A 115,343-nucleotide genomic window follows, 5' to 3' on the forward strand; every position below is an offset into this window, starting at 1 on the left:
AGATCACCGGTGCCCTCGCCGGGCTGCTCGCCGTCGCGCTCGCGGTGGCCGAACCGGCGCTGCTGGCCATGGTCCTGGCCCTGTGCGGGCTGATCGCCGCGGGTACGGCCGTACGGGAGGACCGGCGCCCCGTCGGATACGCGGCCGTCGCCCTGTTCGTGCTGGCCTCGTGGGTGCGGCTCGCGTCCTGGGGCGTCGGCTCCCCGGAGGCGTACACGCTGCCGGTGACGGTTCCCGCACTGCTCCTGGGCGCGTTCAGGCGCCGCTCGGACACCTCGGTGTCCTCGTGGACGGCGTACGCGCCGGGCCTGTCCGTGACGCTCGTGCCGAGCCTTTTCGCGGCGTGGGGCGACGGACAGTGGCCACGTCCGCTGCTGCTGGGCGCGGCGGCCCTCGCCGTCACCCTGCTGGGTGCCCGGCACCGGCTACAGGCTCCGCTGGTGCTGGGCGGCACCGTGCTCGTCCTGGACGCCCTGCACGAACTCGCCCCGTACATCGTGCAGGTGGTGGACGCGCTCCCCCGCTGGACGCCTCCCGCACTCGCCGGCCTGCTGCTGCTCGCGCTGGGTGCCACGTACGAGCAGCGGATCCGCGACGCACGGCGGGTGCGGGAGGTGCTGGGGAGGATGGACTAGCGGGCGGTCACCGGCGACCGGTCATGCGGGTATCCGGTCACGTGGGCATCCCGTCACGTGGGCATCCGGTTCACGCGGGCATCTTGTCGCCGAGGAGTGCCAGGTTCTCGATGGCGGCGAGGCCGTAGAGCGCTGTGTCGTTCGTGTAGACCCAGTTGGCCTCGCTGCCCGGCACCAGCGTGACCGGGCCGCTCAGTTTCTCCGTCTTCCAGGGCGAGGACTCGGTGTAGCCGTCGGAGCTGTAGAACTTCGTCCAGGCACGGGTGGCGAGTTGGGTGTCGCCGGTCTGCACGGCGGCGTACGCGTCGAGGCGCGAGTGGCCCTGGAAGAGCAGCAGGGTGCCGAAGTTGCTGCCGTAGCGGGCCGCCTGCTCGGTCTTGGTGGCGTTGAAGTAGCGGCAGTAGTCGAGGTACGCCTCCTTGAAGGCGGGCATGTCGACGAGATCGATGAGTTCGGCGCACAGTTCGTTCAGGCCGAAGACGGCGGACAGGTGCGAGACGCCGACCACCGGCTCGGTGGCGACGGCGAACCGTCCGGTGTCGAGGTCGTACAGGCCGGAGCCCTGGACGAATCCGTTGGGCTGCGCGGCGATGGTCTCCATCGTCGACAGCACCCGCGCCCTGGCCTTCTCCCACTTGGGCCCCTTGCGCTCCCACTCGGTCAGCCACGCCGAGACGAGGCCGCTCCAGTCCGTGCCGAAGCCGATCGACAGCGCGTGCCGGTCCGGCGTGTACGGCTCGGTGCGGATCTTGCGCAGCGGGTCCAGGGCGAGGAAGGTCTCGTCGGAGTCGACGTTCGCGTGCATGAGGTCGCCGACCCGTTCGTCGGCGGTGAGGAAGTAGTAGTAGCGCCGGTAGGTGGTGTTGGCGATGCGCTGCTGTTTGGCGCTGTCGGCGTAGTGCTGGACGCCGTGCCGGGTGCCGAGCCCCGCCCACTGGCCGAGGTGGTAGACGTCGACCTCGCCGGTGTGCCGGGTCATCGCCTCGGCGAAGCGGAAGATGTCCGCTCGGCCGCTGCGCAGGTAGGCGAACCACAGCCACAGGTCCGGCGACAGCTCGGAGTTGTCCCAGGCGTAGCCGCCGACGTCGTAGCGCCACTGGTGCCGGACCGGGTCGTAGGAGTGCATGATGTCGCCGTAGTCCCAGAAGCCGTACCAACGGCGCATCTCCACCTGGTCCTTGTAGTAGGTGAAGAGGAAGTCGAGATGGTCCTCGATCTTCGCCTTGGCGGGGGTGGACCGGTCGGGCTCCGAGTAGAGGCCGGGGCCGAAGACCTGCGCCTTGATCAGCTGCTTGGGCGGGGCGGCGAGCTGCGGCAGCACGCGTACGGCGTCCACCTGTTCGGCGAGCCTCTCGGGCGTGGGCGTCGACTCGTTGGCCCAGAAGAGCAGTTCGGAGGTGCGGGCGATGCCGTAGGGGGTGCCGAAGCCCGGTTCGTAGTCCTCGTAGGTGATGTTGAGGCCTTCGAGCTGTTCGGCGTACGTGTCCTGGCCCATGCCGTCGTGGTAGAAGCGCAGGTCCATGGGCTGCGCCTCGGGCGACCAGAGCCAGAGGGTGACCTCGGCCTCGTCGGTGTGGGCGTCCCGGATGTCGAGCTGGGCGGGGAACTTCTCCCAGAAGTCCCGCAGCCCGAAGGAGAATCCGCCGCTGGGCCCGCCGACGTATCCGAACCCGGAGGCGCGCCGGCCACCGCCCGCGGCGATCCAGCCGTGCCCCTTCCTGGTGCGCTTGCGCAGGGTGAAGCCGTCGGCGGAGAGCTGGGAGAGGGTGTAGTCGCCCCACTCGGGGATGTACTGGAGCCGGGTGGTGACCCGCTGGTCCCAGGTGGACGGGTCGGCGAGCTTCTCGCCGGCGAACTGGGCGGCCTGGACGGAGGCTCCGGGGTCGCGGCGCAGCCCGGTGACGCCCTGGACGGCCTCGCGCAGCAGGCCGGTTCCGTCGCCGCCGACGCGGATGTGCCGGTCGTAGGCGGCGTCCCGCATCGGCACGGTGAAGCGGACGCCGAGCCCGCCCACGAAGTCGCCGCTGCTCTTCCCGGGTTCCTGCTTCCCGTCGAAGGTGATCGTGTGCACCATGCGGAAGGAGTCGGCGCCCGCGTAGAAGTACAGGCGGACCGAGAAGGGCAGCCAACTCCGGTCGCCCTTGCGGTGCTTGCCGTCGACGCGGACGACGGCCCGCACCGGGCCGTCCTGTTCGACCTCGGCCGCGGAGATCGCGCTCTCGAAGCGCTCGGACTTCGCGGTGCCCTGGTCCTGGTCCTCGATCTCCGGCCGGCGGATGAGGACCAGGCGGCCGTTCCTGGCGATCTCGGTCGTACCGCGTGTCACGGACTTGACCAGCGCCGAGCCGCTCCTGCCGATCCTCGCGGTGATGACCCCGGTCGAGACGGTGATGGTGCCGCCGCTCCTGTCGACGGTGACCTTCCGCTCCGGCGCGGCGGCCTCCCCCGCCGTCAGCGTGAGGGCACCCGCGTCCGAACTCACCGCGTGGGCGGTCCACTTGAGGGAGCCGTCCGGCCAGTAGGCGATCGGCCAGGACTGCACGGGGACGGCGTTGCCGTCGGCATCCGTCAGCGCGAACGTCTGGTCCTGCTGGTACGCGCCTCTGGGCCAGGGCACACCGACGGTGGACCCGGGGGCGGCGCCGAGGCCGCCGTCCTCCAGCCAGTCGAGGCCGACGGGATCCGGGTCGGCGGCCTCGGCTCGGGGAGCGGCCTGCGCGTTCGTGGTTCCGAGGGCCCAGCTGAACTGCGCGGCGGCTCCGGCGACGGCGGCCGCCTTGAGAAGGGACCTGCGGGGGATGGGCGACATGGTCTTTCCTCTCCTTACAGAATGGTCAGGGTCATGACAGTCATGAGGGCGCGGCGGAACGGGGCCGGGCGCTCGGCGCTCCGGCCCGCAGGAGTGCGCGCTCAGCGGCGCCGCCGGCGCTCCTCGACGGCGACGGCCGCCGCGGCCAGGGCTCCCAGGACGGACACCGCCAACGGTGCGACGAGCAGGGCGGAGCAGACCACCACGGCCAGTCCGCCGACGAGCAGGAACGACCCTGCGGGATCGAGGACGGTCCGGCGTCCGGCGTCCGCGAGCAGCCCGCGCCAGGCCGCTCCCGGCTCCCAGACAGCGGCCGCGCGCAGTCCCGCGACGACTCCCCCGATCAGCGCGAGGAGCCCGACCGCTCCGACGAACGGCCCACCCGGGATTCCCGCGCGCACGGCCTGGACGTCCACCCGGACCGCCGCCGCCCCGGCCCAGCCGGCGACTCCGACCAGCCAGCCGCCGCGTGCGGCCGCCCGGAAGTCGGCGACGAACTCCCGCCGTCCGCCGCCCTCATGAGCCGTACGCCGGCGCAGATGCCGCGCGCCGGCCGCGAACGCGGCGGGAACGGTCACGAGCGGCAGCGAGGCCACCGCGATCCACACGCCCGTCAGCAGACACTCCGCGAAGACGGCGAACCTCTCGGCGAGAACGGACTCCCGGGGCGTCCTGCGGGCTCGCGCCCCGGCGCGGGTCCTCGACTCGGTGACGGTCATGTCAGCCCTTCAGTCCCGAGGTCGCCATGCCGTCGATCAGATAGCGCTGGAAGGCGAGGAAGAAGAGGAGCACGGGCAGCAGCGCCACCAGCGACATCGCGATCATGCCGCCGTAGTTGGCGACTCCCTCCTGGTCGCGGAACATCATCATGCCGAGCGAGACCGTGTACTTGCCGGGCTCGTTCAGGTAGATCAGCGGGCCCATGAAGTCGTTCCAGGCGTTGATGAAGGTGAAGATGGCGCTGGTGATGAGGGCCGGGCGGCACAGCGGCAGCACGATCGACCAGTAGATCCGCAGGTGCCCGCAGCCGTCGAGCCGCGCCGCCTCGTCCAGTTCGCGCGGCAGGTTCCGCATGAACTGCACCATGAGGAAGACGAAGAACGCCTCGGTGGCCAGGTACTTGCCGATCAGCAGCGGCACATAGGTGTTGATCAGCCCCGCCTTCTGGAACATCACGTACTGCGGGATGAGCAGCACGTGATACGGCAGCAGGAGCGTGCCGATCATCAGCGAGAACAGCACGTTCCGCCCGGCGAAGCGGATCCTGGCGAAGGCGTACGCGGTCAGCGAGCAGGAGATCAGGATGCCGGCGACGGAACCGAGCGCGTAGAAGAGGGAGTTCTGGAAGAAGGTGGCGATCGAGATGTCGGCGATCCCGTCGGCGAGCCCCTTGAAGTTGGCCAGGATCGGGTCGGCCGGGAACAGGTCCAGGCTGCCGATGATCTCGCGACTGGGCTTGAAGGAGGCGCCGAGGACCCAGATCACGGGGTAGAGGACGACCGCGAGGACCAGCAGGGCCCCGAGGTGCCAGGCGAGCGAGCCGGCGCGCCCGCGTCCGGACCTCCCGGGGCTTCCCGAGGCGGTCGCGGAGCCGAATGCCTTGCCGGTGACACTGCTCATCGGGCGTCCTCCTCGTAGTGCACCCAGCGCTTCTGCGACCAGAAGAGGACGGCCGTCACCAGCGCGACGGCGAGCAGCAGCATCCAGGCCATGGCGGAGGCGAAGCCCATCTGGGACTCCCTGAATCCCTTCTGGTAGAGGTAGCAGGTGTAGACGAGCGTGGCGTCGGCCGGACCGCAGGTGGCGTTGGAGACGACGTACGCCGAACCGAAGATCTGGAACGAGTGGATCGTCTCCAGGAGCACGTTGAAGAACAGCACCGGGGACAGCATCGGCAGCGTGATGCTCCAGAACCTGCGCAGCGGTCCCGCGCCGTCCACCTCGGCCGCCTCGTACAACTCCTTCGGCACCTGCTTGAGCCCGGCCAGGAAGATGACCATGGGGGCGCCGAACTGCCAGACGGTGAGCGCCACCAGGCTGTAGAGCACCCGCTCCGGGTCGCCGACCCAGCCTCCGGAGGGGAAGCCCAGGAAGGACTGCGTACGGTCCACGACGGCGTCGTCGGAGAACAGCGCGCGCCAGACGAAGCCGACCGAGACGCTCGCGCCGATCAGCGACGGGGCGTAGAACGCGGCCCGGTAGAAGGCCTGGCCGCGGCGGCTCCGGGCGAGGAGCAGGGCCACACCGAGCGCCAGCAGCAGTTTGAGCGGCGTACCGATGACGACGTACTTGGCCGTCACCTCGACGGACTTCTGCCACCGGGGGTCGTCGAACATGGTGGTGAAGTTGTCGAAGCCGATCCACCGCGGCGCGTCGAAGAGGTTGTAGTCGGTGAAGGCGAAGTACAGGGAGGCGGCCATCGGGCCCGCGGTCAACAGCAGGAAGCCCGCGATCCAGGGCGACATGAAGAGATAGCCGGCGAGGTTGTCCCCGCGCCGCCGGCGCTTGTCGGCGGCGGGGGCCTCGGGACGTCTTTGTGCCGCGTCGGGCGGAGAGTCCTTGACGAGCGTCACGGCGGTTCCCATCAGACGGCGAGGGCGGTCTTCGCCTCGGAGAAGAACTGCTTCACCGCGTCGGAGACCTTGGTGGTGCCCTGCGACATGTCACCGCCTATGCGCAGGAAGGCGGACTCGACGGTGTCGGCGCCTGCCGGATGCGGGGTGATGGTGCCCAGCACGCCGGCCGCCGCGACGTCCTGCTCGTACTGCGCGATCGCCTTGCTCGGGGCGTCGGCGGGCTGGAACGCGTCGAACTGCTCGGTGGTGGCGAGGATCCCGCGGTCGTAGCCCATGATCTTGCCGACCTCGGGGTCGTGGACCATGAAATCGATGAACCGGGCCACTTCTTCGGGGTGTTTGGTGTGCGCGGACGCACTGAGCATCAGCGAGGCGAGGTATTGGCCGGTCTGCTTGCCGTCGCTCGTCGGGATCGGCGCCAGACCGTAACTGCTGTCACCCTCGGCCGTATAACGGACCGTGAAGTTGTCCCAGGTGAACTCGGAGGCCGCGTGGCCCGCCGAGAGGGAGGACTTGGGCTTGTCCTGTTCGACCCGCTTGGGGTCGGTGATGATGCCGGCCTTCACACGGTTGTAGCCGTCGGTCCACCACTCCGTCAGATCGGCCTCGTCGAAACCGAGTCCGTCCGCGGTGAAGAACGCCTTGCCGTTCTGCCGGAGGTAGAGGTCGTACAGGTACATGATGCTGAAGTAACCCGTGTCGCCCGCGACCTTCTGCGTGTCGTGAATCTTCTTGAGCGCGGCGAAGTACTCGTCCCAGGTCCAGCCCTGCTTCGGCTCGATACCGGCCTTCTCGAACACCTTCTCGTCGACGACAAGTGACATGGTGTTGGATCCGACGGGAATTCCGAGCTGCTTTCCGTCGACCTGGCCGACCTTCTCCATGCCGGCGCGGAAGCCTTTCAGGCTGAGATTTCCGGCGTCTATCTGGGACTTGAGGTCGAGCAGGATCCCTCGCTTGTCGTACTTCCGCAGAAATCCGACGGCGTTCTGGAATACGTCCGGCGGATTTCCGCCGGCGGCCTGGGTCTGGAACTTCTCCCAGAAGGCCACATAATCCTGGAAGTCCGTCTGCACCTTGATCTTCGGATACTTCTTCTCGAAGAGCGCGATGGACTGGTTGATCCGCTTCGCCCGCTCGTCCGCACCCCACCAGGCGTAACGGATCGTCACCGTCCCGTCCCCGGCGCCGCTTCCGCTCCCACCGCAGCCCGTCGTCGCCGCCAGCCCCAGCGCGGCCACCGAAGCCCCGGCCGCCTTCAGTACCGTCCGCCTCTCGACACTCCCGTTGTTCCCCACTGCCGGGCCTCCCCGCAACGTCGACGCCGCCTGCATGAATCGTTTCAAGTAAGCGCTTGCTGGCACAAGGTACGGAGGCACCCGGGGCGCGTCAATGATTCGGACAGGAATTGATGTGCGGCGGTCGGATCCCGTCGCGGCGGGCGCCTCACCCCATCCGGGGCACTCGCGCGGGAGTACGCAGGTCGGGCCCGCGCGGTCGGCCCGCCGAACATCCCGTGGACGGCGGGGCGGCTGGGTGGCGCGGCCGAAAACGTACTGTTGCGAGGGGTGCTGACGGGGTGTCGGCGGGGCCGGCGGAAACGGAGCGTGAGCGCGCGGCGACGCTACCGGGGCGCCCGCTTCACGCCCCCTGCCCACCCGACCCGCACCTGGGACTCCGCCCGGCACCGGTGCACTCGTCGCCTGTGGCTCCCTCCAGCACCGGGGCGCCCACGCCGTGAGGCTCCGCCCGGCACCGGCGCTCACCCCCTGGGGCTCCGCCCCAGACCCCGCTCCTCAAACGCCGGAGGGGCTGAAATTTCCCCCGCCTCGAAGGGTCGGGCCGGAGGGCCGAATCTTGCCCCGCCGCGAAGGGTCGGGCCGGAGGGCTGAATCCTGCCCCGCCGTGAAAGGGCGGGCCGGAAGGGCTGGAACCTTCTACGGTCCGGCCGCCACGGCCACCACGGTCCCTCCCGCAGCCGGGAGCGCGCGGGAGGGGCCGTGCCGGTACATCACGTGCCCGTCGCTTACGTCCGGATCGAGCAGCGGTTCGCTCCCGGACTGACGTCGGATCCAACGGCGACGGGCGGATGTACCGGCACGGCCCCGACCCCCCACCGGACCGAGACCCGCAAACGCCGGCGCAGCGAACCCGCACGGCCCCGACCCCCCACCGCAAACGCCGGCGCGAGCGAACCCGCCCGGCCCCCCGGGAACGCGAAAACGGCCCCGGTCCACGGTGTCGTGGGCCGGAGCCGTCTTTCCTACGTGTGGGCGATACTGGGTTCGAACCAGTGACCTCTTCGGTGTGAACGAAGCGCTCTCCCGCTGAGCTAATCGCCCGGGCGCAGAGAGAACATTACCCCATGTCAGGGGGTGGCTTCGACCAGCCGAGACGGCCCCGACGACGTCCGGGCCGGCCGCGTCATTCCTTGATGCTCCACGGCATCACGAAGCCGAACTTCCAGAGGTACACCCCCACCAGAGCGGCGACGATCACGAGACCGATCGAGGTGAGGATGATGTTGCGACGCCGGACCCTGGGGTCGAGCGCCCGCTGCGTGGCCTCCGTGACCTTGCGCTTCGTCCAGCGAAGCACCAGCTGCGCCCAGACGAACTCGGTCGCCCAGATCGCCATGCCGCCGAAGATCACCAGCCAGCCGGGCCCCGGCAGCGGAAGCATGATCACGCCCGCGGCCACGACCGCGAGCCCCACGACGAAAACGCCCACCTGCCAGCTCACGTGCAGCGCCCGGCGGGCCTTGATGTAGTGAGGCGCCCGTGAACCGAGCGCTCGCTCATTGTTCGCCCCGTCGCCCGCCGTGGCGACCTCGCCCGACTCGTCACTCCCCGTATTCATACGACCAAACCCTACCCGAGAGAAACCAGTCACCGGAATGGCCCTATCCGGAGAACGCGCCCTCGGCCGGATGAGTTACATAAAGACATGCAAAACCCTCAGAGGGGTTTACAACGGCACCGTAGGTGGCATGTCGATTTCGCCGACGTGCGAATCCCCGAGCGCACACTGAGCGAAAGGCCCTGGCGCTTATGAACACCACGGTCAGCTGCGAGCTGCACCTGCGCCTCGTTGTGTCGAGCGAGTCCTCACTGCCTGTACCCGCAGGACTGCGGTATGACACGGCCGATCCCTATGCCGTGCACGCCACCTTCCACACCGGAGCCGAGGAAACCGTCGAGTGGGTGTTCGCCCGCGACCTCCTCGCCGAGGGCCTCCACCGGCCCACCGGTACCGGCGACGTCCGAGTCTGGCCGTCCCGGAGCCACGGCCAGGGCGTCGTATGCATCGCCCTGAGCTCTCCGGAGGGTGAAGCCCTGCTCGAAGCCCCAGCGCGGGCCCTGGAGTCATTCCTGAAGCGAACGGACGCAGCCGTGCCCCCCGGCACGGAACACCGGCACTTCGATCTCGACACGGAGCTCTCACACATCCTGGCCGAGAGCTGACGCGTCACAACAGAGCCGCCCGGCGCCGTCCACTCGGGGAGACGGCTCGGGCTCAGACAATCGCATAGGGAAGGCGCCGGCGTCGGCACCGCGGAAGGTTCGCGGTGCCGGCGCCGCTGCGCGTCCACCGGTACGGGCCCCCACTCTCGCGCTCCCAGGCCCACGCGCCCGTCTCGGCCGCGCCGCGAAGCCACTACGATCGGCCAGCATCGGGCGGGCGCCCTCGCCCGACCCCCAGGCCAGGGAGCGAAACGTGCTGATCACCCACGACACCCGGTGCGCACTCGACGCCGTGGTGGATCTGGTGAACACCGCGCCGGAGGACGAGACGGCGGACGGGCTCGCCGACGTGCCGTCCCTCGCCGACTTCGTACGAAAGCACGACATCAGCGATGTCGGGGTGCTGTCGGAGCGCGATCTGGCGGCCGTACGCCACGTACGCGACCTGTTCGCCGGGATCTTCGCCGCCGACGATCCGCGGACCGCCGCCTCGCTCATCAACGAACTGGTCGCGGCCGCCGGCACCACACCCCGGCTGACGGACCACGACGGGTATGACTGGCATGTCCATTACTTCGCACCGGGCGCCTCGGTCGCCGACCACCTCGCGGCCGACTGCGGGATGGCGCTGGCCTTCTTCGTGGTCGCCGGAGAGCAGGACCGGCTGCGCCGCTGCGAGGCCCCGGACTGCCGACGGGCCTTCGTCGATCTCTCCCGCAACCGCTCCCGCCGCTACTGCGACAGCCGCACGTGCGGGAACCGGCTCCACGTGGCCGCGTACCGGGCACGCCGCAAGGAAGCCGCGGGCTGACCGCTCGCACCACGGAGAGGGGTCCGGCATCTCGGCCGGACTGACGGAGCCCTCGGCGGGTGACGCCAGGGGCTCCGTGTACAGCTCAGAGCAGCAGCAGGTCGTGCAGCGAAGCCATGAGCAGCAGACAGCCGATCACCGCAAGGAAGATCATCAGCGGCGGCTGGGAGAGCGCGAAGAGACAACCGCGCCGCTCCTCGGGGGGAGCAGCGGTGTCGCTCGTTGTTGTGTCCAGCATCTCGCGGGCGATGATGACGCAGAGCGCGCCTGCTTCGCGATCAACACGCCCGGAATATACGGGAGTTCGCTGGATGATGTGACGGGCGCGCTCGAACGTGAACGGTTCCGCGCGTTCCCTGTGTCACGCATGTGATCTTGTGTCGCTTCTGTCGGTCATATGCCGTGCTTCTTCAGGATCGCCTCGATGTCGCTGAAGTCGTCCCCGGAGCTCTTCGCCCGCGGTGTCGCCGCCGGCCGGGAGGCGAGAGGTGCACCCTGGCCCAGCGACGGGGCCGAGGCCGCGGGAGCCTCCGCCTCGCGCCGGGCGGCGGCCTTCGCCGCCCTGCGTTCCTTCCGGGTCCCGCCGCCGCGTCGCTCCACGGCACGGGTGATCATGAACAGCGCCCAGGCGCCGCCGAGCACCACGAAGCCGGCCCAGGCGGTCGGGCTGAACGCGGTGTCGGCCAGCCAGCCGACCACTCCGGTCATGACCAGGCCGATCGGCACGAGGGAGTAGGCGGCGATCCGGGCGGCCGCCAGGAAACGCTTGCGGTAGGCCGTCACCGCGGCGATGCCCAGGCCGGCGACGGAGACGGCGGAGCAGACGGTCTCTGCGATCATTCCGGTCCTCCAGGCAGGGCTCGGTGCGACATGTTTCCCATCCCTTCCATCCTGCACCGCCCCATGCCCGGTATGCCACGGTCCGGGCAGACCTCAGGGACATCTCGGGGTCGCCGTCCTCCTCAGGTCCCGGTGGAGCCTCCCCCTCACCGGACTGGGAGACTGGGTCCCATGAACGACTCCTCCGGCTCCTCCGCCGCGCGCCCGGCCCCTGTCGTCCTGGACGTCTGGTGCGAGCTGCAGTGCCCCGACTGCCGTGACGCTCTCGCCGACCTGCGCGCGCTGCGCGCCCGCTACGGCGACCGCCTGGAGCTGCGGCTGCGGCACTTCCCCCTGGAGAAGCACAAGCACGCCTTCGCCGCGGCGCAGGCCGCCGAGGAGGCCGCCGAGCAGGGGGACGCCTGGCCGTACATCGAGGCCGTGCTCGGCCGCGTCGAGGAGCTGGACCGCAAGGACGGCGAAGCCTTCCTGGTCGAGGTCGCACGGGAACTCGGCCTGGACGCCGAGGAGTTCGACACGGCCCTGATCGACGGACGGCACATCCTGATCGTCGACGCGGACCATGCCGAGGGCAAGGCGATCGGCGTCACCGGCACCCCGACGTACGTCATCGGCGGTGAGCTCCTGGACGGCGGCAAGAGCCAGGAGGGCCTGCGCGAGCGGATCGAGGAGATCGCCGACCGGCTGCTCGCCGACCAGGCCTGACCCCGGAACAGAGTCGCGCCCCGACCGGACCGGACCGGAGCCCTGCCCTGCCCTGCCCTGCCCTGCCCTGCCCTGCCCTGCCCTGCCTACAGCAGTGTCTTGTACAGGTGGTGCTCCCTCGTCTCGTAGCCGAGCGACTCGTAGAGCCGCTCGGCCGGGGTGTTGCCCGCGAAGACGTTGAGCCCGATGCGGTCCAGTCCGGCGGCGGTCGCGCGGGCCTCGGCGAGCCGCATGAGCGTCCGCCCGTGCCCGCGCCCGCGCTGGTCGGCGCGTACCAGGACGTCGTAGACGAAGGCCTGTCCGCCCCGGCGCCCCAGCCAGAGATCGCCCACGGGGACGCCCTCGTGCTCCAGGACGGTCAGCCACATGTTCGGGGTGTCCGGGCCCTGCGGCAACGCACCGCCGAAGTCACGGTCCGCCTTGGCGAGCGCCTCGGCCTCCGGCACACCACGCCGGATCCAGTCCTCGGCGTAGTCCCGCCTGCCGGCCCGGTCCCAGATCTCGTACTCGCCGCGAGTCATGGGACGGTCGGCGCTGCCCGGGGGAAGGACGACCGCGGGGCCGTCGAGCGCCTTCTCCATGATGCGGTTGCGCAGGACGTAGCCGAGCGCCCTGGTGAGCTCCAGGGCCGCGGCGGCGTCTCCGGGGACGGTCACCTCGATCTGCCGGCAGTCCCATCCGCGGGCGACCTCCTCCGCGGCCAGCGCGGCCACGGTGCCCCGGCCCCGGCCCCGGTCCGGCTCGTCGATGCGGAGTTCGCGGATCCTGGCGGCGGGCGGCCCCGAGCCGGGTTCCGTGGCGAGGTGTACCCGGCCGACGGGACGGCTGTTCACGCACACCTGGTAGCGGCGTGAGAGGGTCCCGTCGGCGGCGCGATGGAGCGGCTCGGTCGGCCGCAGGGTCGTGGTCATCAGGGGTGTTGTACCCGCTGACGCACGCGTCGTCAGCCGAATTACCCGGCGACCGGGGGCCGGTGGCCCCCTGAGGGCCGGTCAGGGGTCGAGGTCGTCCCCGGCCCGCTCCTCGAAGACGCGCATGGCCTTGGCGGTCACCGGGCCCGGCGCGCCCGGCAGTTCACGGGTGTCGACGCGGTGCACGGCCTGCACGTCGCGCAGCGTGGACGTCAGGAAGATCTCGTCGGCGCGCTCCAGCACGTCCAGCGGCAGGTCGGTCTCCTTGGCGCCGGTCCATTCGACCGTGAGGGCACGGGTGATGCCGGCGAGGCAGCCGGAGGCGACCGGCGGGGTGTGGATCTCGCCGTCGAGGACGACGAAGACGTTCGACCCGGTGCCTTCGCAGAGTTGGCCCACCGTGTTGGCGAACAGCGCCTCGGACGCGCCGTGTTCGCGCGCGCGGGCCAGGGCGACGACGTTCTCGGCGTACGAGGTGGTCTTGACGCCGGTCACGGCACCGCGCTCGTTGCGGGTCCAGGGAACGGTGACGACGGCCGTGGAGTCGGGGCGCGGGGCCGAGCCGCCGAGCGCGACGACGAGGGTCGGACCGTGCTCTCCGCGGTCGGAGCCGAGCGGACCGTGACCGCCGGTATAGGTGACGCGGAGCCGGCCGAGCGGCATCGGATTGGCGTCGAGGACGGCGGCGCAGGCGCGTCGCACCTCGTCGGCGTCGGGCTCGGGCAGACCGAGGCCGCGCGCCGAGCGGGCCAGCCGGTCGAGGTGGCGGGTCAGCGCGAAGGGCCGGCCGTCGACCGCCTTCACGGTCTCGAAGATGCCGTCACCCACGGTCAGTCCGTGGTCGAAGACGGAGACGCGGGCGGACTCGATGTCCTGGAGCCCGCCGTCGAGCCAAAGCTTCACTGGTCCTACCTCGCATGTGAATGTGCCGGACATCTCCGGCACGGCGTTCCGGCCCCGGTCCCCGCGTCGTCCCCGCAACCGGGTCAGTCGGTGAGGGTCCCGTCACCCGCGTCGTACGTTCCCGACGCTACCGCGAGCAGCCGGGACGCCTTCAGCTCGGTCTCCCGCCACTCCCCCTCGGGGTCGGACCCCCAGGTGATGCCGGCCCCCGTACCGAAGCGAAGGACGCCGTCGGCGCGGTCGATCCAGAAGGTGCGGATGCCCACGGCCAGCTCGCCGGTGCCGCGGTCGGCGTCGACCCAGCCGACGCCTCCGCAGTACGGGCCCCGGGGCGCGGTCTCCAGTTCCTCGATGATCCGCAGCGCGCTGGACTTCGGAGCGCCGGTGACGGAACCGGGCGGAAAGGCCGCGGCGAGGAGGGCCGGCCAGCCGACGTCCTCGCGCAGTTCGCCGCTGACGGTGGAGACGAGGTGGACGAGCCCCGGGTGCTTCTCGACGACGCACAGGTCGGGCACGGTCACGGTGCCGGTGGCGCAGACCTGGCCGATGTCGTTGCGGACGAGGTCCACGATCATCACGTTCTCGGCGTAGTCCTTGTCCAGGAGATCCGCCTCGGTGCGTCCGGTGCCCTTGATCGGCCCCGACTCGACGGAGCGGCCCGCGCGGCGGACGAAGAGTTCCGGGGAGGCGGTGGCTATCTCGACGCCGTGGTCCGGCAGCCGAATCGTTCCCGCGTACGGTGCCGGGTTGCCGCGGGCCAGCAGAGCGGTCAGCGCGTCGACGTCGGCGTCGGCCGGGACGGGCGCGCGGAGCACGCGACAGAGGTTCGCCTGATAGACCTCGCCCGCCGCGATGTACTCCCGGATCCGCCGGACACCGGCGGTGTACGCGGCGCGGTCGAGGGACGACGTCCAGTCACCGGCCGCCGGGCCGTGCCAGCGTCCGGGCACCGGCGCGGGCACCGGCTCCTCTCGTACGTCGCGGAAGCGGGCGCAGGTCAGCCGCCCTTCGAAGTCGGCCGAGACGGCCCAGAAGCCGGACGAGTCCAGGGCCGCGGGATCGCTGGTGACATCGAGGAGACCGGTCGCGACGAGGCCGCCGAAGCGGGCGAGAGGAGGGAGGTCGAGCACGCAGACGAGTCTAGGGCGGGTGTCCCGCGAGTGCCCTGACCATGTCCTCGGGCGGACAGACCGCAGCACGCTGCACAAACGCGTTTTTGTGCTGGCCCGGGAATCCGCTAGAGTTCAACTCGTCGCCGGGACGCGCAAGCGAAACGGAAACGACAAGCGGACGTAGCTCAGTTGGTAGAGCGCAACCTTGCCAAGGTTGAGGTCGCCAGTTCGAACCTGGTCGTCCGCTCGCAGGAAGTGGGGGATTCTTCCCGAACCCGCACTCCTGGTGGAGTGGCCGAGAGGCGAGGCAACGGCCTGCAAAGCCGTCTACACGGGTTCAAATCCCGTCTCCACCTCCAAGGACGATTAGCTCAGCGGGAGAGCGCTTCCCTGACACGGAAGAGGTCACTGGTTCAATCCCAGTATCGTCCACTGGTCCGCAAGGACTTGGTCCGCAAGGATCCCCGCGCGATTAGCTCAGCGGGAGAGCGCTTCCCTGACACGGAAGAGGTCACTGGTTCAATCCCAGTATCGCGCACGCAGTACCAGCAGCAAGCGTGGCTCCGGCCGCGTGACCTGCGCGATTAGCTCAGCGGGAGAGCGCTTCCCTGACACGGAAGAGGTCACTGGTTCAATCCCAGTATCGCGCACCAGCAAAGCCCCCGGTCGTCTTCTCGACCGGGGGCTTCGTCGTTCCCGGTGCGGCGCCGGCCGTGTCCGCCGCCCTGAGCACCCGGTCCTCGGGGCTGCGCCTGTGGGTCTGCGGGTCTGCTCACGTGGCCCTGAGACGTGTGGGCCTGGACACACGAGCCTGAACCCACAGGTCCGGACACGCCGAAGGGGCTCCTCCGCTCGGGAGGGAGCCCCTTCGTGTGGTTCAGGACGAGAAGAGCATGTGGCCGAAGCTCTTGTGCCGCTGGTGGCCGCCGTGACCGCCGTAGTGGCCTCCGTGACCGCCGCCGTGCTGCGGGGCGCCCCACGCGGGAGCCGGAGCGGACGGGTACGCCTGCGGGGCGCCCTGGGGCGGCGGCGCGGGCTGGGACCACTGCGACTCCACGCGGGTCAGGGCCTCCAGCTCGCCGTAGTCGAGGAAGATCCCTCGGCAGCCGCTGCACTGCTCGATCTGGACGCCATTGCGGTTGTACGTGTGCATCGGCGCATGGCATTTCGGACACTGCATGCTCGGCTCAACTCCTCGCCGGTCGGTACTGCTTCCGCCAGGACAGACACCGCCCGGCCTCGATCGGTTGCAGCCTACGTCGCGAAACCGCGGGCCAACTCGGGCGGGATGGAACTCATTCGGTCACAGGCGTCCACCACGGCCTGCTGGACCTCGTCCAACGGCCGTTCCGCGGCGGCGGATTTGGCGACCGCGAGGGCCGCGGTCTGCACGGTGAGGGCGCGGGCCGCGACGTCCAGCGCGGGCCAGGGATCGCCGTCGGCGGGCACGGCGGGACCGCCGGCGCCCCGGTAGGCGGCCAGGAAGCGGAACCACTCGTCGGGCGGCAGCAGCCCGCAGGCGTACCAGGCGGCGGGACGGGCCAGGTCCCAGGCCGGGGCGCCGACGCCCAGGTCGTCGACGTCGATGAGGAGCCAGGGACCGTCCGGCGCGGGGTGGCGTATCAGCTGGCCGAGGTGCAGGTCGCCGTGGCACAGGGTCGTGGCGTCCGGCATCGGGGCCTCGGCCCGCGCCCAGCCGGGCAGGGCGGCCCAGGCCCGCAGGACCGGGGCGGCGGCCGGGTGCGGGCCGGCCGCGCGCATGCGGGCCATCGCGCGGGCGGCCTTGACGGGGCCCCGCATGGGCGGCAGCCCGTCCGGAGCCGGAGCCCGGTGCAGCCGGGCCAGCAGGGTCGCCGCCGCCTCCCAGGGGGCCGCCTCCGGGGTGTCGGGGTCGACGGGAGCGCCGTACGGCCAGAGGGTCACCCGGCGGCCGAGGAGGTCGGCGGGGGCCGGGTTCGACGGCGGCAGGAGGATGCCGGGGAGGCGGGCGGCCGCGGCGACACGGCGGGCGAGGGCCTCGGGTTCCGTGTCCGGGGCGTGGGCCTTGGCGACGATGCCGCCGTGACGGACCACGGTGCCGTCGTCGCGGTCCGCGAGGAGGGTGTCCTCGGCGCCGCAGGGACAGGCCGCTCCGCGGGGGCCGGGCACGGCCGCCACCGGGTGGGCCGCGCCGCGCGCCGCGGCGGCGAGCGCGGACACCAGGCCGGCTGAGGTCATGGATCCCCCTGAGCTGGACGACGGTCCGGTACGACACCGCCGCCGAGGGCGCCTGCCGGTCAGGACACCTGCCGGCGAGCGTACGCACCCGGGGCCGGCGCCCGTCACCCGGCACCGTGACGGCACGGCCCCCGGTCACCCACCGCCGCGGCTGTCCCGGATCCCGTGAGCAGGGGCGGCCCGGTGCTGCGGCGGCAGGCAGCGGACAGCGGACATAAAGAGATGCCCGCGCAGCTCCCCAGCTGCGCGGGCATCTTCCTGCCGTCCGCCGCACCCCCGTCCCCACGGGGTTTCATGGCCGGATGTCCCCGCCCGGACCGCTCTTCCGGGCCTGGGGCGCCGCTCAGCGCCCCAGCATCACGCCCACGGACGACGCCTGTGTGACCACCGCGTCCCAGCCGCCGAAGACGACCACGAGCAGGGCCGCCAGGGGAAGGACCATCGCTGTCGCCACCAAGGGGTGGCGCTGACCCTGGCGGGTGCCGAACACGGCGGTGTACGCCTTGCGTCCCTGCGTGCGGAGATCTGTCCGCGGTGCCGTGTGGGCCATGGTCCCTCTCCTGACCGAGATTCTGTTGTGCCTGGCAGCGGCGGGTGTCTGACCTCGGGGGACGAGTGCTGCACCCGCCGCTTGACCTCAAATCTAGGCGCGTGACGACATCGGGTCGTCATGCCCTCGTACCGATTGCCGGGCCTCCCGGAGGATGAGCCATGACCTGCTGCGTACTACCGTGGGTGGAGACGCGGACCCAGGTCTCAGGGTCTTCCCGGAGGGGGCGTCCGATCTGCCCTACTGTTCCGAGCTGTCCTCCCGGGGAACCGGCTGCTCGACGAGCGCCAGCACCCGAGTCGCCATGAAGCGGGCGGTCCGTACCACTGTTCCGTTTCGAGTGACTTCGCTCACTTCTACGACACCTCGGCGCACCGCCGTCTCCACCCGGCGACCCGCCCTGCTCGCCACCACCTCGTACGTACGCGTCGTGTCCCCTGCGTCCACGACTATCTCCACGCGGTCACCCCTCACGGGCTCAATCCCCCTTCAACGATGGATGGTTGGGATCAAGGGCAGGCCAAAGAGGTACTGTTCGCACGCTCCCTGACCACCTCTCAAGTTTCCCACCCGGCACTGACAATCGATCGGAACGAGAGGGCGCGGCCTCTGCGCGCACCCGGCCGCGAAAACGTAAGCTGGGGCTCGTCAAACGGACCGGGCAGCGGGGATGGACATGGCGATGATGCGCCTGAGGCGCGAGGACCCGCGTGTCGTCGGCTCGTTCAGGCTTCACCGACGGCTCGGCGCGGGGGGCATGGGTGTTGTCTACCTGGGCTCCGACCGGCGTGGCCAGCGGGTCGCACTGAAGGTGATCCGGCCTGATCTGGCGGAGGATCAGGAGTTCCGTTCCCGGTTCGCGCGCGAGGTCTCGGCGGCACGGCGGATCAGGGGCGGCTGCACGGCGCGGCTCGTCGCCGCCGACCTGGAGGCGGACCGGCCGTGGTTCGCCACGCAGTACGTGCCCGGTCCCTCCCTGCACGACAAGGTCGCCGAGGAGGGGCCGCTGTCGGCCGCCGACGTGGCCGCCGTGGGTGCCGCCCTGTCCGAGGGGCTGGTCGCGGTGCACGAGGCCGGGGTCGTCCACCGCGACCTCAAGCCGTCCAACATCCTGCTGTCCCCCAAGGGGCCGCGGATCATCGACTTCGGCATCGCGTGGGCGACCGGGGCGAGCACGCTCACCCACGTCGGCACGGCGGTCGGCTCCCCGGGCTTCCTGGCGCCGGAGCAGGTACGCGGCGTCGCCGTCACCCCGGCCACGGACGTGTTCGCGCTCGGGGCCACGCTCGCCTACGCGGCGACCCAGGACTCGCCCTTCGGCCAGGGCAGTTCCGAGGTGATGCTCTACCGGGTGGTGCACGAGGAGCCGCATCTGCACGGGGTTCCGGACGCGCTCGCGCCGCTCGTCCGGGCCTGTCTGGCGAAGGACCCGGAGGAACGGCCCAGCACCCTCCAACTGTCCCTGCGGCTCAAGGAGATCGCGGCCCGCGAGGCCCAGGGCATGGTGGACACCCGGCCGCCCGCGCCGCGCTCGGACCCGGACCGGCCGACCGGACGCCTGGCCGAGCAGTACGCCGAGCAGCGCACCCAGCGGCGGCCGGGGACCACTCCCCCGCCGCGCACCGGCGGGACGAACGGCGGATCGCGGTCGGGTTCGCGTCCGGCGCCCGCCCGCAACACCGGCCGCACCGGGAACAGGCCCGCGCCCCGCAGCGGCGCCGGACGGCCCGGTCCGCGTACCACCGGCACCGGCAGGCGGCCCGCCAATCCGCGGCTGCTGCGCCAGCGGCTCTTCGTGTTCGTGGTGGTGACGCTGCTGGTCGCGCTCGGAATCGCGGCGGCCCAGGGATGCCAGGGGCCGTCCCGCGGACTCGACGACGGGCCGCGCGACGGCGTGCACCAGGAACAGTCGGCGTCCGGGCGACTGTCCGCGGACGAGGCGATCACCGATCCGTACGGGAGCGCGCACCGAGCGGCCCGCTAGTGCCGCACGGCCCTCAGCTCGCGGGCCGGCCCGTCGCCACCGCGTAGAAGGCGACCGCGGCCGCCGCGCCGACGTTCAGGGAGTCGACGCCGTGGGCCATCGGGATGCGCACCCATTCGTCGGCCGCCATCAGGGCCCGGGTGGACAGCCCGTCGCCCTCCGCGCCGAGCATCAGCGCGACCCGGTCCATCGTGTGCGGGGCGGCCTCGTCGAGGGACCTCGCCTTCTCGTCCGGGGTGAGGGCGAGCAGGTTGAACCCGGCGTCGCGCACCGACTCCAGGCCCTTGGGCCAGGTGTCGAGACGGGCGTACGGGACCGAGAAGACGGCGCCCATCGAGACCTTCACCGAGCGGCGGTAGAGGGGGTCGGCGCAGTCCGGGGAGAGCAGCACGGCGTCCATGCCGAGGGCGGCTGCGGAGCGGAAGATGGCGCCGATGTTGGTGTGGTCGTTGACCGACTCCATGACGACGACCCGGCGCGCGGACCGCAGCAGTTCGTCCGCCGTGGGCAGCGGCTTGCGCTGCATCGAGGCGAGCGCTCCCCGGTGCACGTGATAGCCGGTGACCTGCTCGGCGAGCTCGGGGCTGACCGCGTAGACGGGTGCCGGGAGTTCGTCGATGACGTCGCGCATGACGTCGACCCACTTGGCGGACAGCAGCATCGAGCGCATCTCGTAGCCGGCGTCCTTGGCCCGTCTGATGACCTTCTCGCCCTCGGCGATGAACAGGCCCTCGGCGGGTTCGCGCTTGCGGCGCAGTTCCACGTCGGTCAGGCCCGTGTAGTCGCGCAGACGCGGGTCGTCGGGGTTCTCGACGGTGATGAGATCGGCCACAGGGTGATACTGCCTTGTCCTGGGTGCGGTGCCAACGGCTGGGAACGGGTTGGGTTACCCGTGGTTACTCGGGAAGTCCGGAGCCGACGCCCACGACCTCGCCGATGACGATGACCGCGGGCGGCCGCACGTCCTCGGCGCGGACGGTGTCGGCGACGGTGGCCAGGGTGGCGTCGACGCGGCGCTGTGCGGCGGTGGTGCCCTCCTGGACGAGGGCCACGGGGGTGTCGGCCGGCTTGCCGTGCGCGACGAGGGTCTCGGCGATCCTGCCTATCTTGTCGACGCCCATGAGGACGACGAGGGTGCCGCGCAGTTTGGCGAGGGCGGGCCAGTCGACGAGGGAGCGCTCGTCGTCGGGGGCCACATGACCGCTGACCACGGTGAACTCGTGCGCGACGCCCCGGTGGGTGACGGGGATTCCGGCGGCGCCCGGCACCGAGATCGAGCTGGAGATGCCGGGGACGATCGTGCAGGGGATGCCCGCCTCGGCGAGCGCCTGGGCCTCCTCCATGCCACGGCCGAAGACGAACGGGTCGCCGCCCTTCAGCCGGACGACGGCCTTGCCCTGCTTGGCGTGCTCGATGAGCGCGTTGTTGATGGCCTCCTGGGCCATGAACCGGCCGTACGGGATCTTCGCCGCGTCGATCACCTCGACGTGCGGCGGGAGTTCGGCGAGCAGGTCGCGGGGGCCGAGGCGGTCGGCGATGACCACGTCGGCCTCGGCGAGCAGCCGGCGTCCGCGGACCGTGATCAGGTCGGGGTCGCCGGGACCTCCGCCGACCAGGGCCACTCCGGCGGTACGGGTGCGGTGGTGCGGTGCGACGAGGGTGCCGTCCCGCAGCCCCTCGACGACGGCGTCGCGGATCGCGGCGGTGTGGCGGGGGTCGCGGCCCTTGGCGTCGGTGGTGAGGACGGCGACGGTCACGCCCTCGCTGTGACCGGTGGCCGGGGTCCACGCGGTCGCCGCGTCGGCGTCGTCGGAGCGGACGCACCAGACACGGTGGCGCTCCGCCTCGGCCGACGCCTCGGCGCTGGCCCCCGGGTCGCTGGTGGCGATGAGCGCGTACCAGGCGTCGGCGAGGTCGCCCTCCTCGTACGGTCGCCTGGTCCAGGTGATCTCGCCCGCGTCGGCCATCGCCTCGACGGACGGGGTCGCCTGCGGGGACACGAGGTGGATGTCCGCGCCCGCCGCGATGAGCGCGGGAAGCCGGCGCTGGGCCACCTGGCCACCGCCGAGGACGACGACACGACGGCCGGCGAGGCGGAGGCCTACGGGGTAGGCGGGGTGTTCGGCCATGGAGGTGCGCTCCTCGTACGGGCAGGCGGTGCGGTGGGCGCTGCGGCTTTGGAGCGGCCCTGACGTGGGGGTTTTCGCTAGGGGTCCAGCGTACGGCGGGGCCGGGTGGGCAGTTCGGGACGCCTGCCCACCCCACCGGTGCCGGGGCCTACTTCTCGGTCACCCCGGCCGAGTCGAACGTCGCGACCTCGTGCATGGCCCGCGCCGCGCTCTGGACGATGGGCAGGGCCAGCAGGGCGCCGGTGCCCTCGCCCAGACGCAGGTCGAGGTCGATCAGGGGGCGCAGGCCCAGCTTGTTCAGAGCGGCCACGTGACCGGGCTCGGCGCTGCGGTGGCCCGCGATGCAGGCGGCCAACACCTCGGGGGCGATGGCGCGGGCCACCAGTGCGGCGGCGCCGGCGCTGACGCCGTCCAGGATCACCGGGGTGCGCAGGGACGCGCCGCCGAGGAGGAGGCCGACCATGGCGGCGTGCTCCAGGCCGCCGATCGCCGCGAGGACGCCGATCGGGTCCGCCGGGTCCGGCTGGTGGAACTCGATGGCGCGACGGACGACCTCGGTCTTGCGGGCCAGGGTCTCGTCGTTGATGCCCGTGCCGCGGCCCGTCACCTCGGCGGGGTCGGCCCCGGTGAAGACCGAGATCAGGGCCGCCGACGCGGTCGTGTTGGCGATGCCCATCTCGCCGGTCAGCAGCGCCTTGTTGCCCGCGGCCACCAGGTCGCGGGCCGTCTCGATGCCCACCTCCAGCGCGGCGACGACCTCGTCCCGGGTCATGGCGGGACCCATGGTCATGTCGGCGGTGCCCGCGCGGACCTTGCGCGGCAGCAGGCCCGGCGTGGCCGGCAGGTCGGAGGCGACGCCCACGTCGATGACGCAGACCTCGGCACCCACCTGGTTGGCGAAGGCGTTGCAGACCGCGCCGCCGCCGAGGAAGTTGGCCACCATCTGGCCGGTGACCTCCTGGGGCCAGGGGGTTACGCCCTGCGCGTGGACACCGTGGTCACCGGCGAAGATCGCGACGGCGGCCGGCTCCGGGATCGGCGGCGGGCACATCCGGGACAGGCCCGACAGCTGCGCGGAGATGATCTCCAGCATGCCGAGGGCGCCCGCGGGCTTGGTCATCCGCTTCTGGCGCTCCCAGGCCTCGCCCAGCGCCTTCGCGTCCAGGGGGCGGATGTTGGAGACCGTCTCGGCGAGCAGGTCGTGCGGCTCCTCGCCGGGCAGGGCACGGCGGCCGTACGTCTCCTCGTGCACGACCCACGACAGGGGGCGGCGCTTGGACCAGCCGGCCTGCATCAGCTCGGGCTCGTCGGGGAACTCGTCCACGTAGCCGACACAGAGGTAGGCCACGGCTTCGAGGTGCTCGGGCAGGCCCAGCGCGCGGACCATCTCGCGCTCGTCGAAGAAGCTGACCCAGCCGACGCCGAGGCCCTCGGCGCGGGCCGCGAGCCACAGGTTCTCGACCGCGAGGGCGGAGGAGTACGGCGCCATCTGCGGCTGGGTGTGCCGGCCCAGGGTGTGCCGGCCGCCCCGGGTCGGGTCGGCGGTGACGAGGATGTTGACCGGGGTGTCGAGGATGGCCTCGATCTTCAGTTCCTTGAACTGCTTGGCACGGCCCTTGGGAAGCGACTTGGCGTAGGCCTCACGCTGGCGCTGGGCGAGTTCGTGCATGCCGCGCCGGGTCTCGGCGGAGCGGATGACGACGAAGTCCCAGGGCTGGGAGTGACCGACGGACGGAGCGGTGTGCGCGGCCTCCAGGACGCGCAGCAGCACGTCGTGCGGGATCGGGTCGCTGCGGAAGCCGTTGCGGATGTCACGGCGCTCGCGGATCACGCGCAGGACGGCCTCGCGTTCGGCGTCGTTGTAGCCGGGGGCCGCCGGGCCGGTGGACTCGCGTACGTCTTCCACCACGGCCGTGCTCTCTTCCTGGTCGGCGACCTGGGTGTCCAGGTCCTCCGCTTGCTGTGCGGCCACGGGTTCCGGCTCCGCGGTGAGCGGCTGTGGCACGGGGGTGGTCTCGGGCTCGGCCTCCGCCTCCCGGGGGGCGGGCACCGACGCCTGAGCGGTCGGTTCGGCCTGCGCCAGGGCGGTCTCCTCCACCGGGAGGGGTGCCGGCGCGTGGCCGGCCTGCGCCGGCTCCTGGGCCTGCGGCTGCTCCCCGGCGGCCTCCGGAGCCAGGGTCATGCCGTGCGGCGGGGTCGGGGTGAGGTGCGCGGTCGCGGGCACCGTGACGTCGACGGGCACGAACCCGCCGAGGCTCCGGTCGGCCTGGGGCACCTCGGGGGCTCCGGGGAATCCGGGGGCGCCCGTCGCGGCCGGCGCGCTCTCCGGGTGCGGGTCACCGAGGTCCGAAAGGTGCGGGGCGGCGGCGACCTGGTGGGCGGCCTCGGTCTGCGCGGTCACGCCGGCCGGTACGGCCCCCGGGGCCTCGGCGGTGCCGGGCTCGGTCAGGGCGATGCCGTCGTGGGCGAGGGCGTCGTCCTCGGACAGGGCGGCACCGTTCTCGGCGAGGGCGGGCGGGCCGGTGAGCCGCAGGCCCTGGGTCTGGCCCTGGACCTCGTCGAGAGCGATGCCCTGTCCGCCGAGCGAGGCGTCCGCCGAGCGCGCGGAGAGCGCCGTCAGGGCGGACTCCGGGGTCTCGTACGCGTGCGGGGCCGGTACGTCGGCGGGGTGCTCGGTGCCGGGCAGGAAGACTGCGTCCACGAAGGGGACGGCGGGTTCCGGGATGTGGACGGCGGGCTGCGCGAACCCGGCCTCCTGGACACCGGGGGCGGCCAGGCCGGCTCCGTGGGTGTCGTGGCCGGCGAGCTGCGGCGGTACCTGCGCGGCGGCGGGGTCCTCGGCGGGCACGAAGCCCTCGGCCGGGGCGAGTGGCTGCGCGGGTCCGGCGTCCTCGGCGATCTGTGCCGGCACGGCCTCGTGCGCGAACGTCTCCCCCTCGCTCACGGGCTGTCCCTCGGCGTCGGCGAGGTCCGGCGTGCCCAGGGTGTCCGGGGCATCCGGGAGATCCGGGGCGTCCTGGAACTGCGGGGCTCCGGGAATCCGCACGGCGGCCGGGGCGTCCGCCGCGGGCACCTCTTCGGGGGCCGGGCCGTCCACCGGGTCCTGGAGGTCGAGCGACATGCCGTCGGCCCCCGGCAGCGGCGGCTGGAGGGCGTCGGACTCCGGGGCCGGGTCGTGGGCGAAGGGCGCCGCCACGAGGCCGGGCGCCTGCTCGGCCCCGGCGGCCCGCGGTGCCTCGGGACCCGGTGCGGGGTCCGTCATCACCGCGGACGCGGGCAGCTGTGCCGCCTCGGGAACGACCGTGTCCACGGCCGCGGCCTCGCCGCCCGTCGTCACGGTCCCCCACACCGCCGCGCTCTGCGGCAGGGCGTCGCCCGCCTGCGCCACGTCCAGGTACTCCGGGCCGACGCTCGGCGGACCGGCCTGGCGCAGCGGAGTGACGGGGGTGGTCATGGAGCTCGGGCGGGCGCCCGCGGGACCGCGGTCGGCCAGCGAGCGCACCGGGCTGGAGGAACCGTCCGGCGTGGGCGGGCCGAGGTGCAGCGGACGGCGCGGCGTCACGGGCTGCGGGACCGGCTGGGGTACGGGCGCCGGGCTCGGCGCGCGCACGGCGCCGAGGTCGACGGCTCCGGTGTCGCGTCCGTCCGTCTCGTGCGGGCCGGGTTCGTCCGTGAAGGGCATCGGGGCCGGTGGCGGAACTTCGTTGCCCCAGGCACCTTGGGCACCGGGCGCGCCCGGCAGGAGAAGGAGGTCGTCCTCCTCGACAGAGCTCTCGGAGGAGTCGAGGTAGGTGTACGCGCCCGGCGCGGTGACGCCCGGCTGCTCCACCATGCCTGCGTTCTCCGGCAATCCCTCGCCCGGGACCTGGCCGGTGTCGGTCATGCGTACCCCTCGCCCATCGGTTAGTGCTCCAAAGTCCAGCTCGCCCGGAACGGCGCACCGACCGCCCCACAGTGAAGAACGAGCGTGCGTGCCCAGCGGCACGTGCGACCGGCCAACAAAGACGACAAAGCCATTAACAGGCATTGTCCCGGTCATCCCGCCCTCGCGACAGCGTGATCCGCGAGTGCTCGCTGTGGACTGCGCCACGTTGCGCGTCCTCCGGTTCTGCCGTACCACACACGCCTCAAAACGGGCGGGTTTTCCGGACATTGGCCTACGAAAGGCCGACCCCCGGGAGCGGTACAACGATCGGCCAGCCTACCGCGCGCAGTACGACAACAGGATCACGGGGCGCGATCCGGCAGACGGCCGCTGAGCAGGAACGCGACGCTCCGCTCCTTCTCCGTCCAGGCCCGTGTATCGAGTTCGACGGACTGAATGAGAGCGCACTCGACGTCATAGCCGTGTTCGGTCAGATCGCGGCCGATGAGTTCGGCGGCGTCACGGGTCGCGGCGTGCGCGACGATGCGCTGGGGACGGCGGTCCGCGACCGCGGAGACGACCGCCGCTCCCCCGCCTCCGACCCGGACGACGTCGGGTTCGGGCAGGTCTTCGAGGACGTGCGGGGCACTGCCGTGCACGATCTGCATCTGCACGCCGTAGCGGCGGGCCGAGTGCTCGGTGCGGGCGCAGGAGCCCGGACTGCGGTCGACCGCGATGACGGCGGCACCGGTGCGGGCCGCCTCGGTGGCGAAGGCGCCGCTGCCGCAGCCGATGTCCCAGACGAGGTCGCCGACGCGCGGTCCCAGCCGGGCGAGTTGGGCGGCGCGCAGCAGATCCGTCTCGCCCTCGCCGAGCGCGCCGCCGTAGGCGCGCGCGGGCAGCGCCCAGCCGCGCGGCTCTCCTCCGGGTTCCCGTCCGGCGATCCAGCCGCCGCCCTCGGCCGCGGCCACGAAGCCGCCGATGACGATCACGACGTTCGGGTCGCGCCAGGTGTGGTCGGCCGCCTTGTCGGAGGTGAGGATCGTGACCCGTTCCCGGGCGGTGCCGAGCTCCTCGCAGATGACGAAGGAGCGGTGCACTCCTTCGAGCAGCAGTCCGAGTTCGGCGGGGCCGGCGCCGGGCGAGGTGAGGACGGCGACCTTGGTATGGGCTCGGCATACATTCACCGCGCGTCGCAGGGTGCGACTGTGTGCCACGACCACTTGCGCGTCGTCCCAGGGCATTCCGGCGCGGGCGAAGGCGGCGGCCACCGCGGAGACGGCGGGGACGACTTCGACCTCCAGGCCGAACTCGGGTGCGCGCAGGGTGCGTACGACGCCGAAGAAGCCGGGGTCCCCGTCCGCGAAGACGACGGCGGTGCCCCGGTGGCCCGCGATACGGCGGGCGGCGAGGCCGACGCTGCCCAGCCGGACGCGTTCGGCGTTCTCGGGCACTTCGGGGAGGTCGAGATGGTGGGCCGCGCCGGCGACCAGCGTGGCGGCACCGAGGGCGGAGCGCGCCGCATCGGCCAGCGGCGAGCCGTCCCAGCCGATCACCGTGACCCGGTCGGCCATCGTCGTCAGTCTCCAGAAGGTCTTCGCAGGTCTCAGGTGCAGCCCGGGCGGGCTTGGTGAGGGTACCCCGGTGCGGCCCGGCGGGGGTGAGGCGGCCGGTGTGGCGCGGGGAGCGGGCCCGCCGTGCCGGGTCGGCGGGTCCGGGGCCCCGGGGCCGGGATCCGGTGAGGTGGCTCCCGTACACCCATGTGACTCGACCGGACCGTATACGACCCGCCGTGACCGAACGCGACCTGTCGTGACGGTTTCCGGTCGCCTGGGGCGGGCCCGCGCACGGGCTGCCGTACGTAGGCCGGGACTGTCAGTTCCAGTCGTTGAAAGAGGAGTAGCCGCCCGTGTCGGTGAGGTGCCCGTCCATTCCGTCGAGGTCCTCGGGCAGCAGGCTCCACACGATGAAGTCGGTGCGCAGGTCGACCCAGGTGCCCTCCTCGGTCCGGGTGCGCGCTATGCAGGCGTTGCGCAGCACGCCCTCGCTGATGCAGCCGATCTTCTGGGCCACCTGCTGCGAGGCGGTGTTGCCGGCGGCCGTGCGCAGTTCCACGCGCTCGAACTTCTGCTCGCGGAAGAGCCATCGGGCGGTGGCGAGCGCGGCCTCGGACGCGTAGCCCTCGCCGCGCGCCCAGGGGGCGATGATGTAGGAGAGCTCGGTGGAGCGGACCCGCCAGTTGGTCTTGCCGAGCTGGATGACGCCGACCAGACGCTGGGTCAGGAACTCGGTGACGGCGAGGTCCAGTCCGCGCCCCCGGGCACGTTCCGTGGGCGCGTAGTCGGTGATCCAGTCGCGGGCGCCGCTTTCGGTGAACGGCTGCGGGATCGACGTCCAGGCCGCCACCATCTCGTCGTTCATCATCTCGGTCAGCGCGGGCACGTCGTCCTCGTCGAGCGCACGCAGGACCAACCGCTCCGTGCTGATGGAGATGCCGGGGAAGGTGCTCGTCATGCGACGCTCCGTAACCGTCGGGGACTTCGGACCTGATGTACCGTCGGGTCCGCTGAACTGCCCAGCATGCAGCATGAAACCACTGAACGGCACAACGGGGTCCACTCCGGGTAATGGAGCGGACCCCGTGCGGTGACGAGTCGGGCCGCGGGCCGCGCATCGGCCCGGACGCAGGTCTACTTGAACGACGGGATGACGGAGCCGGCGTACTTGTCCTCGATGAACTTCTTGACCTCGGGCGAGGTGAGCAGCTTCGCGAGCTTCTTCACGCGCGGGTCGTTCTCGTTGCCCTTCTTGACGGCGAGGAAGTTGCCGTACGGGTTGTTCGTCGCCGCTTCCAGGACGAGGGCGTCCGTGGCGGGCTTGAGGCCCGAGGATATGGCGTAGTTGCCGTTGATCACCGCGGCGTCCACGTCGTCCAGGGAGCGCGGGGTCTGAGCCGCCTCGAGCTCCTTGAACTTGAGGTTCTTCGGGTTCTTGGAGATGTCCCGCGGGGTCGCCTCGCTGCCGGCGCCGTCCTTGAGGGTGATGAGCCCCTTGGACGCGAGCAGCTTCAGGGCACGCGCCTCGTTCACGGCGTCGTTCGGCACCGCCACGGTCGCACCGCTCTTCAGGGCGTCGACACTCTTCACCTTGTGCGAGTAGAGGCCGAGCGGCTCCAGGTGCACTGTGACGACGGGCACGATGTGGGTGCCGCGCTTCTTGTTGAAGTTGTCCAGGTACGGCTGGTTCTGGAAGTAGTTGGCGTCCACCGAGCCGTCCTCGGTCGCCGTGTTGGGCACGATGTAGTCCTGGAACTCCTTGACCTCCAGGTCGAGTCCCGCCTTCTTCGCCAGGTTCTTCTCGATGAAGTTCAGGATCTCGGCGTGGGGGACCGGGCTGGCCGCGACGATGAGCGGGCCGCTGTAGTCGGAGGAAGAGGAGGAGTCCTTGTCCGAGCCGCAGGCGGAGAGACCCAAGGTGAGGGCTCCGGCGGCGAGGACGGCAGTGGTGATCTTGGCGGTGTTACGCACGAAAAGTGCCTTTCCTGAGGGGTGGAGCGGCCCCGTCATGGGGTGGACGGGGAAATCTGCGGGTGGGGCCGGGGACCACGTGCGGGTCCGCGGTGGTTCAGGCGGCCTCGCCGACGTCCGGGGCCGTGGCCCGGCCGGACTTCAGCAGGCGCAGCCTCGGGGCGGGGCCGGAGTGGCCGCTCCGGCGGTCCAGGGTGCGGGCCGCGTAGTCGCCGGCGAACTGGATGAGCGAGATGACCACGGCGAGGAGGGCGACGATGATCCACATCAGCTCGGTCTCGAAGCGCTGGTAGCCGTAGCGGATGGCGAGATCGCCCAGTCCGCCCGCGCCGACGGTGCCGGCCATCGCGGAGTAGCCGATGAGGGCCACGACCGTGGTGGTCGCCGAGGAGATCAGCGACGGCAGCGACTCGGGCACGAGCGCCTTGCGGACGACCGTCCAGGTGTTGCCGCCCATCGACTGCACGGCCTCGACCAGCCCGCCGTCCACTTCACGGACGGCGGTCTCGACCAGACGCGCGAAGAACGGGATCGCACCGACGGCGAGCGGCACGATGGCGGCCTCGCGGCCGATGATCGTGCCGGTGACCCACCGGGTGAAGGTCATCAGGGCGACCATCAGGATGATGAACGGCATCGAGCGGGCGATGTTCACGACCTGCCCGACGACCTTGTTGGCGACGACGTTCTGCAACAGGCCCCCGCGGTCCGTCAGCACCAGCAGGACACCGAGCGGCAGGCCGCCGACGATCGCGATGAGGGTGGACCAGCCGACCATGTAGAGCGTGTTCCAACACTCCTCGGACAGCAGCGGCTGCATCTCGGACCAGCTCACTTGGCACCTTCCTTCACCAGGACGGGCTGCTGCCCCTGGATGTCGATCTGCAGGCCCTGCTCGCGGAGGAACCCGATCGGCACGACGTTCTCCTCGTAGCGGCCGGGCAGCTCGATGCGCATCCGGCCGACCTGCCTGCCCGCGACGGTGTCCATCGCGGCGCCGAGGATCGAGATGTCGATGTTGTACGTGCGCGAGAGCTGCGAGATGACGGGCTGGGTCGCCGACTCGCCGTGGAAGGTGACGTCGATGACCGTGCGGTCGTCGCCGGAGGCCTCGCCGCTGACGGGGAAGAGCGCGGCGGCCAGCTCGGAGCCCGGGGTCGCGAGCAGTTCGCTGACGGTGCCGGACTCGACGATGCGGCCGTTCTCCATCAGCGCCGCCGAGTCGCAGACGGTCTTGACGACGTCCATCTCGTGGGTGATGAGCAGGACCGTCAGACCCAGCTGCCGGTTCAGGTCGCGCAGGAGCTGGAGGATGGAGCGGGTGGTCTCCGGGTCGAGGGCGCTGGTCGCCTCGTCGGAGAGCAGCACCTTCGGGTCGCCGGCCAGCGCGCGGGCGATGCCGACACGCTGCTTCTGACCGCCGGAGAGCTGGGCCGGGTAGGACCCCGCCTTGTCGGACAGGCCGACCAGGTCCAGGAGTTGGAGGGCCTTGTGCCTGCGCTCCCTCCTGGAGAGGCCGAGAATCTCGAGCGGCAGCTCGACGTTGTCCTGGACGGTCCGCGAGGACAGCAGGTTGAAGTGCTGGAAGACCATGCCGATCCGGCTGCGTGCCTGGCGCAGCTCCCGGCCGGCGCGCGGGCCGCGCCCGGCGAGAGCGGTGAGGTCCCGGCCGTCGACGGTGACCGTGCCGGAGGTGGGACGCTCCAGGAGGTTGACGCAGCGGATGAGCGAGGACTTGCCGGCACCGGACTGGCCGATGACGCCGAACACCTCGCCTTCGCGGACATGAAGATCGACGCCGTCGAGGGCGGTCACTTCACGGCCGCGCGAGCGGTAGACCTTGGTGAGGCCCGTTGTCGTGATCACTGGGGAATTCCGTCACTGTCGAGTGCGGGGCGTGGGTGTGCGCCGGGCACGGGTGCATTCGGTCGGAACGCGGCACGGTTCTCGCGATGGCGATGGAACCGGAAGGAGAACGTGTGCGCGGGGCAGCCCGGTCACGTACGCGGTACGGACACAGGGCGCGGCGATCCCGCTTCGGGGCGCGGGATCAGGCGGTGGTGCAGGGGCCCTCTAGCAGGCACACATTCGACACATACAACGAGCACCGGGCGTCATGGTCGCCTCGGTCGCAAGGATGCGGTCGCTCGTCGTGGTCATGGAAGGAAGTAAAGCAGACCGGGGACCGGGGTCCGCCACCGCTGTCCGAATAGCGGACAGCCGTGGACACCGGCGGACGCCTTCTCAGGCCCGGACGGAGATCTCCATTCCCTTGTCCGTCACCAGTACGGACAAGGCGGAGAGGTCCTCGACCACGAGGTCCGCGTCGAGTTCACCGGCCTGGTGCGTTGTGGCCAACGCCACGGTGGTCATTCCCGCGGCGCGGCCCGCCCGGAGCCCGGCGGGGGCGTCCTCGAAGACGACGCAGCGGGACGGGTCGACGCCCAGCTCGCGGGCGGCCAGCAGATAGGGCTCGGGGTCGGGCTTTCCGCGGGTGACGTCGTCGGCGCAGACCATCGTCTTGGGTCGGATCCCGACCTCGTCGAGCCGGGCCTCGGCGAGTCGGCGGGTGGCCGACGTCACGACGGCCCAGCGCTCGGCGGGCAGTCCGGCGAGCAGCGCGAGGGTGCCGGGCAGCGCCGCGACCCCGCCCGGCACGTCGTCGACCTCCAGCTGTTCGATGCGGGCGAGCGCCTCGGGGACGCGTGCGGCGGGCAGCAGGTCGGCGGCTATCTCGACGGCGGGGCGGCCGTGGAGGCCGATCGCGGCGAAGTCCTCGGCGGTGATCCCGTACTCCTCGGCCCACAGGGTCCAGCAGCGGTTCACCGACTCGAGGGACGAGACGAGGGTGCCGTCGTTGTCGAACAGGAGGGCTTCAGCGTGGATCTTCATGGCTTCGACCCTACGGGGCACCCCGGGGGCGAGCGCATCAGGTCTTTTGGCCCGTAATAGGGTCGCGGCATGTTTGATGCCCTGACGGTCGCGACGGCCGTCGCCGCGCTCGCGCTCGCCGCCTGGTGCGGCTGGGCCGCCCATCGCGACCAGCCCACCAAGGACTGGCACTTCATGGGCATGGCCGTGGTGAGCGCGCTGGTCCTGGTCCAGCTGGTGATCGGCGTCGTCCAGCTGGCGCGCGGCGAGAAGCCGGAACAGGGCACGACGATCTTCGTGGCGTATCTGATCGGCGCCTTCGCCTGCATCCCCGCCGCGGGATTCATGTCGCTGGCGGAGCGCACCCGCTGGGGTTCGGTCACGGTGGCGGCCGGCGGCATCGTCCTCGCCGTGCTCGAAGTCCGGCTCTACGACATCTGGGGAGGCTGAGATGACGGCCACGGAGGAGAACACGACCGTGCCTCGGGACACGCGGGACGAGCGGAACGGGGAGCCGGCGGAGCCTGCCGCCGGCCCACAGCGCGCGCGGCTGATCGGCGGCCCCGGCATCCTGCTGGTGTGGCTGTACGGAGTGATGGTGGTCGGCGCCGTCTCACGGTCGGCCGTGCAGATCTCCACGCAGTTCGACAAGGCACCGCTCGCCTACGCGCTGTCCGCGGTGGCCGGTCTCGTCTACGGGTTCATCACGTACTCGCTCGTGCGCGGCGGCGAGAGGGCGCGCAGGGCGGCGCTGGTGTGCTGCGCCGCCGAGCTCGCGGGTGTGCTGATCGTCGGGACCTGGACGCTGGCCGAGCCCTCCGCCTTCCCCGACGCCACGGTGTGGTCGGACTACGGCATGGGCTATCTCTTCATCCCGGTCCTGCTGCCGCTGTCGGCGATGTACTGGCTGCGCAAGGCGCGTACGGCCACCGCCGTCTGACGGCCCGGCCGGAGCCGGCCGCGCTCAGGCGCTGGTTGCGTACGCGCCGGTGTCGGCACCCTTGGCCAGGGTGACCAGCGTCATGCGCTCGCCCACCCGCTCCTGGGAGACGGGCGCGTAGCCGTGCTTGCGGTACAGACGCAGGTTGCGCTCGCTGCGGTGGCCCGTGAACAGCTGGAAGGACTTGGCCGCTCCGCCGGCGCCGAGGCGGGTCTCGATGGCGTCGAGCAGACGTCCGCCCAGGCCGTGCCGCTGCATGCGGGGGTGCACGATGAGCTTGTTGATGCGGGCCGTGCCGTCGGCGTCGACGGCGCCGCGTACCGAGGCCACCACCTCGTCGCCGAGCCGGGCCACCAGTACGGTGCCGTCCGCCAGTTCCGCCCTGAGCGAGTCGAGCGGCTGGGTGAGCGGCTCGATGCCGTAGTCGCCGTACAGCTCGGCCTCGCTCTGATAGCAGAGGTACTGCAGCTTCAGGATCGATTCCGCATCCTGCTCGGTCGCCGCCGAGATGGTCACGCTCATGCCCATGTGTGCATGCCTCCCGCTCACCTGTTCCGGTCGTCCCCCACTCCTATCCCCGTCGTCAGCGGGCCGCAACCTCCGGCGTCAGCAATCGGCGAAGACATCCAAGACATCGGGAACGTTCCGGACCAAGACTGCCCTGTGAGATACCCAACTCACCTGCGATCTCCTGGTAGGTGAGGTCCTCGGGGGAGAGCAGGGCGGCCATCAGGCGCGGGCAGCGGCCGGGCAGCCGGCGTACCGCCGCGTGCAGCTCGCGACGGCGGAGGGCGGTCATCGTCCGCTGTTCCGGGCCGGAGCCGCTGTCGTCCGCGGGCTCGGTGGCGTAGGGCTGCTCGACGCGGGCCCTGCGGCGGCTGCGGCGGGCCTCCGAGCGCACGGCCCGGCGCACCCAGCCATGCGGGTCGGCGGGCGGTCCCGTCGTGTCCAGGCGTTCCAGCAGCCGCAGCCAGACGGCCTGTTCCAGGTCGCCCCGCTCGGCGCCGGAGGCGTGGGCCTCCGCCGACGCCTCGGCGGCGAGCAGCGGGCGCAGGGTGGTCACCAGCTCGTGGGTCATGTGCGGCACGACGCGGCCGCCCCGGCACGAGGTTGCCGGGGCGGCCGTTTCTCACCCCATCCGGGGTGAGCGGGTCCTCCGTTGACGGAGGGCGGGCGTCCGTCCCGTCCCGTGCCCCGGCAGGGCGGCGGCCCGGAGCGGTGGCCTCATCGCCCGAGGAAGTCCGCGCGGGCCAGCACCGCGGTGTCCGCGTTGTCGGAGAACACACCGTCGATGCCTGTCTCGAAGTAGACCTTGAAGGCGCCGAAGGGGTCCCCGTAGGCGTCCACGGCGGTGCCCTCGCGGAAGTCCGCGGGCAGGAAGGGGTTCTCGTTGCGCATGGTGTAGGGGTGCAGGATCAGGCCCGCGCGGTGCGCGTCGGCGACGAGGGTGGTCGGCCGGGTGAGGTTGCCGGCCGCGTCCTTCGGGATGACCAGGTCGAGCGTGGGGCCGATGCCCTGCGCGTACGAGGCGATCCACTTCAGGCCCGCCGGCGTGACGAGGTCGGCGACCGTGCGGGGATCGCCCGCCGCGACGAAGTCCCACGGGCGGGTGTTCGCGGCCGAGAGCAGCACGACGAGCGGGTTGCCGACGAGCTGGTCCAGCCGCTGGACGCTGCTCGGCTCGAAGGACTGGAGGATGACCGGCGAGTCCTTCTTGTCCTTGCCGTACTTGCGCAGCAGTTTCGCGACCCGCTCCTCCAGGCCGAGGCCGAGGGACCGGAAGTAGGTGGGGTGCTTGGTCTCGGGGTAGATCCAGACCTGCTTGCCGCGCCTGCGGGTCTGCTCGTCCTGCCAGCGGAGCACCTCCTCGAAGGTGGGGATCTCCCAGCGGCCGTTGTAGAGGGTGTTGTGCGGGCGGTTCGCGGGGATGCGCTCGACGGCCCGCAGGGTCTTCAGCTCGGCGAGGGTGAAGTCCTCGGTGAACCAGCCGGTGGTGGCGACCCCGTCGAGGGTCTTGGTGGTCTTGCGGCCGGCGAACTCGGGGTGCGCCGAGACGTCCGTGGTCCCGCCGATTTCCGGCTCGTGACGGCATACGAGGTGGCCGTCCTTGGTGGGCACCAGGTCACCCGCTTCGACGACGTCGGCACCCAGGTCGAGGGCGAGCTGGTACGAGCCGAAGGTGTGCTCGGGGCGGTAGCCGCTGGCTCCGCGGTGACCGATGACGGTCGGTCTGGGCAGACTCCGGTAGCCGCCGCCTCCGTGGCGTTCGTCCGCGCTCGCCGTGCCGGGCAGGCCGAGGGCCGCTCCGCCCGCCCCGAGCACCGCGGCTCCCAGCAGCGTCCGCCGCGCCGTGCCCCGCTCGTGACCGTTCGACTCCTGCGCCCGCATGAGCGCTCCTCCCGCCGTAGGTGCCTGCCTGTCGAAGCGGGACGATCGTAGGTGTCCCCGCGTGACGGGAGGGAGACCCGCGGCGGAACAGTGGGTGACCTCGGATCCCCCGCAGGATGCGGAACATGACGGTCCGTCGGCGTCGGCAGGGCGGTCGGGGGTAGGCGTGAGAGGGAGGGGGGCGTACGGCCCTTCGCCGGGCGCTCACCCGTTCGCCGGTACCCGCGCGCGACGTCCGTCACACCGGACCGCCCCGGTGTCAGCCGCTCACGGGCACACAACCGCAGGTAAACGTAGGTCAACAGTGCGTATCCGGTCGATGAACCCGATGTGCAATCGACCGGGAACCGCGAGTATCGTCCTCACCTGCACAGACTCCATACCGACCCCTTGACACCGGAGGGCCCGTTGTCCCGCTTCGCGCTCATCAAGGCAGTGCTCGGAACGATCATGCGCCTGATGTTCCGCCTAAGGGTGGAAGGCGTGGAGCACATCCCCGGCAAGGGTCCCGTGATCCTGGCCGGCAACCACCTCACGTTCATCGACTCGATGATCCTTCCGCTGGTCTGCGACCGCCAGGTGTTCTTCATCGGCAAGGACGAGTACGTCACGGGCAAGGGCCTCAAGGGCCGGCTCATGGCGTGGTTCTTCACCGGCACCGGCATGATCCCGGTGGACCGGGACGGCGCCAACGGCGGTGTGGCCGCGCTGATGACCGGCCGCCGTGTCCTGGAGGAGGGCAAGGTCTTCGGCATCTACCCCGAGGGCACCCGCTCCCCCGACGGCCGCCTGTACCGCGGCCGCACCGGCATCGCCCGGCTCACCCTGATGACCGGCGCCCCGGTCGTCCCGTTCGCGATGATCGGCACCGACAAGCTCCAGCCGGGCGGCGCGGGCATGCCGCGCCCGGGCAAGGTCACCGTCCGCTTCGGGCCGGCCATGGAGTTCTCGCGCTACGAGGGCATGGACCGCGACCGGTACGTGCTGCGCGCCGTCACCGACTCCGTGATGACCGAGGTCATGCGGCTCTCCGGCCAGGAGTACGTCGACATGTACGCCACCAAGGCGAAGGCCGCCTGACCCGTCGGCCGCGCGAAGGCCTCCCGCTCTTCGCCCCGCGCCACGACATCGCGAACGGGTGGGCCCCGGCCGGAAGCTTCCGGCCGGGGCCCACCCGTTCGCGTGCCGTCGGAGCCTGCGCCCGGCCCCTCAGGACGGACCGGGCTCCGCCGAACCGCCCCGCGCCCGGGAACCTCGGCCGCGCCCCCGCGTCCCCTCCTACACCTCCAGCCTCTGGCCGCGCAGCAGGAACCAGGCCGCCACCGCGGTGGCGAGCAGGACGACCGCGCCCGCGGCGGAGGCGAGGGCCAGACCGTCCACGAAGGACTCCCTGGCCGCGGTCAGCAGCGCCTCGGCGGTGTGCTCGGGGAGGCTTCCGGCGGCCTCCACCGCTCCGCCCAGCGAGTCGTGCGCCTGGGCCGGCGTGCCCGCGGGACCGGTGAAGCCCGCGTAGACACCGGTCACGACGGAGCCGAGCAGGGCGATGCCCAGGGCCGCGCCGAGTTCGTACGCCGTCTCGGAGACCGCGGACGCGGCGCCCGCCTGCTCCTTGGGCACGGCGGAGAGGATGACGTCGGCGGTGACGGTGAACGAGAAGCCCGCGCCGACGCCGACGACCAGCAGGGCCGCGCCGAGCAGCGGATAGCCGGTGGACCGGTCCAGCACGGTGAGCGCGCCGAGCGCGAGACCCACCGCGGCGAGTCCGCCGGACACGACGGACCGCACGGAGAATCGCCGCGCGAACCGTCCCGCGACCAGACCCGCCGCCACCGCGCCCACGGCGGCGGGGACTTCGGCCAGTCCCGCCTCGAACGGCCCGCGTCCCTGCACGAGTTGCAGGTACTGGGAGAGGAAGAACACGAGCCCGGACATGCCGAGCACGGTGAACAGGTCGGCGAGCACCGCGCCCGAGAATCCCCGGTTGCGGAACAGGCGCACGTCCAACAGCGGCGCGGGAAGCGTCAGTTGGCGGCGGACGAACCAGAAGAGGGCGCCCGCGCCGAGCAGGCCCGCGGCGAGTGCCCCGCCGCCCGGCCCGTGCGCGGCGAGCTCCTTCACCGCGTACACCACACCGATGACTCCGACGAGCGAGAGCGTCACGCTGATCAGGTCCCAGGGCCCGGGGTTCGGGCTCTTCGACTCGGGGAGCAGCCTGCGCCCGACGAGGACGAGGACCACCATCACGGGAAGGTTGATGAGGAAGACCGAACCCCACCAGAAGTGTTCGAGCAGAAAGCCGCCCACCACGGGGCCCACCGCCGTGCCCGCGGAGGCCGTCGCGCCCCAGATGCCGATGGCGAGGCTGCGTTCGCGCGAGTCGTGGAAGATGTTGCGGATCAGGGCCAGGGTGGCGGGCATCAGGGTCGCGCCCGCGACGCCGAGCAGCGCCCGCGCCAGGATCATCGTCTCGGGTGTCGTGGCATAGGCGTTGAGCACGGATATCAGGCCGAACGCCGTGGCGCCGGCCAGCAGCAGCCTCTTGCGGCCGATGCGGTCGCCGAGGCTGCCCATGGAGACGAGCAGACCGGCGATGACGAAGGAGTAGACGTCACCGATCCACAGCAGCTGGGTGCCCGAGGGTTCGAGGTCCTCGCTGATGTACGGGGTCGCGAGGCCGAGAACGGTCGCGTCGACGGCCACCAGCAGCACGGCGAGGACGAGGACGCACAGCGCGAGCCAGCGGCCCGGACGCTTCGGCGTCTGCGTCACCACCGCCGGCCGCAGGGTGCTGGTCATGGTTCCTCTCTCCTGAGCGCGCCGCCGAGCAGCAGCTCGACGATCATGTGGTGGAAGTCCTTGGCCGCGACCCGGCCCTCGGCCACGGCCCAGGACGCCGAGGCCATCAGTCCGTAGAGCGCCTCGGTGAGCCAGGCGGGGCTGAGGTCGATGCGGAACTCGCCGCCCTGCTGGCCGCGCCGGAACAGCGCGGCCATCCGGGCGTCGAGCCGGGCCCAGCCCTCGTGCTGCCCGTCGCCCTCGAAGAGCTGGTTCTCCGTATAGAGGAAGGCGAGCAGTCCGGCCGCCTTCTCCAGCTCCCCCACCAGGCGGCGCACGGCCTCCTGGGCGGTGCCCTCGTCGAGACGGGCCGCGTCCAGGGCGGCCTCGCACTCCTCGATGCCGAGTGCCTCCAGCGCGCGTACGAGCGCGTCACGGCCGGCGAACTGGCGGTGCAGCGTGGCCCGGCTGATCCCGGCGGCCTTGGCGACCTCGTCCATCGTCGCGGTGGATTTCCGGGTGAGCAGGGCGGCTGCGCTGCGCAGCAGGTGATCACGGTCGACAGCCATGACGCAACAGTACTGCATATGAGACAACATTGTCTCATCCGGCGCGTGTACGTCTCACGATTCTGGACGCCCAGGGTTGCTCAGTGCCAGGGGAGCTGTCCGCGTAGGTCCCAGTACGCCCGGGGTTCCTCCACGAGGGCGGCGAGCCGGGCGAGCTGGTCGTCGTCGAGGTCGACGACCGCGGCGTGCAGGTTCGAGGCGAGCTGGTTGGCGGTGGCCGCCCCCGAGAGCACGACCCCGGACCAGGGCTGCCGCAGGATCACCGCGAGGGCGACCGCGTCGCAGCCGAGGGAGGTCTCCGCGGCGACGGCGCGCAGTGCCTCCGGCGCGCGGGGACCGGCGAGCCGGCCATTGCCCATGCCCTCCTTGACGATCACCGTGAGCCCGGCGTCGTGGGCCTCGGCGAGCGCCGGGGCGGCGGAGGTCTCCAGGATGTTGTACGTGGACTGGACGGTACGGAAGAGCGGCTCGCCGTCGACCGTGACGGCGAGCGCGGCACGGATCGTCTCCGCCTGGGCGGGTCCGCTGGTGGAGAAGCCGATCGACAGGCCCTGGGCGGCCGCGTCGGCGAGGGCCGCGTGCAGTTCCTTGTCGGTGAGCGCCGGGCTGTCCGGGGTCACCGAGTGGATCTGGTAGAGGTCGAGCCGGTCGCCGAGCAGCTCCGCGGTCTCGGCGCGCTGTCGCTCGTACATGGCGAGGCCGTGGTCCTTGACCTCGTGCGCCTCGGCGTCGGTGCGCCAGTCGGCCGTGTAGGCGTAGCCCCACTTGCTGCCGATGACGACGTCGTCGACGTCCGGGCGGCCCTTCAGCCAGCCGGCGAGGAACTCCTCGGAACGGCCGTAGGAGCGGGCCACGTCGAAGTAGCGCACGCCCTGGGCGTAGGCGGCTTCGAGGAGTTCGTGGGTGCGCTCGCGCAGGGCGTCGACACTGCGGTCGGCCGGGAGGTCCTCCTCGCGCCCGAGGTTGATGTAGCCGGGGCGGCCCACCGCGGCGAGCCCCAGGCCGAGGTGGGCGGTGGGAGTCGTCGCTGAGGCGAGACGTGCGAAGGGCATCGCGGCTCCGTTCGGTCGGCTCCTTTACGGCTCCCGGCCAACGTAACCCGCGACACCCTCCGTCGTCGGCACCCGCCCCCACCCGCGGACCGTGTCCGCTCCGCGGGCGGGGCAGGGTGGCGTCGCGCTACTTCTTCCGCCTGGCCGTCGCCCACGTCTGCTGCGCGGCGACGTCCGCCTTGATCTCGGCGAGCTGGACGGCGACGGCGCTCGGTGCCGTACCGCCGCGGCCGTCGCGGGAGGCCAGGGCTCCGGGGACGTCGAGGACGGTCCGCACCTCCGGCGTCAGGTGCGCCGAGATCTTCGCGAACTGCTCGTCGGTCAGCTCGTCCAGTTCCTTGCCGTCCGCCTCGGCGACCTTCACGCACTCGCCCGCGACCTCGTGCGCGACACGGAAGGGCACGCCCTGCCTGACCAGCCACTCGGCGATGTCGGTGGCGAGCGAGAAGCCGGCCGGGGCCAGCTCCTCCATGCGCTCGCGGTGGACGGTCAGCGTGGCCATCATCCCGGTGAAGGCGGGGAGCAGGACCTCCAGCTGGTCACAGGAGTCGAAGACCGGCTCCTTGTCCTCCTGGAGGTCGCGGTTGTACGCGAGGGGCAGCGCCTTGAGCGTGGCCATCAGCCCGGTCAGATTGCCGATCAGGCGGCCCGACTTGCCGCGTGCCAGCTCGGCGATGTCCGGGTTCTTCTTCTGCGGCATGATCGACGAGCCGGTGGAGAACGCGTCGTGGAGGGTGACGAAGGAGAACTCCTTCGTGTTCCAGATGATGATCTCCTCGGCGATCCGGGAGAGGTTCACACCGATCATCGCGGTGACGAAGGCGAACTCCGCCACGAAGTCCCGGGAGGCCGTGCCGTCGATGGAGTTGGCGACGCTGCCGTGCTCGAATCCGAGGTCCTTCGCCACCGCCTCCGGGTCGAGGCCGAGGGAGGAACCGGCCAGCGCGCCGGAGCCGTACGGCGAGACGGCCGTCCGCTCGTCCCACTGCCGCAGCCGTTCCGCGTCCCGGGACAGGGACTGGACGTGGGCCAGGACGTGATGCGCGAACAGCACGGGCTGGGCGTGCTGGAGGTGGGTGCGCCCCGGCATCGCCACGTCCGGGTGGGCCTCCGCCAGACCGATCAGCGCTTCCTGGAGGTCGGCGATCAGACCGCCGATGATCCGGGCGTGGTCGCGCAGGTACATCCGGAAGAGCGTGGCCACCTGGTCGTTGCGGGAGCGGCCGGCGCGGAGCTTGCCGCCGAGGTCGGGGCCGAGGCGCTCAAGGAGGCCGCGTTCCAGGGCGGTGTGGACGTCCTCGTCGGCGATCGTGCCCACGAAGGAGCCGTCGGCGACGTCCGACTCCAGCCGGTCGAGGCCCTCGGTCATGCGCGTGAGCTCGTCCTCGGTGAGCAGGCCCGCCTTGTGCAGCACGCGCGCGTGGGCACGCGAACCGGCGATGTCGTACGGCGCGAGGCGCCAGTCGAAGTGGACCGAGGCGGACAGCTTGGCCAGGGCCTCGGCGGGACCGTCGGCGAACCGTCCGCCCCAGAGCCGGACGTCACCGCTGTTGCTGCTCACTTGCGTTACTCCTCGAAAGGTGTGGATGTGCCACCGCCTCCCCACGCGTGCGTGAGGAGGCGGCTGCAAGGCTAGTGCTCGGGAGGCTTCGAGGCGGCGGACACGACACGGCCGCGCCAAGTCCCGTACGGCTTAACCCAGATCCCGCTTGGCGGCGATCTTCGACGACAGGCTGTAGATGTCGATGAAGCCCTTGGCCGCGGCCTGGTCGAAGGTGTCGCCGGTGTCGTACGTGGCGAGGTCGAAGTCGTAGAGCGAGGTGTCGGAGCGCCGGCCCGTGACGACCGCGCGGCCGCCGTGCAGGGTCATCCGGATGTCGCCGTTGACGTGCTGGCTGGCCTCGTCGATGAAGCCGTCCAGGGCGCGCTTGAGCGGGGAGAACCACTGGCCGTCGTAGACCAGTTCGCCCCAGCGCTGCTCGACCTGCCGCTTGTAGCGGGCGAGTTCACGCTCGACCGTGACGTTCTCCAGCTCCTGGTGCGCGGTGATCAGCGCGATCGCGCCCGGAGCCTCGTACACCTCACGGGACTTGATGCCCACGAGCCGGTCCTCGACCATGTCGATCCGGCCGATGCCCTGGGCGCCGGCGCGCTCGTTGAGCTGCTGGATCGCCTGGAGCACACTGACGGGCTTGCCGTCGATGGCGACCGGGACGCCCTGCTTGAAGGTGATGATCACCTCGTCTGCCTCGCGGTGCTCGGCCGGGTTCGAGGTGTACTCGTAGATGTCCTCGATCGGCGCGTTCCAGATGTCCTCCAGGAAGCCCGTCTCGACCGCGCGCCCGAAGACGTTCTGGTCGATGGAGTACGGGGACTTCTTGGTGGTGGCGATCGGGAGCTGCTTCTCCTCGCAGAACGCGATCGCCTTGTCCCGGGTCATCGCGTAGTCACGGACGGGCGCGATGCACTTGAGGTCGGGGGCGAGGGCGACGATGCCGGCCTCGAACCGCACCTGGTCGTTGCCCTTGCCGGTGCAGCCGTGGGCGACCGTGGTGGCGCCGTGCTTCTGGGCGGCGGCGACGAGGTGCTTGACGATCGTCGGCCGGGAGAGGGCGGAGACCAGCGGGTAGCGGTCCATGTAGAGGGCGTTGGCCTTGATCGCCGGGAGGCAGTACTCATCGGCGAACTCGTCCTTGGCGTCCGCGACCTCGGCCTCGACGGCACCGCAGGCGAGTGCTCGCTTGCGGATGACGTCCAGGTCCTCGCCGCCCTGGCCGACGTCGACCGCAACGGCGATGACCTCGGCGCCCGTCTCCTCGGCGATCCAGCCGATGGCGACGGAGGTGTCCAGACCGCCCGAGTAGGCGAGTACGACGCGCTCGGTCACGGGATTCTCCTCACAGTGCATTCGCTGACATGCATGAGTATGCAGCACTCTGCATGGTTCGTCAATCGCGGCCCGCGGGGCGGCGGAATCCTCCGGGCTCCGGGCGGCACGTTCCGCACGCACGCGGCCGACGAATCTCGCGGGGGCTTGAACACCCGAAACCGCTTTCGCGTATCTCCCGCTGAACGCAGGCGCCGCGTTCGCGCACGACAGGCACACGAACGACGGCCGACCGGACGAACACCGGCCGGTCGTCCGCCCCCGACCCGAGTGAGGATTCCGCATGTCCAGGGCTCTTCCGAAGTACAACAAGCGGCGCGTCGTGATGATCGGCGGAGCCTCCGCCGTCGTACTGTCCGCGGCGGTGATCGCCGGCAGCGCCCTGGCGGGCGAGTCGCACGACACCGCGCAGAACGCCACGACGAAGGCCGCCGCGAACACGGTGAACTGCCCGGCGGTCGCCCCGAGCCTGCCCGCGGTCCCCGCCTCCGCGAAGGCCGAGGTCGACCGCAACCTCGCCCTGCTGGACACCCAGATCGCCGAGGCGAACAAGCGACTGGCCGACACCGTCGGACAGGGCGGCGCGAACTTCGTCCAGAACGCGATCCTCGGCCCGCTCAAGGACAAGCGGGTCTCCACCATCGACCGCATCGCGATCTCCATCGGCCGCACCGCCGCCAAGCCGCAGGGTCTGGACGCGCTCGCGCCCTGCACCCTCGGCGCCGCGGGCGCGGCCGCCGGCGGTGCGGGCGCGGCCTCCACCGCGCCGAGCGCGCCGGCCACGGCACAGGCGGGCGGGGCCGACACCGGAGCGGGTGCCGCCGCCGGCACCATCACCTGCCCGGACGTCGCCTCGCGACTGCCCGCCGTGCCGGCCTCCGCGAAGGCCGAGGTCGACCGCAACCTCGCCCTGCTGAACACCCAGATCGCCGAGGCGAACAAGCGACTGGCCGACACCGTCGGACAGGGCGGCGCGAACTTCGTCCAGAACGCGATCCTCGGCCCGCTCAAGGACAAGCGCGCCTCCACCATCGACCGCATCGCGATCTCCATCGGCCGCACCGCCGCCAAGCCCACCGGACTGGACACCCTCGCCGCCTGCACGCTCAGCAAGTGATCCGAGCCGCGAACGACCGCCCCGCCGGCAAGGGCCGGGGCGGTCCGCGGGTTCCGGCGGTGCCCCTGAACGACGCCGCCGGGACCCGCAACCCCTGAGACAGGCGAAAGGTTTTCCCCGATAATCGTTAGACATGGGAAAGACCTATGAACGCATCGACGGCCGCCTCCGCACCTTCATCGAGGCACAGCCCCTCTTCTTCACCGCGACCGCGCCCCTGTCCGAGGACGGCACGGTCAACCTCTCCCCCAAAGGGCTCACCGGCTCGTTCGCCGTTCTCGACGAACTGACCGTGGCCTATCTGGACTTCGCCGGGAGCACCGCGGAGACCATCGCGCACCTGCGCGAGAACGGCCGGATCACCCTGATGTGGTGCGCGTTCCAGGGCCCGCCCAACATCGTGCGGGTGCACGGCCGCGGCGAGCCGGTCTTCCGCGACGACCCGCGCTTCGCGGAACTCCTCACCCACTTCGCCGGCATCGACCCGACCACGCACGGGCTGCGCGCGATCATCGTCGTGACGGCCGAGCTCATCCGCGACTCCTGCGGCTACGCGGTGCCCTACATGTCCTACGACGAGGACCGCGACCTGCACGGCAGGCGCTTCGCGCGCGAGGACGACGCCTCGCTGAGCGCGTACTTCACCAAGAAGGAGCACATCGCGACGAGCCTGGACGGACTTCCCGGGCTGCCGCTGCCGTTGCCCCCCAGTACGGTCTGAGCCATGCGCCTCGGAGCCGCCGCCCTCGCGTCCGTGTCCCTGCTCGCCCTGGCCCCGAGCGGGCCGCCGCCCGTCGCCGTACTGCCCTCGCGGCTGGCCGACACCGGCGGCGGGAGCCAGATCCTCACCGCCGAGGCACCGCGCGAGAGCGCGACCTCGGGGACCCTCACGTGGTGGGATCTGCGGGGCGGGCGCTGGGTGCGGGCCGGCTCCGCGCCCGCGCGGTTCGGGGCGCGCGGACTCGTCGAGGGCGGAGCCCGGCGCCAGGGCACGAACACGACACCCACGGGGCTGTACGAGCTGCCGTACGCGTTCGGGACCCGGGCGGCGCCGGACGGGACCTCGATGCGCTACCGCCGGGTGAACCAGGACTCCTGGTGGTGCCAGGACAACGCGTCCCGGTCGTACAACCGGTGGGCCGAGCCGCGCCCCGCGGACTGCCGGGCCGGGGAGTCGGAGCATCTGATCGCCTACGAGAAGCAGTACGCGTACGCCCTCGTCATCGGGTTCAACTACGCGCGGCCGGTGCGGGGGCGGGGCGCGGGGATCTTCCTGCACGTCGACGGGAGCGGGCCCACGGCCGGTTGCGTGTCCGTGCCGGCGGACGCGATGCGGCGGATCCTCGCGTGGGCCGATCCCGCGCGCAGGCCGCACATCGCCATCGGCACGACGGGCGGGACGACGGCGGTCACCCGGTACTGACGGCGCCGAGGGAGCGGCGGCGACCCGGTGGGGCCGTGGTTCAGGCCGCGGGGATGCCGACCGTGAACGTGGTCGCTCCCGGGCCGCTCTCCAGGGTGACCGTGCCGCCGTGTGCCTCGACCACGGCCGCGACGATCGACAGGCCGAGCCCGGCCCCGCCGCCGGAGCCGTCGGCGCGGCGGCGGTCCGCGCGGGTGAAGCGCTCGAAGACGCCGGGCCGGACCTCCTCGGGAACCCCGGGGCCGTCGTCGTGGACCCTCAGCACGGCCTCCTCGCCGGCCCGCTCCAGGGACACCGTCACCCGGGTGCCCGCGGGCGTGTGGACCCGCGCGTTGGCCAGCAGATTGGCCGAGACCTGCTGGAGCCGGTGCGCGTCGCCCGTCACGATCACCGGCTCCTCCGGCAGTTCCAGGACCCAGCGGTGGCCGGGGCCCGCCGCGCGGGCGTCGGTGACCGCGTCGAGGACGAGGTGGGTGAGGTCGACGGGAAGGCGTTCCAGAGGGCGGCCCGCGTCGAGGCGGGCCAGCAGCAGCAGGTCGTCGACCATCTCGCCCATGCGCGCGGACTCGGCGGCGATCCGTTCGAGGGCGCGCGTCACCTTCGGGGGCACCGGGCCGGGGTGCAGCAGTGCCAGCTCGGCGTGGCCGCGGACCGAGGCGACCGGGGTGCGCAGTTCGTGGCTGGCGTCGGCGGCGAAGGTGCGCAGCCGTTCCTCGCTCGCGTGCCGCTTGGTGAGCGCGTCCTCGACATGGCCGAGCATGCGGTCGAAGGCGCCGGCGACACGGCCCACCTCGCTGCGCGGGTCCGATCCGGGCGCCCGTGGGGGCAGTGCCACCTCGCCACTGGCGAGCGGGAGTTCGCTCACCCGGGTGGCGGTCGCGGCGACCCGGTTCAGCGGTCGGAACGACCAGCGCACCCACAGGGCTCCGGCGACCCCGGCGACCACGAGGGCCACGCCGAAGACCAGGGCGGCGACGAGTTCCAGACGGTGGACGGCCGCGTCGACCGGCTCCGTGGGCAGCCCGGTGACCAGCACGTCACCGTCCTTTCCGGGTACCGCGAGGACGCGGTAGCCGCCCAGGGCCGAAAGACGGACGGTGTGGGCCCGGCCGTCCACCGGCACCGCGGCCAGGACCGCCTCGTCGTGAGCGGTCGGATCCACGTTCCGCAGGGCCGTGCCGGAGCCTGGCGGCACAACGGCGGCGTTGGTGACGTCGTCGCCGACCAGGCGTGCTCCGAACGTGCCGGTGGCCTGACGCCGGGTGTCGCCGTGTTCGTCTCCGTCGTGGTCGGACGGCCTGCCGGACGGCATCGCCGAACCGTGCTCCAGGCTCGCCGCGAACCGCGGCCCGGCTTCCTGGAGCTGCTGGTCGAGGCGGCCGGTCAGGAAGCCGTCCAGCTCGTAGACCGCGGCCACGCCGACGGCCGCGCAGCTCACGGCCAGGAGCACCACGAGGCCGGCGGTGAGGCGGGCGCGCATCGTGCGGGGTCGCGGCAGCGCGCGCAGAGCCGCCGTGAGCCGGGCCCACCAGCGCCTGGCCCCGGCCCGGTCCCTCGTGTCGGGCTTCACCGGCCCACCACGGGCTTGATGACGTACCCGGAGCCCCGGACCGTGTGGATCATCGGGTCCCGGCCCGCGTCGACCTTCTTGCGCAGGTAGGAGATGTACAGCTCGACGACATGGGCCTGGCCCCCGAAGTCGTACGACCAGACGCGGTCGAGGATCTGCGCCTTGCTGAGCACGCGGCGCGGGTTGCGCATCAGGAAGCGCAGCAGCTCGAACTCGGTCGGCGACAGCTCGACCAGGTCGCCGCCCCGGGTCACCTCCCGGGCCTCCTCGTCCATCGACAGGTCCCCGACGACGAGCCGCGGGCCCTCGTCGGCACGGCGGGCCATACCGGCACGGCGCAGCAGTCCGCGCAGCCGGGCGACGACCTCTTCCAGGCTGAACGGCTTGGTGACGTAGTCGTCGCCGCCCGCCGTGATGCCGGCGATGCGGTCCTCCACCGCGTCCCGTGCGGTGAGGAAGAGGACGCAGACGTCCGGCAGCACGGTGTGCAGGTCGCGCAGCACGGCGAAGCCGTCGGTGTCCGGGAGCATCACGTCGAGGACGACGGCGTCGGGCAGCAGCTCGCGCGCCCTCGCGGCGGCCGAGGCGCCGTCGCAGGCGGTGCGGACCTCCCAGCCCTCGTAGCGCAGCGCGCCGGACAGGACCTCGGCCAGGTCCGGATCGTCGTCGACGACGAGGACACGCACGGAGGTGCCGTCGGGCCGGGTGAGCGAGGGCGGCCTGCCGGCCCCGCGGGACCGGACAGCACCGGCGCCGGGGTCACCGACGGCACGGGACACCGGGCGCCGGGGAGTACCGGGTGCCGGGTCACGGGGAGTACCGGGGGCCGGGTCGCGGAGAGCGCCGGAGTCCGGGTCCCGGGAGAGGCCGGGGGCCGGGTCCCGGGAGGGGTCGGGGTCTGGGGCGGGAGTGTTCATGTCGCCTTCCAGCATCGCTCCTCCCGGCGGCCGCTCCCCGCCCCGCGACCTCTGAGTTCCCTATGAGTCGGCGCGGAAGGGACCGGTTCAGAGCCTCCTCAGAGGTTCACCGCGCACAGTTCCTTCCGGACGGCACGAAAGAAGGGCGTACAGATGACCACGGTGTACGAGCGGGCGGCTCACCCGCGCACGAAGCGGGGAGGCGGGCGGCCCCGGCCCTCGCCCGCCGGGCCGCTGCTCGTCCTGCTGTGGGCGGGAGCGGCCGGAGTTCTCGCCCTGTGGTGGACCGACACACGGTCGGTGGTGGGCCTGGCCGGCTGGCTGACGGACGCCGGGCGGATCGCCGGGCTGCTGTGCGGCTACGGCTGCGCCGTCGTGGTGGCGCTCATGGCGCGGGTCCCGCTCCTGGAGCGGCGCGTCGGCTCCGACCGGGTGGCCCGCTGGCACGCCATGGCCGGCCGGTACACGATCTGCCTGCTGGTCGCGCACGTGACACTGATCCTCTTCGGCTACGCGGCCCAGGACGGGACCGGCATCGTCCACGAGACGCTCAGCGTGGTGTTCGACTATCCGGACATGCTCAAGGCGACGACCGGCACGGTCATCCTGTTCGCCGTCGGGATCACCTCGGCACGCCTGGCCCGCCGCCGGATCAGTCACGAGTTCTGGTACTACACGCACCTGCTGACGTACGCGGCGGTCTTCCTGGCCTTCTTCCACCAGCTCGCGCTCGGCTCCGACTTCGTCGGCGACGCGGCGGCGCGGGCCGCCTGGTACACCCTCTACCTCGGTACGGCCGGGCTCGTCGTGTGGTTCCGGCTGCTCGCCCCCGTACGGCTCAACCGGCGCCACCGGCTCCGCGTGGAGTCCGTGCACCGGGAGTCCCCCGGGGTCTTCTCCCTCGTGATCCGCGGGGAGCGCCTGGACGAACTGGACGCGCGGGCCGGCCAGTTCTTCCGCTGGCGCTTCCTCGCCGACGGAATGCGGTGGACCTCGACGCCGTACTCCCTGTCGGCACCGCCCCGTCCCGACCGGATGCGGATCACGGTGAAGGCACTCGGCGACCACAGCGCGGCCGTGGGAACGCTGCGCCCCGGCACCCGGGTGTGGGCGGAGGGACCCTACGGCTCGCTGACGGCGGACCGGAGCACGGCGCCGAAGTCCCTGCTGGTGGCGGGCGGTGTCGGCATCACACCGCTGCGCGCCCTGTTCGAGACCCTGCCCGGCCGGCTCACGCTCATCTACCGGGCGCGCACGGCCGAGGACCTGGCGCTGGGCGGCGAGCTGGAGGACATCGCGCGGTGGCGCGGGGCCCGCGTCCTGTACGCGCTCAACGCCGCCGACGGCACCCGGCCGCGGCTCACCGCCGAGTCGCTGCGCGAGACCCTGCCCGACATCGCCGAGCACGACGTCTATCTGTGCGGACCTCCCGCGATGGCGCGGGAGCTGTACGGGGAGCTGCGCGCGGCGGGTGTCCCCGACCGCCGAATCCACCACGAGTCGTTCGAGCTGTGAGGCCGCCGTGCACGCCCTGAAGAAGAACCGTCCGCTGCGCCGGGTGACGCTGGCGGCCGCCGCCACGGTCACCGGTTTCGTCCTGCTGCTGTCGCTGAAGCCGCACACAGCTCCGACAGCGGCCGACGCCGCGTCGTCCGCGGGCCGTTCCCCGTCCTCGTCCTCGTCCTCGGGAAGCTCCTCAGGGGACTCCTCGGGAGCGTCCGGGGGCTCGAAGAGCACGGGGACGGGGACCGTCACCGGCGACTCGGTGCAGACCCGTTGGGGACCCGTCCAGGTGCGGATCACGCTGAAGGACGGCAAGATCACCGAGTCCGCCGCGGTCGTCTATCCTTCGGACAATCCCAAGGACCAGGAGATCAACGGTTACGCGCTTCCACAGCTCAGGCGCGAGACGCTGGCCGCGCAGAGCGCCCAGATCGACTCGGTGTCCGGAGCCACGTACACCAGTGACGGATACAGGCAGTCGCTCCAGTCCGCACTGGACTCGGCGGGCCTCTGAACGCACGGGCGTCGTGGACCGTATCTCTGGGCCAGGGGGCCACTCCCCTCACCCCGTCTCTCCAGGACGAACACGGAGGAACCGTGTCCACGATCGCCGGTGGTCGCGCCGCGCGGCGCCAGACCATGCGCCGAATCCGCCCTCGCCGCTCGCCCGCCGTCCCGCTGTTGATCGCCGTATGGGCCGGCGCCGCCGGGGTCCTCTGGCTGTGGTGGAACAACACCCCGTCCATCGCGGACAACAACAGCAGGATCCTCAACGCCGGCCGCATCACCGGGCTGCTCGCCGGATATCTGATGGCCCTCGTGGTGCTGCAGATGGCCCGCGTCCCCGCCCTTGAACGCCGGGTGGGATCCGACCGGGTGGCGCGCTGGCACGCGATGACCGGCCGCTACACGATCTGCCTGGTCCTCGCCCATCTCTTCCTGACGATGTGGGGCTACGCCCTTCAGTCCGGCAAGGGCCTCGGCGGGATCGTGCAGCAGACCGTCGACTCGGTCAACCAGCTGCCCGACATGGGCAAGGCCGCGATCGGCACGGGTCTGCTCGTGCTCATCGGGTTCATATCCGTCGGCTGGCTCCGGCGGCTGATCCCGTACGACACCTGGTACCACGTCCACCTGCTGACGTACGCCGCGGTGTTCCTGACGTTCTGGCACCAGCTCTCCACCGGCAACGACTTCGCGGTGGAACCGGTCGCCAAGACCGTCTGGTACGGGCTCTACGGATCGGTGACCGCGCTGGTCGTCTGGTACCGAATCCTTTCTCCGATCCGGCTGAACCTGAAGCACCGGATGCGGGTCCAGGCGGTCATCGAGGAGACGCCCGGCATCGTGTCGGTGCTGATCAGCGGACGCAAGCTGCACCGGATGGGCGCCGAGGCCGGACAGTTCTTCCGCTGGCGCTTCCTGGCACCTGGGATGCGGTTCAGCTCCCACCCGTACTCGCTCTCGGCGGCGCCCCGCCCCAACATGCTGCGCATCACCGTGAAGGCGATCGGCGACCACAGTTCCGCCCTGCGCGACCTGGAGCCCGGCACCCGGGTCTGGGCCGAGGGCCCCTACGGCGCGCTGACCGCCGGAAAGCGCAGCCGCGGCAAGGTGCTCCTGGTGGCGGGCGGCGTCGGCATCACCCCGATGCGGGCCCTGTTCGAGACCCTTCCCGGCGCGTCCGGCGACCTCACGCTGCTCTACCGGGCCAACACCACCCAGGACCTGGCCCTGTGGGACGAGCTGGCCGCCATCTCCAAGGAGCGCGGGGCGCGTCTGATGTACGCGGTGAACAGCCCCGAGGGCGAACGTCCCGACATCTCGGCGGAGTCGCTGCGCCGCAAACTGCCCGACATCGACCACCACGACGTCTTCATGTGCGGGCCGCCCGGCTTCGCCCAGGAGGTGTACGCGGCACTGCGCGGCGCGGGCGTCCCCGCCCGCCGCATCCATCACGAGTCGTTCGAGATGTGAGCGACGGGAGTCAGGAACGATGAAGACCAATCACCCCATCCGCCGGTTCGTGCTGGCGAGCGCCGCCACCGTGTCCGGGATCGTGCTGCTGCTGGCGCTCAAGCCGGCGACCGACCCCGCCGCCGCGTCGGCGCAGGCCGGTGCGGCGCCCCAGCAGACGGCGGCCGGTCAGGGAGCCCCGCAGGGCGGCACCGCTCAGCAGTCGGGTACCGCCACCGTCCTCGGTGACGTGGTGCAGACCGAGTACGGGCCGGTCCAGGTGCAGCTCACCATGAGCGGCGGCAAGATCACCAAGGCGGACGCGGTCCAGGCGCCCAAGGGCGGGACCAGCGATCAGAAGACCGCCCTCTCGGTGCCCAAGCTCAACCAGGAGACCCTCGCCGCGCAGAGCGCCGACATCGACGCCGTCTCGGGGGCGACCTACACCAGCGGCGGCTACAAGAAGTCCCTCCAGTCGGCCCTGGACAAGGCGAAGGCCGCCGGCGGCACAGCGGGCTCCTCCGGGTCCTCGGGCACGGCCGGGGCGTCCCCTGCGGCACCCGCCGCGCAGGCGCGCGTCGTCACCGGCACCGTGTCCGACACCCAGTACGGGCCCGTCCAGGTCCGGCTCACCCTCGACGGCAAGAAGATCACCAAGGCCGAGGCGGTCCAGGCACCCTCGGGCGGGACCAGCTCCCAGAAGACCGAACTCGCGGTGCCCAAGCTGAACCAGGAGGCCGTCGCCGCGGGCAGCGCCCAGATCGACACCGTCTCCGGCGCGACCTACACGAGCGAGGGCTACAAGAAGTCCCTGCAGTCGGCTCTGGACAAGGCCGGTGTCTGAGCCCACGCAGGACGCACCGCAGGAGCTGCGCCACGCCGAGGAGGTGATGGGCACGGTCTTCTCCTTCGACGTGCGCGGCGGCGAACCCGCGGCCGTGCGGACGGCGTTGGAGGAGGCGGTCACCCAACTGCACCGCGTGGACGCGGTGTTCAGTACCTATCGCGAGGAAAGCCAGATCTCGCGGCTGGTGCGCGGAGAGCTCACCGTCGAGGAGTGCGACCCGGAGGTCGCCGAGGTGCTCGCCCTGGGCGCCGAGGCGGAACGGGTCAGCGACGGCTGGTTCAGCACGCGCTACGAGGGCCGGCTCGACCCCACGGGGATCGTCAAGGGCTGGGCGGCGGAGCGCGCCGCCCTGAGTCTCACCGCCGCCGGGGCGAGCGGAGTGAGCGTCAACGGCGGCGGCGACGTCCAGCTCTGCGGCGTCCCCGGGCCGCACCGCCCCTGGCGGGTGGGCGTGTCCGATCCGCTCCGCCCGGGCTCCCTCGCCGCGGTGGTCTCCGCGGCAGGCGTCGACCGGCTGGCCGTCGCGACCTCGGGCACCGCCGAACGCGGCGCCCATATCGTCGACCCGCGCACGGGCAGGTCGGCGGTCACCGACCTGCTGGCCGTGACGGTGGTGGGCCCCCGGCTGACCTGGGCGGACGCCTGGGCGACCGCCGCCTTCGCGATGGGCTCGCGGGCGGGCCTCGACTGGCTGGAGTCGCTCCCGGACGTGGAGGCGCTGCTCATCACGGCCGGCAACGAGGTCAGATGCACGGGAGGCCTCGCCCAGCGCCTTGGGTGACCGGCACCCGTTCCCGGGCGCGGCCCCCGGCGAACCCGCGTCGGCGCGTACGACGGTGGAGGCGCACCCCGCTCCGGGGTGCGCCTCCACCGTCGTACGTGTCAGTGATCGTTCTGGGCCAGTCGCAGCATGTGGTCGGCCAGCGCCTGGCCGCCCGTCGCGTCGCGGCTGATCAGCATCAGGGTGTCGTCCCCCGCGATCGTGCCCAGCACGTCGTGCAGCTCCGCCTGGTCGATCGCCGACGCGAGGAACTGCGCGGCGCCCGGCGGGGTGCGCAGGACCACGAGGTTCGCCGAGGCCTCCGCGGAGATCAGCAGCTCCGAGGAGAGCCGGCGCATCCGCTCCTCCTTCGCCGACTCCCCCAGCGGTGCGCGCGGAGTGCGGAAACCGCCCTCGCTCGGCACCGCGTAGATGAGGTCGCCGTCGTTGTTGCGGATCTTCACCGCGTTCAGCTCGTCGAGGTCCCGGGAGAGCGTCGCCTGAGTGACGTTCAGCCCGTCGTCGGCCAGGAGCTTCGCCAACTGGCTCTGCGAGCGCACCGGTTGCCGGTTGAGGATGTCCACGATCCGGCGGTGGCGTGCGGTGCGGGTCTGCGGCACGGCAGGCCCTGCGTGCTCGTGGTCCTGCGCCTGACTCATCGTCGTCGTCCCATTCCCGGGATCATCCGTCCCCGTTGGCTGCGTCGAGGATGCCGGGAAGGGCCCGGAGGAACGTGTCCACCTCGTCGTCGCCGAGGTTCAGCGGCGGCATCAGCCGTACGACATCGGGGGCGGGCGCGTTCACCAGGAGACCGGCGTCCTGAGCCGCCTGCTGCACCTGGGGCGCGAGCGGCTCGGTGAGCACGATACCCAGGAGCAGACCCGCACCCCTGACGTGGTCGATCAGCGGATGGCCGGAACCGTTCCCGAGCCCCTCGATCCCGTCCCGCAGCTTCTCGCCGGCGCGCTTCACGTTCTCCAGGAGTCCCTCGGACTCGATCGTGTCGAGCACGGCGAGTCCGGCGGCGCAGACGACCGGGTTGCCGCCGAAGGTCGTGCCGTGGTGGCCGGGCTTCAGCAGCCCGGCGGCGCGGCCGAAGGCGACCGTGGCACCGAGCGGCAGTCCGCCGCCGAGGCCCTTGGCGAGCGTCACGATGTCGGGCAGGACACCTTCGTGGGCCTGGTACTCGAACCAGTGCCCGGTGCGGCCGATGCCGGTCTGCACCTCGTCCAGGACGAGCAGCGCGCCACGGGCCGCGGTGATGGCACGGGCCGCCTTCAGGTAGCCGGGGGGCGGGACGACCACGCCGTTCTCACCCTGGATCGGCTCGATGATCACCAGCGCGGTGTCGTCCGTGACCGCCTGGGCGAGGGCCTGCGCGTCACCGTAGGGGACGTGCGTGACATCGCCGGGCAGCGGCAGGAAGGGCTCCTGCTTGGCGGACTGGCCGGTGAGCGCGAGGGCGCCCATGGTCCGCCCGTGGAAGCCGCCGGTGGTGGCGACCATGTGGGTCCGGCCGGTCAGCCGGCCGATCTTGAACGCGCCCTCGTTGGCCTCGGCGCCCGAGTTGCAGAAGTACACCCGGCCCTCGCGGCCGAAGAGCTGGACCAGCCGTTCGGCGAGGACGACGGGCGGTTCGGCGACGAAGAGGTTGGAGACGTGGCCGAGCGAACGGATCTGCCGGCTCACCGCCTCGACGATCGCGGGGTGGCCGTGTCCGAGGGCGTTGACCGCGATGCCGCCGACGAAGTCGAGGTACTCGTTGCCGTCCGCGTCCCACAGCTTGGTTCCGGCGCCGCGCACGAGCGGCAGCCGCGGGGTGCCGTAGTTGTCCATGAGCGCGCCCTGCCACCGTTCGGTGAGCTCCGCGTTGCTCGCGCTGCCGGTCATTCGGCGTCCCCCGCTTCCTCGTCGTCCGGCACGACCATCGTGCCGATGCCTTCGTCGGTGAAGATCTCCAGCAGGATCGAGTGCTGGACCCGGCCGTCGATGACACGGGCGGTGGTGACGCCGTTGCGTACGGCGTGCAGACAGCCCTCCATCTTCGGCACCATGCCGCTGGCCAGCTCGGGAAGGAGCTTCTCCAACTGGGTGGCGGTGAGGCGGCTGATCACCTCGTCGCTGTTCGGCCAGTCCTCGTAGAGGCCCTCGACGTCCGTGAGGACCATGAGGGTCTCGGCGCCCAGCGCGGCAGCGAGTGCCGCAGCCGCCGTATCAGCATTGACGTTGTAGACATGTCCGTCGTCCTGGCTCCGGGCGATCGAGGAGACGACCGGGATGCGGCCGTCGGCGAGCAGAGCCTCGATCGCGCCCGTGTCGATCGCGGTGATCTCGCCCACCCGCCCGATGTCGACCAACTGGCCGTCGATCGTGGGCCGGTGCTTGGTGGCGGTGATGGTGTGCGCGTCCTCGCCGGTGAGGCCGACGGCGAGGGGTCCGTGCTCGTTGAGGAGTCCGACCAGTTCGCGCTGGACCTGTCCGGCGAGCACCATGCGCACGACGTCCATCGCGTCCTCGGTGGTGACGCGCAGGCCCGCCTTGAACTCGCTGACGATGCCGTGCCGGTCGAGGGCCGCGCTGATCTGCGGGCCGCCGCCGTGCACGACGACCGGCTTGAGGCCCGCGTGGTGCAGGAAGACGATGTCCTGGGCGAAGGCGGCCTTCAGCTCGGCGTCGATCATGGCGTTGCCGCCGAACTTGACGACGACGGTCTTGCCGCGGTGCCGGGTGAGCCAGGGCAGCGCCTCGATGAGGATCTGCGCCTTGGGCAGAGCGGTGTGCTTGCGGGTCACATTGCTCATGAGGAGTACGCGCTGTTCTCGTGGACGTAGTCGGCGGTGAGGTCGTTGGTCCAGATCGTGGCGGTCGCGTCGCCCGCGGCGAGGTCCGCGACGATGTGGACCTCGCGGTAGCGCATGTCGACCTTGTCGCGGTCCTCGCCGACGCCGCCGTTCTTGCAGACCCAGACGCCGTTGATGGCGACGTTGAGCCGGTCCGGCTCGAAGGCGGCCCGGGTGGTGCCGATCGCGGACAGCACGCGGCCCCAGTTGGGGTCCTCGCCGTGGAGGGCGCACTTGAGGAGGTTGTTGCGGGCGATGGAGCGGCCCACCTCGACGGCGTCGTCCTCGGTCGCGGCGCCCAGGACCTCCACCTTGATGTCCTTGCTGGCGCCCTCGGCGTCGCGGATGAGCTGCTGGCCGAGGTCGTCGCAGACCGCGCGCACGGCCTCGGCGAACTCCGCGTACTCCGGAGTGACTTCACTGGCTCCGGAGGCGAGCAGCAGCACGGTGTCGTTGGTGGACATGCAGCCGTCGGAGTCGACGCGGTCGAAGGTGGTGCGGGTGGCGTCGCGCAGCGCCCGGTCGAGGTTCTCGCTGTCGACGTCCGCGTCGGTGGTGAGGACGACGAGCATGGTGGCGAGGCCCGGGGCGAGCATGCCCGCGCCCTTGGCCATCCCACCCACCGTCCAGCCGTCCTGGGTGACGACCGACGTCTTGTGCACGGTGTCGGTGGTCTTGATGGCGATGGCGGCCTTCTCGCCGCCGTGCGGGCCGAGTTCGGCGACGGCCAGGTCGACTCCCGGAAGCAGCTTGTCCATCGGGAGCAGCACCCCGATGAGGCCGGTCGAGCACACGGCGACGCCGCCCGCACCGGTGTCACCGAGCGCCTCGGCGACCTTCTCGGCGGTGGCGTGGGTGTCCTGGAAGCCCTTGGGTCCCGTACAGGCGTTGGCACCACCGGAGTTGAGGACGACCGCGTCCAACCGGCCGCTCTTGAGGACCTGTTCCGACCACAGGACCGGCGCGGCCTTCACACGGTTGGAGGTGAAGACGCCCGCGGCGGCGCGGCGGGGCCCGTTGTTGACCACGAGGGCCAGGTCCGGGTTGCCGTTCTGCTTGATCCCGGCGGCGACGCCGGCCGCGGTGAATCCCTGTGCTGCCGTGACGCTCACGGTGCGACTCCGATCGTGGAAAGTCCCAGGTCCTCGGGGAGACCGAGGGCGAGGTTCATGCTCTGGACGGCACCGCCCGCGGTGCCCTTGGTCAGGTTGTCGATGGCGCTGATCGCGATGATGCGGTGTGCGGCGGCGTCGTACGCGACCTGGACCTGAACGGCGTTGGAACCGTAGACGGACGCCGTGGCCGGCCACTGTCCTTCGGGAAGGAGGTGGACGAAGGGCTCGTCGGCGAAGGCCTTCTCGTAGGCGGTCCGGACGGCCTCGGTGGTGACCCCGGGCTTCGCCTTGGCGCTGCACGTGGCGAGGATGCCGCGGGGCATGGGCGCGAGGGTGGGGGTGAAGGAGACGGTGACGGGCTCACCGGCGGCGGCGGTGAGGTTCTGGATCATCTCCGGGGTGTGCCGGTGGACGCCGCCGACGCCGTACGGGCTCATCGACCCCATGACCTCGCTGCCGAGCAGGTGCGCCTTGGGCGCCTTGCCGGCGCCCGAGGTGCCGGACGCGGCGACGATCACGGCCTCGGTCTCCGCCACTCCGGCCGCGTAGGCGGGGAAGAGGGCCAGCGAGACGGCCGTCGGATAGCAACCGGGTACCGCGATGCGCTTGGACCCCTCCAGCGCGGCGCGGGCACCCGGCAGTTCGGGGAGGCCGTACGGCCAGGTCCCGGCGTGCGGAGAGCCGTAGAACCGCTCCCAGTCGGCCGGGTCCTTCAGCCGGAAGTCGGCACCCATGTCGACCACGAGGACCTCGGGACCGAGCTGGTCGGCGACCTCGGCGGACTGGCCGTGGGGCAGCGCGAGGAACACCACGTCGTGGCCGCTCAGCGCCTCGGCGGTGGTCTCGGCGAGGACCCGGTCGGCGAGCGGCAGCAGATGGGGCTGGATCTCGCCGAGCCGCCTGCCCGCGTTGGAGTTGCCGGTCAGGGTGCCGATCTCGATCTGGGGGTGCGCCAGGAGCAGGCGCAGCAGTTCCCCGCCCGCGTACCCACTCGCTCCCGCCACCGCCGCACGCATCGCCATGGAACCCTCCTCTTGGATGGCATGACTATACGTTTCCCTGCACGTTTATGCAATCCTCGCGGGTGGCCGCCAGGGGCACCCGATGCGACGGAGAATTTTAGTTGGCGGATGAGAATTTTAGTTGGCGGATCTCGGTCCCGTAACGCTGCGTTACAGCGAGGCTGAGCGCTCGATCGGCCGCTCAGATCCCGGGCAGACATACCCGGACGCTGGCTCGTGAGGCCAGCGTCCAGGTTCACGTTGGACGGCAGCTGTCGGCCTGAGGCAACCCGAGCAGCAGCTCGGCGTGCGCCGCTAAGGCATCGCGCAACGCGCTGAAGCGCGGTGAAACCCGGTAGGTGATCTTCCTGAGAAGCATCGATCGCGTCTTCCAGATGGGTGGTCGGTTGACGAGCTGGATCCATGCGTTAGGAGCGAGGTACCACTCGCTCCCCGTGAGAAGGGACCAGACGAAGACCGACGCCGTCTCTCGGAGCACGTCGTCGGTACGGAAGAGAGGAGCTGGGCCGTGCTGGGCAATGAGATCGACGAACTCTGGCCAGCTCGAAGGAGAGAGGGTCCAGTCCGCGAAGTGCCGCCGCCGAGCGTGGTAGTCACTGTGGTTCCGGAGCGCAGAGACGTGGTTAACGATCCGAGCCATGGCGGCGTCCAGGACCTCGGGTCGTTCTCGGTGGGGAAATGCATGGAGTCTGCTGCGGGTCTTGCTCCCGAAGCTTGTGCGGTGCCACGCGTCCGGAATGCCGAGAAAACGTGCCGCTTCCCCCCACTCTACGTTCGCTGCGATCTGGACAAGTTGGACTGCGGCGAAGCGGCGGAGGTAGACGCTCGGGCTCAGGACGGTAGGCGGGACTTCACCGATCATCGCGGCGAACCAGTCATCGGGGATCCGCTGGGGGACATGGTCCGGCAAGTAGTGGCGTACAGCGGCGGCGATCAACGGGCGTCGCCCTCGACGAGGCTCTGCTCTTGCAGTCCTGCCGACAAGCCGGGAGGGCATCGTCTCGTTCACATACTGCCTGAGCTCAGGTGAACAGTGATGCCGGAGCGTGGTCCAGGTCTTGCCCCATCCAGAACTCGACGGCGCTGTCCGGTCGAAAAGCACAGTCAGGGCCTGAGGGAGCGCTCTGCCTGGGAGGTTCAGCAAGCGAGTGGAGACATCCAGGAGACAGGCCGCCGCAATAGGCGTGCTGGGAATGCCTGTCCAGTGACGGCCTAGTTCTGCGGAGTCTGGCGTGTGGTGCTGCTTGACGTACTGATTGAAGGCGGTGGCGAGTTCTCTCTCGGGCGTGACCGTCGCGGCGGCCGGCCAGGTGGCGGTAACCAGGGCTGAGATGACCTGCAGATCGCTGAAGGCGGTGCTCGGGGCCTCGACAGGGTCTGCAGGGTCAAGGAGGCGAAGGATCCGCTTCTGAAGGTTGAGAAGTTGCGGGGTCAGCTCGTGGCCGTCGGCTGGCGTGGACTCGCTCAGCCAGGCACCGCACAGTCCACCGCGCGCATGGCGGGCCGGATTGCGGCACTGGGCCGGATGCAGGCCACCGACGGTCGAGGAGGGAATCAGCTGACGCTGCTTGGTGAAGCTGCCGCGGTGAGCAGGCTGCTGGCAACTCGGGCAAAGGTAACGGAGAAATGCATTATGCCTGATACAGGCGAAGACGACCGCCAGGCGCCAGCTCAGATGCCAAGATCCGCCGTACCGGTTTTGGATTTCGGAACCGTCGCCGCACAGGCATTCCGGGCAGTATCGGCTACTGGCGCCCAGGAGCCAGGCCGAGAAGAAGCCGCGAGGCCTCTGGGCGGACGAGCGTGGCCGCGTGAGTGCGTCGCGGATCGGTGGATAGCGGTGCGCGAGCGGGCGCAGGGTGAGCTGGTCGATCTGCGCCTTGGACACGCTTGTGGCCGTGGAGAACGCCGCCAGCTCAGGCGGTTCGAGCATCAGCAGGTGTCGGCCTGGAATGTGAGCGGTTTTCGCGGCCAGCCCAGTGTGGCGGGCGATTTCCCCGGGGGCGTGATTTAGGCGGTAGCTAAGTCGAAGCAGCAGACCAGGCAGGCTTTCGCCGGGCAACGGGATCAGAGATCGGGGCAGTGGCGCGGGTGGGGACACGGCTCAGCCGTGCAAGCCTGCGGCGTTGGGCCCCGTGTCTCCGAGCGTAGGGTTCCCGCCGGGACGCTTCCTGCCGGGCTTCGCGCTCCTGGTGCCTTTCGTGAGGGCGGCCCGGGCGGGCGCACTGGCCTCGGTGACGATCTCATCAGCTGGAGCCTTCCGGCTGATGACGATCTCGTCGATGAGGCTCTCTTCGATGCGCTTTCCTCCGGAGTCCATGGCCTCTTGGGCTCCGCCAGCGATGAGCCGAGAGCGGGTGCCGTCGACGCCGCCCATGCGGCGCTTCAGATGCTCTGGCATGGCCCGCTCAGGCAACGGCGCAGGCTCGGCTGTCGGTAGGACTCTGCCACGGCGCTTGTTGGCCTCGGCTGTCTGAGCTCGCCACGCCTCTCGGGACTGGGGGGTCGCGGAAGGCCAAGGTAGGCCGTAAGCCACCAGCACCAGAGCAGTGCTTGGCGTTCGCGTCAGAGCGGGTGGCCTTCGCACCACTCCTTCCAGCCGCAACTGCCCCCGCGCCATGGCATCACCGTCGTACACCGCAACCAATTGCTCGAGCCCGCACAGCCCGACCGGATACCAGCCTTCGCTTGAAGTGCTCACCCGCTCAGGGCAGCTTGTCCGCTGTACCGGCGCAGCAGATCAACGGACTTGACCGGAATGCGACTTCTGGTGATCGATCGGAGACCTTAGCCTGCCCCGTTTCAGCAAGACGTGCCAGCTAACACGAACAGTCACGTGGCGGACCGACCCGGCCCGGATGCCCCCCCACGCCAACCTTCCTTGCAAGTTGCTCCGTGGGCGCCTTGGCGAGATTGCGATATGGAGGCAGTAGGGCGGGGTTGTTCGTTCAAACCAGATGCCGTCCCGGCACCAGGACCACTTCTGCTAGCGAGCCGACTGCGGGGCTGAGCGGATCGAGTCAACAGCTCACAGGTCACCACAACCATTAAGTCACATATGATCAATTCCGAAGATTTGTCCCCAATGCTGGCCGGGGGTGCTGCTGTGGATAAGTGGACGAGGTAGCGAGGGCGCGGATCCCCTCGGATTCGAGTCACCTGGATCAGCTGGTCACGGACTACGGCGGGGATGCCGAAGCGCGGGAACGTCTGCGGCTCGGGGACGATTGGTTGTGCCGGTGGAGTTCGACGTGGCGGATTGGCGCTGGCGAGGTCTGCTGGCCGATCCGGGACATGGCGCACGTGCCGGTGTTGTCGTCCCGGCCGATGCGGGGATTCACGTGGCGGGCGAAACAGCGGCATCGCCCCGGGCTGGAGGTGATGGCGTCAACGGGCAGGGCACACGGCTTCGAGTCGCTTGAGGAGATGCGGCTGCTGGTTGCGCTGGATTTCCTGAGGGCGTCGGAGGTGTTGTCGCAGCCGTTCCGGCTGGACTTCGACCATGTGGGCGGAGGGTCCTGGCACATCCCGGACTTCCTGGCCGTGATCGACGGCGGGATGTGGCTCCTGGATGTCCGCCCGATGAAACTGGTCAAGGACGCGGACGCGCTGAAGTTCGCGGCGGCCAGGGAGGCGGCGGCGGCTTGCGGTTGGCGCTACTCGGCGGTCGTGGGCTGGCGCCCGCATGTGTGGAGCGTTCTTGATCACTTGTCGTCACGGCGACGGTCCACAAGGGACCTGCTGGGCATGCGGGACCAGTTGCTCACCGCTATTGGCGGCCAGGACGGGCGGCCGATGACGTTCTCCGAGTTGGCGGACGCGACCAGCATGCCTGCCGTTGCTCGGGCGAATATCGTCCGTCTGCTCTGGCAACGCGAACTCGGCGTCGATCTGGGAAGCCCGTTGCGCGACAGCTCGCCGGTCTGGGAGGTGTGATGGCGGCAAGGGGCTTCTTGCAGATCGCGCGGGGCAGGCGGATCGAGCTCAACGGCGTCGAGTGGACGATCGAGGATGTCCAGGGCCAGTTCGGCCGACTCATCCTCGTGGATGCCGACGGCCGCGCGGAGACTCGCTCGTTCCGCTGGCTCATCAACCATGCCGACCTGCGGCTCCTGCCGACGGTCGAAGAGCCGAGGCGGCCTTCGCCCGTCCGGGTGCAGCCGAAGACAGTGGCCGACCTGACCGACGACCAACTGGAGCGGGCACGGCTGCGGGCTGCGCATGTACTGGAAGCCGAGACGGGGTTCCGAGAAGGTCACCCGGCCCGGGCTCTACCAGGTGAACCTCGGCCCGCCTATGACCCAGACCGCACGACGCTGACCCAGCGCCGCTACGCGAAGGCTGCGGAAACGAGAGCGATGCATGGTCCGGAGGCGGTCCGGCTCGGTCTGCATCACCTCAGCTACCGAACCCTGGAGCGTCTGTCGGCACTCTCGGGTGACAGTCTCTTGCTGGCCTGCGCGGACGGGCGCTGGACACGGCGACTCAGTGGGCATCGCAGCGTCACCGAGGAGGTCCGTGAGGCGATCTTCGCCGTCAAGGCCGAGTGCGGCGACCGCGCCCGCCTGGGCCTGGCCGCCAGACACCGGTTACTGCACCAGTACATGCGTGAGCGGTTCCCGGCCTTTCCGACCAAGAAAATCCCTTCCCGCTGGACGCTCGGGACGGTCTGGAAGGAGTGGTTCGGGTCCGACGGCGCCCAGCCGCGCTACCGGCGAACGGCCCAAGCCGCCGCAGAGGCCGGCGTCTCCGGCCGAGTGGTGGTCCACCGGCCGGGGCAAGTTCTGGTGCTGGACTCAACTCCGATGCCGGTGAAGCTGCGCGAGACCGTATTCGGTGACGCGGTCACCTCGACCCTGACCCTGGCGCTCGATCTCTACACGCACGGACTGCCGGCGTTCCGGCTCATGTTGCAGTCCGACACCTCGGTCGACATCGCGATGCTGCTGCGGGACGTGATGCTGCCGCTTCCGATGCGGGACGGCTGGGGTGACGACATGGAATGGCCCTACGCCGGGGTCCCGGCGGACGTGATCGCCGAATTCGCCGGGCACCGGGTCGCCGCTCTGCCGTTCTTCGCCCCTGAGACGGTCACCACTGACCACGGCGGCCCCTACAAGAACCACGACCTGGTGGAAGCCGAACGGGAGATCGGCTGCCGGATCCTGCCCGCCCGCGTCTTGCGGCAGACCGACAAGTTCGCGGTCGAGCGCCAGTTCCTCACCATCCAGACCATGCTCTTCGAACACCTGCTGGGCTTCACCGGCGGCAACGTCGCGGACCGCGGGGCCGACCCGGAACGCGACGCGAGTCTCACACTCGCCCAGGCCGAACACATCATCGCGACGTGGATCGTCCAGATCTGGCAGAACCGCAAACTAGGTGAATACGCGCCAAGCTGGGCGCCGGGTGAGGACCACAGCCCCAACACCCTGTTCGCCGCGGCAATGGAACAGGGCGGCTTCGACCTGGACTTCCCCGAACCGAGCATCTACTACAAGGTCCTGCGCAAGCATCACGTGAAGATCCATCCGCGACGCGGCGTGAAGATCCTCGGGCTTTGGTATCACCATCCGATCCTCGACGAGCCACGCTTTCTGCATCCCTCAGCTCGAGGCGGTAGACACGCGGGCAAGTGGGTGATCCGCAGTGACCGAAGGGACCGCCGACAGGTGTTCTTCCAGGATCCGGCCGACCACGAGACCTGGCACATCCTGCGCTGGCGAGGATTGCCACCCGAAGGTGAGATCCCCGCCTTCTCGGACAAGACCGCCGACGCACTCCTGACACACGTGAAGGCGAACAACATCAGGATCCGCTCCGAGACCGAGCTCATGGAATCCCTAATGGAGATCCTCGGCTCGGTCACACCCGTCGACCAATGGCCCAGCCAGGCCAAGAAAAAGGCCGGGAAGAAGCAGCGCATCGCCCAAGCCCGCGAGATCACTCGCGCGCAGGCCGCAGCGGCCGACCGCCCCGCCGAACCGACGCCCGCTGACGAGTCGGCTCCGGCCGAGCTGCCCGCGGCCTGGGCGGAGCACGCCCGCACGATCGACCGAGCGGTCGACACCGACCGCCGCCGGCGACGCGAAGAAGCGCTCTCCGACACCAGACCCGTCGCCCCGCCGACGCTGCACGAGGCCCTCAGCCGACGGCCCATGTTCCAGCTCCCGCCCCGCGAGGCCTCAGAATCCGACAGCACTGGCCCGGAGGGAGACGAGTGACTCGAGCCGACTCTCAGGATCCTCCACTGGAGGGCCTGCCTTCACGAGCCAGAATCGCCGAGTTGATCCTTGGCAGCCGCCCACCTCTCGACACCTACGCCGGTTGGCAGCACTTCCGAACCCACCGTGACCTGCTCGTCCCCGCTCCGACGATCTCGCCGCAGCAGTGGTCGATGCTCCCCCAGAACCGCAAGTACGACTACGACATCTATCGAGAGCTGACGAACGCGAACCTGCCTCTACAGGACACTCCCATGCACGACAAGGTCGGCAAGTTGATCCGGCGCCGGTTGAGCGGCAACACGAGGAAGAAGAACGACCCGACGCGCGCCGGCGTCATGATCAGCGGCTGGGGCAACTACGGCAAAACCGCGTCTGTCTGCTCAGCCGGTGCCGTCTTCGAAGACCAGTGGCTGGAACTGCACAGCTGCCTCAACCCAGGGGCTCTGCCCGGCACACGTGATCTCCATGCGCCAGTCGTCTACGTCTCGACCCCGGTGACAGCAACCCCGAAGAGTCTTTGCACATCGATCCTGGGCTTCTTCCGTGCCCCGACCCGCAAATCGGCCACGCTGCCGGAACTGGTCCGACTCGTCGCCGACTCCCTCCACGACCACGGCGTCAAAGCACTGATCCTGGACGACATCAGCAGACTGCGGATGCACAGAGCCGACGACCAGGACGTCCTCGATCTGATGCGGGCATTCATGAGTTTGGACGTCACCCTGATCCTCACCGGGGTCAACATCCCCGGCATCGGCCTGCTGCGCGAAACCACGTGGAACAAGAAGACCCGGCAGTGGGAGATGCCACCGCTGGAGTCGACCCGCATCCACGGCTTGGAGATCACCCAGACCGAGCACCGCTTTGAGCTCATCGAGCTCGATCGCTTCCGCTACGTCACCCCGAAACAGATCCAGGCCTTCATCAACCACCTGACCGGGATCGAGCAGCACCTGCGGCTGCTCAACGCGAAGGAGGGCATGCTCACCGGCGGCGGAATGCCGGAATACCTGATGCGTCGTACCGCCGGTGTCGTCGGCCTCGTGGGACGCCTACTCGAGGACGGCGCCCAGGAAGCCATGGAGTCCGGCAAAGAACTGATCGACGAGAGCCTGCTGGACGAGATCGTGCTCCGGCGGGACGCGCCTGAGCAACCGCCGGACGAACCCGTGATCCCGGCAAACCCGCCGACCGCAGGCAAGAAATCCGCGCAAGCGAAACGACCCCGGAACACCACATTCGACGACACGGGCCCCGCTACGCGCAGGGGCGCGTGAGGAATGGAGCCGTGATGCATCCACTGCCCCGGAGTCTCCAACCCCTGACGGGAGAGACCCTGGTCAGCTACCTTCTTCGGCTCGGGCACCGTCTCGGCATCTCACCTTTGCACCTGATCCGTGCAGCAGGCTGGACCAAGCAAGACAACCCGAATCACTTCCCCGGCAGTCTGCTGCTGGACCTGCCCAAGCCTCAGGCCGAAGCATTCGCCCGGCTCACGGGGCAGACGGCCAGGGAAGTCTCCGCTCTGACACTGTCGAATTGGCGAGACCGGTATCCGCCCATCGCCCGGTCCATGGCTGCTCCAGGACGCTTGATGAGACCAGACGCGTGGCTCTACGTCGGCTCGCCTCGATTCTGCCCCTCGTGCCTGGCGGGCGACGGCACTCCGGCGCAGCGACTGCACGGTGGCCCTTGGCTCAAACTCTGGCACCTGCCCGTCGTCTTCTCCTGCACCAAGCATCGGATCTATCTGGAAGCCGACTGTCCCCGCTGCGGTCAGCCTCGCGACACGCAAGGGCATCTGATTCAGCGGGCCAACGACCATACGCTCCATCCAGCACAGTGCCGGTGGACGGCTGATGCCCAGACGCAGAGGAGAATGTCTTACGCCTGCGCCGGCAGACTCGACCAGCCTGGCGCCCATGCACGCGAAGATCGGCCGCTACCGACTGCAGATGTCCTCCGTTTCCAGCAGTTCCTCCGTGCCCGTCTGAAGTCCCCCACTCGGGCCAAGGACGCGTCCGAGTACTTTGCCGATCTCCGGCTGGCCGTTGCCCTGATCAGCACGACGTGGCCTCAGGGCCGACACCTATTCGATGCCGCTACTGTCGGGCGAATCGACTCCTACACGCAGCAATTGCACGACGGTCCGGGCATGAGGCGCAATCGACAAGCTCGCGACGCGCCACCGCGTGACCCTGTTGCCTGCGGCGCTCTACTGATGGCCGCAGATCGCCTGCTCTCGAGAGAGGACCTGCCTGACTTCCTGTCAGGTCTCACCCGCGCCGCCTTCGGCAGCCCTTCAAGCCGAACACCATGGTCCGTTCTCTACGACAAGCAAAAGAACGACTGCTCGGAACGACTCCGCCAGATTGCCGAGCCCGCGACTAGGGCTTTCCCTCGAGTCAACGGTCGCACGGAAACCCGAGCACCATTCCAAAGTGGATACCAGGCCGAGCACATCCCCGCATTCCTGGAACAGGACTGGTACCAGCGCTACCTGGCCGGCTGCGCGGGCTCGGAATCCAGGACCGTGCGGAGGACCGCCGCCGTCCGACTCGTTCAGTGGGCCCGGGGCGGAGCCTACAACGACGCCGCGAAGTTCCTCGGGATCAAACCCGTGCCGACACCCCTGCCCAATGGACGCCAGAGCCGACGCTCGGCTCAAACGAGTTGCAACCCGTTTGAGCTCGACAGAGCCCTCCGCGCTCTTGCCTCAGATCTGAAATCACCATGCCAACCGCCAGTTGACTACCGGCGCAGGCGACAAGCACTTCAGGACTGGGTACTCAGCATCGATGCCTGGAATGAGCTGGTCAGAGAACTCCCGCCCACCCTCATGCGGTTCCGCACTCTGACCGATGACCGCAAACGCCAGGACGCCTCGGTATTCATCTGGACGTTGGTCACGCGAGGCGAGCACCTTTTCGCTCCGCGCCCGCTCGAAGCCGCTCAACCCACCGAAATCCAGCGGCAATGGGCCGCACGGCGGAACACCGCGTGGTTCCAATTCTCTCGCCCTGATCCGCTACGTCACTACGCGGACCTGCGTAACCCGCTCACCAAGTACGCGCAGCGACTCGCCCGGGACATCGACTCAGGTGCTGGCCCCGCCCTCAAAAGCGTCGCGGTCCACGGCTCATGAGTGTGATACGTCGGTCGTCACGCCGGATCATATGCGTGCTGTTTCCCGATTTCTGGAGAAAGGCCCGCACCGCCGCCAATCTCCTTGCCAGGGGAGCTGAGCAGCGAGGGGATCCGCGATGACGACCATCGACGTCGAGACGACCGAACCGTCGGACTTACCCGCGCCGCGGGGACCGCTGAATCAGGCGATCACGGCGGATCAGACAGTCGGCCCTACCGCGCTGGCCGACTTCGTCCGGCAAGCCATGGCCGAACTCCCGGCGATCGCCGGCGCAGACCGCACACCGCTACTTCGACGACTTCGCCCTCCGCCAACTCCCCGCCGCGCTCGCCACGGCCCGTCAGGACACCGTCACGGCGGCCATGGCACCGCCGGCCGAGATGTTCGCCGACGCCAGCGGCATGGTCCAGCTGAGCCGTGAACAGGCTCGCGGCCGGGTCAGCGACTTCGAGATCATCGAGTACATCCTGCGCGGTCAGCCCGGAAGCGTGCCCGGCACCTGGGGCCACCACTTCGACGACTACCTCCTGCACGCTCCCATCACCGACCAGCACCGCAACAAGATTGCCCACCAGGCCGCACTCATCGAGTCCGCATTCGGGAGCGGCCCGGCGGACGTCCCGAGCACGACCCCCGCGTGCGCCACCGGCCGCCGCATCCTGCTGATAGCGTCCGGAGGCGCCGCCGACCTGCGCCGAGTCGACCCGGCTCTCCTGCACCCCGCCGCGACCGCCTGGTCCTCAACGACGTCGACCCCGACGCCCTCACACACCTGCCGCCCGTGACCCGCGCCCAGACCGCCGCGGCCCCCGGCAACGTCCTGCGCACCGCCGCCCACCAGGCCGCCGACCACGGCCCCTTCGACCTGGTCCTGGCCGGAGGCCTCTTCGACTACCTCGAAGAACGCTTCGCCCGAGCCCTGATCCGCACCACTCTGTCCCGCCTGTGCCGCCCCGGAGGCACGTTCTACTTCTCCAACATCGCCTCAATCGTCAGTCGAGGCCTTCGATGATGCGGAAGTCGCGCTCGACGCCGTCAGCAAGTGCGGCCAGCGCCTCCTGGTAGGCCGCACTCGCATGTGCGGCGACCGCCTGTTCGAAGCTGTCGAACTCGATCAGGATGGTGCGCTCGGCGATTCCGGCGTCGTGTGCGACGACCCGGCCGTCGCGGGCGAGCAGCCGCCCTCCCGCGGCCCTGACGGCTGGGCCAGCCAGCTTGTTGTAGGCATCCAGCTTCTCGGGGTCCGCGATGGTGCGGTAGACGCTGACCCAGTAGCCCTTGGCCACGGTATCTCCTGTGTTCGGAATTGATGATCAGAAGGATGCTCGGATCCATGGCCGGCGCGCTGTGGGTCAGCGAGCCGACGGAGACGGCGTCGAAGTCGGACGGCTTCGATCCTCAGCTTCCGGTTCGAGTCGACCGGCCCGGGCCCGGCCTACCGACTGGGGCTGTGATCGGATTGGTCTCGGGTGGGCGTCGGCGGGCGAGGGCGAGGCCGGCCATCGTCGTGATCGCCATCGCGGCGACGCCGACCAGCGCCGCGGTCGTGTAGGCGTCGTCGTTCGGGAAGAGGCGGCCCGTGGCGGTGCCGGCGGCCAGGATCAGACCGCCGATGGCGCTGCCCAGGGAGTACCCGACGCTGCGGACGACGTAGTTGAAGCTCATGGCGCTCGACGTCTCGCTCTTGGGGGTGACGGCCAGGATGACGCCGGGCATGGCGGCCGAGAAGCTGCCGACGCCGAAGCCCAGCACGCCCATCGCGGCGAGCAGTTCGGCCAGGTTGGACCGGGCGGTGGCGAACAGGACGAACCCGCCGCCGACGATGGCGGCGCTGCCGGCCAGGAGCAGGGGGCCGTCGATCCGTTCGCGGACCCGCGGCGTGAGCTTGCCGGCGACGAACCCCAGCACGGAGAACGGGATGAGGACCAGCCCCGCCACGAAGGTGGTCAGTCCGAAGCCGTAGCCGGCGCTGTGCGGCGTCTGCGCGTAGCGGGTGATGAGCGTGAGCAGGAGGTACATGCCGCTCCCGCCGACGAACATGGCGATGTTCGCCCCGGCGACCGCCGGGTGCCGTACCGCCCGGACGTCTACCAGGGGCGTCTTGGTTCGCAGTTCGGAAACGGTCCAGACGCAGAGCAGGAGTACGGCGGCGACGGCAAGGGTCACCGCCACGGCGAGGTGTCGGCTCCACAGGCTCCTCTCGCCGGCCAGGAACAGGACGAGGAGCAGTCCACCCGCCAGGACGAGCGCACCGGCCACGTTCACGTGAGCGGAGCGGCCTTCGGGAGCTGCGGGCATGGAGCGCCACGCGGTCACGAAGGCGATGGCGGTGACGAGCAGGCCGAGGCCGTAGGCGGCCCGCAGTCCGCCGAACTCGGCGAGCAGCGCGGCCAGCGGGTAGCCGAGGCCGGCTCCGATGATGGAGACCACTGAGATCAGGGCGATCGTGGCCGCGCTGCGCTCCTCGGGAAGATGGTCGCGGGCCACGCCCATCATCAGCGCCGTGAGACCGAGTCCGACGCCTTGGGCCGCTCTGCCCACGAGCAGCCAGGCGAACGGCAGCGGCAGCACGGTGAGCGCGCTGCCGACGACGACGATCGCCAGCGTGGCGAGAATCGTGGCCCGCCGGTGCGGGCCGGCTCCGAGCCGGCCGAGGACGGGTGTGGCGACGGCGCCGCTGAGCAGGGCGATGGTCAGCGTCCACTGCGCGCTGTCGAGGGAGACGTGGAACGTGGTCGCCACGCTGGTGATGAGCGGCGTCCCGAGGCTGGCGGCCGCCGCCACGACCAGGGCGATGAACATCAGGGCGGGGACCAGCAGACGTGCCTCGGAACGTATCAGGGCAGTGCTCATGGGCTGGTCATGAGCCTGGGCCGCGGTCACCGGTCCGACTCCTCTCGGGCGTGGCTTTCGAGCTCCGCCAGATGCAGCAGCGCCGGAAGGGCTGCTGCCAAGGCCTCGACCTCGTCACCGGTGAGTTCGTCGATCAACCGCGCGTACGCGTCGACGCCCGCCTGGCGTCGCGTCCGGACGTACGACGCGCCGGCCTCGGTCAGGCACACCAGCGTGACCCGCTTGTCGGACGGATCGCCCTTCCGCTCGACCAGCCCGGATTCCTCCATCACCCGGACCAGGACGGTCATCGCAGGCTGGGTGACGCCCTCGGCCACCGCCAGATCGGTGATCCGTCGCGGGCCGGTCTTGTCCAGGGTGGCCAAGGTGGCGGCGGACGTCAGGCTCATGTCGCGGGGAAGGCGTCTCACGGCCCTGGTGGCCAGACCGTAGAGGGCTGACCCGATGGCATCGGAAGCGCCGTGCGCGGCGTCTCGGCGACTCACGCCTGAAGCATAGCAGTTTTATATGAATCCTTTATGCATCTCCCGATCAGGGTTCGGCGATGCTTGACTTACAACGCGTTCGCGTAGAGATGAACGGCGTCGGTTTTGATCGCCCTGTTGATCCCTTCGGAGGCGGCGTTGGTGACGCCGATCGTGATCGCGGCGAGGATCTGCGGCCATCACGTGCTGACGTGCGGCAGCGAGTCGCGCACCGCGGCTTTGAACACGGTGCACATGTCGATCGCGACCACCTGGACCCCGGCCCGCCACTGGCGAGTCTGGGCGCCGATCCACGCCGACACACTCGCCGCGGTGCGGCCCTCGACCTGCCCCAGCAGCCCGGCACCGCCGACCAGGTCAACCAGCCCGACGACATGCCACCGGTCGGCGACGACTTCCCAGATCTCACCGCCGCCGGGCGCCTCGACCAGGCGGAACTTCGCCTTCCCGCGTCGGGTCTCGTCGATCCCGAGGTGCGTCACCGGCGGCGTGTCCTTCGGCAGCGCAGCCTCGGCCGCGGCCGTGAACGCGGTGTTCGCCACCGGCCACGACACCTCGAAGTCGCGCGCGGCCTGCACCACCGTCCGTCCGCGGTCGGCGACCGCTTCCCCGACCGAGGTACGCAGCCGCGACGTCAACCGCGACCGCGGTGGGATCGACGGCAGCGCCTCGGTGAACGTCGTGCGCCGGCACTGCTCGTTGACGCACCGCCATCGGCGCTTGGTCCAGGTCGGACCGGTTCGCCGCCCGGCCACGGGCAGGTTCCGCGGACGAGTGCGTACCCAGGAGTGAGGCCGCCCGGACCGCACCCCGCAGTCGGGACAGCATCGGGCCTGCTCGTCGCGGGTGACCAGGGCCGGCATCGGAATGTCGTCGGCGCCGACCACGACGCCGACCACCTCCACCCCGACCAAGCCGAACAGCCGCGTCGCATGGTTGGACAAGCCCGTGGTCCTTCACGTGATCTTCAAGCGTCGCAACTCGAAGAATCACAGAACGTCACGGGCGTTCTGCACCCGTCAGGACCCTGACAGCGGACCGTGCCTACCGGGCACGGTTAAGTTCGAAGACCCCTCATGAGGCTGAACGCGACCAGCAAGAAGCGGCCCACCGCCTCCTCCTATGCGCGTTCGCCGACTCGTCCCATCGAACCCACGTTGTCAGCGGCCAAATGGACACACCGATCATGCCCATCCGAGCACGTTTGCAAGGCCCGTTACTGGCTCTGAGTGGCACTTGACGCCGTGAGATGTGTATCGATCCAGGACAACCCACCTAGATCGAGTTGGCGACGAGCACGCGTGACCGCGACGTATGCGAGGCGGGCGTCAGTATCGTTGACAGGTTCCGGGATCGGGCGGCCCTCGACGTCGTGCTGGTCGGTGTCCTTTGGGGGTGGAAAATCGTCGCCGATCCGGACAGTTGGCCATTCGCGACCCTTGGCCTTGTGAGCCGTGGACACAGTTACGTCGGCGTGTTCCTCGTCGGTGAGTTCGTCGACTGCGGCGAGGATGGCGTCGGGGCCGTGGGTGTCGACGAGGTCGACGAAGGGCTGGAGGTCGCCGCCGGCAGGATCGTACGCGGCGTAGTCCTGTACTTCACCCCATGAGGAGAACAGGACGAGTTCCGGGTGGGTGGTTCGGCGGCCCTCTTTGAGATCGCGAGCCGCCAACGCCAATGCGGCGAGCGTGTGTCCGCCGCGAGCGAGGGCGACGCGGTGGCCCTCGGCGAGGAGCCGCATGACTTCGGCCATGGCGCCGATGTTGGTACGGCACAGCACCGCGTCCGGAGTGTCGACGGCACCGACCTCGGTCGGGATCGTCTCGCTCCCCGTCAGCCGGATGGGGGCCTCGGCCAGTTCGAGCCATCGGTTGGCTTGCTCGGCGAGGAGAGGGCCGAAGCGGAACGAACGGGTCAGAGTGAGCGCAATAGCATCGAAGCCGGTCATCACATCGCGGGCGCCGCGCCATCCGTAGATGGCCTGGGCCGAGTCACCGACCATGACGAGTTGGGCATGGTCGCGCTGGGCGTTGAAGACCTGCTCGAGGACCGCGGCTGTGTCCTGGGCTTCGTCGAGAAACAGGAAGTCCGCCTCGATCTTGGGTGCGGTTAGAGCCCACATCTTCAGGTAGTGGTCGTGCTCCAAGCGGACCACTCCTCGGTCGGGGTTTTGCAGGTCCGCCCAGGCCTTGATCGCAAACGGCAGGACGGTGTCGGCGAGTTGGGCAAAGTCGGTGACACTTCCGAGGTGACGCAAGGGCGGTACGTGATGGTGGGCGAGAGTGCGGTCGGCGGATTGACAGAAGCGAGTGACGGTACGAAGCGCCGTGTGGGAGAGCGTCCTGTGGCTGATCTCGTGATCACCGATGCGAATGGATCGAGTGATGCCGAGGGCCTGCCCTGCCTTCCAAGCAGGCTGTCGAGGGCCGTTGAGCCGGCCGGCGTAGCGGTGGCCGAGAGCTGCGTACGCGGTCGCGTGAGCGGTCTTGCACATCACCGTACGAGGAAAGCGTGTTGCGGCGTCGTGAGCGATGTCCTTGTTGAAGGCGATGTAACGGCCCCGTCGTTGGGTACTGACGGCGAGCATCGCGAGGGTGGTGGTCTTGCCGGTACCGGCTCCCGCTTGCAGGACGAGGTGCTCTCCTGCTCGGAAGGCGTCGGCAGCTTGGACCTGTTCGTCGGTCGGGGTGGGCACAACGGCTCCTCAGGAGGGAGTGGAGGAAGGCTCGCCGCTCGGTCTGCGGCTGTGCTTAAGGAGGGTGTTCGCTGCGCAGAGCAAGAGGTCTTCTGGGTTGTACTGGGCCAGCAGCCCTTCCAACTGGTTCGTCAGATGGCGGGCGCGCTCCTCGTGGTGTTGTACGACATCAGCGGTCACGGTCTTCCTGAGGAAGTCGCGGGGTCGCTGGCCGCGGGCTGCGGCGGCCTGCCGGACGGCGGTGTGGACGGCGCGACTGAAGGCGACGTTCAGCAGAACGCAGCCCTGTCGGTCCGGGTAGTGGGTAGTCAGGACGTCGATGGGCAGCAGGGCGTCGAGTCGATTCCGAAGGGTTCGCAACGCGCGCCCCGGTGTCTTGGCACGCTGGAGGGCCAGCAGTCTGGTGTGGTCGGTGTTGGCACCCAGCGGGACGGCACGGCATGCACGACGCAGCTCACAATGGGTGGCCGGTCGACTGAGGGTGATCTCGATTGCATGGTGCGCGGTCACGACTTTGCCGCCTTCCTGCCCCGGCCGGCAAGTCCCTGACGTCTGGTCAGGGTCGGGACTCGTGTGTGGACGTGTTCGTGGTGGAGGAGCGGGTCGAAGGGCTCCCACTCGGGCACTGCAACGTCGGCGGCCGTGGGGATCGCGGCGTGCTCGGGGCAGCGTTGAGCCCTCCAGCGCAGTTGTTCGGCATACGGCAGACCGGTGAGCGCGTAGACGGCCATGACCTCGCCGGGCAAGGGCAGTTGGCCGTGTGCCGTCGTGACGGGCAGGAGGGTCCAGATGCCTGCCAGCGTCTCCGGTGCGAGCAGGGGGCTGGTGCAGCGGTGGCGTCGTCGAGTCTGGGCGACGCACTGGATTTCGTCCACCGGGTGGTTGGCGAGGTAGCGGATGTACAGGAGTTGCACGACGGGTCGGGCCGGACGGCAAACGGTCCCTGGTGAGGCGCCGGCCTTCGGCGGAACGGAGGGAGGAGTAAACGCGCCTCTGTCGATCATGCGTCGGGTGTTGACCGCCAGGGCGCGACGCAGTCCTGCCAGTTCAGGGACGGCTACCTGACCTTCGCGAGCAGGGCACAGCATGCTGTGCGGCAGGCGGCACCATCTGCTGCCATCGCCCGCTGGATGAGCGACACCGGAGCTGACGTGCCAGTGGCAGGAGACGGGCACCTTCTCGGCGGGCAGTTCGTGAGGATGCAGACGGATGGGCCGCTCGTTGATGCGGTGATACCACTCGATGAGGTTGCCGCAATCCCGGCAATGGTCGCCCTGGCCGCATCGCAGCAGGCGACTGGCGCTGTCGTTGCTTACGAGGAGAGACCGCCTCGTACGGACATGTACGGGGCTGCCATCCCAAGAACGCGGAGTGGGTGGTGTGAAGCGCATGAGGGCGAACCTGCCAGCCAACGCGCCGATCCATCGGTGTCGCTACCGCAGATGTCCCCCGGACTGCCGCATCGAGTGAGACTGACTTTCGATTATGCGATCACATGTTCGCACTGAGTCACCGATTCGGGCGGTTGGACATGGCTGTCCGGAGCTGTCAGCCACTGTTCTTTTCAGGGGGCTCGTGACCGTTGCACAGAGTGGCGAAGAGTTCGTCAAGCGGGGTGCTCAGTGCGTGAGCGAGAGCATGCCAGGTCTTCAAGGTCCCGATCGTGCGGCCCTGCTCGATCTCGATCAGAGTCCGTCTGGCGAGGCCGCTTCGGGCGGCGAGCTCGTCATAGGTCCATCCCTTGGCCGCCCTCAGGCGCGCGAGCTCCAAGCGGAGCGCCCCGAAGTCCGGATCGGGAGGAAAGATCGTCACCTGACCATCCGACGGGGCAGAACCCTGCCCTGTCAGTGCAGACCTCTGCCCTATTTCCGCAGGTGGCAACGCAAGGCGAAAGGGCAGAGGTCTGCACTACGGTGTGCGTCTGCCGCACTTCGTGGCGAACGACGGCGCGGGACGGAATCGGGAGGAGCGCGCCATGAGGCTCTGCACAACACGCCCAACTGCGCGGCGTGCCTGGATCGTGGAGCTGCGACCCGGCGCCAGCGGGCCGCAGCTCGTGTGTCAGCAGTGCGACCACAGGGGTGTGCTGCTCGCTACCGTATCCGCGCGCTCTGCGGTGCTCGAGCATCTGGCAAGGCACGCCCGAGGCGACGACCTGCCGCCCTACATGCGCACCTGCCAGTGCCATGAACGAGGCTGCCGTTGGCACCCCCGTCACCGCGGCTGTGCCGGCCCTATCCGCCTGCTTCTAGCGCGTGAGCGTGGTGGGCGGCTCTGGCGCCTGGCGGACGCGTGTACGGCCTGCGCCTCGGTGACGGAACAAGCGGCCGTGGTGCCGGAAACCTTCCTGCGCACGGACACGACGTCGCCGGACGGCCCCTCGCGCCGTCGCGGCCGGCAACCCAAGGGGCCGGGTGAGCAAATTCGGGTGCGCGAGATGCTCAGCTATCTGGCCGCGACCCTGCCCAGCCACACCGGGGCTGTGGCCCGGCTCCTCGCGGTGCAGTGCCTCCTGCGCATGGACTCGGCAAGGCGAGTGCGACTGCCAATCGGGGTCCTGCGCAGCCTTCGCCTCGATTGTGATCCGGGCCCCTGGAGGGAGCTAGAGCAGTCGCGGTGGCTCCGCCGAGTGCCGATTCTCCCAGGCTCTGAGGGCGGTGTGGTGGTTGCCCAGATCCTTGACGATGTTCTGCTCGCACCCGCACGCCCGGACCGCAGGCGTGCGGCTGACTGGGCGCTGCGTACGGCAGGAGGCGGTCGTGCAGGCGCCGGCGACGCAAGTCTGAGGCTGGTCGCTCTCTGTCTTGCGGCGCACTCCGATTTCTCGACCGGACACGGGTGTACCGAGGTGGACCGCATCGCGCGTGAATGTGGGCTTGCTCCTGTCGCCCTGCCTCCGGTGCTCGACCGGCTGGCGGCGTTCCTCTCCTCGTGGAACGTGGCTCTCCCCTCAGGAGATCTTTACTGGGAGCTGCTGTCGAAGGGTCAGCAAAAGCGGCCGAATGATGAGTCGGCTGACGGTGTCGCTGATCCCGAGCGTCAGCCGTGACAGATAAACCTGCCCCCCTGACCAGCGGGTCGCCCCTTAACCCATCTCTTAGAGATCTTGGTCTCCGAGTGGCGGGAGGCCTCGCCATCAACGGCGCGACTCACGCGCAGCCTCTCCCGCTGCCGAGCGGCACGATCACCGCTCCCGACCCGAGCAAAAGAACTCACGGCCCCACCCCGTTCGCCGCTCATACACCACCCGCGTAACCGACTCCTGGAGCTCACATCTGCCTACTGCACCCACTTCAGGACAATTACCCAAAGCAATCCATTGGCCAAATAGTCTCGCAAATCATCTACCAGTAGACCGTTTTGCCATAGTTTTCGCCGCCTTGCCTCACGTGCGCACCACCACACCCACAAGGACTGACCGGTTCCAATCAGTTGAGAATTACGCGATCAGATATGTGGCAAATACTTTCGATTGCCGACCCCTGCACAGACATCCACCCTGATGTGTCGAATATGCCGCCGACCCCTGCACGCCTCGCCGAGCAGGGGATACGACCCTGGGGGAGACGTTGGACATCATGCAGGTCGCGGGCGTGGGAGCCGGAGCCCTGGTCGCCGAGATGGCCAAGAGCACGTGGGATTCCATGCGGGCCGCTGCGGCACGGCTCTTCCGGCGTGGCGGGGAGGAGAGCGCCCAGCAGGATTTGCGGTTGATCGACACAGCGCGGCAGCGGCTTGTGGCCAGCTCGGAGAGCGAGCGCGGGTCCGTGGAGGACCGGCTGCGGACCGAGCTGATGATCCAGCTGGCGGCGTTCCTGCAGAAGCATCCGGACGCGGCGCAGGAGTTGCAGGATCTGGCTGACCAGGCCAAGGGAACCAGTGACGGGGCGCGGACGAGCGTGCACCACAACACCGAGAGCATGGTCGTCGTCTCCGGCGGCGACATCAATACCTCGGGCGGCTTCCACTACCGCGCTCCGGAGCAGAGCCGGTGAGCGAGGAGAGCTTTTCCGGGGCCGTCCCTCCACCACCGCGACCGCCCATGGCCCCGCTGGCACCCGGCCAACAGGTGGAGATCCGCGACACTAAGAACTCGAAGATCATCGTGGCTGCGGGCTCCGTCACGATGACGAGCAAACCACCACTGCCGGTCACCGACATCCCGCAGAGCGAACTCCGCGCCGTACGCCGGGCATGGGTGGAGCTGAGCGTGCGCGACGAACGGGTGCGGACGGCATCCGACGCGATCGAGCGGCTCACCGGGGGCGGACCGCGACTGGCCGTCATCGCCGGGCCTCCCGGATACGGTAAACGCGCTGCCGGCATCAAGGCGTTGTGGGAGGTCTCGCAGGCGGAGGAGCGTTCCGGGGGCAAGGCTCTGAAGCTGCAGTCGATCGCACCGGACTGGGAAAAGTCCGGCCTACCGGACATCGGCGAGCTGCCCGATGAACCGGGAAGGTGCTACCTGCTGGACGTGGCCGCGGAGATCAGCTCCTGGCACAAGCCCGGACTCGTTGCCCAGCAACTGGTGAGTTACGCCGAGGAATTGAAGTTCTCGGGCTCCTTCCTAGTCGTGATCGCCGACGAACACGGGTGGCCCGAGGGCGTGTCGGCAGCCGTCGTCGGCGTCGTCGCCCGCGCCACGGCCCGGCCCTCCCCGCACCGCGTGGCCAGGTCGCACCTGGAGTACGTTCACCACCTGCCGGACAGGATCCGCTGGCTCACCACGCCGACGGAGGAAGGCTCGGCCGGCGAGGCCGGGCACCTGCTGACCGACAGCAGCCGTCCCGACGATGCCGCCCGGCTGGCCGCCAAGCTCGCCTCCGCGGAGGACTCCCCGGACGGTCTCAAAAACGCCCTGAGCTCCTTCCGAGAGTGGCGCACGGCCGTGAAGAATGTCTTCACGGAGACCGAGGACGAGCCCGAGGACCGCGCCCTGCTCATCTCGTCCCTGTTCCTCAACGGCAAGGACGCGCTCACCATCCAGAACAGCGCCCGAGCGCTGCTGGGCGATGATCCGGAAACGGACGTCCGCACCATCCTGACCGGACCCGATCTGACCACCCGGCTGACGAAGATGGGCGCCGAGGTCAACGGACGGACGGTCTCCCTCGATCACAAATCCGGCTACGCACGTGCCGTCCTGCTCCACCTGTGGCAGCAGCGGGCCGACATCCACCCCCATCTGTTGCAGTGGCTGGACACCCTCACCGCGCCCAAGGGCCCCGGGGTCGACCGGCTGGCCGCCATCGGCGACCTCCTGGTCGAACTGGCCGTAGCGGAGAACGACATCCGTGTCGTCAAGCAGATCCACGCCTGGATCGACAAGGGCGCCGACAGCACTGAGCACCGCGAGTTGATCGCCCGTGTCCTGACGGTCGCCGCCGAGGCCGACACACTGGGCGTCCAGGTCCGTGCCCTGCTTCTGGACTCAGCTCAGGACGAATCGGAGGCCGTCGCGACGGTCGTCGCGCTGGTCTGCCAGGGCGAGTTCGCCGAGCACTACCCGCGCCAGGCCCTCGTGCGCCTGCGACACATCCTCGACCGGCCTGAGACGGACGAGGCCGTACGGACAGCGCAGGAGGCATTGCGGGACATCGCCGCACGCGACGGCCAGCTGCCGCGGGTGTGGAGCACCGTCATCAAGTGGGCCACTGAGAAGAAGCACCTGGCCGGACACCGGGCCTTCCTGTCGCTGCTGGATCCGCGGGTGGACCCGTACGTTCTGCAAGTGATGCTGGCGGCGGCCGAACAGAAGGAAGACATCAAGGAAGCGCTGCTGGACGGCTGGAACGCGGCCTTGGCCGACACCCGGGTCGAAGCCGAATGCCGGCAGCTGCTGACCGCCTGGGCCGAGGCGCGGAAGGCAGCGGACATGCCGACCGAGCTCCTGACGGACCTCCTCAACCAGATCATGCTGGGCCACCTGGTCGCCTCCCCGGTCGCCGCGCTCATCTTCGGCGAACCCGGAGTCGCCGACGGCGAGGCGGTCATCGACCTGCGCAAGGACCTCCGGCTGCCCCCGATGCTCTCCTCCCTGATCACCGCGCACGAGCGCGCCTCGGCGGAGTCCTGACCGATGGCCTCCACCCGATGGTCGCGCCGCCGTGCGCGCAAAGCGGTGCAGCGCGGTCTGACCCGATTCGACGTGCGCCTGCGTAGCGCCTGTCCCGGGATCGGCTTCACCGCCCGGATCACGGCCACTGTGCTCACCGAGCCGCCCTACCCCAGCCCCGTCGAGGAGATCACAGGGGCCGTGCGCACCACGCTCAGGGACGCTGCGAGCAAGGTTTCGAAGATGTGCGACCCGGCCGACCTCGCCTCGGCGCGGGATGCCTGCGGCCAGCACCTCGCCCGAGTACGTCAGCTGCCCACCGACCCTCCCGTCGAATTCACGGCCAAGCTCACACTCGACCTGCTGCCCGACGACCGGGCCGCCGTGGCCGCGCTACTGGCCGCTCAGCGCCGGCAGGCCGTGACCGACATCCTGCGACGGCAGAAGACCGACGCACTCGCCCTCGAACTCGCCGACCCCGCCGCCCTGTTGGCGCGATGGATCGAGCGGGACAACACCGACTGGTCCCAACTCCCGCGCTTCGCCGACGAGGCAAACACGATCGCAGAGGTCTTCGCCCGGCATCGCCCTGAGGACGAGCGCAGCGTCGAGCACGAAGCCGTCGAAGTACTGCGCGAGTTCCTCGCCAGCTTCCCCGACCACACCCAAAAACGCATGCTGTACACGCTGCTTGCCGCCGGCATGGACAGCGCCCACCGGCCACACCACGCCGCGAAGGCACAAGCCCTGGTCAACGGGCACGCCCCGGCCGAGCGGGGGGCCGAGTCGTGAGCAGAGTGGCAGGTTTCCGTCTCAGCCCCCCGGGTGAGGTGGTCCGGTGAGCACGTCAGTCTGGCGATGGCTGCTCTCGCCCTGGACGAGCTGGCGTGCGTGGAAGCTGGCGCGAGCCAGCCAGGGCAATCTCTCCTTCGACGCGGCCTGGCGGCGCACCAGGCTCGAACGGCACCCGGACGAGATGCCGTATCAGCAGCATGGCCATATCGCGGCAGACAACGAGACCCAGGACCCCCGCGCCAAGCAACAGCGGTAATCCGGACCCTGCCGTCTGAGGGGCGAGCGGCGGTGGTAGGCCCCCTGTGTGCGAAGCACTGCATCATGGCCTCGATGACCGCCGTTCGCCCTGACGGAGACGATCACAAGCGAGACAGTGTCCATACCTACGAATCGATGACCGCCGCCGAGGTACTACAGACGCGCTACCGCAGTCGCCTGCCCCATCGGCTGGAAAACCTCGCAGGCCCCCAGCAGGGCAGCGTCGAGCGGCCTCTGCCCGTGGTCTGGCCAGACGCGACCGTGAACGCGAAGTGGTCGCCCTGGCCGCCCACGGCAAGCCCAACTCCGAGATCGCCGACAAGCTGGTGGTGAGCCCGCTGACCGTACTACGCAGCCACATACACCGCGCCATGACCAAACTGAACGCCCCCGACCGCGCTCAGCTCGTCGTCATCGCGTACTAGAGCGGCCTCGTCAAGCCGCACCCTCACGGCTGACCCAGTTGCAGGTGACCTACTCTTCGTAGACGTCCCGGGGGCCGGGACGGAAGTCATCGGCTTCTGCCGGGACCACCTTGGGCCAGCCACTCCAAGAACATGCGCGGACGAGGCGCAGGTGCCGAGGGCCCACCGCGTGGCCCAAAGGGTGTTGCACAAGGAGTCGGACAGGGTCCCTGAGGCGTCACCTGCTGTACGGCGCCAGTCCCTCGTTTCCGGCAACGACCAAGGAATCGACGAGCATCTGCCACTCGTCCAACTTGCCGATTTCCTCCGCCGTTCTGCGGATTTCCTTGAGCCAACTGTTAGACAGCGACGAGCGTTTGACCGTGACACGTCCATTTTGAATGCATAGGTCGGAGATCCAGCGCACGCCGCGGGTGGCCTGCACTTCCTCCGGGAGCTTCCGCAGGATGCCGATGAGCGCATCAACGGACTGGGCCTCCCCACGAGCGACCGGCAGCCAATCGTCGATCGACTCAACGAAGTCTTCAGCGCGAACCCAGTCGATGGGGCCACCGACAACCTCGTTGTACAGGCCTTGCGTCCACGGAAGAGGGTCCGGTAGCAGAGCAGCAGCAGCCCAGTCGCCCCAGTGACGGTCGCGGTAGGGGCTCGGGTCGTCACTCAAGTAGCCAACGGCGTGGCACAGCAAGGACGGCCAGACACCTCGTGCAGCTTCGGCCAACCGTTCGTTCTCTGCACCTGCTGCGGCAAGACCGTGGAGGAAATTCGACATCAGTCCCGCATCTGCGCGAAGGGCATCGAGGTGCTCAAGCACCGGTCCGGCGTCACCGTTCTTCGCAAAGCCTTCGAGCAGGGCCCGTGCTGCGACGAGGGTGTGTGTCCCGCGATCGTCCGCGGTCCAGCCCTCCTTCTCCTGCGCGACCATGGCACGTCGCTCGACGTCGAGGAACGCGACGAGGAGCACGGTTGCCTCGTCGGTGCAACAGTGATCCGTCGACGCGGCTGCACCGAGTCCGCGAATGGCTGCGTCGAGAACCGCGATGTCGAGGCAGTCCGCCGATAGTTCCTGGAGGCGTTCGGCAACGTCGCCCGCGATCTGAACGTTTGGCCGTCGCTGGCCGTCCTGGTCCCACGGACCGATTTCTGCGCCACGGGCGGTCTCCAGCAACCAGGTCAACGCAGTCCGGTGGATGCAAGGGTCGAAGTTGCATGGAGCCGCCCAGACGACATCGCATCCACGCGCCAGGTGCAGCCGTGTCTCCAAGGACGCCTTGCCTGCCATCGCAAGACCGGCCTCGGCAACATCTTCGGTCGAACCGTCGGCCGCTTCCAGCGCCGCTGCCAGTGCGGGTGTGAGGAACGCGGGCACGGTTTGAGCCACTGCTCGGTCGGCACCAAGGTCGAAGTACTGGTCCTCATGACGTTGATCCTCGGCGTCCTGGAAAGACGCTGCGATACCGATGACGAGCTCAGTTACGAACTGCGCTTCATTGCCCAGCGCATCCGTATCGCCAGCGGCGGCTCGTTCGACCGCTGCCCGGACGACGTGGGCAACGACGTCCATCGGCCGGCTCGGCATCAGGTCTCCGTCGGACTCGAGCAAGGCGCGGCCTGCCGACAGGTCCGCAGCGATCTCTTCCGATGAGGGCGGCACGTATTCGGCGTCATGCTTGGCCGAGCCCCAGTACCGATTCTGCAGCCGCAGGCTGGTCTGCACGACTGTCTGGTACGCCGCGTGCGCATCTTGTGCGGCGCGCAGCTCAGGCGGCGGTTCGACCTCGATGTAGAACGCATCGCCGTGTTGCTTGAATCGGTACCGATCCCAGTCCAGGCTGGCAGCCCAGTTCTTCGTAAGCTCCTGGCTAATACCGAGCCGGTCGCCGTTCTCGACAAGCTTGACGGCGACCTTCTTCAAAGCCTCGACACGCTCCTCCCCGCCGTGCGTCATCAGCCACGCGGCTACCTCACGCGGTGTCCACTGGCGACGTTCGAGGTTCGCGAGCCCTTCGGTTGTTGCACGCAACCCTGAGTACTCGCTTGTCCTGCGGCCGAACTCCAACTCCCATACGTCTGGTTCGGCGAGGAACGGGTCGAGCTCCGAGTCGACGCTCTCAATGTGGCGTACGAGCAGACCGAACAGCATCCCCGGGATAGCCAGGTTCTCGCAGCCCTCCTGGAGAACTTCGACAACCTTCCTCGGTGGCGTACCCCGACTCAACCAGGTGTCGGCGAGGCGTTCCATCGCCTGGAGCGCGCTCATCGCCGAGTACGGGCCGACCGAGGTGCCCCGGTACCAACTCCACACGTGGCTGTCGCCGACGTACAAGCGGGCAGTGCCGTCAAGGTTCAGGACCGCACCGCGGTCGTCGCCTTCTCCGTTCTCTGACTCGCCATCAGCGTCTTCCTCCCGGACGCCGACGGGCCCAGCCGACGCGTCTGGCGAATTGGGCCGCGACAGCGTTGCTACGCGCGCCCGCGCACCGCTGTTCAGGATGTTGTTCAACACCCGCACTGAGGTCAGCAATGGCGCTGTATGGAACAACTGCCAGAACCCACCGAAGTAGTAGTTGAAGAACGGTGCTCCGAAACCGGTCCACCGGCCCTGATGTCCTCGGACGCCCTCATCTCGGTGCCAGCTTGGCTCGTCATCGATGTAGTAGGCCGCCATCAACGTCGCCAATAGCTCTGGATCCTTTTGCGCCAAAGCCCGGGCGCTCAAAGGCGAGTCCGCTGCCGGAGCCAGGAACGCTGGCGCGTCGTCGGCGATGGCACGAAGGCACGCTTCGGCGGCATCGTCGATGTCCGGTCCGAGCAGCGCCAACGTTTCGACGAACTCTTCCTTGGTCAGGTGGTAATCCAGCCTGCGTCGGCGTCGGCGATGCTGTGACTTCGACCCGGGCAGTTCATCCCTGCTGGTTTCGCGTAGAGGGAGCGAGTTCCAGTAGGCGAGGAGGCGGTCCCGCAGCCGGATTCGCAGTTCGTTGCCGGCCGGAACATCCGCTATGGACATGGCTTGCAGCCAGTCCGCGAGCAGTTCGAACGACTCCTTCGAGACGTCCCACGGCTTTTCGTCATCGAGGAGAATCTGCACAACGGGGTTCGTGATCAGACGGTCGACCAGCCCGTTGGCCTTGTGCCGCTGCTGAACAACTCGAACCACGTCGCCGAGCACCAGGCCGACCGCCTGATCCGTGCACGCTGCCTTCAGACACTGATACGCGAACGGTGTCTCCAGCACCGCCTCCACCGGGACGTCAGTCCACCGGGGCCCATGTGCTGCCGCGAACACCTGCAATTGCGAGTGCAGTTCGACAAATTTCCGAACGGGCCGCGCATCGGGTGCTTTCAGTAGCCCCTTGCACGCAAGAGTGGCGGCCGACAGCGCCCACCGGGGCGCCCCAGCTGCCTGCAGCAACTCGGTCGGGCTCTGGCCACGGACGAGAAGGATGGCGGTCGCGTACCGCCGGACTTCGTCGTGTGCAAATTCCGGCTGGCCCCGATACGGGCTCGCTGGCGCGAGCAGATGATCCCGGCGCAGCATGTCGACCGCTGCAGCATCAACGCCTGCGTCAGGTCGACGGTCCTCGGGCAGCTTCATCGTCGTCGCGGCCACTGCGAGCAATGTCCGTTCGCGTGCCTCCGCCGAACCGACACCGGGGCGCCCATCGCCCCGAACAACCCTGCTCCACACCAGCTCAAGGCACTCCCACTCACCCAGTGAGCTGTCTGGCTCCGACCCGGTCCGAGCCAGCAGGTCCAGCACAACGGGCCTGCGCAGCAGCGAGTTCGTCGGCAGGTCACGCAGGACCGCACGCAGAAGCGGAAAGTGGTCTGAGACGACCGAGATGTCCTCGTCGCCCAACGGCCTCATCAGGAAAGAGGAAATGAGCTTAGCGAACCCCAGCTCCACCTGCTCCCGCACAAAATCCGATGCCACGTCAGATGTCACCGCCACGAGCCCAACGCCTGCTGCAGCCGCTGCCAGCACCAGGTCACTCAACAAGCCGGCAGACCGCTCCAGGGCAGCATCAGCCGCGTCGATGACCAAGACCCGGCCAGGTGCCGACAACTCCGCGAGCACGTCCTCCATCGACATCCCGAGTGCAGCACGCAGCTCCAAGTTCGACTGTGGCAGGCTGCGAAAGTTCACCACCACCCCTTGGAACCCGGCGGGGTTAGCGGCTTCCAACTCGGCAATGGCCGACAGCGTCAACGCGCTCTTACCGATGCCCGACTCGCCGGATACCAACAAAGCCGAAGCACGGGTACCGGCCTCGCGCAGGGCTGCAGCGAGTTGTTCGCGGCGGTCGGCGAAGGAGATCTCGACCGGTCCGCCGGACGACTCATCACCGATAGTGGCCCGCACACCGGCAACGGCCAGCTTGCGTTGCTCAGCAAGCACCGACCACGCGTGCCGGCTTCGAGTCGCGGCCGAGTCCAACACCACGTGAATGTCACGGCGGAGCGCCTTGAGATCCACGACGGCGCCGGTCGCGTCATAGCGGGTTGCCTCGACCTCGAGCCGGTCCCGGACCGCCACCCCGTCGGCGGCAGCCGAGGCCACGCCGTCCAGCGATGTCGCGACCGCCACGCGGTCACCTTCGTCTGGGCTCTGAACCGCGAACCCGAGGACCTGCAGCCGGCCAAGCAGCCGCCACGCCAGCCGCAGGACCTCTTCCGACGTTGTGTCGTCTTCGACGGCCTTCTCGACCATCTCCAGAAAATGCTCCTGGCGCTTACGCACCGGCTTCGACCAGCGGCCATCGACGTCCATGGATGCTTGGAACGACTCCGGGTCGGCATGAGCACGCGCAATGCCGCAGAGCGTTGCGAGCTGGTCCCACTGATCGGACCGACCGGCGGTCGCGACGGCGACCCGGTGAGTGTCACTGTCGAACTTTTCGACCTCGGCGAGCAGCGACCCGACGAGCTTCACCGTGTCGCTATGGCTCTGGACGAAGTTCGGCGTTGCTCGACATGCCACGGCAAGGATGACCTCGGCTGCCTCATCGCCGCATTCGATCAGAAGATCATCCACTGGGTGCGCCGGACCGGTTTGGAACGACACCTTCCGGACCGTCAGCTCAGAGGCCTCCGCCCGTCGCTCGCCAGTCAACATGCCAGCGAGATAGACAGCCGCGACGCGGTGCGCGAACGAAACGCCGCCACCGCCGGTCGCATAGGTGCTCGATCCTCGCTCAGTTTCACCAGCCGAGGCAGTGGCGACCCCGGTGACCGCATCATAGGAAGCAGCCTCAGGTGCAGATGTCATCTCACCTTCGGACCGAGCGGCAGCACCGGGCGCAACGGGCTCGTTCATATGCTCCTCGGTGGCATCGTGCTATCAGTGGGCGCATGACTCACCGTAGCGGTGAGTCGAGAACCATGCAGGCCCAGTGGCCGCACATGTACATGAGGGGGTGGCTGCATCCGGGGCCACGAATGTTTGATTCGCCCCAATCTGGGCGAAACGACATGCCTTATCCGTCATGCTGCGATGGCTATCCGGCCCGCAGCCAAGGACCCAGGACGCCCAATCTCGGGCACGTCCTTCGGAGGGACCGACCCTCTAACCGCTTTAGTTGACCGAGCCCACGTTGCACTGCGCAGTCCACGTCGGCTGGCTGGCCGAATTCAGCGAGACGTACGGCGGTGGCCAGGCCCTCGGGACCATCGCGCCCATCACCACGATCGTGGCGGCGGGCGCCCCCTCCGCCCGCCGCAGCAGGTAGACGCCCACCACCGTCTACCGCGCCGGCGCTCGCGCGTGGCCGGGGCTTTCGGCACGGCGGCCAGGCTCTGATCCGCCGGCCACGTGGACGGCGGCAGATCGGCCGAACCCCCGTCCGGCTTACCGAGGTTGGCCACCGTTGCCAGCAGGCACCACTCCGTGTCGATGCCGAACGCGGGCTCGTACGACACGCATCCGGGCTGCTCGATACCCAACGACGCTGTGGTGATCGACGGGTGGGCGCCGCCCTCAGCGGCCAGGGTGGCGCCGAGGGGGGGCGACCAAGCCGCCGGCAGGACCCGGCGCTCGTGAGCGTGGCCGTCTGGCCACCTGCCTCGTGTCGCCCTGGCGAACATGGCGGACCACCCGGTCCGCGCCACCGCCGTCTACCGCGCCCTCACCCTCCGGTAAGCGCTGCGAGAGCCGCCGAACACGCCGCCGACTCGGGCCCGTCCCCACCGACGCACACGCCGACGCCTCCTCCCGAGCACACCTCGCGGGCCGCCTCACCGAACGTGCCCTTCAGCACGCCCTTTCGAACAGGGACGCGAGGAGGGCGGCGATTGCGTCGGTCCGGCTCGTTCGGATAAGACGTCATTTCAGTTGGCGAGTCGGCGGTGGCATATGAGCGTCGCGGCGATGGCGGTGAAGGCCAGGAAGTACTCCGGCTTGCGTTCGTAGCGGCGGTGGAGGCGTCGGCAGCCGGACAGCCAGGACACGGTCCGCTCCACGACCCGGCGGTGCCGGCCCAGGTATCGGGATGACTCGATGCCTCTGCGGGCGAGGCGGTGCCGAATGCCGAACACGACGCTCGCCGAGGCAAACGGCAAGATCGAGATCGCCGGCTGACGGTGACGAAGGATGTCTGGGCCCGGGCAGCATTACGCTGCCCGGGCTCACGCGAGGAGCATCTGGACCTAACCTTGCCGCAGGCAGCAGCCTGAAGCCCGATCAGCCGCTCGGGGACTTTACGTGAGGAAGTGGGAGCCGTGTTCGTGTGGCTCTGGATAGCCGTCTGGTCGGCATTTGTGCTGCCGTTGAGCATCGCGTCGTTGCGGGGGTGGGCGCCCAAGCGGGTCCGGAACCGCACGAGTCCGTGGGGCATCCGCGTCCGCGGAGTGGCCATGCTGGTCATGTGGACGGGAGGGATGATCGCTCCGCTGCTGCACTGGACCAGCCTGAACGGCGATGACACCTTGTTCTTGGCCACCGTGATTCAGGTCGGCCTTCTGATGCTTGCGATCGGCCTCATAGGCGGCTCACAGCTCGGCGACCGGTTCCACCGGCGGACGATGCGAACCGAGCGACCGACGACTCCCACGGCGGTGTGCGGCGCCAGCAATGAACCGTCAGGAGACTTCTAGGGGCTCGATCCGAGCGGCGACCGCAACCCGGCGTGTCCACTTCACGAGCGAGAAACCCCCTGAGAAGAGCGAAGCCAGTAGAGCGAACCGTGGGTCTCCGCATAGCGTCAGACTCCTTGACCGGTGGCAGCTTGAGTGGCAGGGGAGTTGGACTTGTCCTTCTTGAAGTTCGCGGGCGATGCAGTCAAAGAGATGGCGGGCACGCTGGAGACCAGCGGTGGCCAGATGAAGTCGGCCTCGAAGGAGATGAAGCACGCCGACTCCTCGCAGATCGGCCACAGTGGCCTGGAGTCTGCGTGCGACGACTTCGCCGATTCCTGGGACTACGGCTTCGGGCAGCTCTCCAAGCTCACCAAGGGCGTATCGAAGTTTGCCAACAAGGCGGCCGAGGAGTTCACCAAGCTGGACCAGAAGCTCCACGACGAACTGAAGAAGAAGGCAGGCGAGGGCAAAAGGTAGTACCCCGGCAAGTTCAGGACGGGCTCTCCTGCGGCACGTCGAAGGAGAACGTCCGGCCGATCTGGGCGAGACGCCCGCAGTAGGAGTCGAGCAGGAACACCGACGGCGTGGAGATCGTGACGTACACGCAGTAGGCGCGGGGGGCTGGGATGATCAGCTGGAGCGAGGCCATGGGGAGCGTCGGACGCACCAGGTCCCCCGTCCCGGCGACATCCGCGAGACCGGACTCTGCTGCGAAGCGGGCAGGCAGTGTCAGCGATCTCAAGGACGCGGACATGACGCCCGGCCCGCACGGCAGTTTCGCTGCGAGCAGCATGTCCTGACGGCCTTGCAGGCCCTTGCCCAGGTCGAAGTCCAGCTCCTGGAGCTCGCTCTCGCCCGTGAAGAACTTCTGCTCCTTCGCCCGGTAGATGCCCTCGGCGGCCAGCAGCCGGTCGCGGTGCCCGCTGGGCTTCGTGGTCACCGCGAGGAGCCCCATCGACAGCCGCTCGTCGCCGCCCACATCCTCGGTGCCCAGGCACATCGCGGTCAGCACGACTGTCTCTTCGCCGCCCATCGACAGGCCCGGGATGGTGGCGCGCATCTGCTCGGTGACCGAGGCGAGTTGTGCCTCGTCGGCGTCCGGCATGAGCTGGGCCAGCGCCTCTCGCCAGCCTTCGCCGGCTGTGGGGTCCGGCAGCCGGATGAACTCGTCGGGGACGGTGTACTGGAACGCGTACGGGACCGCTCGCGCGGCGGCGGACTCAACCGGGTTCTGGGTCACGCGGCGGTTCCGAAGCTGGAGGGCTGCAGAGCATTGGTGAAACTCTGGCCCGCGGACGTCAGAGAGGTGGAGGCGTCGAACTGCGGCCCCAGCGGGCCAGGAGCCATGATCCTGGGCTCGCTCTCGGGTGCTTCATAGCTCGCGAAGCCGGCGATCGGTCCGACGACGGGGACGTCGGATATGTTCCAGTCGCCGTCCAGCCAGCGGCCCTCGTTCGTGTTGGAGCCGATGGCGAAGCCCGCCCCGGTGACCGTCCCGACGATGTCGAGCGTCGTGCCTGTCGCGACGTGGACCCAGCCTTGGCCGGCCATGCTGAACCCGCGCAGCGAGTTGCCCATGCCGCTCGGGATTTTCGCGATGTTGCCCCAAGCCCCTGGCCCGATCTTGCCGAGGGTCGCCATGAATCCCTCGGACGCGCGGAGCGCCCGGCCGGACTGCACCATGACCCGGCCGAGCCGCGCCAGCCGGGCACCCGCCAGACCGACGCCACCCGCAACCACTCCCAGAGCATCCCAGGCCAGGGTCTGCCAGGTCATCCCTTCAGCGCCACCGATCATGGCGGCACTGTGCGCGGCCAGGGCACCCACACCGACGATGAAGCCGATCAGTCCGAGTGCGCCGACCCCGGTGCCGAGCGCCAGGGCGACAAGGCAGATCACGCCGATGACCATGGCAACGTCGGCCAGGACGTCTCCGACCAGCTTCCAGAAGTTCGGGTCAGTCAGAACATCCCAGGCATCGGACAGGAAGTCCGTGAAGCCGTCGACCAGATCGTCGAACCAGCCCGGCTCGGGCGGGGCGTCGTCCGCTGCATCCTTGATCGTACGGGCGGTCGCGTCGGCGACGGTGGTGTATTCGGTGTGCAGGCTGTGGGCCCGGCCACGTACGGCTTCCAGTTCACTGTTGGCCTCATCGCAAGCTTTCTGCTTGCTCTTCTTGTCCTTCTCGTGCTCGTCCTTCTCCCTCTCGGACAACGCGGACGTGTCGTCCGGCAGACCGTGCAGAGCGCCCTTCGCACTGCTCACCTTCTTGGCAGCGGCGGCAGCCTCCTCCTCCAGTTTGCGGGCCCGCGACTGGAAGCCGTCCAGGCTGGTCTCCCAGTTCGACAGTGCGCGGTGGGCGGAACCCACCGAATCCAGGGCCTTCTTCAGGTACGGCGGGATCTTCTCGACGGACGTGCTGAACGCGTCGGCGGACTTTCCCACCCAGATCCCGTCGGACGAGCCGATCTTGCTCAATTGCGTATGCGCGGTACCGCTGTCCCGGTTGACCCGTCCGATCGCGGAGACCATCAGCCGTACCGTCTCCAGGTCGCCCGGTGCGGGATCGAACCCGAGACAGGGATACTCCGAAGAACCCACTGCTGCTCCCCCAACGTCTGCCGCCCGGCTCCCGCCGCAGGGAGCTGGATGATTCAGGTGATAGGAAGCTATCCGTGATGCGGACGGTTCTGCCATCGTCGTGACCACACCGCTACGGCATCCTGACAAATGCCCAACAACCCGGCCCCGGAGGCGGAGATGTTCCTGCAGTCCCAGCTCGACGCCCTGCTGCGGGACGGCTCACGGGGTGTTGAACGGCATGACGCCCGCAATCTGCAGCGCTCCTGGCGGAAGTTCGCGGCTTTTGCCTACGTGGCCGAGCAGTACGGATACCGGTACGAGGGACTGTCCCCGCTCTCTCCCAAAGGGAGTCCGAACCCGTACTTCGCATTCCGCCGTATGCCCCACGCTGTTGAACAGGCCGGCAGCACCGCAGAGCGGTATCCGACCGCTGCACAGGGTGGTCAGTTGCCCGGCATGCGGCCCGGCGGGAGCAGACTGCGGCCGCTGTCCGAGGCGCAACGGGACGTCGACCTCCTGCGTGCACGCATCATGGTCGACTACAGCCGTACCCACCGGCGGCGAGGCCTGATCGCTCTCGTCATCATTCCGTTCGTCATGCTCATCCCGCTCTCCCAGACAGGCTTCACGTTCAATGCCCTGCTGGTCTGCGCTGCCATCTGGCTTGCCTTTGCGGCTCTTTGGGCACTTGGCTTCTCCCTTGCCCGGCGCCGGTATGCGAAGTACAGCCAGATCCTGCGGGCGGCCGGTGTGCAATGGCCTCCGAGCACAGCGCTGACGTGATGGCCGATGCTCCGGGGCACCCGCCGCGAGGAAGGCAGCAGGCAGCCCGGAAGGGGCGGCGAGGAAATGCCCGAGCCGCCCAAGGCATCGCCCGTCAGCAAGAGGCGGCAGGTGTCAGAGGTCCTGGGCAGGCCAGTCCAGCAACCGCGCCCCGATGACCGCCGTCTGGAGCATGTAGCGGTGCGCCGGGTCGGCGGGGTTGGCGCCGGTGAGTTTGTGGATGCGTTCCAGGCGGTAGGTCAGGGCGCGCACGCTCAGGGTCAGGCGGCGGGCGGCCTCGGCGGCGACGCAGCCGCAGTCGAAGTACGCGGTGAGGGTGTCCAGGAGGGGCTGGGCGCCGCCGCGGCTTGCTCTGAGCGGTCCGAGGGCGTCGAGGACGAGGTCGGCCATGGCCTGGCGGTCGCGGGTCAGGACCGGGTAGACGAGCAGGTCCGCAGCGCGGAGGACCGGTTCGTCGAGACCCAGGCGCTCGCCCAGCTCCAGGGCGTTGAGCGCCTCCTCGTAGGAGTGGACGACGCCACCGGGGCCCGGCTGGGGGCGGCCGATGGCGACGCGTCCTCCTTCGGTGGCGGCGTAAGCCTGTTTGGCGAAGTAGGTGAGGACGTCGTCCTGATGGCCGGGCGCGATGCACAACAGTCGCCCGTCCTTGGTGGTGATCAGGACGTCGCGGTCGCCGAAGCGGCCGATGAGCGCACGTTCGACCTGCCGCGGCACCGGGTCGCCCTCGTCATAGGCGGCCGGGCCCTGGGCGACAGCGACCGCGTGCGCGTGCGAGAGGCGCAACCCGAATCGTTCGGCGCGTTCGGCGAGGCGGCCCAGGTCGCTGCGGCCGTAGAGGAGATCGTCGATGAACTCGCGGCGCGCGGCCTCCTCCTGGCGTACGGCGTGGTGCTGGGCGCGTTCGTAGCCCTCGGCGAAGGCGTCTATCGCCTGCTGCATGGCGCCGAGTGCGGTGTCGGTGGAACCGGGTGAGTGGGGCCAGGCGGAGCGCGCGGCGGTCAGGTGTTCGTTGACGAGGGTGCGCAGCCCATGTCCGGCCTCCGCTGCCTGCTCACCCAGGGCGCGCCGGGACTCGATCTCCTCGCGGGTGAGGCGCCGGCCGGTGGCCGAGACTACGGCCAGGATCTCGGCGTAGCCGTGCAGATAGTGCACGGGGTTCTCGCGGTCGGTCATGTCGTCCCTCGAATCTTGACGCGCCGGTGACGGTTTTTTAGCGGCTCACCGGCATGCAGACCCTAGTGAATGCTGCCGGGAATCGGCAATGCGCGTACATGCCCGGGCCGTGCACCATGACCTGCGGGGAGCACTGCGAAGGTTCTGGTGCCGGACACCGGCAGATGGTGTCCGGCCCGGAACCTGGAGGGGAGCAGTGCGCCGTCGGGGTGTGCCGTGCGCGGGAAGGGGGCCGGGAGATGCGGACGTTCGTCGAGGCCGCAACCGGCTTGCCCGGCATCCTGCTCACCGCCGCCCTTGTCGTGGCCGTGTGCTTCTGGCTGTTGGTAGCCGTCGGCGCCGTGAGGGTGGACAGCTTCGACGCGGACGCCGACCTCACCGCCTGGAGCATGGGCGGGGTGCCGGTGACGGTCGCGCTGTCGCTGCTGACGGTGGTCGCCTGGCTCCTCAACGTCGCCGTGACCGCCCTGTTCTCCGTCCTCGCGCCATCAGGGACCGTCACCGGTGTTCTGCATCTGCTGGCACCGGCAGGTTCGCTGTTCGTCGCCTGGCGGCTGACCTGCCTGTTCGTACGGTCCTTGCACCGACATTTCCCAGAGGAACCCGGTCCGATCGCGGACCGTCGCAAGCACCGACGGCGAACGAACCGGTGAGCTGCTCGCGGCACAGGACCGTGCCGTCCGAGCCCCACCTCCGGCGGGATCTGTCCCGCCTCCCCATCTCGTTTCAACTCCCTTACGCCTGAAGGACTTATGCCATGGTTGCCATCGGCGTGCTCGCTGCCGCCCTGCTGCTCGTCGCCCTCGTGCTGTTGCTGGCCCTTTCCCGGCTCTTCCGCAAGGTGGAGCAGGGCAAGGCGCTGATCGTCTCCCAGACCCGGAGGGTCGACGTGACCTTCACCGGGCAGATCGTGCTCCCGGTGCTGCACAAGGCCGAGGTCATGGACATCTCGGTGAAGACGATCGAGATCACGCGCACCGGCCGTGAGGGACTGATCTGCCGGGACAACATCCGCGCGGACATCCGCATCTCGTTCTTCGTCCGGGTCAACAAGACGGTCGAGGACGTCATCAAGGTCGCTCAGGCCGTCGGCACCGCGCGGGCCAGTGACCGGGACACCCTGCAGGAGCTGTTCCACGCGAAGTTCTCCGAGGCGCTGAAGACCGTCGGCAAGCAGATGGACTTCACCGACCTGTACACCAAGCGTGAGGAACTGCGGTACCAGATCATCGAGTTGATCGGTGTCGACCTCAACGGCTACCACCTGGAGGACGCGGCGATCGACTACCTGGAGCAGACGCCGCTGACCCAGCTCGACCCGGCGAACGTCCTCGACGCCCAGGGCATCCGCAAGATCACCGAACTGACGGCCGTCGAGCACGTCCGCACCAACGAGGCCCAGCGCAACGAGCAGAAGGAGATCACCCGGCAGGACGTCGACGCTCGGGAGGCGATCCTGGAACTGGAGCGCCGGCAGGCCGACGCGGAGATCAAACAGAAGCGGGAGATCGACACCGTACGAGCCCGCGAGGAGGCCGAGACGGCCCGGGTGGTGGAGGAGGAGCGGCTGCGCGCCCAGGGCGCGTTCCTGCGCACCGAGGAGCAGTTGGGCGTCCAGCGGGAGAACCAGGCGCGCGAGGTCGCCGTCGCGGCGAAGAACCGCGAGCGCGTGATCGCCATCGAGAACGAGCGCATCGAGAAGGACCGCCTCCTGGAAGTCATCGGGCGCGAGAGGGAGACGCAGCTGACGCGGATCGCCGCGGAGAAGGAGGTCGAGGCGGAGAAGCGGGAGATCGCCGAGGTCATCCGTGAGCGCGTCGCCGTGGACCGGACGGTCGCCGAGCAGGAGGAGTCCATCAAGAAGCTGCGCGCCGTGGAGGCGGCGGAGCGCGACCGCCAGACGGTGATCATCGCCGCCGAGGCCCAGGCGCAGGAGAAGCTGGTCAAGGACATCAAGGCAGCGGAGGCCGCCGAGCAGGCCGCGACGCACCGCGCAGCCGAGCAGCTCACGCTCGCGGAAGCCCAGTTGAAGTCCGCCGACCTGGAGTCCAAGGCCAAGCTGCGACTGGCCGAGGGCGTGCAGGCCGAGGCGGCGGCCGAAGGACTCGCGGCCGTCCAGGTCCGCGACAAGGAAGCCGAGGTCATCGAGAAGGCGGGCCGTGCCGAAGCCGTGGCCACCGAGGCCCGGCTGCGCGCCGAGGCCGAGGGCGCGCAGGCCAAGGCCCTCGCGGAAGCCATGGCGATCGGCGAGAAGCTCAAGGCCGAGGCGGCAGGCCTGACCGAGAAGGCCGCTGCGATGGCCGCCCTCGACGACGCGTCCCGCGGCCACGAGGAGTACCGGCTGCGCCTGCAGGCTGAGAAGGAGATCCGGCTCGCCGGTCTGGACGTCCAGCGACAGGTCGCCGAGGCCCAGGCCACGGTGCTCGCCACCGGGCTGGAGAACGCCGACATCGACATCGTCGGCGGCGAGTCGGTCTTCTTCGACCGGCTGATGTCCTCCATCGCGCTGGGCAAGGGAGTCGACGCCTTCGTGGAGAACTCACAGACGGCGCAGGCGCTGGCCGGCCCGTGGCTGGACGGGACCTCGTCCTTCACCGACGACCTGAGCCGCGTACTCGGCTCGGTCTCGACCGCCGACGTGCAGAACCTGACTGTCTCCGCCCTCTTGATGAAGCTCATGAAGTCCGACGGTGCTGCCGCCGGGCCCGTGCAGCAGCTCCTCGACAAGGCGGGGGAGCTGGGCCTCGCGGACACCCCGCTCGCCGCGCTCAACGGCAGCGCGAGGGCCTGACGACCGGCGGGCCGGACGCTGCCCCACAGGGGAGGGCAGCTCCGGCCCGCACACCTTTTGAAGGGACCCACACACCATGGCAACCGGCCTCCAGACGGGAACCCACCAGACCGGGAAGCCCCGGACCGGGACGTACGACGCCGTCGACACCGGCACGTACGAGGTGCTCCGCGACCGGCTCGCCGCCCAGGCCGCCGAACTCGCCCACCGCGCCGAGGCGCTCAACGCCCGCCGTGCGGAAGAGTTCGGTTCGGTGCGGCTGGAACTCACCGGCACCGAGCGGCTGCGCGGCGAGCGCCCGTCCGTGCCCCGGGACGTCGTCGCCCTCGGGGACTCCTTGCTCTTCGGCTGCGTTCCGCAGCTCGACGTCCGGGCGGAGACAGCGGTGGGCGACGTCTTCGCGCTGCATGACCGGAACCTGAACCGGCTTCCCGAGGACGCCGTACCGGGTCTCCTGGACGATCCCGGGTTCGTACGGGAGTTCGCGGCCCTGCACCGCTACTACCGGCACGCCCGGCTCCTCCAGCTCCGCCGCACGGACGGCAGACTGCTGGCCGTCTTCCAGACGGGAGAGAAGGCCGGGGACATCCGCGTCCTGCGCTGGGCGACGACCCCGGACGGGCGGGTGTCCTTCCTGGACGCGCGCGGGGACCGCGACCATGCCCTGGCGCCCTCCCACGACTTCGCCTGGACCGGCACCACCCGCGAGGACCACGCGCTCGGCCGGCACCCGCACGTCCGCGTCCAGGACGAGATCTTCGTCTCGACCGTCGGCGGCGCACTCACCGTCAAGGTGGACGACGACACCGAGGCCGAGGAGGCGATCTTCGACGAGCCGGTCGACGAGCCGCTGCAGTCGCTCGCCGACGCGGACATCGCCCACGCACGGGTGGGCGCCCTGATCCTGCTGCGGATCCGCCCCTACAAGGAGGACACCCACCGCTACCTGGTGTTCAACACCCTCACCAGGTCCGTGGTCCGCCTCGACGGCATCGGCCGGGCGTGCCGCCGGCTGCCCGATGACCAGGGCATCGTGTTCCCCGGGGGCTACTGCCTGGCCGGCGGCGGGCACAAGACGTACGACCTGGACACGACAGGCCTGGAGTTCGAGCGCGAGGTGCGCTCGCCCAACGGCGAGGACGTGCTGTACGCGTTCCACGCGCGCGTGGAGGGCCGCAGGCTGCTGCTGTCCTTCAACCTGATCCGCAAGGAGGTCGCCGCCCCCCTGTCGTGCCACGGCTCGGCGCTCTTCGACGACGGCACCCTGGTGGTGCTGCGCGCCGACGGCGGCGAGCCGGCCCGCGTCCACCCCGTTCAGCTGTGGCGCTCCCCGTACGCGTCCGACACCTACGCCGCCACCGCCCCCACCGGCACGGGACCACTGGCCCGCGTCGGCAACGCCGATCTCGTCCGTGGCATCTCCGACTGTCTGTCCGTCACCCGCGCCGTCGCCGAGACCACGCCCACGACCGAGGTGTACGAGGAGCTGTCGGCCGCCTGTGTCCGTGCGGCGGACAGCCACCACTGGCTCGGTGACGAAGAGCTGGGTGACCTGCTCACCCCCCTGTCGGCCGTGCGCGGTACCGCCGAACAAGTGCTGGCCGAATTCGAGACCGTCCTGGCGCTGACCCGGCAGGCGTCCGACGCTCTCGACGAAGCCGCGGACCGCATCGCGACGGTGGTGCGCCGGCTGCGCGGTGAAGCCCCACGCGACGCGGCTGTCTGGGTGACGGGGCTGACCGAACTGCGCCACGCCCAAGGGTACTTGCTGACCCTCAAGGAGCTGCGCCACTGCGACACCGCCCGCGTCGACGAGCTGGCCGCGGACGTGGCGGCGGACCTCGCGACGTTCGGGCAGCGCGCCGTCGCCTTCCTGGCCCGCGAGGACGCCTTCGCCGGGCACCACGCGAGCGTCGAACAGCTCATCGCGGACGCCGAGTCGATCGCCACCGTCGCCGAGGCCGCGCCCGTCACGGCCCGCCTCGACGAGCTGGCCGAGGGGCTGCGCACGGTGACCGAGGTCGTCGCCGGGATCGACATGGCCGACGCCATGGTCCGCACGTCCGTGCTGGAGCGCGTCGCCGAGGTACTGGGCGGCCTCAACCGGGCTCGTGCCACCCTCGACGCCCACCGCCGCACCCTCCTCGACCGTGAGGGGCGAGCCGAGTTCGCCGCGGAATTCGCCCTGCTCGGCCAGGCGGTCACCGCCGCGCTCGCCGTCGCCGGCACGCCCGAGGTGTGCGACGAACAACTCGCCGGCATCCTGGTGCGGTTGGAGGACCTGGAGTCCCGCTTCGCCGAATTCGACGGCTTCCTCGGCGAAGTGGCCGACAAGCGCGCCGAGGTCCATGAGGTCTTCTCCTCCCGCAAGCAGACGCTCGCCGACGCCCGGGCCCGCCGGGCCGAACAGCTGGCCACGTCCGCCGCCCGGCTTCTGGAGACGATCGCCCGCCGCTCGGCGACCCTCACGGACCCCGACGCGGTCTCCGCATTCTTCGCCTCCGATCCCATGGTCGCCAAGGTCCGCCGCACCGCGGACGAGCTGCGTGATCTCGGCGACGGCGTGCGGGCGGAGGACCTGGACGGCCGGCTGAAGGCCGCACGGCAGGAGGCGGCCCGCGCACTGCGCGACCGCGTCGACCTCTACGCCGACGGCGGCCGCACCATCCGCCTGGGCAGCCGCCGCTTCGCCGTCAACACCCAACCCCTCGACCTCACTTTGGTGCCGCAGGGCGACGGCCTCGCCTTCACCCTCACCGGCACCGACTACCGCTCGCCCGTCACCGACCCCGACTTCGCCGCGACGCGCCCCTTCTGGAACCGGCACCTGCCGTCGGAATCGCCGGAGGTCTACCGCGCCGAACACCTCGCCGCCCGCCTGCTGAAGGAGCACGGGCACGCGACCCTCGCGGACGCCCAGCTTCCCGCCCTGGTGCGCAAGGCCGCGGAAGAGGCGTACGACGAGGGCTACGAGCGCGGCGTGCACGACCACGACGCCACCGTGATCCTCACCACGCTGCTTCCGCTGTACGAGCAGGCGGGCCCGCTGCGTCACGAATCCACCGGCCGCGCCGCCGCCCAGCTGTTCTGGGCACACGGCACCACGGCCGAGGCGCGCGTCACCTGGACACGGCGCGCGGTGTCACTCGCCCGGGCACGGGACACCTTCGGCCTGTCCCCCGCGATCGCCGAGCTGGAGGGCGAACTGGCGGACGCGATCAGCGCCTGGTCCCCGCCGGACGAGAGGACCGCGTCCGCCGCCGCTTCGTACCTGTTCGAGGAACTGACCGGCGGACCCGACGGTTTCGCGCTCAGCTCGGCCGCCCGTACCCTGCTCGACAAGTTCCGCCACACCGTGGACACCTCGGCCTACGACGAGGACCTGATGGCACTCGACGACCTCGCCGAACGCCGCCAGCTCGCCGAGGCCTGGCTGTCCTCGTACGTCTCCTCCACCGGCGCGGACGGCGACCCCGGGGACCTGGCCGAGGCGGTGGCCGCCGAGCTGTGCCCGGAACTGACCCGCTACGACGCGGACGCCCCGCTGACGGCCACGGCCGAGGGTCTGCTCGGCACGCATCCGCGCATCACCGGCCGCCGCCTGCCCCTGCGGATCGACGAGTTCCTCGCCCGGACGGACAGATTCCGCGACCTGGACACCCCTGCCTTCCGCGCGTACCAGCGCCGGCGTACCGCCCTGGTCAGCGCCGAACGCACCCGTCTGCGCCTGGACGACCACCGGCCCCGCCCCATGGCGTCGTTCGTCCGGGGCCGCCTCATCGACGAGGTGTACCTGCCGCTCATCGGCGACAACTTTGCCAAGCAGCTCGGCACGGCGGACGAGACGAAGCACACCGACACCGGCGGACTCCTGCTGCTCGTCTCCCCGCCGGGCTACGGCAAGACGACGCTCATGGAGTACGTCGCCGACCGCCTGGGCCTCCTGCTGGTGAAGGTCAGCGGCCCGGCGCTCGGCCACGCCGTCACCTCGCTCGACCCGGCCCAAGCTCCGAACGCCGCCGCCCGACAGGAGGTCGAGAAGATCAACTTCGCTCTGGCAGCGGGCAGCAACACCCTTTTGTACCTCGACGACATCCAGCACACCTCGCCCGAGCTGCTGCAGAAGTTCATCCCGCTGTGTGACACCACCCGCCGCATGGAGGGGGTGCGGGACGGTGAACCGCGCACCTACGACCTGCGGGGCAAGCGGTTCGCGGTCTGCATGGCGGGCAACCCCTATACCGAATCGGGCAGCCGCTTCCGGGTACCCGACATGCTCGCCAACCGCGCCGACGTGTGGAACCTCGGCGAGGTCCTGACGGGCAAGGAGGACGTCTTCGCTCTCAGCTTCGTCGAGAACGCGCTGACGGCGAGCCCTGTCCTGGCTCCGCTGGCCGGCCGTGACCGCGCCGACCTCGATCTGCTGGTCCGGCTCGCCACCGGCGATGCGACCGCACGCGCCGACCGGCTCACCCATTCTTACGCGCCCGCGGAACTGGAGAGGATCCTGGCCGTTCTGCGTCATCTGGTCGCCGCGCGTGAGACGGTCCTCGCGGTCAACGCCGCCTACATCGCCTCGGCCGCCCGGTCCGACGCCGCCCGCACCGAACCGCCCTTCCAGCTCCAGGGCTCCTACCGCAACATGAACAAGATCGCCCAGCGCATCCAGCCCGTCATGAACGACACCGAGCTGGCCGCCGTCATCGACGACCACTACGCAGCCGAGGCCCAGACCCTCACCACCGGAGCCGAGGCCAACCTCCTCAAGCTGGCCGAGCTGCGGGGCACGCTCACCACCGCACGGGCCGACCGCTGGGCCGAGGTGAAGGCCGCGTACGTCCGCACGCGGGACTTCGGCGGCCCCGACGGCGACCCCCTCGTGCGCGCGGTCGCCGCCCTTGGCCTGCTCGCCGACCGGGTCGCCGCCGTCGAGTCGGCCATCACCCGCGTCGCCGACCCCCGACACCGGCTCGCCAACCCGAGCGCCCGCCACACGGCCGGACGGCAGGAGTCGCGATGACGTATTTCCTCGCTCCTCTCGTCGCGGCCCTCGTGATCGTCGCGCTCAACACGGTCGTTCTCGTCCGCCGGGACCGGCGGACGATGGCGTACCAGCGTCGGCTGCCGCACGGGCGCGAGTGAGGGCAGGGCACTGCTCTCTGCCGGCCGGCACACCTGTCTTCGGGTGGTTGTATCGTGCTGGTACGACCAGCAGCTTTGGGCCGAACGCCGCAGAGGCCTGAGGGTCGTGGGTGCGTCGGGGAGTGAGACGGGAGCCGGGTGTGCGTGCACGTGACTTGGCAGAGAAGTACGAGACGGTCAGCCTCGACCACGACGCCATGGACGCCGCGCGGCTGATGGCTGAACACCGCCTCCCCGCACTGCTGGTGGTGGACGAAGACGGCGCGCCGAAGGCGATTCTCCCCGCCTCGCAGATGATCAAAATCCTGGTACCGGGATACGTGATCGAGGACCCCACCCTTGCGGCGGTGATCGACGAACGTCACGCCGACCGGCTGTGCGCCGCGCTGAAGGGCCGCAAGGTGCGCGACTGCCTGTCGAAGACCACACCGCCGCCGGCCGTCGCCGCCCCGGACGACACCGCGCTGGAGGTCGCCGCGCTGATGGCGCAGGCCCGCAGCCCGCTTGTGGCCGTGGTGGAGAAGAACAAGGCGGGCGTACGACTCGTGGGCGTCATCACCGCCTCCCACCTGCTGGAGCGCCTCCTCGCCGCGAGCTCCGCCTGACGCGTGGCGTCAGGCGGCTTGTAGCGTCAGAAGCCGTCAGCGTCCTGTCGGTGTCCGCGGAGCGTGGGGGCGAAGTCCTCCGCGCGGGACAGCTGGACCCGCAGCTTCTCGCTGTTGCGCGGCGGCCTGTTCGTAGGCTCGCACCCGATCCAGCAGAGCTGTGCGCTCGGCGAAGCCGCGGCCGGTGCCGATACCGAGGCGGTCGGTGACGTCGAGAAGATCACGCATCCGCGGGCGTTGGTGACCAGTTTCGCTGACGATCAGCTGGACGATCTCTACGGCGGCGGTCACCACCGGGATGTCGTGATCGTCTCTCATCTGCGCCAGGAAGGCCGCGGCCAGATGGCGTGCCTGGGCTGTCCGGGAGCTGTCGCTGTCCAGGTGGTGCCGACCGGGCCGTAGACGTCGGCGGTGGGACGACGAGAACGCCGCCGCGTGCCCGGACGCCGTGAGGTGCTTCGGATGTGAGCATCCGACGGGTGCTTCCGGAGGGGAGTCGTCATGTCACTGACGTCCGTGGCTTCTCCGGTGGCCAACGAACCATCCAGCCCGGCTCGATGTTCGAAGTGCCCTGCCGGGCACAGAATTTGTGGCGCCATACGGGCTGACCGACGAGGGCGTCAAGGTCCCGTCAAGCGAACCTGAGAAGGCGTCAAGAGGGCGTCAACGGACGATGTCCGTGGCCGTAACCGGTCGCAGACTGAGCGGCACGGGGGACACGGGCGACCGCCCGTGCGTGACGTTGGAGGGTTCGTGACCTTGCTCGACTCGCTTCCCCCCGACGCGCCCGAGGTCGAGGTGCGGGACCTGGCGGAACTACCGCCCGTGCTCGCCGACCCGCCGTTGCTGGAGCGGGTGATCGACAACGTGGTCGGGAACGCCGCCCGTCACACTCCGCCGGGAAGCAAGCTCCTCGTGCCGACGAGCACCTTCTCCGGACGGGTCGAGCTGCGGTTCGTCGACCGAGGCCCGGGACTGCCCGCCGGCGATCGCGACCGGCTGTTCGAGCCCTTTCAGCGGTTGGGCGACAACGACAACTCCACAGGACTCGGCCTGAGACTGGGACTGTCCCGGGGCCTGGCCGAAGCGATGGACGGAACGCTCACCACGGAGGACACTCCCGGCGGGGCCTGACCATGGTCCTGTCCCTGCCCTTCGCCGAGCAGGCGGAGCACCCCCGTGGCACGCAGACTGTAGGAGGCAGAGCATGAGCGCAGGAGGTGGCGGACACATGACTGGCTATCCACTCAGGGACCGGCTCGCCGTGGTGGCGGGCCTCGCAGGACCGTTTCTCGTCGCACTGGCCCTCGTGCCCTTCCGTACCGACCTGTCGAACACGAACGCGGCGCTGATCCTGGTCGTGATGGTGGTCGCGGTCGCAGCCGTCGGCAACCGCGTCGCCGGCGCGGTCGCCGCGCTGTCGGCGGCGGCCTGGTTCGACTTCTTCCTCACCCGCCCCTTCGAGCGGTTCACCATGACCGACACGGACGACATCGAGACAGCCGTACTCCTGTTGATCGTCGGCCTGATCGTGTCGCAACTGGCGGCCCGCGCACGGCGGCTGGAGGTGATCACCGTGACGGACGCCGACCATCTCCGCCGCATCCACGAGACCGCCGACCTCACCCGGTCCACGAAATCGGCCGATGCCGTGGTCGAGCACGTACGGCGCGAGCTGATCGAACTGCTGGCACTGCGCGGCTGCCGCTTCGAGTACGGCACGCTGATGGGACAGCCGCCGAGGCTGGAACAGGACGGCACGGTGGCGGTCGGGCGTCGGCACTGGGACGTCGACCACGGCGGGTGGCCGGAGGGTGAGATCGAGCTGCGCTCCTACGGCAACGGTCACTACTTCGGACGGTTCATGCTCGACCCCACACCGGGGACCGTGCCGTCGCTCAAGGCTCGTCTGGTCGCGGTGACGCTCGCCGACCAGACGGGCGCGGCTCTGGACACGGCCGGACTGACGCAGGCCCGGCCCCGGGTCTGAACAGACACGCGTCGCTGCGAGGCATACGGAATCTTGACGCCGGTCCCGTCGCCTTCGGGAACCATTCGGCCTCGCACCGCCATTCAAGACTGATGTGACGTCAACTCTGCCTGTCGGCTCGTCTGTCGGCCAACGCTCACAGCACATGGTGATCTGCGGCGACGACGGGCTCGCGCACCGGCTCGCCATCGAGCTGGACGCCGTGTGCGGCGAGGCCGTCACCGTCGTGCTGCCGTCGCGACGCGACGAGCACGGAGCCGAGATCGCCGCGCTGCACCGAGACCCGCACTCGCCCGTCGAGCTCCAGGTGTCGGCGCGCCCCGACGAACAGACCCTGCTCGCTGCGGGCGTGGAGCGTGCCGCCGCACTCGCGCTGACCTACGGCGACGACCAGGTGAACATGACGGCGGCGCTGCTGGCCCGCGGTCTCAACCCGTCCATACGCCTGGTCATCCGCATGTTCAACCGGGAACGCGGCCGCCACCTGGAACGCCTCCTGGACCGCGCGGCAGCCGAGGCCACGGGAGGAGGCGACGACGATCCGGCACTGGACATGTCCACCACCGTGTTGTCCGACGCCGACACCGCCGTGCCCGAACTGGTGGCGGCCGCCGCGGTCGGCCACGGCCACACCCTCCAGATCGACGGCAAGGTCTTCCGCGGTGTCGTACGGCCCGCGCGCTCACCGGCCAGGCCGACCGACCTGGCGACGCTGGCCGTGCTGTCCGGTGCCCACCAGGACGATCCGGCGAGCCAGGACAGCCCCGAGACACCGGGTGAGGACGGCACCCAGCTGCTGCCGGACACCCGCACCTCCTACCACCGGCAGTTCACGCACGGCCGGCTGATGCTCGAAGAGGTCACCCACCACCACGCACCCGAGCCGCCCGCCCGCGCACGACGTGGCCCCGTGAGGTGGCTACGAGCGCGGCTCGCGCACCTGCCCTGGAAGGTCTTCCTCTCCCGCGAGGTCATTGCGGTCTTCGGCGCCCTCGCCGCGATCGTGCTCGCGCTCGCCGCCGCCACGGCCCTGTTCGCGCACGAGCACCCCTGGTGGAAGAACATCTACCTGCCACTGCTGGACATCTTCACGATGGGCGACCCGGCCACCGAGGAGGTCGTGGCCCGCCGGATACTGCAACTGATCGCGGGCTTCGTCGGCCTCGCCGTCCTCCCGCTCGTTGTGGCCGCGACCATGAACGCCACCGACGCCTTCCGCACCGCCTCAGCGAGCCACCCGCCCGAGGACGACCTGTCCGACCACATCGTCCTCGTCGGTCTCGGCAAGATCGGCACCCGCGTGCTGGCGCAGCTCCGCACCACCGATCACAAGGTCGTGGCCGTCGAACGGGACCCGCAGGCGCGCGGCGTCGCCCTCGCCCGCGAACTTGGCGTCCCGCTGCTTGTGGAGGACGCAAGCAGTTCCCGTGTCCTCGACCGGGCGCGCATCCGGCACAGCAGGTCGCTGCTCGTCCTGACCCGTGACGACGGCGAGAACCTCGACATCGTGATGGCCGCCCGCGAGACCAACCCGGGCGTGCGCGTGGTGATGCGGCTGTACGACGACGACTTCGCCGCCACCGTCCAGCGCACCCTGCGTGCCTCCTACCCCGACGCGCCCACCCGCAGCCGTAGCGTCTCGGCGCTCGCCGCACCGGCCTTCGCCGCCGCGATGATGGGTCGCCACGTGCTGGGGGTGATGCCAGTGGAGCGGGGCTCGCTGCTGTTCACCGTCGTGGATGTGGCCGGCCACCCCGAGCTCGAAGGGAGCTCGGTCTATGAGGCGTTCCGGCAGAACGAATGGCGGGTGCTGGCCGTCGGATCCGCTGACATCGACGTGCTGCCCGCGCCGTCGCAGGACGCCCCGGCCGGGGCGCTGACCGGCGGGATCGGGCTCGACTGGCGTCCCGCGGCCGGCAGGGTGCTGCGCGCGGGCGACCGTGTCGTGCTGGCGACGACGCGGCGTGGGCTGGACGTCCTGATGACCGGCCTGCAGCCGCATCCGTCCGACCGACGAGGAGAGCGCGACGGCCAGTAGCGACGCCTACGGCCGCTGGGGACCCAGGGGCTTGTCGTGGTGGTGGGGCGCCGGTGTGGGGAGCTCGCCACGGCGGACGGAACCGGGGGCACGGGCAGCCGGATGGTAGGGCGAGAGGCCGGGAAGGCGTTAAGGAGCCGTCAGGATTTCGCCGAATGGGGAAAAATAGTGCAAATTGGGCTCTTGCTAGCGGGCTGAAGACTCGTCGGACCCGCCTGTCAGCCCGGAGATCTCGAAGACCGCCCAGGCCGTCTCCCGGTCGATCTGCTCCGACAATTCGCTCAGCGCTGCCGGGGGTTGGCGCAGATGGCCCTGGGTGGCCGCGACGCGGATGTCCGTGCCGACGCGGTGCCACAGCTGCGGGTTGGCGACCAGGGCCTGTGGATCAAGTTCTGCGCGGCCACCGAGTGAGTCCCGGAGCACCAGGCGTCGGCTTGCGCTTCCCAGGGTGTGTGCGGAAGCGAGGCGGTCCGTGCGCACCCGGCGAGTGCGCAGGGATGTGCGTACGACCAGCCAGCCTTCGCCCGCAGTGACTCGCGGCGGAAACAGGACGAGGAAGAGCAGCAGGGCGAGCCCGCTCCACAGTGCGACGCGTGCCGGGGTGAACGTGCCGGCCGCAGCGTCCACCAACAGCAGCAGACCGAGGAACGTCGAGGTGCACGCGATCGCGCTTCGCAGGTCCCTCGCCCAACGGTGGTCACAGACCTGGCTCTTCTGCGGGAGGGTGCGTTCGTGCGCCGCGCCGGTCCCGCTGTCCAACCGGCCGATACCGGGCCTGTGAATGCGGCGTCCCATGCCGCCGACATTAGGCGCGGGAGGGCGCCGCTCCCCCGTTTCTTGACGTGTTGCTAACGGGCTGCCGACTCATCCCTGATGCCCGCGGCGTAGGCGAGGCCGGTGCCGTCAGAGCCGGTGAACACATGCCAGTCATGATCACTCGAAAGGCGGGCGTGGGGCGGCGTATGGGTTGCGTCAAAGCAGCCAGTCCCGCCGTAAGGGGACCGTTAAGGGGACCGAATCCCGCCAGAGGGGCCGCTTCCCTGTAGTGGTCCGATCCACTCGATTCGAACCTCACTCAGGAGTCCCCGATGGCCGACGTGGCCTTCGTCGTCACCACGATCGCGGTCTTCGCGCTGGTGGCCCTCGTCGCCAAGGGGGTGACGAAGCTGTGACCGCCGAGAACATCGTCGGCCTGGTCGTGGCCGTCGCCCTGCTGGGCTATCTCGTCCTCGCCCTGATCTTCCCGGAGAGGTTCTGAGTCCCCGACATGAGCCCCGTTCTTGCTGATGTGCTCATGGTGACCGCGCTGATCGGCGCGCTCGCCCTGGTGCACCGTCCCCTCGGCGACTACATGGCCGCCGTCTTCGAGTCCAGGAAGCACCTGCGCGTCGAGCGGTGGATCTACCGCTCGGTGGGTGCCGACCCGGACGCGGAGATGCGCTGGCCCGCCTACCTCCGCGGCGTGCTTGTCTTCTCCGCGGTGAGCGTGCTGTTCCTGTACGTGCTGCAGCGCGTACAGGACAAGCTGCCGCTGTCCCTCGGCTTCAAGCCGATCAGTCCGGACCAGGCGTTCAACACCGCCGCGTCGTTCGTGTCGAACACCAACTGGCAGTCGTACTCGGGTGAGGTGGCGATGAGCCATGTCACCCAGACCGCCGGGCTGGCCGTGCAGAACTTCGTCTCCGCGGCCGTCGGCATCGCCGTCGCGGTGGCGCTGGTCCGCGGTTTCGCCCGCTCCCGCACCGGCGACCTCGGCAACTTCTGGGCGGACCTGGTGCGCTGCATCGTCCGTATCCTGATTCCGCTCTCGGTGGTCGCGGCGGTCGTGCTCATCGCGGCCGGTGCCATCCAGAACTTCGGCGACATCCACACCATCACCACGCTCAGCGGTGACAAGCAGGCCATCAGCCCCGGCGCGGTCGCCTCCCAGGAGGCCATCAAGGACCTGGGCACCAACGGCGGCGGCTACTTCAACGCCAACTCGGCGCACCCGTTCGAGAACCCCAACGGCTTCACCAACCTGCTGGAGATCTTCCTGCTGCTGGTGATCCCCTTCTCGCTGCCGCGCACGTTCGGCAAGATGGTGGGCAACGTCAAGCAGGGCTACGCGATCGTGGCCGCGATGGGCATCATCTGGTTCGCCGGCGTGGTCGCGGTGACCTGGCTCGAGTACGCCCACCCGGGCACCGCCTCGCAGCTCGCGGGCGGCGCGATGGAGGGCAAGGAACAGCGCTTCGGCGAGGGCCCCTCCTCGGTGTTCGCGGTCTCGACCACGATGACCTCGACCGGGTCGGTCAACTCCTTCCACGACTCATTCAGCGGGCTCTCGGGCGGCGTGCTGCTGCTCGGCATGATGCTCGGCGAGATCGCGCCCGGCGGCACCGGATCCGGCCTCTACGGCATGCTGATCATGGCCATCATCGCGGTGTTCATCGCCGGCCTGATGGTCGGCCGTACGCCCGAGTACCTGGGCAAGAAGATCGGCACCCGCGAGATCAAGCTGGCGGCCTGCTACATCCTGATCACCCCGGCGCTGGTGCTGATCGGCGCGGCGCTGGCGATGGCCCTGCCGGACGGCAAGGACGCCATGACCAACATCGGGGCGCACGGCTTCTCCGAAGTGCTCTACGCCTACACGTCGGCTTCCAACAACAACGGCTCGGCCTTCGCGGGCTTCGGCGCCAACACCGAGTTCTTCAACACGACGCTGGGCCTGTGCATGGTGCTCGGCCGCTTCCTGCCGATGGTGTTCGTCCTGGCCCTGGCCGGCTCACTCGCCGAGCAGAAGCCGATCCCGGTCACCGCGGGCACCCTGCGCACCGAGAAGCCGATGTTCACCGGTCTGCTGGTAGGCGCGATCCTGATCATCACCGGTCTGACGTTCTTCCCGGCCCTGGCGCTCGGCCCGCTCGCCGAGGGGCTGGCGTCATGACCACCAACACGCAGAAACCCGACGTAAAGAAGCAGGACGCCATGTCCACTGGCACTCCGACCCTTGCGCCCCACCAGGACGCACCGACCGGACACAAGCCCGACGGGCGCGTCGGCGGCGGGCTCTTCGACCCCAAACAGCTGGTCAAGTCGCTGCCGGACGCCTTCCGCAAGCTCGACCCGCGGGTGATGGTCAAGTCGCCCGTGATGTTCGTGGTTCTCATCGGCTCCGTCCTGACGACGGTCTTCTCCTTCAAGGACCCGGGCGACTGGTTCGGCTGGGCGATCAGCGCCTGGCTGTGGCTCACCGTGATCTTCGCCAACCTGGCGGAGGCGGTGGCCGAGGGGCGCGGCAAGGCGCAGGCGGACACCCTGCGCAAGGCCAAGACCGACACGGTCGCGCGCCGGCTGTCCAAGGACGGCAAGACCGAGGAACAGGTACCAGGCGCCGAGCTGACCATCGGCGACCTGGTCGTCTGCGAGGCGGGCGACATCATCCCCGGCGACGGTGATGTGGTCGAGGGTGTCGCGTCCGTGGACGAGTCGGCGATCACCGGCGAGTCGGCCCCGGTAATCCGGGAGTCCGGCGGCGACCGGTCCGCGGTGACCGGCGGCACGAAGGTCCTCTCCGACCGGATCGTCGTCAAGATCACGACGAAGCCCGGCGAGACCTTCATCGACCGGATGATCGCCCTGGTCGAGGGCGCGGCCCGGCAGAAGACGCCCAACGAGATCGCGCTGAACATCCTCCTCGCGTCCCTCACCATCGTCTTCTTGCTCGCGGTGGCCACCCTGCCGCCGTTCGCCGACTACGCGGGCACGCACCTGACGATGGTCGTGCTGATCGCGCTGCTGGTCTGCCTGATCCCGACCACCATCGGCGCCCTGCTCTCCGCGATCGGCATCGCGGGCATGGACCGACTGGTCCAGCGCAACGTACTCGCCATGTCCGGCAGGGCGGTCGAGGCCGCGGGCGACGTGTCGACGCTGCTGCTCGACAAGACCGGCACCATCACACTCGGCAACCGCCAGGCCTCGGAGTTCGTGCCGGTCACCGGTACCACCGAGGCCGAGGTCGCCGACGCCGCGCAGCTCTCCTCGCTGGCCGACGAGACACCCGAGGGCCGCTCCATCGTCGTCCTGGCGAAGGAGCGGTACGGGCTGCGCGAGCGGCACCAGGGTGAGCTGGCGCACGCCGAGTGGATCGCCTTCACCGCCCAGACCCGCATGTCCGGCGTCGATGTGGACGGCAGGAAGGTCCGCAAGGGCGCTACGGCCTCGGTCATCGCCTGGGTCAAGGAGCGGGGCGGCCGGGTCTCCGACGACGCGGACACCCTCGCCAACCGGATCTCCGAGGCGGGCGGCACGCCGCTGCTCGTGGCCGTCGAGGACGACAAGGGCGCCCGGGTCCTGGGCGTGATCCACCTGAAGGACGTCGTCAAGGAAGGCATGCGCGAGCGGTTCGACGAACTGCGCCGGATGGGCATCAAGACCATCATGATCACGGGTGACAACCCGCTGACCGCCAAGGCGATCGCCGAGGAGGCGGGTGTCGACGACTTCCTCGCCGAGGCGACCCCCGAGGACAAGATGGCCCTCATCAAACGCGAGCAGGCCGGCGGCAAGCTCGTCGCGATGACCGGCGACGGCACCAACGACGCCCCGGCGCTGGCCCAGGCCGACGTGGGCGTGGCCATGAACACCGGAACCTCGGCCGCCAAGGAGGCCGGGAACATGGTGGACCTGGACTCCAACCCCACCAAGCTCATCGAGATCGTCGAGATCGGCAAGCAACTGCTGATCACCCGGGGCGCGTTGACGACGTTCTCCATCGCCAACGACGTCGCCAAGTACTTCGCGATCATCCCGGCGCTGTTCGCCGCCGTCTACCCGGGCCTGGACAAGCTCAACATCATGCACCTGTCCTCGCCCGACTCCGCCATCCTCTCCGCCGTCATCTTCAACGCACTGATCATCATCGCGCTGGTACCCCTCGCCCTGCGCGGTGTGCAGTACCGGCCGGTCAGCGCCGACAAGCTGCTGCGGCGCAACCTCGGGATCTACGGCCTCGGCGGCCTGGTCGCCCCGTTCATCGGCATCAAGATCATCGACCTGCTCATCTCCCTCATCCCCGGAATCGGCTGATCAGCATGAACAACTCCGTAGTCAACACCGGGCGCATGGTGTGGGCGGCGCTGCGCATGCTGCTCGTCCTCACGGTCGTGACCGGTGTCATCTATCCGCTGGTGGTGACCGGCATCGGACAGCTGGCCTTCCACGACAAGGCCAACGGCTCGATGGTGAAGGTCGACGGCAAGGAGGTCGGCTCCAAGCTGATCGGCCAGAGCTGGAACATCAAGGGAACCGACAAGCCGGACCCCAAGTGGTTCCAGGGCCGGCCGTCGAACAGCAACTACGACCCGCTGGCCACCGGCTCCAGCCAGCTCGGCGCCGGCGACCCGCGGCTCGTCAAGGCGGTCAAGGCGACGAAGAAGCAGGTCGCCGAGTTCAACCACGTACCCGAGTCCGACGTCCCCAAGGACGCGGTCACCGGCTCCGCCTCCGCGATCGACCCGGACATCTCCCCGAAGTACGCGGACATCCAGGTCAAGCGGGTCGCCGAGGCGAACGGTCTGACCGTCGCGCAGGTTCAGACGCTGGTGAAGGACCACAGCGACGGACGGAGCGCCGGCTTCCTCGGCGAGCCCCACGTCAACGTCCTTGAGCTCAACATCGCGCTCAAGGAACTGGCAAAGAACTGATGGGCTTACGCGGACAGGCGGCTGGGAGTCGGCGGTGCGGGTTTTCCCGCCCTGCCGGCTCCCGCGGTCGTCCGGAAGGCCCGGACCCCACCGATGACAGGAAGGCCGCACACCGATGAGCCGGGTGCTGGTGGTGGAGGACGACCCGCAGCTCGTACGGGCCCTCGTGATCAACATGCAGGCACGGCAGTACGGAGTGGACGCGGCGCCTGACGGCGCCACGGCCCTCCGGCTGGCCGCCGCGCGCCAGCCCGATGTGGTCGTACTCGACCTGGGCCTGCCCGACATGGACGGCGTCGACGTCATCAAGGCGCTGCGCGGCTGGACCCGTGTCCCGATCCTGGTGCTGTCCGCCCGGCGGGCCTCGGAGGAGAAGGTGGCGGCCCTGGACGCGGGTGCCGACGACTACATCACCAAGCCGTTCAGCATGGACGAGCTGCTGGCGCGCCTGCGCGCCGCCGTCCGCCGCACGGAAGCGGTACCTCTCGTTCCTGAGACGACGCTGGTCACCACCGATGGCTTCACCATCGATCTGATGGCCAAGAAGGCCGCACGAGGCGGCCGCGACGTGCGGCTCACCCCGACCGAGTGGCATCTGCTGGAGATCCTGGTTACCAACCCGGGCCGCCTCATCACGCAGAGGCAGCTCCTGCAGGAAGTCTGGGGTGTCTCCCAGAGCAACAAGACCAACTACCTTCGGGTCTACATGGCCCAGCTGCGACGCAAACTGGAAGCGGACCCCGCCCACCCCCGCTATCTGATCACTGAGCCCGGCATGGGCTACCGCTTCGAGGGATGACATGGCACGCGGCAAGCTCCGGATCTACCTCGGCGCTGCACCGGGCGTCGGCAAGACCTACGCGATGCTCTCCGAGGCACACCGTCGCGTCGAGCGGGGGACGGACTGTGTGGTCGCCTTCGTGGAGCACCATCACCGCCCCCGCACCGAAGTGATGCTGCACGGCCTGGAGCAGGTTCCGCGCAAGGAGTTGGAGTACCGGGGCGGCGTCTTCACGGAGATGGACGTCGACGCCGTGCTGCGCCGCGCCCCGGCCGTCGCCCTGGTGGACGAACTCGCCCACACCAACGTGCCCGGCTCCCGCAACGCCAAGCGCTGGCAGGACGTGGAGGAGCTGCTCGCCGCCGGTGTCGACGTCGTCTCCACCGTCAACATCCAGCACCTGGAGTCGCTGGGTGACGTCGTCGAGTCGATAACGGGTGTGCGGCAGCGCGAGACCGTGCCGGACGAGGTGGTGCGGCGGGCGGACCAGATCGAGCTGGTCGACATGTCGCCGCCCGCGCTGCGCCGCCGGATGGCGCACGGCAACATCTACAAGCCCGACAAGGTCGACGCGGCCCTGTCCAACTACTTCCGGCCGGGCAATCTCACGGCCCTGCGCGAACTCGCGCTGCTGTGGGTCGCGGACCGGGTCGACGAATACCTGAACGAGTACCGCAGCGAACACCGGGTCTCCAAGATCTGGGGATCCCGGGAGCGGATCGTCGTCGGGCTGACCGGCGGTCCGGAGGGACGCACCTTGATCCGCCGTGCGGCCCGCCTGGCGGAGAAGGGGGCGGGCGGTGAAGTCCTGGCCGTCTACATCGCCCGCAGTGACGGGCTGACCAATGCCTCGCCGAAGGAACTGGCCGTCCAGCGCACGCTGGTCGAGGACCTGGGCGGCACCTTCCACCACGTGGTCGGCGACGACATCCCCGTCTCCCTGCTGGACTTCGCGCGCGGCGTGAACGCCACGCAAATCGTCCTCGGGGTGTCCCGTCGCAAAGGCTGGCAGTACGTCTTTGGACCCGGCGTCGGCGCGACGGTGGCCCGGGAATCCGGTCCAGACCTCGACGTCCACCTGATCACCCACGACGAGGCGGGCAAGGGCCGCGGCCTGCCCGTGTCCCGGGGCGCCAGGCTGGGCCGCTCCCGGATCATCTGGGGCTGGCTGGTGGGGCTCGGCGGACCGGCCCTGCTCACCCTGCTCCTCAGTACTTCCGCCCCCGGCGTCGGCCTCGCCAACGACATGCTGCTGTTCCTCTCGCTCACGGTGGCCGCGGCACTGCTGGGCGGACTCCAGCCCGCCCTGGCCTCGGCGTCGGTGGGCTCGCTGCTGCTGAACTGGTTCTTCACACCCCCGATCCACACGTGGACGATCGCCGACCCGGAGAACATCGTCGCCATCGCGGTCTTCTTCGGTGTAGCGGTGTCGGTCGCATCAGTCGTGGACCTGGCGGCCCGGCGTACGCATCAGGCGGCACGGCTGCGTGCCGAGTCGGAGATCCTCTCCTTCCTGGCGGGCAATGTGCTGCGCGGCGAGACCAGCCTGGAGGCCCTGCTGGAACGGGTGCGCGAGACCTTCGGCATGGAGTCGGCGGCTCTGCTGGAGCGCGAGAGTGACGTCGCTCCCTGGACCTGCGCAGGCAGCGTGGGGCCGCGGCCGCCCGCCCTGCCCGAGAACGCCGACGTCGACGTGCCAGTCGGCGACCACATGGCGCTCGCCCTGTCGGGCCGCGTCCTGCCGGCCGAGGACCGGCGCGTCCTGGCCGCCTTCGCGGCCCAGGCCGCAGTGGTCCTGGACCGCCAACGACTCCAGTCCGAGGCCGACCAGGCCAAGGAACTGGCCGAGGGCAACCGCATCCGCACCGCCCTGCTCGCCGCCGTCAGCCACGATCTGCGCACCCCGCTCGCCGGCATCAAGGCCGCCGTCACCTCGCTGCGTTCGGACGATGTCGAGTGGTCGGAACAGGACCAGGCGGAGCTGCTGGAGGCCATCGAGGAGGGCGCCGACCGGCTCGACCATCTGGTGGGCAACCTCCTCGACATGTCCCGGCTGCAGACCGGCACGGTCACTCCGATCGTCCGGCAGATCGACCTGGACGAAGTCGTGCCGATGGCGCTCGGCGGAGTGCCCGAGGACAGCGTGGAACTGGAGATCCCCGAGACGCTGCCCATGGTCGCGGTCGATCCAGGCCTGCTGGAGCGATCCGTCGCCAACATCGTCGAAAACGCCGTGAAATACAGCACGGCCGGCGAACCGGTCCTGGTCTCGGCCTCCGCGATGGCCGACCGCGTGGAGGTCCGGGTGGTCGACCGCGGCCCCGGTGTCCCCGACGAGGCCAAGGACCGTATCTTCGCGCCCTTCCAGCGCTACGGCGACGCACCGCGCGGCACGGGGGTGGGCCTCGGGCTGGCCGTCGCCCGCGGCTTTGCCGAGGCGATGGGCGGCACCCTCAACGCCGAGGACACGCCCGGCGGCGGCCTCACCATGGTCCTTACGCTGCCGGTGGCTCCCGGACCGACAGCGGACGACCAGGGTCTGTCGGCCACGACGGTGACGTAGCGACCGAAGCGCAAGACTCATCGGCGCAGGCCCGCACCTTCGCCCGACACCGCGCCACCCAACAGCGCTTCCGTGTCGTCGCCTTCGCCCTGCTGGCCTCGTTCTTCTTCTTACGCTCCGGGATGAACGTCTCTCTGCCGCTGCGCCCGCCTCGGCATCGACGTGTACCCCGTCCAATGCGAGCCCGGCACCAGCTCAGTCAGCGCTGCTGTGAGGTCCCTGGCGGACCGTCCGTGAGGAAGGCGTGGATCTGTTCGGTGATCAGGGGCCAGTCTGGGCTGAACCAGATGAGGTGGCTGTCGGCGCGGCTTTCGAGCAGCTCGGTGTGCGGGAGGGCGGCGGCGAGTGCCTCGGCGTGGGCGAACCGCACTGCCGCGTCCTGCCGGGTGGCGATCACCAGAGCGGGCTGGGAGACCTGGCCCGCATGACCCGCCAAGTCTCCGGTGGTAGCAAGCTCCTTGAGGTCGCGTGTGAACCCTCGCCCCGATCTCATTCGCGAGAACAGTGCGATCAGCCTCGCCCGGTCCTCCGGCCGAAGGCCCGCCACCACGTCCCGTACGGGCAGGAGAGTGAGGTCGCGCAGCAGCATCCGCAGGCTGGCGTTGGGCGCGTTCCGCACGAGGGAATGGACGAGGGCCCAGGAAACGCGCTCCGTGTGCGGTGCGAAAACGATCTGGGCGCCGATGCGGGTACGGCGGTCGGGCCAGGGCAGCGGTCCGACGGCGCTTTGCAGGATCAGCCTTTGGACCAGGGCGGGGTGGCGTGCCGCCATCGCCACCGCGGTGGGTCCGCCGCCCGATACGCCGACTACGGCGGCGACTTCGGTGATTCCCAGGCGGGCGCAGAGCGCGGCGGTGACATCGGCGAAAGCGCCGGCCGATCCTCCGGTCGAGACCGGCGTACGGCCGTACCCAGGGCGGGACGGCACAAGTAGCGAGCATCCGGCTTCGGCGAACACCTCCTCGCCCAGCGAGAGCCCCGCGCGCATGTGCCCGCCGTAGAAGACCACGACGGTGGCCGGGCTGCGCCGGTCGAAGCGGTACTCGACGCGTCCGGCGGCCAACTCGGCCAGTACGGTGGGGTGTTCGTCCAATCCATGGCTGTGGGCGCTATTCACGATGACTCCTCGCCCTGCCCGGCGGCGCACGCAGCCGGGCACCAGCAGGCCCTGCGAGATCCGGGGCGGCCACCGCCGTCGAAGTAGCCGTTTCCTGCCAGGGACCGAGTCACCTTCGCATCGTGCCACGCTCCGCTGCCGGTGCCCCCTGGCCGACCTGGCCGGACGGGCGTCTACCGGGTCACCGGTGAACTGTTCTTCGCCTCCTCCAACGACCTCGTCGGCCGGTTCGGCTACGCCACCGATACGGACAAGGTCGTCATCGACCTGTCCGCGGCGCACGTCTGGGACGCGTCCTCCGTCGCCGTCCTGGACGCGATCGAGACCAAGTACGCCCAGCACGGCAAGACGGTCGAGATCACCGGCCTCAACGCCCCCAGTGCCCAGCTTCACAGCAAGCTCAGCGGCGAACTCGCGGTCGGGCACTGACGATCACCCACCGCGGTCACGAGGACTTCTGGCCGGTCCGCCGGGAG

The 115,343-nt window shown here is 69.9% G+C and carries 100 protein-coding genes, 6 tRNA genes and 5 pseudogenes (1 of these 111 running past the window's edge); 53 read left to right on the forward strand and 58 right to left on the reverse strand.

What is annotated here, in order from left to right:
- On the forward strand, positions 1-635 hold the 3' portion of the coding sequence (locus ACF07B_RS33740; protein ID WP_392181728.1) for an SCO7613 C-terminal domain-containing membrane protein. Its footprint begins 1,801 nt before the window's first position; the window shows 635 of its 2,436 coding nt (coding positions 1,802-2,436); its start codon lies off the left edge, out of view; its stop codon occupies positions 633-635.
- Positions 636-705: 70 nt separating this feature from the next.
- On the opposite strand, the gene ACF07B_RS33745 is transcribed toward ACF07B_RS33740, so the two are convergent.
- The 7 genes from ACF07B_RS33745 to ACF07B_RS33775 form a co-directional block, all read right to left on the reverse strand.
- On the reverse strand, positions 706-3,444 hold the full coding sequence (locus ACF07B_RS33745; protein WP_392181729.1) for a Tat pathway signal sequence domain protein: 2,739 nt from the start codon (positions 3,442-3,444) through the stop codon (positions 706-708).
- A 101-nt stretch (positions 3,445-3,545) separates the two neighbouring features.
- On the reverse strand, positions 3,546-4,163 hold the full coding sequence (locus tag ACF07B_RS33750; RefSeq protein WP_392181730.1) for a hypothetical protein: 618 nt from the start codon (positions 4,161-4,163) through the stop codon (positions 3,546-3,548).
- Position 4,164: 1 nt separating this feature from the next.
- A complete protein-coding gene (locus ACF07B_RS33755; protein WP_392181731.1) occupies positions 4,165-5,064 on the reverse strand; it encodes a carbohydrate ABC transporter permease in 900 nt (299 codons plus the stop codon).
- On the reverse strand, positions 5,061-6,017 hold the full coding sequence (locus ACF07B_RS33760; RefSeq protein WP_392181732.1) for a carbohydrate ABC transporter permease: 957 nt from the start codon (positions 6,015-6,017) through the stop codon (positions 5,061-5,063). The genes ACF07B_RS33755 and ACF07B_RS33760 overlap by 4 nt, the downstream gene beginning before the upstream one ends.
- A gap of 11 nt (positions 6,018-6,028) precedes the next feature.
- Positions 6,029-7,318 carry an ABC transporter substrate-binding protein gene (locus ACF07B_RS33765; RefSeq protein ID WP_392181733.1) on the reverse strand — a complete coding sequence of 430 codons (1,290 nt, stop codon included), beginning with the start codon at positions 7,316-7,318 and terminating at the stop codon, positions 6,029-6,031.
- 972 nt (positions 7,319-8,290) lie between these two features.
- A tRNA-Val gene (locus ACF07B_RS33770) sits at positions 8,291-8,362 on the reverse strand.
- 82 nt (positions 8,363-8,444) lie between these two features.
- Positions 8,445-8,879 carry a TIGR02611 family protein gene (locus ACF07B_RS33775; RefSeq protein ID WP_362398275.1) on the reverse strand — a complete coding sequence of 145 codons (435 nt, stop codon included), beginning with the start codon at positions 8,877-8,879 and terminating at the stop codon, positions 8,445-8,447.
- Between the two features lie 191 nt (positions 8,880-9,070).
- On the opposite strand from ACF07B_RS33775, the gene ACF07B_RS33780 reads away from it, so the two are divergent.
- Together ACF07B_RS33780 and ACF07B_RS33785 are read left to right on the forward strand one after the other, a co-directional pair.
- Complete coding sequence (locus tag ACF07B_RS33780) at positions 9,071-9,484, forward strand: SsgA family sporulation/cell division regulator (RefSeq protein WP_003959770.1); 414 nt, start codon at positions 9,071-9,073, stop codon at positions 9,482-9,484.
- A gap of 253 nt (positions 9,485-9,737) precedes the next feature.
- Positions 9,738-10,295: a CGNR zinc finger domain-containing protein gene (locus ACF07B_RS33785; RefSeq protein ID WP_392181734.1), complete on the forward strand. Its 558-nt coding sequence runs from the start codon at positions 9,738-9,740 to the stop codon at positions 10,293-10,295.
- Between the two features lie 85 nt (positions 10,296-10,380).
- Here ACF07B_RS33785 and ACF07B_RS33790 read toward each other — a convergent pair whose 3' ends face one another.
- Both ACF07B_RS33790 and ACF07B_RS33795 read right to left on the reverse strand, forming a co-directional pair.
- Complete coding sequence (locus ACF07B_RS33790; RefSeq protein ID WP_167455603.1) at positions 10,381-10,533, reverse strand: hypothetical protein; 153 nt, start codon at positions 10,531-10,533, stop codon at positions 10,381-10,383.
- A 155-nt stretch (positions 10,534-10,688) separates the two neighbouring features.
- Positions 10,689-11,135 carry a hypothetical protein gene (locus tag ACF07B_RS33795; protein ID WP_369485876.1) on the reverse strand — a complete coding sequence of 149 codons (447 nt, stop codon included), beginning with the start codon at positions 11,133-11,135 and terminating at the stop codon, positions 10,689-10,691.
- A gap of 171 nt (positions 11,136-11,306) precedes the next feature.
- Here ACF07B_RS33795 and ACF07B_RS33800 point away from each other — a divergent pair, with 171 nt between their 5' ends.
- Complete coding sequence (locus tag ACF07B_RS33800; protein WP_392181735.1) at positions 11,307-11,840, forward strand: DsbA family protein; 534 nt, start codon at positions 11,307-11,309, stop codon at positions 11,838-11,840.
- 86 nt (positions 11,841-11,926) lie between these two features.
- Here ACF07B_RS33800 and ACF07B_RS33805 read toward each other — a convergent pair whose 3' ends face one another.
- From ACF07B_RS33805 to ACF07B_RS33815, 3 genes are all read right to left on the reverse strand, one after another.
- Positions 11,927-12,751 (reverse strand): GNAT family N-acetyltransferase, encoded by an 825-nt coding sequence (locus ACF07B_RS33805; RefSeq protein WP_392181736.1) that lies wholly within the window; start codon positions 12,749-12,751, stop codon positions 11,927-11,929.
- An 81-nt stretch (positions 12,752-12,832) separates the two neighbouring features.
- Positions 12,833-13,654 carry an aminotransferase class IV gene (locus tag ACF07B_RS33810; RefSeq protein ID WP_392181737.1) on the reverse strand — a complete coding sequence of 274 codons (822 nt, stop codon included), beginning with the start codon at positions 13,652-13,654 and terminating at the stop codon, positions 12,833-12,835.
- Positions 13,655-13,737: 83 nt separating this feature from the next.
- Positions 13,738-14,784: a chorismate-binding protein gene (locus ACF07B_RS33815; RefSeq protein WP_392181738.1), complete on the reverse strand. Its 1,047-nt coding sequence runs from the start codon at positions 14,782-14,784 to the stop codon at positions 13,738-13,740.
- A 156-nt stretch (positions 14,785-14,940) separates the two neighbouring features.
- Here ACF07B_RS33815 and ACF07B_RS33820 point away from each other — a divergent pair.
- The 5 genes from ACF07B_RS33820 (at position 14,941) to ACF07B_RS33840 (ending at position 15,419) form a co-directional block, all read left to right on the forward strand.
- Positions 14,941-15,013: transfer RNA gene (locus ACF07B_RS33820), tRNA-Gly, on the forward strand.
- 38 nt (positions 15,014-15,051) lie between these two features.
- Positions 15,052-15,125: transfer RNA gene (locus tag ACF07B_RS33825), tRNA-Cys, on the forward strand.
- A gap of 1 nt (position 15,126) precedes the next feature.
- Positions 15,127-15,198, forward strand: a tRNA-Val gene (locus ACF07B_RS33830).
- Between the two features lie 34 nt (positions 15,199-15,232).
- Positions 15,233-15,304 (forward strand) — tRNA-Val (locus ACF07B_RS33835).
- 40 nt (positions 15,305-15,344) lie between these two features.
- Positions 15,345-15,419 (forward strand) — tRNA-Val (locus ACF07B_RS33840).
- Between the two features lie 224 nt (positions 15,420-15,643).
- On the opposite strand, the gene ACF07B_RS33845 is transcribed toward ACF07B_RS33840, so the two are convergent.
- From ACF07B_RS33845 to ACF07B_RS33860, 4 genes are all read right to left on the reverse strand, one after another.
- Positions 15,644-15,946, reverse strand: a complete 303-nt coding sequence (locus ACF07B_RS33845) for a zf-TFIIB domain-containing protein (RefSeq protein WP_362398295.1) — start codon at positions 15,944-15,946, stop codon at positions 15,644-15,646.
- A gap of 74 nt (positions 15,947-16,020) precedes the next feature.
- A complete protein-coding gene (locus tag ACF07B_RS33850; RefSeq protein WP_392181739.1) occupies positions 16,021-16,983 on the reverse strand; it encodes a phosphotransferase family protein in 963 nt (320 codons plus the stop codon).
- A 343-nt stretch (positions 16,984-17,326) separates the two neighbouring features.
- Positions 17,327-17,533 (reverse strand): hypothetical protein, encoded by a 207-nt coding sequence (locus ACF07B_RS33855; protein ID WP_392181740.1) that lies wholly within the window; start codon positions 17,531-17,533, stop codon positions 17,327-17,329.
- Positions 17,534-17,773: 240 nt separating this feature from the next.
- Positions 17,774-18,007, reverse strand: coding sequence for a hypothetical protein (locus ACF07B_RS33860; RefSeq protein WP_326788867.1), 234 nt, complete (start codon positions 18,005-18,007; stop codon positions 17,774-17,776).
- A gap of 196 nt (positions 18,008-18,203) precedes the next feature.
- Between ACF07B_RS33860 and ACF07B_RS33865 the strand changes: the two genes are divergently transcribed.
- On the forward strand, positions 18,204-19,517 hold the full coding sequence (locus ACF07B_RS33865) for a serine/threonine-protein kinase (RefSeq protein WP_392181741.1): 1,314 nt from the start codon (positions 18,204-18,206) through the stop codon (positions 19,515-19,517).
- A 13-nt stretch (positions 19,518-19,530) separates the two neighbouring features.
- Here ACF07B_RS33865 and ACF07B_RS33870 read toward each other — a convergent pair whose 3' ends face one another.
- The 9 genes from ACF07B_RS33870 to ACF07B_RS33910 form a co-directional block, all read right to left on the reverse strand.
- Complete coding sequence (locus ACF07B_RS33870) at positions 19,531-20,349, reverse strand: RNA methyltransferase (protein ID WP_326788866.1); 819 nt, start codon at positions 20,347-20,349, stop codon at positions 19,531-19,533.
- Between the two features lie 64 nt (positions 20,350-20,413).
- The gene (gene cobA / locus ACF07B_RS33875) at positions 20,414-21,646 is read right to left on the reverse strand and encodes a uroporphyrinogen-III C-methyltransferase (RefSeq protein ID WP_392181742.1); all 1,233 of its coding nucleotides are present in this window, start codon (positions 21,644-21,646) and stop codon (positions 20,414-20,416) included.
- Positions 21,647-21,794: 148 nt separating this feature from the next.
- Complete coding sequence (gene cobT, locus ACF07B_RS33880; RefSeq protein WP_392181743.1) at positions 21,795-25,529, reverse strand: nicotinate-nucleotide--dimethylbenzimidazole phosphoribosyltransferase; 3,735 nt, start codon at positions 25,527-25,529, stop codon at positions 21,795-21,797.
- A gap of 344 nt (positions 25,530-25,873) precedes the next feature.
- Positions 25,874-27,085, reverse strand: a complete 1,212-nt coding sequence (cbiE, locus tag ACF07B_RS33885) for a precorrin-6y C5,15-methyltransferase (decarboxylating) subunit CbiE (RefSeq protein ID WP_392181744.1) — start codon at positions 27,083-27,085, stop codon at positions 25,874-25,876.
- Positions 27,086-27,386: 301 nt separating this feature from the next.
- The gene (locus tag ACF07B_RS33890) at positions 27,387-28,025 is read right to left on the reverse strand and encodes a GNAT family N-acetyltransferase (protein WP_392181745.1); all 639 of its coding nucleotides are present in this window, start codon (positions 28,023-28,025) and stop codon (positions 27,387-27,389) included.
- A 176-nt stretch (positions 28,026-28,201) separates the two neighbouring features.
- Positions 28,202-29,038 carry a MetQ/NlpA family ABC transporter substrate-binding protein gene (locus ACF07B_RS33895; protein WP_392181746.1) on the reverse strand — a complete coding sequence of 279 codons (837 nt, stop codon included), beginning with the start codon at positions 29,036-29,038 and terminating at the stop codon, positions 28,202-28,204.
- A 97-nt stretch (positions 29,039-29,135) separates the two neighbouring features.
- Positions 29,136-29,873 carry a methionine ABC transporter permease gene (locus tag ACF07B_RS33900; protein WP_392181747.1) on the reverse strand — a complete coding sequence of 246 codons (738 nt, stop codon included), beginning with the start codon at positions 29,871-29,873 and terminating at the stop codon, positions 29,136-29,138.
- Positions 29,870-30,904, reverse strand: a complete 1,035-nt coding sequence (locus ACF07B_RS33905; RefSeq protein ID WP_392181748.1) for a methionine ABC transporter ATP-binding protein — start codon at positions 30,902-30,904, stop codon at positions 29,870-29,872. Before ACF07B_RS33905 ends, ACF07B_RS33900 begins: the two co-directional genes overlap by 4 nt.
- A gap of 378 nt (positions 30,905-31,282) precedes the next feature.
- Complete coding sequence (locus ACF07B_RS33910) at positions 31,283-31,930, reverse strand: HAD family hydrolase (RefSeq protein WP_392181749.1); 648 nt, start codon at positions 31,928-31,930, stop codon at positions 31,283-31,285.
- 69 nt (positions 31,931-31,999) lie between these two features.
- Here ACF07B_RS33910 and ACF07B_RS33915 point away from each other — a divergent pair, with 69 nt between their 5' ends.
- Together ACF07B_RS33915 and ACF07B_RS33920 are read left to right on the forward strand one after the other, a co-directional pair.
- Positions 32,000-32,359: a hypothetical protein gene (locus ACF07B_RS33915; protein ID WP_392181750.1), complete on the forward strand. Its 360-nt coding sequence runs from the start codon at positions 32,000-32,002 to the stop codon at positions 32,357-32,359.
- Between the two features lies 1 nt (position 32,360).
- Complete coding sequence (locus ACF07B_RS33920) at positions 32,361-32,849, forward strand: hypothetical protein (protein ID WP_369482525.1); 489 nt, start codon at positions 32,361-32,363, stop codon at positions 32,847-32,849.
- Positions 32,850-32,873: 24 nt separating this feature from the next.
- On the opposite strand, the gene ACF07B_RS33925 is transcribed toward ACF07B_RS33920, so the two are convergent.
- The 3 genes from ACF07B_RS33925 to ACF07B_RS33935 form a co-directional block, all read right to left on the reverse strand.
- Complete coding sequence (locus ACF07B_RS33925; protein WP_369482526.1) at positions 32,874-33,377, reverse strand: GNAT family N-acetyltransferase; 504 nt, start codon at positions 33,375-33,377, stop codon at positions 32,874-32,876.
- A 55-nt stretch (positions 33,378-33,432) separates the two neighbouring features.
- Positions 33,433-33,927: an RNA polymerase sigma factor gene (locus ACF07B_RS33930; RefSeq protein WP_369482527.1), complete on the reverse strand. Its 495-nt coding sequence runs from the start codon at positions 33,925-33,927 to the stop codon at positions 33,433-33,435.
- 146 nt (positions 33,928-34,073) lie between these two features.
- The gene (locus tag ACF07B_RS33935) at positions 34,074-35,237 is read right to left on the reverse strand and encodes a glycerophosphodiester phosphodiesterase (protein ID WP_392181751.1); all 1,164 of its coding nucleotides are present in this window, start codon (positions 35,235-35,237) and stop codon (positions 34,074-34,076) included.
- 390 nt (positions 35,238-35,627) lie between these two features.
- Between ACF07B_RS33935 and ACF07B_RS33940 the strand changes: the two genes are divergently transcribed.
- Positions 35,628-36,317: a lysophospholipid acyltransferase family protein gene (locus ACF07B_RS33940; protein WP_369482529.1), complete on the forward strand. Its 690-nt coding sequence runs from the start codon at positions 35,628-35,630 to the stop codon at positions 36,315-36,317.
- 198 nt (positions 36,318-36,515) lie between these two features.
- On the opposite strand, the gene ACF07B_RS33945 is transcribed toward ACF07B_RS33940, so the two are convergent.
- From ACF07B_RS33945 to ACF07B_RS33965, 5 genes are all read right to left on the reverse strand, one after another.
- Positions 36,516-38,033, reverse strand: coding sequence for an MFS transporter (locus ACF07B_RS33945; protein ID WP_392181752.1), 1,518 nt, complete (start codon positions 38,031-38,033; stop codon positions 36,516-36,518).
- Entirely contained in the window at positions 38,030-38,581 is a 552-nt protein-coding gene (locus tag ACF07B_RS33950) for a TetR/AcrR family transcriptional regulator (RefSeq protein WP_369482531.1), read from the reverse strand. Before ACF07B_RS33950 ends, ACF07B_RS33945 begins: the two co-directional genes overlap by 4 nt.
- A gap of 80 nt (positions 38,582-38,661) precedes the next feature.
- Complete coding sequence (locus ACF07B_RS33955; protein WP_392181753.1) at positions 38,662-39,633, reverse strand: aldo/keto reductase; 972 nt, start codon at positions 39,631-39,633, stop codon at positions 38,662-38,664.
- Between the two features lie 127 nt (positions 39,634-39,760).
- Entirely contained in the window at positions 39,761-41,194 is a 1,434-nt protein-coding gene (gene argH, locus ACF07B_RS33960) for an argininosuccinate lyase (RefSeq protein WP_369482533.1), read from the reverse strand.
- Positions 41,195-41,326: 132 nt separating this feature from the next.
- Positions 41,327-42,520, reverse strand: coding sequence for an argininosuccinate synthase (locus ACF07B_RS33965; RefSeq protein WP_369482534.1), 1,194 nt, complete (start codon positions 42,518-42,520; stop codon positions 41,327-41,329).
- A gap of 283 nt (positions 42,521-42,803) precedes the next feature.
- Between ACF07B_RS33965 and ACF07B_RS33970 the strand changes: the two genes are divergently transcribed.
- The 3 genes from ACF07B_RS33970 (at position 42,804) to ACF07B_RS33980 (ending at position 45,060) form a co-directional block, all read left to right on the forward strand.
- Complete coding sequence (locus tag ACF07B_RS33970) at positions 42,804-43,637, forward strand: hypothetical protein (RefSeq protein ID WP_392181754.1); 834 nt, start codon at positions 42,804-42,806, stop codon at positions 43,635-43,637.
- Positions 43,638-43,770: 133 nt separating this feature from the next.
- Complete coding sequence (locus ACF07B_RS33975) at positions 43,771-44,358, forward strand: pyridoxamine 5'-phosphate oxidase family protein (RefSeq protein WP_369482535.1); 588 nt, start codon at positions 43,771-43,773, stop codon at positions 44,356-44,358.
- 3 nt (positions 44,359-44,361) lie between these two features.
- Positions 44,362-45,060: a L,D-transpeptidase gene (locus ACF07B_RS33980; RefSeq protein WP_392181755.1), complete on the forward strand. Its 699-nt coding sequence runs from the start codon at positions 44,362-44,364 to the stop codon at positions 45,058-45,060.
- Between the two features lie 40 nt (positions 45,061-45,100).
- Here ACF07B_RS33980 and ACF07B_RS33985 read toward each other — a convergent pair whose 3' ends face one another.
- Both ACF07B_RS33985 and ACF07B_RS33990 read right to left on the reverse strand, forming a co-directional pair.
- A complete protein-coding gene (locus tag ACF07B_RS33985) occupies positions 45,101-46,540 on the reverse strand; it encodes a sensor histidine kinase (RefSeq protein WP_392181839.1) in 1,440 nt (479 codons plus the stop codon).
- An 86-nt stretch (positions 46,541-46,626) separates the two neighbouring features.
- The gene (locus tag ACF07B_RS33990; protein WP_369482576.1) at positions 46,627-47,316 is read right to left on the reverse strand and encodes a response regulator transcription factor; all 690 of its coding nucleotides are present in this window, start codon (positions 47,314-47,316) and stop codon (positions 46,627-46,629) included.
- Positions 47,317-47,700: 384 nt separating this feature from the next.
- Between ACF07B_RS33990 and ACF07B_RS33995 the strand changes: the two genes are divergently transcribed.
- From ACF07B_RS33995 to ACF07B_RS34015, 5 genes are all read left to right on the forward strand, one after another.
- The gene (locus ACF07B_RS33995; RefSeq protein ID WP_392181756.1) at positions 47,701-49,062 is read left to right on the forward strand and encodes a ferric reductase-like transmembrane domain-containing protein; all 1,362 of its coding nucleotides are present in this window, start codon (positions 47,701-47,703) and stop codon (positions 49,060-49,062) included.
- Positions 49,063-49,069: 7 nt separating this feature from the next.
- Positions 49,070-49,564 carry an FMN-binding protein gene (locus ACF07B_RS34000; protein ID WP_384239101.1) on the forward strand — a complete coding sequence of 165 codons (495 nt, stop codon included), beginning with the start codon at positions 49,070-49,072 and terminating at the stop codon, positions 49,562-49,564.
- Positions 49,565-49,689: 125 nt separating this feature from the next.
- Positions 49,690-51,027, forward strand: a complete 1,338-nt coding sequence (locus tag ACF07B_RS34005; protein ID WP_392181840.1) for a ferric reductase-like transmembrane domain-containing protein — start codon at positions 49,690-49,692, stop codon at positions 51,025-51,027.
- Between the two features lie 19 nt (positions 51,028-51,046).
- Positions 51,047-51,850 carry an FMN-binding protein gene (locus tag ACF07B_RS34010; protein ID WP_362398377.1) on the forward strand — a complete coding sequence of 268 codons (804 nt, stop codon included), beginning with the start codon at positions 51,047-51,049 and terminating at the stop codon, positions 51,848-51,850.
- Between the two features lie 46 nt (positions 51,851-51,896).
- Positions 51,897-52,634: an FAD:protein FMN transferase gene (locus ACF07B_RS34015; RefSeq protein WP_392181841.1), complete on the forward strand. Its 738-nt coding sequence runs from the start codon at positions 51,897-51,899 to the stop codon at positions 52,632-52,634.
- Between the two features lie 101 nt (positions 52,635-52,735).
- Here the strand turns inward: ACF07B_RS34015 and ACF07B_RS34020 are convergent, their stop codons facing one another.
- From ACF07B_RS34020 to ACF07B_RS34050, 7 genes are all read right to left on the reverse strand, one after another.
- A complete protein-coding gene (locus ACF07B_RS34020) occupies positions 52,736-53,272 on the reverse strand; it encodes an arginine repressor (protein WP_326788839.1) in 537 nt (178 codons plus the stop codon).
- Between the two features lie 22 nt (positions 53,273-53,294).
- Complete coding sequence (locus tag ACF07B_RS34025; protein ID WP_392181757.1) at positions 53,295-54,503, reverse strand: acetylornithine transaminase; 1,209 nt, start codon at positions 54,501-54,503, stop codon at positions 53,295-53,297.
- Complete coding sequence (gene argB, locus ACF07B_RS34030; protein ID WP_362398385.1) at positions 54,500-55,414, reverse strand: acetylglutamate kinase; 915 nt, start codon at positions 55,412-55,414, stop codon at positions 54,500-54,502. The genes ACF07B_RS34025 and argB overlap by 4 nt, the downstream gene beginning before the upstream one ends.
- Entirely contained in the window at positions 55,411-56,565 is a 1,155-nt protein-coding gene (gene argJ / locus ACF07B_RS34035; protein ID WP_392181758.1) for a bifunctional glutamate N-acetyltransferase/amino-acid acetyltransferase ArgJ, read from the reverse strand. Before argJ ends, argB begins: the two co-directional genes overlap by 4 nt.
- Positions 56,562-57,590 (reverse strand): N-acetyl-gamma-glutamyl-phosphate reductase, encoded by a 1,029-nt coding sequence (gene argC / locus ACF07B_RS34040; RefSeq protein ID WP_392181759.1) that lies wholly within the window; start codon positions 57,588-57,590, stop codon positions 56,562-56,564. The genes argJ and argC overlap by 4 nt, the downstream gene beginning before the upstream one ends.
- A 235-nt stretch (positions 57,591-57,825) precedes the next feature.
- Complete coding sequence (locus tag ACF07B_RS34045) at positions 57,826-59,691, reverse strand: TniQ family protein (protein WP_392181760.1); 1,866 nt, start codon at positions 59,689-59,691, stop codon at positions 57,826-57,828.
- Between the two features lie 3 nt (positions 59,692-59,694).
- Complete coding sequence (locus ACF07B_RS34050) at positions 59,695-59,991, reverse strand: hypothetical protein (protein WP_392181761.1); 297 nt, start codon at positions 59,989-59,991, stop codon at positions 59,695-59,697.
- 713 nt (positions 59,992-60,704) lie between these two features.
- Here ACF07B_RS34050 and ACF07B_RS34055 point away from each other — a divergent pair.
- From ACF07B_RS34055 to ACF07B_RS34080, 6 genes are all read left to right on the forward strand, one after another.
- The gene (locus tag ACF07B_RS34055; protein WP_392181762.1) at positions 60,705-61,526 is read left to right on the forward strand and encodes a TnsA-like heteromeric transposase endonuclease subunit; all 822 of its coding nucleotides are present in this window, start codon (positions 60,705-60,707) and stop codon (positions 61,524-61,526) included.
- A complete protein-coding gene (locus ACF07B_RS34060) occupies positions 61,526-63,814 on the forward strand; it encodes a transposase (protein WP_392181763.1) in 2,289 nt (762 codons plus the stop codon). The genes ACF07B_RS34055 and ACF07B_RS34060 overlap by 1 nt, the downstream gene beginning before the upstream one ends.
- A 62-nt stretch (positions 63,815-63,876) precedes the next feature.
- Positions 63,877-65,094 (forward strand): TniB family NTP-binding protein, encoded by a 1,218-nt coding sequence (locus tag ACF07B_RS34065; RefSeq protein ID WP_392181764.1) that lies wholly within the window; start codon positions 63,877-63,879, stop codon positions 65,092-65,094.
- A gap of 14 nt (positions 65,095-65,108) precedes the next feature.
- Positions 65,109-66,962, forward strand: a complete 1,854-nt coding sequence (locus tag ACF07B_RS34070; RefSeq protein ID WP_392181765.1) for a TniQ family protein — start codon at positions 65,109-65,111, stop codon at positions 66,960-66,962.
- Between the two features lie 365 nt (positions 66,963-67,327).
- Positions 67,328-67,750, forward strand: coding sequence for a hypothetical protein (locus ACF07B_RS34075; protein WP_392181766.1), 423 nt, complete (start codon positions 67,328-67,330; stop codon positions 67,748-67,750).
- Complete coding sequence (locus tag ACF07B_RS34080) at positions 67,747-67,977, forward strand: hypothetical protein (protein WP_392181767.1); 231 nt, start codon at positions 67,747-67,749, stop codon at positions 67,975-67,977. The genes ACF07B_RS34075 and ACF07B_RS34080 overlap by 4 nt, the downstream gene beginning before the upstream one ends.
- On the opposite strand, the gene ACF07B_RS34085 is transcribed toward ACF07B_RS34080, so the two are convergent.
- The 9 genes and pseudogenes from ACF07B_RS34085 to ACF07B_RS34125 form a co-directional block, all read right to left on the reverse strand.
- Positions 67,958-68,251 (reverse strand): DUF1330 domain-containing protein, encoded by a 294-nt coding sequence (locus ACF07B_RS34085; RefSeq protein WP_392181768.1) that lies wholly within the window; start codon positions 68,249-68,251, stop codon positions 67,958-67,960. The two genes, ACF07B_RS34080 and ACF07B_RS34085, sit on opposite strands and share 20 nt — an antisense overlap.
- 112 nt (positions 68,252-68,363) lie before the next feature.
- On the reverse strand, positions 68,364-69,818 hold the full coding sequence (locus ACF07B_RS34090; RefSeq protein ID WP_392181769.1) for an MFS transporter: 1,455 nt from the start codon (positions 69,816-69,818) through the stop codon (positions 68,364-68,366).
- A 26-nt stretch (positions 69,819-69,844) separates the two neighbouring features.
- Entirely contained in the window at positions 69,845-70,303 is a 459-nt protein-coding gene (locus ACF07B_RS34095) for a MarR family winged helix-turn-helix transcriptional regulator (protein WP_229876805.1), read from the reverse strand.
- Between the two features lie 179 nt (positions 70,304-70,482).
- Entirely contained in the window at positions 70,483-71,247 is a 765-nt protein-coding gene (locus tag ACF07B_RS34100; protein ID WP_392181770.1) for a transposase family protein, read from the reverse strand.
- 272 nt (positions 71,248-71,519) lie between these two features.
- The gene (locus ACF07B_RS34105) at positions 71,520-72,998 is read right to left on the reverse strand and encodes a UvrD-helicase domain-containing protein (RefSeq protein ID WP_392181771.1); all 1,479 of its coding nucleotides are present in this window, start codon (positions 72,996-72,998) and stop codon (positions 71,520-71,522) included.
- Positions 72,999-73,007: 9 nt separating this feature from the next.
- Positions 73,008-73,508: a hypothetical protein gene (locus ACF07B_RS34110; RefSeq protein WP_392181772.1), complete on the reverse strand. Its 501-nt coding sequence runs from the start codon at positions 73,506-73,508 to the stop codon at positions 73,008-73,010.
- Positions 73,505-73,912, reverse strand: coding sequence for a hypothetical protein (locus tag ACF07B_RS34115; RefSeq protein WP_392181846.1), 408 nt, complete (start codon positions 73,910-73,912; stop codon positions 73,505-73,507). Before ACF07B_RS34115 ends, ACF07B_RS34110 begins: the two co-directional genes overlap by 4 nt.
- Before the next feature lie 93 nt (positions 73,913-74,005).
- A pseudogene (locus ACF07B_RS34120) lies at positions 74,006-74,389 on the reverse strand (DUF6083 domain-containing protein); the annotation flags it as partial.
- Positions 74,390-74,546: 157 nt separating this feature from the next.
- Positions 74,547-74,810 (reverse strand): helix-turn-helix transcriptional regulator, encoded by a 264-nt coding sequence (locus tag ACF07B_RS34125; RefSeq protein WP_392181773.1) that lies wholly within the window; start codon positions 74,808-74,810, stop codon positions 74,547-74,549.
- 1,036 nt (positions 74,811-75,846) lie between these two features.
- On the opposite strand from ACF07B_RS34125, the gene ACF07B_RS34130 reads away from it, so the two are divergent.
- The 6 genes and pseudogenes from ACF07B_RS34130 to ACF07B_RS34155 all read left to right on the forward strand — a co-directional run.
- The gene (locus ACF07B_RS34130; protein WP_392181774.1) at positions 75,847-76,047 is read left to right on the forward strand and encodes a hypothetical protein; all 201 of its coding nucleotides are present in this window, start codon (positions 75,847-75,849) and stop codon (positions 76,045-76,047) included.
- A 529-nt stretch (positions 76,048-76,576) separates the two neighbouring features.
- Complete coding sequence (locus ACF07B_RS34135) at positions 76,577-76,993, forward strand: hypothetical protein (RefSeq protein ID WP_392181775.1); 417 nt, start codon at positions 76,577-76,579, stop codon at positions 76,991-76,993.
- Between the two features lie 47 nt (positions 76,994-77,040).
- A complete protein-coding gene (locus ACF07B_RS34140) occupies positions 77,041-79,074 on the forward strand; it encodes a hypothetical protein (RefSeq protein WP_392181776.1) in 2,034 nt (677 codons plus the stop codon).
- 3 nt (positions 79,075-79,077) lie between these two features.
- A complete protein-coding gene (locus ACF07B_RS34145; protein WP_392181777.1) occupies positions 79,078-79,845 on the forward strand; it encodes a hypothetical protein in 768 nt (255 codons plus the stop codon).
- A 46-nt stretch (positions 79,846-79,891) separates the two neighbouring features.
- Positions 79,892-80,104, forward strand: a complete 213-nt coding sequence (locus ACF07B_RS34150; protein WP_392181778.1) for a hypothetical protein — start codon at positions 79,892-79,894, stop codon at positions 80,102-80,104.
- A gap of 259 nt (positions 80,105-80,363) precedes the next feature.
- Positions 80,364-80,531, forward strand: a pseudogene (locus ACF07B_RS34155) (helix-turn-helix transcriptional regulator); the annotation flags it as partial.
- A gap of 217 nt (positions 80,532-80,748) precedes the next feature.
- On the opposite strand, the gene ACF07B_RS34160 reads toward ACF07B_RS34155, so the two are convergent.
- Positions 80,749-85,851, reverse strand: coding sequence for a hypothetical protein (locus tag ACF07B_RS34160; protein ID WP_392181779.1), 5,103 nt, complete (start codon positions 85,849-85,851; stop codon positions 80,749-80,751).
- Between the two features lie 262 nt (positions 85,852-86,113).
- Between ACF07B_RS34160 and ACF07B_RS34165 the strand changes: the two genes are divergently transcribed.
- On the forward strand, positions 86,114-86,263 hold the full coding sequence (locus tag ACF07B_RS34165; RefSeq protein WP_392181780.1) for a hypothetical protein: 150 nt from the start codon (positions 86,114-86,116) through the stop codon (positions 86,261-86,263).
- A gap of 598 nt (positions 86,264-86,861) precedes the next feature.
- On the opposite strand, the pseudogene ACF07B_RS34170 reads toward ACF07B_RS34165, so the two are convergent.
- A pseudogene (locus ACF07B_RS34170) lies at positions 86,862-87,050 on the reverse strand (IS5/IS1182 family transposase); the annotation flags it as partial.
- Positions 87,051-87,251: 201 nt separating this feature from the next.
- Here ACF07B_RS34170 and ACF07B_RS34175 point away from each other — a divergent pair.
- Together ACF07B_RS34175 and ACF07B_RS34180 are read left to right on the forward strand one after the other, a co-directional pair.
- Entirely contained in the window at positions 87,252-87,626 is a 375-nt protein-coding gene (locus ACF07B_RS34175) for a hypothetical protein (protein WP_392181781.1), read from the forward strand.
- Positions 87,627-87,779: 153 nt separating this feature from the next.
- Positions 87,780-88,085: a hypothetical protein gene (locus ACF07B_RS34180; RefSeq protein ID WP_392181782.1), complete on the forward strand. Its 306-nt coding sequence runs from the start codon at positions 87,780-87,782 to the stop codon at positions 88,083-88,085.
- Positions 88,086-88,098: 13 nt separating this feature from the next.
- Here ACF07B_RS34180 and ACF07B_RS34185 read toward each other — a convergent pair whose 3' ends face one another.
- The gene (locus tag ACF07B_RS34185; protein ID WP_392181783.1) at positions 88,099-88,848 is read right to left on the reverse strand and encodes a hypothetical protein; all 750 of its coding nucleotides are present in this window, start codon (positions 88,846-88,848) and stop codon (positions 88,099-88,101) included.
- Entirely contained in the window at positions 88,845-90,317 is a 1,473-nt protein-coding gene (locus ACF07B_RS34190; protein ID WP_392181784.1) for a phage holin family protein, read from the reverse strand. Before ACF07B_RS34190 ends, ACF07B_RS34185 begins: the two co-directional genes overlap by 4 nt.
- Before the next feature lie 21 nt (positions 90,318-90,338).
- Between ACF07B_RS34190 and ACF07B_RS34195 the strand changes: the two genes are divergently transcribed.
- The gene (locus ACF07B_RS34195) at positions 90,339-90,974 is read left to right on the forward strand and encodes a hypothetical protein (protein ID WP_392181785.1); all 636 of its coding nucleotides are present in this window, start codon (positions 90,339-90,341) and stop codon (positions 90,972-90,974) included.
- 114 nt (positions 90,975-91,088) lie between these two features.
- On the opposite strand, the gene ACF07B_RS34200 is transcribed toward ACF07B_RS34195, so the two are convergent.
- Complete coding sequence (locus tag ACF07B_RS34200; protein ID WP_392181786.1) at positions 91,089-92,147, reverse strand: PucR family transcriptional regulator; 1,059 nt, start codon at positions 92,145-92,147, stop codon at positions 91,089-91,091.
- A gap of 239 nt (positions 92,148-92,386) precedes the next feature.
- Between ACF07B_RS34200 and ACF07B_RS34205 the strand changes: the two genes are divergently transcribed.
- The 9 genes and pseudogenes from ACF07B_RS34205 (at position 92,387) to ACF07B_RS34245 (ending at position 104,713) form a co-directional block, all read left to right on the forward strand.
- On the forward strand, positions 92,387-92,800 hold the full coding sequence (locus ACF07B_RS34205; RefSeq protein ID WP_392181787.1) for a hypothetical protein: 414 nt from the start codon (positions 92,387-92,389) through the stop codon (positions 92,798-92,800).
- A 104-nt stretch (positions 92,801-92,904) separates the two neighbouring features.
- Entirely contained in the window at positions 92,905-94,938 is a 2,034-nt protein-coding gene (locus ACF07B_RS34210) for a flotillin family protein (RefSeq protein ID WP_392181788.1), read from the forward strand.
- 76 nt (positions 94,939-95,014) lie between these two features.
- On the forward strand, positions 95,015-99,958 hold the full coding sequence (locus ACF07B_RS34215) for a DNA repair ATPase (RefSeq protein ID WP_392181789.1): 4,944 nt from the start codon (positions 95,015-95,017) through the stop codon (positions 99,956-99,958).
- The gene (locus tag ACF07B_RS34220) at positions 99,955-100,080 is read left to right on the forward strand and encodes a hypothetical protein (protein ID WP_392181790.1); all 126 of its coding nucleotides are present in this window, start codon (positions 99,955-99,957) and stop codon (positions 100,078-100,080) included. The genes ACF07B_RS34215 and ACF07B_RS34220 overlap by 4 nt, the downstream gene beginning before the upstream one ends.
- Positions 100,081-100,220: 140 nt before the next feature.
- On the forward strand, positions 100,221-100,685 hold the full coding sequence (locus tag ACF07B_RS34225) for a CBS domain-containing protein (RefSeq protein ID WP_365736593.1): 465 nt from the start codon (positions 100,221-100,223) through the stop codon (positions 100,683-100,685).
- Between the two features lie 63 nt (positions 100,686-100,748).
- Complete coding sequence (locus ACF07B_RS34230; protein ID WP_392181791.1) at positions 100,749-101,087, forward strand: hypothetical protein; 339 nt, start codon at positions 100,749-100,751, stop codon at positions 101,085-101,087.
- Between the two features lie 378 nt (positions 101,088-101,465).
- A pseudogene (locus ACF07B_RS34235) lies at positions 101,466-101,896 on the forward strand (sensor histidine kinase); the annotation flags it as partial.
- 20 nt (positions 101,897-101,916) lie between these two features.
- Positions 101,917-102,675, forward strand: coding sequence for a DUF4118 domain-containing protein (locus ACF07B_RS34240; RefSeq protein WP_392181792.1), 759 nt, complete (start codon positions 101,917-101,919; stop codon positions 102,673-102,675).
- 145 nt (positions 102,676-102,820) lie between these two features.
- Positions 102,821-104,713 (forward strand): NAD-binding protein, encoded by a 1,893-nt coding sequence (locus ACF07B_RS34245; protein ID WP_392181793.1) that lies wholly within the window; start codon positions 102,821-102,823, stop codon positions 104,711-104,713.
- A 186-nt stretch (positions 104,714-104,899) separates the two neighbouring features.
- On the opposite strand, the gene ACF07B_RS34250 is transcribed toward ACF07B_RS34245, so the two are convergent.
- The gene (locus tag ACF07B_RS34250; RefSeq protein ID WP_392181794.1) at positions 104,900-105,508 is read right to left on the reverse strand and encodes a hypothetical protein; all 609 of its coding nucleotides are present in this window, start codon (positions 105,506-105,508) and stop codon (positions 104,900-104,902) included.
- A 373-nt stretch (positions 105,509-105,881) separates the two neighbouring features.
- Between ACF07B_RS34250 and kdpF the strand changes: the two genes are divergently transcribed.
- From kdpF to ACF07B_RS34280, 6 genes are all read left to right on the forward strand, one after another.
- Positions 105,882-105,971, forward strand: a complete 90-nt coding sequence (gene kdpF / locus ACF07B_RS34255) for a K(+)-transporting ATPase subunit F (RefSeq protein WP_016434100.1) — start codon at positions 105,882-105,884, stop codon at positions 105,969-105,971.
- Between the two features lie 9 nt (positions 105,972-105,980).
- On the forward strand, positions 105,981-107,645 hold the full coding sequence (kdpA, locus tag ACF07B_RS34260; RefSeq protein WP_392181795.1) for a potassium-transporting ATPase subunit KdpA: 1,665 nt from the start codon (positions 105,981-105,983) through the stop codon (positions 107,643-107,645).
- A complete protein-coding gene (gene kdpB / locus ACF07B_RS34265) occupies positions 107,642-109,789 on the forward strand; it encodes a potassium-transporting ATPase subunit KdpB (RefSeq protein WP_392181796.1) in 2,148 nt (715 codons plus the stop codon). The genes kdpA and kdpB overlap by 4 nt, the downstream gene beginning before the upstream one ends.
- A gap of 5 nt (positions 109,790-109,794) precedes the next feature.
- A complete protein-coding gene (gene kdpC / locus ACF07B_RS34270; protein WP_392181797.1) occupies positions 109,795-110,406 on the forward strand; it encodes a potassium-transporting ATPase subunit KdpC in 612 nt (203 codons plus the stop codon).
- 115 nt (positions 110,407-110,521) lie between these two features.
- Positions 110,522-111,205, forward strand: coding sequence for a response regulator (locus ACF07B_RS34275; RefSeq protein WP_266763258.1), 684 nt, complete (start codon positions 110,522-110,524; stop codon positions 111,203-111,205).
- Between the two features lies 1 nt (position 111,206).
- A complete protein-coding gene (locus ACF07B_RS34280) occupies positions 111,207-113,750 on the forward strand; it encodes an ATP-binding protein (protein ID WP_392181798.1) in 2,544 nt (847 codons plus the stop codon).
- Positions 113,751-113,949: 199 nt separating this feature from the next.
- On the opposite strand, the gene ACF07B_RS34285 is transcribed toward ACF07B_RS34280, so the two are convergent.
- Complete coding sequence (locus ACF07B_RS34285; protein ID WP_392181799.1) at positions 113,950-114,867, reverse strand: alpha/beta fold hydrolase; 918 nt, start codon at positions 114,865-114,867, stop codon at positions 113,950-113,952.
- A gap of 159 nt (positions 114,868-115,026) precedes the next feature.
- Between ACF07B_RS34285 and ACF07B_RS34290 the strand changes: the two are divergent.
- Positions 115,027-115,296, forward strand: a pseudogene (locus ACF07B_RS34290) (STAS domain-containing protein); the annotation flags it as partial.
- Between the last annotated feature and the right edge of the window lie 47 nt (positions 115,297-115,343).

The sequence above is a fragment of the Streptomyces sp. NPDC015532 genome (genome assembly GCF_043078065.1).
Taxonomy (GTDB): Bacteria; Actinomycetota; Actinomycetes; order Streptomycetales; family Streptomycetaceae; genus Streptomyces.

Excerpts from the sequence above, each read along its gene's own strand:
- ACF07B_RS34075 (WP_392181766.1), top strand. The coding sequence starts at position 67,328 with ATGGCACCGCCGGCCGAGATGTTCGCCGACGCCAGCGGCATGGTCCAG.
- ACF07B_RS33745 (WP_392181729.1), bottom strand. The coding sequence starts at position 3,444 with ATGTCGCCCATCCCCCGCAGGTCCCTTCTCAAGGCGGCCGCCGTCGCC.
- ACF07B_RS34220 (WP_392181790.1), top strand. The coding sequence starts at position 99,955 with ATGACGTATTTCCTCGCTCCTCTCGTCGCGGCCCTCGTGATCGTCGCG.
- ACF07B_RS33925 (WP_369482526.1), bottom strand. The coding sequence starts at position 33,377 with ATGGGCATGAGCGTGACCATCTCGGCGGCGACCGAGCAGGATGCGGAA.
- argB (WP_362398385.1), bottom strand. The coding sequence starts at position 55,414 with ATGAGCAATGTGACCCGCAAGCACACCGCTCTGCCCAAGGCGCAGATC.
- ACF07B_RS34275 (WP_266763258.1), top strand. The coding sequence starts at position 110,522 with ATGAGCCGGGTGCTGGTGGTGGAGGACGACCCGCAGCTCGTACGGGCC.
- ACF07B_RS33865 (WP_392181741.1), top strand. The coding sequence starts at position 18,204 with ATGGACATGGCGATGATGCGCCTGAGGCGCGAGGACCCGCGTGTCGTC.
- kdpA (WP_392181795.1), top strand. The coding sequence starts at position 105,981 with ATGAGCCCCGTTCTTGCTGATGTGCTCATGGTGACCGCGCTGATCGGC.
- ACF07B_RS34250 (WP_392181794.1), bottom strand. The coding sequence starts at position 105,508 with ATGGGACGCCGCATTCACAGGCCCGGTATCGGCCGGTTGGACAGCGGG.
- ACF07B_RS34215 (WP_392181789.1), top strand. The coding sequence starts at position 95,015 with ATGGCAACCGGCCTCCAGACGGGAACCCACCAGACCGGGAAGCCCCGG.
- ACF07B_RS34090 (WP_392181769.1), bottom strand. The coding sequence starts at position 69,818 with ATGAGCACTGCCCTGATACGTTCCGAGGCACGTCTGCTGGTCCCCGCC.
- ACF07B_RS34195 (WP_392181785.1), top strand. The coding sequence starts at position 90,339 with ATGCCCAACAACCCGGCCCCGGAGGCGGAGATGTTCCTGCAGTCCCAG.
- ACF07B_RS34205 (WP_392181787.1), top strand. The coding sequence starts at position 92,387 with ATGCGGACGTTCGTCGAGGCCGCAACCGGCTTGCCCGGCATCCTGCTC.
- kdpB (WP_392181796.1), top strand. The coding sequence starts at position 107,642 with ATGACCACCAACACGCAGAAACCCGACGTAAAGAAGCAGGACGCCATG.
- ACF07B_RS33890 (WP_392181745.1), bottom strand. The coding sequence starts at position 28,025 with ATGACGAGCACCTTCCCCGGCATCTCCATCAGCACGGAGCGGTTGGTC.
- ACF07B_RS33910 (WP_392181749.1), bottom strand. The coding sequence starts at position 31,930 with ATGAAGATCCACGCTGAAGCCCTCCTGTTCGACAACGACGGCACCCTC.
- ACF07B_RS33920 (WP_369482525.1), top strand. The coding sequence starts at position 32,361 with ATGACGGCCACGGAGGAGAACACGACCGTGCCTCGGGACACGCGGGAC.
- ACF07B_RS33795 (WP_369485876.1), bottom strand. The coding sequence starts at position 11,135 with ATGATCGCAGAGACCGTCTGCTCCGCCGTCTCCGTCGCCGGCCTGGGC.
- ACF07B_RS33845 (WP_362398295.1), bottom strand. The coding sequence starts at position 15,946 with ATGCAGTGTCCGAAATGCCATGCGCCGATGCACACGTACAACCGCAAT.
- ACF07B_RS34025 (WP_392181757.1), bottom strand. The coding sequence starts at position 54,503 with ATGACCGGCAGCGCGAGCAACGCGGAGCTCACCGAACGGTGGCAGGGC.
- ACF07B_RS34050 (WP_392181761.1), bottom strand. The coding sequence starts at position 59,991 with ATGCCAGAGCATCTGAAGCGCCGCATGGGCGGCGTCGACGGCACCCGC.
- ACF07B_RS33985 (WP_392181839.1), bottom strand. The coding sequence starts at position 46,540 with ATGCGCGCCCGCCTCACCGCCGGCCTCGTGGTGCTCCTGGCCGTGAGC.
- cobA (WP_392181742.1), bottom strand. The coding sequence starts at position 21,646 with ATGGCCGAACACCCCGCCTACCCCGTAGGCCTCCGCCTCGCCGGCCGT.
- ACF07B_RS33955 (WP_392181753.1), bottom strand. The coding sequence starts at position 39,633 with ATGCCCTTCGCACGTCTCGCCTCAGCGACGACTCCCACCGCCCACCTC.
- ACF07B_RS34020 (WP_326788839.1), bottom strand. The coding sequence starts at position 53,272 with ATGAGTCAGGCGCAGGACCACGAGCACGCAGGGCCTGCCGTGCCGCAG.
- ACF07B_RS34160 (WP_392181779.1), bottom strand. The coding sequence starts at position 85,851 with ATGAACGAGCCCGTTGCGCCCGGTGCTGCCGCTCGGTCCGAAGGTGAG.
- ACF07B_RS33755 (WP_392181731.1), bottom strand. The coding sequence starts at position 5,064 with ATGAGCAGTGTCACCGGCAAGGCATTCGGCTCCGCGACCGCCTCGGGA.
- ACF07B_RS33850 (WP_392181739.1), bottom strand. The coding sequence starts at position 16,983 with ATGACCTCAGCCGGCCTGGTGTCCGCGCTCGCCGCCGCGGCGCGCGGC.
- ACF07B_RS34005 (WP_392181840.1), top strand. The coding sequence starts at position 49,690 with ATGCGCCGAATCCGCCCTCGCCGCTCGCCCGCCGTCCCGCTGTTGATC.
- cobT (WP_392181743.1), bottom strand. The coding sequence starts at position 25,529 with ATGACCGACACCGGCCAGGTCCCGGGCGAGGGATTGCCGGAGAACGCA.
- cbiE (WP_392181744.1), bottom strand. The coding sequence starts at position 27,085 with ATGGCCGACCGGGTCACGGTGATCGGCTGGGACGGCTCGCCGCTGGCC.
- ACF07B_RS34245 (WP_392181793.1), top strand. The coding sequence starts at position 102,821 with ATGGTGATCTGCGGCGACGACGGGCTCGCGCACCGGCTCGCCATCGAG.
- ACF07B_RS33950 (WP_369482531.1), bottom strand. The coding sequence starts at position 38,581 with ATGGCTGTCGACCGTGATCACCTGCTGCGCAGCGCAGCCGCCCTGCTC.
- ACF07B_RS33945 (WP_392181752.1), bottom strand. The coding sequence starts at position 38,033 with ATGACCAGCACCCTGCGGCCGGCGGTGGTGACGCAGACGCCGAAGCGT.
- ACF07B_RS34140 (WP_392181776.1), top strand. The coding sequence starts at position 77,041 with ATGGCCCCGCTGGCACCCGGCCAACAGGTGGAGATCCGCGACACTAAG.
- ACF07B_RS33930 (WP_369482527.1), bottom strand. The coding sequence starts at position 33,927 with ATGACCCACGAGCTGGTGACCACCCTGCGCCCGCTGCTCGCCGCCGAG.
- kdpC (WP_392181797.1), top strand. The coding sequence starts at position 109,795 with ATGAACAACTCCGTAGTCAACACCGGGCGCATGGTGTGGGCGGCGCTG.
- ACF07B_RS34145 (WP_392181777.1), top strand. The coding sequence starts at position 79,078 with ATGGCCTCCACCCGATGGTCGCGCCGCCGTGCGCGCAAAGCGGTGCAG.
- ACF07B_RS33935 (WP_392181751.1), bottom strand. The coding sequence starts at position 35,237 with ATGCGGGCGCAGGAGTCGAACGGTCACGAGCGGGGCACGGCGCGGCGG.
- ACF07B_RS34280 (WP_392181798.1), top strand. The coding sequence starts at position 111,207 with ATGGCACGCGGCAAGCTCCGGATCTACCTCGGCGCTGCACCGGGCGTC.
- ACF07B_RS33995 (WP_392181756.1), top strand. The coding sequence starts at position 47,701 with ATGACCACGGTGTACGAGCGGGCGGCTCACCCGCGCACGAAGCGGGGA.
- ACF07B_RS33980 (WP_392181755.1), top strand. The coding sequence starts at position 44,362 with ATGCGCCTCGGAGCCGCCGCCCTCGCGTCCGTGTCCCTGCTCGCCCTG.
- ACF07B_RS34240 (WP_392181792.1), top strand. The coding sequence starts at position 101,917 with ATGACTGGCTATCCACTCAGGGACCGGCTCGCCGTGGTGGCGGGCCTC.
- ACF07B_RS33775 (WP_362398275.1), bottom strand. The coding sequence starts at position 8,879 with ATGAATACGGGGAGTGACGAGTCGGGCGAGGTCGCCACGGCGGGCGAC.
- ACF07B_RS34210 (WP_392181788.1), top strand. The coding sequence starts at position 92,905 with ATGGTTGCCATCGGCGTGCTCGCTGCCGCCCTGCTGCTCGTCGCCCTC.
- ACF07B_RS33915 (WP_392181750.1), top strand. The coding sequence starts at position 32,000 with ATGTTTGATGCCCTGACGGTCGCGACGGCCGTCGCCGCGCTCGCGCTC.
- ACF07B_RS33780 (WP_003959770.1), top strand. The coding sequence starts at position 9,071 with ATGAACACCACGGTCAGCTGCGAGCTGCACCTGCGCCTCGTTGTGTCG.
- ACF07B_RS34060 (WP_392181763.1), top strand. The coding sequence starts at position 61,526 with ATGGCGGCAAGGGGCTTCTTGCAGATCGCGCGGGGCAGGCGGATCGAG.
- ACF07B_RS33855 (WP_392181740.1), bottom strand. The coding sequence starts at position 17,533 with ATGGCCCACACGGCACCGCGGACAGATCTCCGCACGCAGGGACGCAAG.
- ACF07B_RS34015 (WP_392181841.1), top strand. The coding sequence starts at position 51,897 with ATGGGCACGGTCTTCTCCTTCGACGTGCGCGGCGGCGAACCCGCGGCC.
- ACF07B_RS33805 (WP_392181736.1), bottom strand. The coding sequence starts at position 12,751 with ATGACCACGACCCTGCGGCCGACCGAGCCGCTCCATCGCGCCGCCGAC.
- ACF07B_RS33800 (WP_392181735.1), top strand. The coding sequence starts at position 11,307 with ATGAACGACTCCTCCGGCTCCTCCGCCGCGCGCCCGGCCCCTGTCGTC.
- argC (WP_392181759.1), bottom strand. The coding sequence starts at position 57,590 with ATGGCGATGCGTGCGGCGGTGGCGGGAGCGAGTGGGTACGCGGGCGGG.
- ACF07B_RS34010 (WP_362398377.1), top strand. The coding sequence starts at position 51,047 with ATGAAGACCAATCACCCCATCCGCCGGTTCGTGCTGGCGAGCGCCGCC.
- ACF07B_RS34135 (WP_392181775.1), top strand. The coding sequence starts at position 76,577 with ATGCAGGTCGCGGGCGTGGGAGCCGGAGCCCTGGTCGCCGAGATGGCC.
- ACF07B_RS34070 (WP_392181765.1), top strand. The coding sequence starts at position 65,109 with ATGCATCCACTGCCCCGGAGTCTCCAACCCCTGACGGGAGAGACCCTG.
- ACF07B_RS34200 (WP_392181786.1), bottom strand. The coding sequence starts at position 92,147 with ATGACCGACCGCGAGAACCCCGTGCACTATCTGCACGGCTACGCCGAG.
- ACF07B_RS33790 (WP_167455603.1), bottom strand. The coding sequence starts at position 10,533 with ATGCTGGACACAACAACGAGCGACACCGCTGCTCCCCCCGAGGAGCGG.
- ACF07B_RS33970 (WP_392181754.1), top strand. The coding sequence starts at position 42,804 with ATGTCCAGGGCTCTTCCGAAGTACAACAAGCGGCGCGTCGTGATGATC.
- ACF07B_RS33975 (WP_369482535.1), top strand. The coding sequence starts at position 43,771 with ATGGGAAAGACCTATGAACGCATCGACGGCCGCCTCCGCACCTTCATC.
- ACF07B_RS33750 (WP_392181730.1), bottom strand. The coding sequence starts at position 4,163 with ATGACCGTCACCGAGTCGAGGACCCGCGCCGGGGCGCGAGCCCGCAGG.